Raw genomic sequence first — 115343 nt, forward strand, 5'->3', positions numbered from 1 at the left:
GGTTCAGCCTCTGCGCCGATGAAATTCGGAAACTGCGTCTGCAGGCTCTGCACTGAAATCCTCCGTGAACGAAAGTTGAGCAAGCGCTTGATTTTGAAGCTAGCATAGGAATCCGGAAGTGGAAACACGCGATCTCACCGACGAATTGGTTCGAGCCGGAGCCATCAGGCAGGATTGCGCTACGTTCGACGCCGGCAGCCCGGCACCCGCGAAACCCTGCTCTGAGCAGGACCGACAACCAGTGGAGATTTCAGTGGCATCACCAGATCGTCGGGAGAAGATCCTGGAGAGCTCAGCCGAGCTGTTCGCCAGGAAGGGTGTCGCCACCACGACCGTTCGCGAGATCGGCGACGCCGCTGGAGTGTTCTCGGGCAGCCTCTACCACTACTTCAAGTCGAAGAATGCGATAGTCGCCGAGCTCATGCGCGGCTTCATCACCGACATTCAACTCCGCTTCGATCAGGTGGAGAAGACGGCGAACGACCCCGAGGACGTCCTACGCGGCCTGATCCGCGAGACCCTGGTCGTCATCGAACTGCACCCGCACCCGACGGCGATCTACCAGAACGATCGGGCGTATCTACGCGACAACGATCTCCTGCAATCCGTCGACGGACCTTCCCGCCAAGTCCGCGAGCACTGGATGAAAGCGATCGCCGAAGGCGTCGATCAGGGAATCTTCCGCAAAGACGTGGCCCCGGAGATTTTCTATCGATCGGTACGAGACACCCTGTGGTCGACCACGCATTGGCCGGACCGCCAGAAATACACCACCGAAGAGTTCGCGGATCTGATGATCACACTCTTCCTCTCGGGATTCAGGGTCGCCTGACGAGATCCGGCAGGTCCAGATGTTTCGGGGTTCGCCCCTGCGGCAACAGGATCGACACTGCGAACACGACCACGGCGCAGCCCGCGCACACCAGGTAGGCGACGGAGAATCCGGTCCACGACGTGGAATGTTCCGAACCGCTGATCACGAACGCGGCGAGGATCGTTGCCACCGTCGCGCTGCAGATCGTGCTTCCGGACGTCCGCAGAAGTGAGTTCACCCCGTTGGCTGCCGCCAGTCGCTGTCGAGGCACGGCAACCAGAATCAGCAGCGAGAGCGTGCTGTAGACGATGGCGGTCCCGACTGCTGTGATACCCAGTGCTGCAACCACTCCCCACAGCGGCTTACCGGCAACGGCGTGAATCCCGTACCCGCCGGCGAGGAACACGGCACCGGTCAACATCGCGGTCCGTGAACCGAAGCGGTCGGTGATCCGCACCGCAACCGGTGAGAACAGCACCATCGCGATACTCGCCGGAATCTGGCAGAGCGCTGCTGCGATGATCGACAGGCCGTACCCGGCGCCCGGCCCCTTCATCCCCTGGAGGAGTTGTGTAGTGATCAGTGTGTTCCCGAAAAATGCGAACCCGACCAGCAGAGCCGCCAGATGCGGGATCAACACCGCACGCTTCACGAGAGCACGGACGTCGACCAGCGGATTGACGTTGCGCCGCTGTTGAATTACCCAGAGCGTGAACAGCACCGCCGACGCGGCCAGCATGGAGATCACCGCTCCGCTGGTCCATCCCCAACTCGATCCCTGAGTGATCGGCACGAGCAGAGCGATCATCGCGGCGCTCAGACCGACAGCCCCGACGCCGTCGAATCTTCCCGACGGATTCGGCTCGGACTCTCGAATGAACAGCACCGCAGCAAGAGTCACGGACAGCCCGATGGCGGTGGTTACCCAGAACAGGACGTGCCAGTTCGAGTACTGCGCGATCATCGCAGAAAACGGTATGCCCAAAGCGGTTCCGACGCCGAGCGTCGAACTCATCATGGCCACTGCGCCGTTGACCTTGTTGCGTGGCAATTCGTCACGCAGCATGGAGATTCCGATGGGGATGACCGCCGACCCAGCTCCCTGCAACGCTCTCGCGAAGATGAGGACAGCGATGTCCGACGACAGCGCACACAACATCGAGCCGAGAGTCATCATCGAGAAGGCAACCAGAAGCATCTTCTTCTTGCCGAACATGTCGGCGAGCCGGCCAAAAATGGGAGTGACGACAGCGCCGACCAGCAGCGTTACGGTCACCAGCCAGGACACGGCCGTGCGTCCAGCGCCGGTGAAGTGCGGCAACTCCGGCAGCAGTGGAACGATGACCGTCTGCAGAACAGCCTGGAACACGGCGGCGGCGACAACGATGGGAAAGAGGAAGCGGGAGCGCGGCTGCGCGAGACTCGCGTCGGGGGTGGTGGCTGCAGGCGTGCCCGGCGGACGGTCGAGCGTCGTCACCCCACACCGCCTGTTCCCACTAGGTAAATATCCGTTCACCTACATTAGGTGAACGGATATTTACCAAGCAAGAATTGTGATGCCGCTCACCCGTCGAGCAGCTTTTGGACAAGTGGTGCGTACAGCGCAACCACTTCGTCCTGGGTGCCGGTGGCATGGCCGGCCATCATCCGTCGGCGCATGATCGCCACTCCGACCACCATCGACATCGCCAGTTCCGCGCGCAATCTCGCGTCGGGGCCGGACAGGCGAGCGGCGAGGGTGTCGATCATCTGCGTCGAATAGTTCTCGCGCAGCTTGCGGTTGCTCTCTTCACTGACGCCGCTCATGAACAACAAGCTCATGGACAGCGGCTTGTACGACTCCAACGGCTTGGTGAACAGCGAGACCATGCGCTCGCCGAGCGAGTCGTTCGGGGCGTCGAAGACCGTGACCGCTGCTGCCCGGAAGTCGACCAACTCGTCGTACAACTGCTCTTTGGAACCGAAGTACTTGATGATCAGAGGTGCGCTGACGCCTGCGTCTTCGGCGATGTCCTTGAGCGTGATTTCGCGGTACGGCCGAGTCGCGAATGCTTTCCCGGCCGACGCGATGATCTGCGCACGCGTCTGCTCGGACGTACGACGCACCTGCTGACCTTGCTCCGTGCCGCTCATCAAGCGTTCCGCGACAATTCACGACGGCCGGACAATGCCCGACCCAGCGTCAACTCGTCTGCGAATTCGAGATCGCCACCCATCGGAAGACCCGAAGCCAACCGAGACACCGTCAGCCCCGGAATGTCTCGCATCATGCGAACGAGATAGGTAGCTGTCGCCTCACCCTCCGTGTTGGGGTCGGTGGCGATGATGACCTCGGACACGTCGACGCCGTCCTCCTGATTTGCGATGCGAGCCAACAACTCCCGGATGCGCAACTGGTCCGGCCCGATCCCCGAGAGCGGATTGAGCGCACCGCCGAGCACGTGATAGCGACCCTTGAACTCACGGGTTCGCTCGACAGCCTGGACGTCCTTCGGTTCCTCCACGACGCAGATCACCGTGCGATCGCGACGTGCGTCGGCGCAGATGCGGCACTTCTCCTGATCGGACACAGTTCCGCACACCGTGCAGAACTGAACGCCGTCACGGATGCGCTGCAATGCATTTTTCAAACGGTCGATCTCGGGAGGCTCCACGGAGAGCAGGTGAAAAGCGATGCGTTGAGCGCTCTTCGGCCCGACTCCGGGAAGCTTCCCGAGTTCGTCGATCAGATCCTGAACCGGACCTTCGTACACGCGTTCTCGTTTCTAGAAGCCGGGGAGACCGGGAAGGCCTCCGCCGAGTCCGCCGGCCAACGGGCCGAGCTTCTCAGCAGCGACTTCCTGTGCTTTGCGCGAAGCGTCCTCGATCGCGCCGATCACCAGATCCTGCAGCGTCTCGACGTCTTCAGGGTCGACGACCTTGGGATCGATCTGCAGACCGACAACCTCGCCGGTGCCCTTGACCGTGGCGACAACCAGTCCGCCACCGGCCTGACCGGTCACTTCGGCCTGAGCCATTTCCTGCTGCGCCGCCATCAATTGCTGCTGCATCTGCTGAGCCTGAGCCAACAGAGCAGACATGTCGGGTGCTCCACCTGGTTGCACGAGCGGTCCTTTCTACAGAGTTATCCCCACCAGCGTAGTCGGTGCGCGCTACCGTGAGCGGGTGCGCCGGAACCAGTCAGACACCGTAAAACCGTCAGGTAGGTCAAACATGGCATCACGTGTGTTCCGCTCCACTGCCCTGATCGCCGTGGTCGGGGCTGGGCTTCTGAGCGCTGCGTGCACGATTCCGACCGAGACTGCCGAGGCCACGACTTCGGTCGAGGTGTCTCCGCTGAGCACTGTGGCCGCTGACGTCCCCGCTGCGCTCACCGGCAAGGTCGTCTTCCTCGATCCCGGACACAGCGGGGCGAACGACGACAGCATCAACACCCAGGTCCCCACGGGCCGCGGCGGCACCAAGAACTGCCAGACCACCGGCACCAACACCGATGCCGGGTTCCCCGAGCACACCTTCAACTGGGAAGTCGCGAGCCTGGTCAAGAGCGAGCTCGAAGGCCAAGGCGCAACTGTCGTCCTGAGTCGACCCGATGACGTCAGCGTCGGATCATGCGTCGACGCACGTGCCGAAGCCGCCAATTCCTCCGGCGCCGACGTAGTGGTGAGCATTCACGCGGACGGCGCAGCGGCCGGGGCCGAGGGCTTCCACGTCTGCTACTCCGCGCCCCCGCTGAATACGGTGCAGGCCGGCCCGTCCGTCGCCTTTGCCGAAACCATGCGCGACTCACTCGTCACCGCCGGGCTCACCCCGTCGACCTACATCGGTGACGACGGGTTGGCGCCACGCGCCGATCTGACGGGTCTCAATCTGTCGCAGCGGCCGTCGATTCTGGTCGAACTCGGCAACATGCGAAATGCCGACGAGGCAGCGCGCATGACGAGCCCGGACGGTCAGCAGGAGTACGCAACCGCCGTCACCAGCGGAGTCACCGCCTTCCTGACAACCCCCTGACCTCGCTACTGTGGAGAAATCCCGATTGTCCACAGGAAACTCGGCACCGTCCCGCTAGCCAGCTCACCTGGATACGGTTCTGCCATGGGGCCGATACTTCAGGTAGATTTCGCTGCTCTGCAGCAACTTTCAGCTGATCTGTCTCGAATTGCGGATCAGATCTCGGGGATCGATTCCGCCGGCCCGATTTTCGAAGCCGCGGCGGCCCTGACCTCGTCCGCTGTCGCGGCTGTGTCGACTGGGAATGCCGGAGTCATCGCCGACGCGTACCGGTACCTGGCTACGCAATTGGGACTCATGGCGTCGGGAACCGCTGCCGCAGCACGTCTGTACGACGCTGCCGAGGGCGAAGTGGTGTCCGAACTGCGCGGAACCTACTGATGCAGTCCACCATCTCTCAGCTTCGAACGTGGTCACCGGAGAAATTGCGCACGAGCGCTTCGGAACTGATCGACATCGACCGGCAGATCGAAGCTCTCGGCAATGACGCCGGACGCAGCATCGACGGCGTCCGCGAATTCTGGCAGGGACAAGCGTCGAGCGCGGCGGCAGTGCAGTGGTCTGGCATCTCGCTTTCCTCGTCGCGGCTGTCGATTGCTGTTCGCATAGTTGCGGATCTATATGGCAGAGCAGCCAATACGATCGGTGCAGCGCGAAAATCAGTTCTGGACCTGGTCGAGGAGGCGACTCTCGAACACGGCTTGACGGTGTCAGACAGTGGAGCTGTATCGGCGCCTGAGACGAAGCAGCCGTGGAATCTGGCCGACGTCATGCAAGATTCCGAAAACGCCACGGCTGCAGAGATTTTTCAGCAGAGGATCTCCACTGCATTGACGGCACTCGACGATGAAGAAAACCGGGCCGCGACTGCTCTGGGTGAGGCATTCCGGGAGATCGGATCACTCCTTGGCAATCAGACTGATCGCCTCAACCGCACTGTCGTCGACATCATCGATGGGAGGTCGACACTCCCCGGGACACCAACGGAGCTACACCGACTGTGGGAATCGCTCACTCCCAACGAGAAAGACGCGTTGGCGAGGTGGGATCCGTCCATCGGTAGCCGCGACGGCCTTCCCGCTCTAGACCGGGACTACTACAACCGGCGGTACCTCTCTGCGCTCGAGCAGTTGCCGGATCGAACGGTAGCTGCCGGATACACGGCCGTGCGCGGCGAACTGCGACCGGACACGTTCCTTCTCTCGGTCACGGATGGGCACGCCGTAGTGGCAGTCGGTAATCCCGATGCCGCCGACAACGTCGCAACACTGGTTCCCGGAACCGGCTCCGGGCTGTCGGGCGTCGGCGGAGATCTGCAACGAACCAAGGCCATGTACGACTCGGCGGTGAGGGCGGCGCCAACGGAAGCCACATCAGTGATCCTGTGGTCCGGATACGACGCTCCCCCAGGCATTCCCGATGCAGCCTCGGATCAGCACGCCAACTCCGCGGCACCGAGGCTGGACAGCTTCCAGGACGGGTTACGAACCTCGCATGACGGTCAGCCGTCGCACAACGTGGTGATCGGTCATTCCTACGGCAGCACCGTCGTCGGTGCTGCGACTACCCGTGGCGCTTCTCTCGACGTCGACGAACTGGTTTTTGTCGCAAGCCCGGGCGTCGATGCCGAGCGCGTGAACGAACTGAGCCTGGACGGCGTCGACTCGGACGAGGTGGCGCGCCATGTTCATTCGACGACGGCCTTCTGGGATCCGGTCCAATTGATCCCCAAGATCCTCGGAGTCCACGGGTTCGACCCGTCGGATCCGGAATTCGGCGCGCAGATATTCGCCGGATCACCCGGGCAGCCTGGGTTCGGAGTTCACAGCGACTACTGGGAAAGCGGAAACCCCGCACTCACCGAATTGGGGCGGATCATTACCGGCCCATGAAAGAAGGCGCCGTACCGGTGAAGGTACGACGCCATCTCGGTGATGCAGGATCAGTTAGACGAGTTCGCGCTTGAGGTTGTCCAGGACCTGGGCCTGGATGCGCTGCAGACCCTTCGGGGCGAACGTGCGCTCGAAGAATCCGCCGATACCGGTGGCACCCTGCCACTGGGTGAGCGTCGTCACCGTCGTTCCGGTGCCGTTGGGGGCAACGGTCCAGGTGGTGACGAGGCTGGAGTTCGCGTCCTTCTCGGTGATGACGTTGCCGTCGACCGTAACGGTGGCCTTGACGTTGCGCGAGCGCTTTTCCGTCGCCTTCAGCGTCCACTGCGCGACGGTGCCGTCACCCTGGCCGCCTTCGACGACCTTGTAGTCGAGGTACTGCTCGGACAGGATCCGCGGGCGAACCGTCTCGTAGTCCGCGAGCGCCGCGAGCACCTTGTCGGGTGCTGCTGTGACGACTATCGAACTCATTGCATTGACCTGACCCATATGCCCTACGTCTCCTTGCTCGACCAACGCGGCTCGATACCGCGAATGACTACCCGAATCCGCACCTCGAACTGCGCAGATATTCCTTTCCATACTGCCTGCTGCGCCCGGGTATCTCGACCATCTACCCATTCCGTGTGAGCTGGTTCACCACTCGGAGCATTTACCGAGTTCGATTGCAACAACTCGATCAAATTCGGGCATTAATACCCCTCCGGATAGCTTGCACACGCAACTACCGATAGCGTCAGGGTGTGACTCTCTCGTTCAATGGGGTAGTTCAGAAGTTAGATCGAATCCGGACAAAGCAAGGCCCGGGTTCCGATGCTGCGCGTGAAATGGGGTTCGAGCAGCACAGAGAAGGCGTCGAACGCCTACTCGCGTCATACCGCGCCATTCCCGCCGATGCTTCTGTACGCCTGGCAAAGAAGACATCCAATCTGTTCCGCGCTCGCGCCAAGACGTCGGCCCCCGGCCTCGACGTCAGCGGTCTGGCAGGTGTCATCGCCGTCGATGCGCAGGCGCACACAGCCGACGTCGCCGGCATGTGCACCTACGAAGACCTCGTCGACGCGACGCTGCCCTACGGTCTGGCGCCACTGGTCGTACCTCAACTCAAGACCATCACCCTGGGCGGTGCGGTGACGGGCCTGGGCATCGAGTCCACCTCGTTCCGCAACGGCCTGCCACACGAGTCGGTGCTCGAAATCGACGTACTGACCGGCAGCGGCGAGATCATCACCGCAACGCCGGACGGCGAACACGCCGAACTGTTCTTCGGTTTCCCCAATTCCTACGGCACACTTGGCTATTCGACGCGATTGAAGATCGCACTCGAACCCGTCAAAAAGTACGTCGCCCTGCGTCACGTGCGCTTCGATTCGTTGAAGAAGCTCGAAGAAACGATGGATCGCATCGTCACCGAGCGCGAGTACGACGGGATCGCCGTCGACTATCTCGACGGGGTGGTCTTCACCGATTCCGAGAGCTACCTCACACTCGGCGTACAAACCGACGAGGAAGGCCCGGTCAGCGATTACACCGACCAGGACATCTTCTACCGGTCGATCCAGCATCCGTCACTCACACAGCCCAAGACGGATCGCTTGACCATTCGGGACTACCTGTGGCGCTGGGACACCGACTGGTTCTGGTGCTCACGGGCTTTCGGTGCACAGAACCCGAAGATTCGACGCTTCTGGCCCAAGCAGTACCTGCGCAGCAGCTTCTACTGGAAGCTGATCGCCCTCGACCACAAGTACGACATCGGAGATCGCCTCGAAAAGCGCAAGGGCAAGCCCCCGCGCGAACGCGTCGTCCAGGACGTCGAGGTACCCATCGAACGAACCGCGGACTTCGTCTCGTGGTTCCTCGAGGAAATTCCGATCGAACCACTGTGGTTGTGCCCGTTGCGTCTTCGTGAGCCCAGCCCGGCCGCTGCCTCAGCTTCTCGGCCGTGGCCCCTCTACCCCCTCGAACCCAAGCGCACCTACGTCAACATCGGCTTCTGGTCTTCGGTGCCGATCGTTCCCGGTGAGCGCGAGGGGGCAGCAAATCGACTGATCGAAGAAAAGGTCAGCGATTTCGACGGACACAAATCGCTCTACTCCGACTCCTACTACTCGAAGGAAGACTTCGAGGAGCTGTACTACGGCGGCGACCGGTACATCGGACTCAAGGAACGCTACGACCCGAAATCCCGTTTATTGGATCTATTCTCTAAGGCGGTGCAACGTAAATGACCACGTTCAAAGACTCCAAAAGCCAGGACAAGCTCTCTATTGCCGAGATTCTCGAGACGCTTTCCGACGGCATGCTGCCGCTTCGATTCACCGCGTACGACGGCAGCACCGCCGGCCCCGAAGATGCCGACTACGGACTGCACCTCAAGTCGACTCGCGGAACCACTTATCTCGCAACGGCGCCCGGCGATCTCGGCATGGCCCGTGCGTACGTCTCCGGCGATCTCGAAGCCGAGGGTGTTCACCCCGGTGATCCGTACGAGATCCTGCGCATCATGGGTGACGAACTCCACCTCAAGCGCCCGTCGGCACTGACACTCGCCAGCATCACCCGCTCACTGGGCTGGGATCTGTTGCGGCCCATCGCCCCGCCGCCCCAGGAACACCTTCCTCGCTGGCGTCGCGTCGCAGAAGGACTGCGTCACTCCAAGACTCGTGACGCCGAAGTCATCCATCACCATTACGACGTCTCCAACACCTTCTACGAGTACGTCCTCGGCCCGTCCATGACGTACACCTGTGCCGCCTACGACAATGCGGAACAGACGCTCGAAGAAGCCCAGGAGAACAAGTACCGCCTGGTGTTCGAGAAGCTCGGACTCCAGAAGGGTGATCGACTTCTCGACATCGGTTGCGGCTGGGGCTCGATGGTTCGCTACGCGGCCCGACGCGGTGTCAAGGTGATCGGCGTGACTCTCTCACGCGAGCAAGCGGATTGGGCACAGAAGGCCATCGAGGACGAGGGCCTCGCCGATCTCGCCCAGGTCCGTTTCTCCGACTACCGCGACGTGGCCGAGACGGGATTCGACGCAGTGTCCTCCATCGGCCTGACCGAGCACATCGGCGTCGGAAACTACCCGGCGTACTTCGAGTTCCTCAAGGGCAAGCTGCGTGAGGGTGGGCGTCTCCTCAACCACTGCATCACCCGTCCGGACAACCGAAGCAGTGCCAAGGCAGGCGGATTCATCGACCGGTACGTCTTCCCCGACGGGGAGCTCACCGGTTCGGGTCGCATCATCTCCGAGATCCAGAACGTCGGTCTCGAGGTGCGCCACGAGGAGAACCTGCGCGAGCACTACGCACTGACGCTCGCCGGATGGTGCCAGAACCTCGTCGACAACTGGGACGCCTGCGTCGCCGAGGTCGGCGAGGGAACCGCACGCGTCTGGGGCCTGTACATGGCCGGCTCACGACTCGGGTTCGAGCGCAATGTCGTTCAGCTGCACCAGGTTCTGGCCGTCAAGCTCGGCCCCAAGGGTGAGGCGCATGTGCCGCTTCGCCCGTGGTGGAAGGCCTAGGGAGCTCCGCTCCCTGTGAGTGGTTAAGGAGTCTCTGTACTCCTTAACCACTCACAGGCCCCGCAGGGGTTCTCCCCTCTTCTCCCCCAACCTCCCCGCCGCAAGACCGTCTCCACCTCGTGCGCAACCTGGCACGGGGTCTTCATCACCTCGTCGAATCCGTAGACCAACCGCGGACGACCTGCCAGCTCTGCCGCGTTGTCACGACGGCGATCACGGAATGCCACTTCGGCCATGGAATGCGCCCACCGACCGTCGAGACGCACGATCAACGGCACACCCACTTCGCTGTAATCACAATCCTCGTACAGCGTGCGCCCGTCGACGCGAACCGGTGATTGGCGTCTGGCCGCGGGCAACCCGTGTGCTTGCTCCACATCCACCGCATAGTGATATTCGAGAGTCGATTGCACCCCGTCGGCCAAAAGCTTCACCGCACTTTCGAGGGCCTTCCGGTATCTACGGGGTGAGCGCTCCTCCATGCGTCGGCGGACGTCCGTCAATCGGATGCGGCCGTTGGTGACTGTGGTGATGAGGCTGACATAGGCCTCACGCGGAGTCGGTTCTGCGACGGCCAGATCGAGTGCTGTATCAGCCTTGCCGGTGCGCGGCATCTGCGCGTCGACGCCAATGTGACGATGAGCCCTCGAACGGTGGACCACAACGCCGGGATGGAGGACAGTGCCGATCAGGGGTGATGGATGTCGGTCGGCGCCGAGGCCACGAACGAAAGTGGCGGCCTGAGAGATCGCAGACTTCCCGTACGGAACGGTGATATGTACGGGTGCAGTGCCATCCGGCCGACGCATCGACCATTCCTCAGCGGCGGTGTGATGGCTGAGCATCGAAGACCCGCCACCGTACAAGAGCGCGGCCTCGAGTACGGCATACCTGGTCAATGGGCCCGTGGTGACGGAGTAGACGCCGCGAAGAACAGTTTGCCAGCGTCCGACCTCAACTCGTTGTTTCACGCGAGAGCGAGGAAATCCGATGGTGTGAAGTTGAGTGTGAGTGACCAGTCCGTGCTGAGCATCGACGACGGTCTGCAATGCATCGATTTCTGTATGTGAAGGCATACGACGAGCCTGCAAATACATACAGAAGGATTTCGCCGAGAAAACCAATCTGTGGATAAAGCTGTGCGCGGTTAGGAAGTGTTGAGACTCCCTAACCGCGCACGGGGGCTATGCCCCTAGCGAAGCCGGCGGGGTGAACCGCGGGCCGTACTGCGCAGCGAGTTCCTTTGCGCGAGCAACGAAGCCGGCCGTGCCGCCCTCGTATCCGACGATGAACTGGTGAACGCCACCGGTCCAGGCCGGGAATCCGATGCCCATGATGGAGCCGATGTTGGCGTCCGCCGTGGTGATCAGGACGTTCTCGTCGAAGCACTTCTGCGTCTCGATCGCCTCGATGAACAGCATGCGGTCGATGAGGTCCTGGATCGGGGCGTCGGAGGTTCCGGAGTTGAAGTTCTCGCGGAGTCCGGACCACAGGCCGGTGCGCTTGCCCTCGGCGTAATCGTAGAAGCCGGCTCCACCGAGCTTGCCCTTACGATCGAACTTCTCGACGAGGGTGTTGATGACCTCGCCGGCCGGATCTGCCGGCAGTTCCTTGCCCTCGGCCTTGGCGGCGTCGGCAGATTCCTTGCGGATCTTCTGCATGAGGGTGAGGTTGAGCTCATCCGAAAGCTGAAGCGGCGCAGCCGGGTAACCGGCCTGCATACCGGCCTGCTCGATGGTGGCAGGCTCGACGCCCTCGGCGAGCATGCCGATGGCCTCGTTGATGAAGGTTCCGATGACACGCGAGGTGAAGAAGCCACGCGAGTCGTTGACCACGATCGGCGTCTTGCGGATCGCCTGGACGTAGTCGAACACGCGAGCCAGAGTCTCGTCGGAAGTCTTCTCACCGCGGATGATCTCCACCAGCGGCATCTTGTCGACGGGCGAGAAGAAGTGGATGCCGATGAAGTCTTCCTGACGCTTCACGCCGGTGGCGAGACCCGTGATGGGCAGCGTCGAAGTGTTCGAGCCCAGCAGCGCCTTGGGATCGACGATGTCCTCGATCTCCTGGAACACCTTGTGCTTGAGTTCCTGACTCTCGAAGACCGCTTCGATGACGAAGTCGACGCCGGCGAAATCTGCCGGGTCAGCCGTCGGGGTGATCTTGGCGAGGAGTGCGTCGGACTTCTCCTGCGTGGTCTTGCCGCGCGAGAGCGCCTTGGCCTCAATGCCTTCGGCGTACGCCTTCCCCTTGTTGGCAGCCTCGATGCTGACGTCCTTGAGGACGACGTCGAAGCCGGCCTTCGCGGAGACGTACGCGATGCCCGCGCCCATCATGCCCGCGCCGAGGACGCCGACCTTCTTGATGGTGGACTTCTCGATGCCTGCCGGACGTGAACCGCCGCCGTTGATCGACTGCAGGTCGAAGAAGAACGCCTGAATCATGTTCTTCGCGACGCGGCCGGTCACCAGCGAGGTGAAGTAGCGAGCCTCGATGAGGAGCGCGTTGTCGATGTCGACCTGCGAGCCTTCGACGGCTGCGGCCATGATGGCGCGCGGAGCCGGCATCGGAGCGCCCTTGAGCTGCTTACGCAGGTTCGCGGGGAACGCCGGGAGGTTGGCAGCGAATGCCGGGGTGGACGGGGTTCCGCCAGGGATCTTGTAGCCCTTGACATCCCACGGCTGAACGCCGCCTTCGGGGTTGGCCTTGATCCATGCCTTCGCAGCCGGAACCAGTTCTTCTACCGAGCCGACGACCTCGTCGATGAGGCCGACTTCCTTGGCCTGAACGGGTCCACGCTGCTGCCCCTGGAGCAGGACGCCCATGAGCGCGTTCTGCAGACCGAGCATCCGCACGGTGCGCACGACGCCGCCGCCGCCGGGCAGCAGGCCGAGGGTGACCTCGGGCAGGCCGATCTTGACGCCCTTGACGTCTGCCGCGATGCGGTGGTGGGTCGCGAGAGCGATCTCGAGGCCGCCGCCGAGCGCCGCGCCGTTGATGGCGGCGACTACCGGCTTGCCGAGAGTTTCGAGGCGACGCAGGTCTGCCTTGATCTCGACGCTGTGGTTGTAGATCTCCTCGGCCTGCTCGGGGCCGACCTTGATCATGTTCTTGAGGTCGCCACCGGCGAAGAAGGTCTTCTTGCCTGAGGTGATGACGGCACCGGTGATGGAGTCCTTCTCGGCGACCAGACGGTCGACGGTGGCCTTCATCGACGCGATGTACGCGTCGTTCATGGTGTTTGCGCCCTGGTTGGGATCGTTGATGGTGAGCACGACGATGCCGTCGGCGTCCTGGTCCCAGTTGATGATGTTCTGATCAGTCACTTTGCTTGACTCCTGGTAAGCCTCGTTGGAAGGACGGACGCCGCGTCAGACGCGCTCGATGATGGTGGCAACGCCCATACCGCCGCCGATGCACAGGGTGATGAGGGCGCGCTTGCCGCCACGACGCTCGAGCTCGTCGACCATCGTTCCGGTGATCATCGCGCCGGTTGCACCGAGCGGGTGACCCATGGCGATCGCGCCACCGTTGACGTTGAGCTTCTCGTCCGGGATGTTCAGGTCCTTCTGGAACTTCAGGACGACGGAAGCGAATGCCTCGTTGATCTCGAAGAGGTCGATGTCGTCGACCGTCAGGCCGGCAGCTGCCAGAACCTTCTTCGACGCCGGCGTCGGGCCGGTGAGCATGATGGTGGAGTCGGCGCCGCTGGTGGCGGTGGCGACGACGCGAGCGCGCGGCGTCAGACCCATGTCCTTGCCGGCCTGCTCGCTACCGACGAGCACGAGGGCAGCGCCGTCGACGATTCCCGAGCTGTTGCCGCCGTGGTGAACGTGGTTGATCTTCTCGACCCAGTGGTACTTCTGCAGCGATACGGCGTCGAATCCGCCGATTTCACCGATCACACCGAACGCGGAAGCCAGGCCGGCAAGGTTCTCGGCCGTGGTGCCCGGACGCATGTGCTCGTCGTTGTCGAGGATGGTGATGCCGTTGATGTCCTTGACCGGCACTACCGACTTGGCGAAGTATCCGCCGGTCCACGCCTTGGCGGCGAGGTCCTGCGAGCGCACGGCGTATGCATCGACGTCGTCACGCGAGAAGCCCTCGATGGTGGCGATGAGGTCTGCGCCGACGCCCTGCGGCACGAAGTAGTTGTCGTAGTTGGTGGCGGGGTCGAGCGCCCACGGTCCACCGTCGGATCCCATCGGAACGCGGGACATCGACTCGACGCCACCGGCGATCACCAGTTCGTCCCAGCCGGACCGAACCTTCTGAGCTGCCATGTTGACGGCTTCGAGGCCGGAAGCGCAGAAACGGTTGAGCTGAACGCCGCCGACGGTGTCCGGCAGTCCCGCATCGTTGACTGCAACGCGGGCGATGTCCATTCCCTGATCGCCAACGGGGGTGACGACGCCCAGGATGAGGTCGGAGATCCGATCCTCGTCGAGGTCGGGAAAGCGCACGCGCAGTTCCTGGATCAGACCCGTGACCAGCGAGATCGGCTTGACCGAGTGCAACGACCCGGTCTTCTTGCCGCGGCCTCGCGGGGTACGGATGGCTTCATAAATGAATGCCTCTGTGGTCACTGTGAGGTGTTCCTTCCGTGTAATTCGTCGAACCGGTCTGCAGATCGTCCGCGCCGCCTTCGGTGGTGGCGCATGGCCGAGGTACAGACCTCAGCCCTTTCACTGTAGAACGTGTTCCAAATTCATGGGAAGGACCGAAGCGATCCTGCTAGGTGACCGAGGTGATCCGACGCGCGAACGCCTGCCCGCTTCGGTTCATTTCGAGAGCGCCCCCGGAAGCACTCACGGCACGATGCGATACGGCAACATCATGTCGTGATCTTCGTGATCGAGTAGATGGCAATGCCACACGTATCCCTGGAGCCGACCGGTGTTACTCGCGTCGTGGTTGCTCATGCCGTGATGCCCGTTTCCCTGATGCGCCTGATCACCGCCCGTCATCCCACCGCCCGTCATCACAGCGCTCGTCATCACAGCGCTCGGAAGACGATCGAACATCGCGTCGGGATCGAAACCCAGCTCATCCTCGGTGGGGAATCGCACGATGATCCGGGTGACAGTGCCGCCGTCCACCCTGACGGTGTCCTTCATCCCCGCTTCCCACGGCGCCGGCGCGATCATCGGCCCCGCCTCGAACCCGTCGGGCGACGGAGTCCACTTGTTGCCGATCACCGGCTGCGGATGGCGGATCAAGTACTCCAGCGTCCGCATCGGTGTCCTGCCGAGAATCCGGAAATTCACCAGGTGCAGGTGTATCGGATGCGGGTCCGGCGTGGTGTTGACGATGTTCCACTGCTCGACGGTGCCTTGCCGCGGCCTCTCGACGTCCGTGGTGCTGAACGTCAGGTTGTTCAGCGTCATCTGAGCCGGTGGATTCCGCAGTTCCAGTTGCTGGCTCACTGTCACCGTGCGAATTACCGTCGGCTGCTCCAACGGGGCGAGAACGTCACGTTGTCGGCGCCCACCGCGCAGTTGCGACGGAACACCACCGGTGAATCCGCGCCTGGAGTCGCCGCGGAACCGGCAGAACAGCGGCATAGTCACTTCACCGATGACAGCAGCGGGCAGCGGGGGCGCCTCGTCGTTGCGGAGCTCCACCGTCGAACCCTCCGACAGTCCGGTGAAATCGACGAGGAGGTCGTACCGCTCCCCCGGTGCGCAGCGGAAGGCATTGACCGCGACGGGTGCGTCGAGCATTCCGGCGTCGTTGCCGATGACCCAGAACGTCATCATGTTCGAGAAGTGAAGATTCCACACACTTGCCGACGACGCATTGACGATGCGGAAGCGGTAAAGGCCCCGAGCCACAGACAGTTCCGGCCACACCTTGCCGTTGACCAAGCCGACGTCGCCCACCGCGCCGCCTTCCCACGATCCTTCCGGGATCAAGATGGTGGATCGGCCGTTCTGGGCGCCTGTCGGCGTGAAGATCTTCTCCTGCAGGATCAACGGGATCTCGAATTCCTCGGCCGGCAACCCCAACGGATTTCCCAGTTTGCCGGTGTCGAATTCATCCCTGATCAGATAGTTGCCGATCAGACCGGCGTAGACGTTGAGCCGGGTGATGCCCATCGCGTGATCGTGATACCAGAGGTGGGCGGCTTCCTGACCGTGCGAAAAGTGATGCATCGCAGCCTGTCCCGGCATCACCAGCAGTTCCGGGTGGCCGTCGCTCTCAGGTGAAGTGACTCCACCGTGCAAGTGCAACGACGTCGGCGGTTTCGCACGAAAGTCGGCCTGCATTCCGTGCAGCGTCATATCCATGTCCGCTGCCAACGGATGTCCGGTCAGATCGTTCTCGAACGTCAACATGATCGGCTCGCCGGAATGCGCCTCGACGGTCGGGCCCAGATAGCCGCCACCGATCTCTCCGCTGCGGTACGACAGTGCCGGGGACGATGGAAAGTCCCGATGAAAGGCATGTTGCCCCACTTGCGCTGTCAGCGTGATCTCGTTTCCGGAAAGCGTCGACAACGAGGGTAGTTCGTCACAAAACGGCTCGAACTCCGGCGAATGAAAAATCAACGGCGACTCGATGTCCGCGCTCCCGGTTGGAACAGCACTTGCCTTTGTACCCAATGCAACCGCCACCGTGCCGACTGCCGCCCCCTTCAGAACCGACCTTCTCGAAACCCCGATACCCATACATACCCCTCCCCATCGAAACGGGTTGCGTTCTCCGGCAAGGAAAACGCAACCCGTCTCTCCACTTCGATCTCGGAAAATCCCCCGTCTACTTTCCGTCGATCGCCTCCAGCACCGAATCGATCAGTGACTGCGGAAGTTTCGACGGCGGAGAGATTTCCAGTTCTCCCGGAGCGCCCGGCATCGTCCAGACAGTTCTGTGCCGAGCGATCGCGAGCTTCTCCCGTGATCCGTCCTGATTGACCTTGAAGTACTCGAACTCGAGGTCGATCCCCCTCTCGTAGAGGGCAGCCAAGGACATCGTGACCAGGACGTCGTCGAACGGCATGACCTCGCGCAGATGCTCAACCCTGGTGTGCACACAACGAAGTTCCCCGAGAGCGCCTCTGGCCGCCATGGCCTCACGCTGAGAACGGACCAGGAACTTGTCCCGAACCCTCGACTGCCAGATGTAATAGTTGCCGAAGTAGATGTTGCCCACGACGTTTCCGTCCTGCAACGTCGTCGAGAACACCTCGGATTCGAGCAGGTACGGATTGCGCGGCACCATCGGAGCCGAGCGGATCACGGAACCACGATCGACGTTCTTCGGTTCGGTGGGAACAGCGATGTTCTTCGTCCCCGTCGGAATCGTCATCGGCTCGATGAAATCGTGGAAGTACTGCGGCATCGGCCGTGCCGCCACCACACCGTGGGAGAGGATTTCCACCCACGTCGTCTGCATCGCACTCCACCCGATGTGAGTGCGCGTCTCGCCGTCGACCCGGCACCATTCGACATGCAGATTGGTGGTTGCCCGATCCGGACCGGTGAGCTCGGTGATCCAGATCGTCCCCTCGACAATGTCGTCGGTGTACAGGTTCGCATCGATGAACACCTCGGAGTTGTTGGTCACCATGCCCCAACGACCCGTCGCCATGTCCTCCACGATCTGCTTCGAGATCGGTCCGGTTCCCCTCTCTCGCAAAGCGCCCAACCACAGCGCGAAGCTCGCGAACCCCACTGATCCACCGACGTTGCACGCGTCCCGGAACCCGACGGGGAACCGGATCGACACCGCCGGATAGCCGCTCCGGGCCACCACATGCACGTCGGAGCCGTAGGCCATCGGATCGAACTGCGCGAGAGACTTCGCCGACAACGGGCCGGTGTCGAACTGTGGTGCCGGGTCCTGCGCCGACTCTTCGGCATCCGCCTCGTCCGAAACACGCTCTTCGGCATCCGCCTCATCGGTCACGAAAGCGAGAATCCGCTCCTCGTTGTCCGTCAACAGAGCCGGAAAGGTCAGAACCACCACGCTTCCCTCTGCGCCGCCGCGGAAGGTCACTGCGTCTTCCTCCCTGGCGCCCATCGCCAGAGAAACCGACATCTGCCCCGTGGCCTTTCGGATCGCCTCGGCCGCCGCCCACAGCCTGGTTCCCGCACGATCGAGTGATTCGCCGCCTGCGATCAACTCGTCGAGCAGCGGAATCCGCGCCGAACCCAGAAGCGCCTTCCACTGCACGACGGTTCGGGAGCGAATCGGTTCGATGTCACACCCCTGAGGCCAGTCGCCGGCCGAACTGAGTGACTTGCTGCCGTCGTGCGAGAGCGAGACATCCACAGAGGGCGGAATATCACCGACAACGACGGGCTTTCCGGTTTCCTGCCATTCGATGGCAAAGGCATTACTCATTTGATCACCACATCCTCATCGAGATGAATGTTCACGGCCGCCTCGGCGATCGGTTTCTCCTGCTCGTGGCGTTCCGACTTGGTCAACTCGTGAATCCCCGGGGTGTGCGCGACCACAACCCGCGGGCTCTTCACTCCCAACGCCCGGCTGTGTTGCGCGAGCTTGTCGAGAATGATCTGTGCGTCGCGCGCAGTCGGATCCGCGATTTCCTCAGCCGTAGGACGGCTTTCGTCGTGGGAGAGAATCTGGGAGCGATATCCCTCGAGCTGCATCACCACTCGTCCGTCCTTCACCACCGCCACGTCGGCTTGCATGTGGGTCTCTGTCTGCACCTTGTCGTAGGCGTACGCGGTGAACGAACGAGCCTCGAATCGTCCGTCGTACATGTCGATTCGCGCAATGTTGACCGGAAGGCAGATCTCCCGCGGAACCATGATCTGGCCCGATTGGAGCAGGGAATCGAGGAAATACGGATCACCGAGGAGATGCTGCTTACGGTCGGCTCGCGAAATAGCACTGAAGAGAATGTGCTCGGAATCGAGGCTCGAGATCTCTTCGAGTCGGCGGAAATCGCCCTCCTGGAACAGCAACCACGAGTAGAGGTCGTCCAACGGATCGATGTCGAGCACAGGTCGCGGCAACTCCTTCTCGAACTCCGGCAGTGATTCGTCCAGCCCGAAGATGAAGTCGGCCGAGAAATGGGGCCGCCCGTACCCGGTCCGTTCGGTGCCGATCGTGACATGCACCCGCGTTCCTGCGGCATCACGATCCTGCTCCACGACGCTTGCCTTGATCTCGACTCTGGTGCCCTCGACCGTGTCGACGACGATCGGTCGATCCAGTTTGATGTCGTCGATGCGGACGCGACCCAGGGTCACGCGTCCCGTGACATACGCCGCCGCCTGCGACATCGCCTCGAGCCCGAACACCGTCGGAAGCAGCGCCGATCCCTTCCAGACATGATCGAGGACAAAGGGATCCGCCGACGTGGACAACGTCGTCCGGGTCACCAGTTCTACCTGAGGCTCGAATGTCACCACTTGGTCGATGTAGCGCGACACCGCCGGCAGAGCCGGTGCTGCAGGCGCCCAGGTGTCGAGACCGTCGAGTCGACTGGTCACGACGATACGACTCGCCTCGGGTCCGCTGTCGACCAGGCGAAGGAAATGATCCACTCCCGCAGCCGTCGAAATCGGCATGACACCCATCTTCGCGAGGTGGTTGACACTGCCCATGCGGGCGCCCATTCCGGTCTCTCCCCACACGCTGTACGCGAGTGAGAACGTCCGAGTCTTCGGGTGCCTGGCGGCATACCGCACCACCATTTCGTCGAGAAGCTCGTTTCCGTATGCATACCAACTGTTTCCGGGCATACCCGTGAATCCGATGATGGAAGAGAAGCCCACGAACAGCTTCAAGTCACGATCAGCGAGCGCTTCGACGAAGTTGGCTGCGCCCAGGACCTTAGGTGCAACCTCCTTGAAAGCCGCAGCGCTGTCGACTCTCTCGAACCGCCGCGGAACATTTGCCCCCGCACCGTGGACAAACCCGGTGATCGGCCCCACCTCGACCTCGATCTGGGCGACGACGCCGGCCACCGCCGCGGCATCCGTGACGTTGCAGCGATAGTAGTGAGCGCTCAAACCGGCAGACGTGAAGTCCGCAAGAGTGGAGGCGATTTCGTCGCCCGCTTGTCGCTGAGAGCTTCCGATCAGCACCAGTTCGGCGCCGGTCTTTCGACCGAGGGCCAGAGCACATTGGGCCATGATGCCTTTCGCGCCACCGGTCACGACCACGACATCCGAACTTCCCAATCCGCTTTCGCGGACGGTGTAGTCGTTGGAGGCGAGAACCCGCGGTTGCAGTGCCGTGCGTCCCATCTCGGCGTCGTAAGTCGCGAACACATAGGGTGCAACCGAATCCAACTCGGAGACGACAGTGGCTGCCACCTCCGCGTCCGCAGTCGAGCCGTCGAATCCTATGACGCGCACATCCAGTTCGGGACGCTCGTGATGCACCGAAGCGGTGAAAGCCGCCACACTCGGCACCGGCGCTGGATTGCTCAACTCGACATCGGTGAACTGAACCACTGCCAATGTGGTTCGCGCGCCTCCACTTTGCTGCGCCGGAACTATCTTGTACATGTGTTCGATCCCACGGCGCAAGCCGCTTTCGGTGACGGAATCATCGGTCACGCGCGGCATTACGGCAACCACGTGGTGTGCATTCGCAGTAGTGCTGTCGGAGAATGTGCGAATGTCGACCTGAGCGCCACGACCTCGAAGTTCGGATTCCAACCTTCCGACCAAACCAGCGTCGTCACCGATGACGACAAACGTCGTGTCCGTGAGGTCTCGGACTCCGTGCAACGCTGTCTCGCTCCGAACCTTTTCCAGGGTGTAATCGCGAACCCAGGTGAAGCTGTCGGCTGATATACCCTTTGCCTTCGCCGGCAGCGCTCGCGCAGCCGGCTGCTGCTGCCCCGACTTCTCCTTCGCGGACCGATCGAGCACTTCGATCAGTTCACCCAGGCTGACGTTGACGAGTTCGGCCGGATCCAGGTCACCCTGAACACCCAATCGTGTTGCCACCGTCGCGATTGCATCGGCGGCCTTGATCGAGTCCATGTTCAGGTCGTCCAGAAGGTGGAGATCGACGTCGAGAGACTCCACCGGAAATCCGGTGTCCTCCGCGATTACCTCGAGCAGTATTCGCGACACGTCCGACTGCGCCGAACTCGCTGCTGGAACGGCAGAACCGGGATGCGGTGATGCCGCAAGGATCAGCGATGCTGCTTCTCCGATGGTGGCGTTGGCCAACTCGGCAGGGTCGAGGTCGACAACCTCGAACTGATGTGCAACCTTCGAAATAGCCTCTGCCGCACTGATCGAGTCGAGATTCAGATCATCGAGCAGACGCAGATCCGTCGTGATCGACTCGGCGGGGAATCCCGTCGTATCGGCGAGGATCCTGATCAGCTCACTTTCCACGGACCCAGCGCCCGCGACAGCCGGCTCTTCGACTACCGGAGCCGAAACCGGCGAAGGAGCTTTCGCTGCTACAGATTCGTGGCCGTTGGTGACTGCCCGCGAAGTCGGAGCAGATGGAACAGATGGAGAAGACGGAGAAGTCGCTCCACTGCCTACATCCGCGCGAATGACGTCGACGAGGAAGGTCCCGCGTCGGCTCAGGTAATCGGCCAGCGCCGCAGCCGGATCCCCGCCGGACGTACCAAGTGCGAGCGGTTCGGGAGCAGAGGTAACCGTCAGCTTCGCCTCGGCCAGGTTCTCGATGAATACCTTCTGATCGGCAGGAACGAATTCGCGCACGAACCGGCCGTCGAAAAGCTCGTTCCAGCGGACCTGAGCGCCGTGTACGTACATCGCGGCCAGTGCGACGTTGAAGTCCTCGTCGCGTCCGGACTTGGACGCAACGGGGAAGCAGCGCACGCCGTCGGTCCCATTGATCGCCTTGGTGAGCCCGGTCAGCACACGGCCGGGTCCGACCTCGACGAGCAGGTCCACTTCCTGCGAGATCCCACTTACCGTCTTGACCCAGTCAACCGGTGAGACAACCTGTTTGGTGACCAATTCGCGAAGTGCCAGTGGCGTCTGTACGCGTTCCCCTTCGACACAGGAATACACGGGGCAAGTCAACGAATCGACTTGCTCCTCAACGGGCGCAGTGGACTTCAGCTCCCGTTCGGCCTCGTTCATCATCTCGGAGTGGAAAGCATTCGACACGGCAAGCGCCTGAGCCGACACTCCGCGCGTCTTCGCGATGGCAACCACATCGTCGACCGCGTCTTTGGTACCCGAAACCACACTCTGCGTGGGCGTATTCAGATTCGCGACGGTCGCGTAACCCTTTGCCTCCGCGATGATCGCCTCAGCCGTCGATCGGTCGCAGGTCAGGCTCGCCATTGCGCCGTTTCCACCACCACTGACAGCCATGGCCGCGCCCTTCGCCGCAGCCAAGGTGATCAGCGTCTTCTGGTCGTAAGCTCCGGCCGCGTAGAGCGCAGTCAACTCCCCGAGACTGTGGCCGGCGACAGCACTGGGTGTGACACCCAATCGGCGGAGGTACTCGAACCAGAGCAGCGACGCCAAGGCGACGGCGGGCTGGGTGAACTGTGTCTGGGCGAGGTCCCGCTTCCACTTCGCCAATTCCGCAGCGTCAGCGCTCTTGACCGGGTTCCGCAGAATCCGCGGCGTGATCGCCTCCGCTCCAACTCCCTCCAACCAGCCGTCCGCCTTGGTCGCCAGTTCGCGCGCCCACTCGAAGCGCTCGATCAGCACGCGAGCCATCTCGAGTTGTTGGGATCCCTGTCCAGGGAACAGGAATCCGATGTCGTGGCGGACGCTGTTAGAGATCGAGATCTCGTTGCTCACCACCTTGACCTGGCCGGAAGCTGGAGCGGAGTTCTCGCAGATCACGGCAAGCTGACGCATGCGTTCGGCCAACTGCGCGGGACGTCCGGCCACCACTGCGGCACGGAAGGGCGCGGTCGGCGAGATCACTCGCGAGAGTTTCGCCGAAAAGTCCAGCAGCTCCGCAACACTCAACGGAACCGCCAGATCTGCAACATCCCGCGCTCGGGTCGCCAAGTCCACCGCGGAATCTGCAGAGAGTACGAATACCTCGGTGTCCTGATACGACGCCATCATCGTGCGGACGTCTTGCGAGGGTGTCAGCTTGCTGGACGGTGCATCAGCCGATTCGATCGCGACGTGGCAGTTGATACCGCCGAAACCCATGGCTTGCGCACCGGCACGCATCTTCTCCGACGGATCTCTGATCTCGCCGTTGACAAGCGGAAAGAGTGCCGGTGCTTCGGTTCCGAACGCCGGGTTCGGGTCGGTGCAACCGGCGAGCGGCGGAAGGATTCGTTGATTGACGGCCATGGTCGCCTTGATCAGCGCAAGGATGCCCGACGCCGCCTTCGTGTGCCCGATCAGCGACTTCAGTGAGGTCATGCCGATGCTACGAGCCTCGACTGGTCCGTCCGTCTGCGCGGCCTGCTGGACGCCGGCCAATTCGACAGGGTCCCCGACGGGAGTACCAGTTCCGTGTCCTTCGACAAAGGCAACCTCGCTGGCCGCGAATCCCGCTCCCGAGTATGCGCGACGGATCATTTCGGCCTGAGTTTCGGCGCGGGGCTTGGTAATTCCACCCTTGCCATCGGTAGAGATGCCCCAGCCGCGAATCGTCGCGTACACGTAGTCGCCGTCCGCCCTGGCGTCCTCGAGTCGTTTCAAGGCCACGAATCCGCAACCTTCACCCGGGATGAATCCGCTTCGGCTTGCGTCGTACACGTTCATGTCGCCGCGTGTCAGTGCACCCAAACGGGCGAATCCCACCAGTTCCAAAGGATCCAGGCTGACGTCGACTCCACCTGCCAATACGAAGTCGGCCGCGCCGGACGCCAGCTTTTCGGCTGCAGTCGCCACCGCGAGCATTCCGGACGCGCACGCACCGTCCACGACGTACCCGCCGCCGTTGAAGTCGAGGTAATTGCAGATACGGCCGGCGATCGTATTCGACAACATGCCGGCCAGAGTGTCTTCACTCGGCTCCACCAACGGGCCTTTGTAGACCTCTTCCATCGTCTCGGCGAGAGCATCGGCGACGGAACTGTCCAACTGGCGCGCTTCGGCTGCCACAGCGAGTGCGCGCTTGACGTAAGGCCAACGCAAACGCATCGACCACATCCGGGATTCTTCACCGGTGAGGGAGTTGCCGACGATTGCGGCGCTGCGTCCAGTTGGCACCGATCCTCGGCTGTAGCCCGCGTCCGCCAAAGCCCCGAGTGCTGTTTCCAGCGCCAACCAGTGTGTGAGATCTGTCGACTTGAAGGTTCGCTCCGGTATCCGGCGACCGACCCAGTCGAATTCGAAACCGTCCATGAACGCGCCGCGGTCGGCGTATGTCTTGTCGACGTCGTCAGGGCTCGCGCTCCAGTAGTCGTCGAGCGACATCCGCGACTCGGGAAACTTTCGGAATTGCATCCGTCGCGCGAGGACGTTCTCCCAAAATCCTTGCAGATCATGGGCACCGGGAGACCACATGCTCATCCCGACTATCGCGATCGCGGGATTAGTTGAATCTTCAGTCATCTTACACTTCCTATTTTCGCGCGCATCCACGGGAGACTCAATCGACCGAAGACTAACCACGCGTTCAGCCGTGTGTAAAACGCAGATTCACCTCAAGGCATAAACAAATAACAAAGGTCGTTCAGCTCCGTGAACATGTGTCAGCAATTTGACAGCAATCGATAGTTAGCTGTAACTCGGAGTTACTTATTTGCTTCGTCGCCGGTCAAGCAGTGGTTTGAACATCCGTACCGGACACCGGTTTCACGGCCACCGTTTTCTCGAGATCGGCAAATGCTCAGTTGAGTGCGCACCGAAATGCCGCAATGCCGAATATGTGGCCAATTCGCCGAATGTCCCAAATTGGTCGATCACCGCAAAACAAACATCCGACAACTATCAATCTGAACATTCGTGACACACCGAGAATTAGCAACAGCACGCGAATGTCGATCAGACAACGAGAAATTCCAGATATTCTTCGGCGACCATCGTCCGAATCGATGTTTCGTTACACCGGAATTGAGCGAACGAATGTGCCAGCAAACCGGCCACACACAATTCAGCTTTGCCGGGCCGAGCCGGTGCCCTTTCGACACGTGCGCACACAAAAGGAACGGCACTTATAACAATTCGATCACACAGTGGTGCCGCGGCATTCCGACAGCCGTTTCACGCGCACGGACCGAGTCGGCAACTCAGCTTTCGAGGCGGCGTGCCCCGAGGACGTCCTTGAGGAGTTCCTTTGCAACGTCCTCGGGATCACGTCTGGCAGTCGGATCAGCGGGCTCAGCAGCCTCCGCGAACATCTCGTCCTCGTCCTCCGGCGTTGCAGCCGGAGGAGTTGCCTCGTAGTCGACCTCAGGAGCAGGGGCCGGTCCAGGGTCTTCCGGATAGTCGGGGGCCTCAGGCGGCGGAATGTCGTCCGAATCTCCGCGCTGGGGCTGCGGGGCCTTGGGCTGCTGCGCTGCACGCTCCTGACTGGGGCGCGAGAAGCGGGGCGCAGCGGCCGGGCGGCTCGCAGCTTCTGTCGCCTTGGGTGCGCTCGATGCTGCCGGCGCTGTGGGCGCACCTTCTTGGTACTCGACTTGCCAAGTGCCACCGAACATCTCGGCAAGGACCTCGCAGATGACCGCCGCGTTGTGCGGTTGCGTCACACGAGCACCCAGGACCGGCGAGCCGTGAGCGATGACCACAACATGTCCACGCACGTCGTGAACCGTCGCAGCGGACAGCATGGCCGGAAGAACCTTGTTTCGTTCACCGACCTTGTTGCGCAAGGTGTTCCACGATTCACGGAGGGTCTCGACTGTGGGGCCCGCCGAGACCGGCGCAGCTTCTGCAGCCGCCGGCTCCTCGTACTCGGGCTCGGGCTCGTAGTCGGGTTCCGGCTCGGCAAGCCCGATCAGCTCTTCCGCTTCGACCGGAGCAGGAGCCGGTGGTTCAACCACAGGAGCTTCAACTATTGGAGCTTCGGCAACCGGAGCTTCAACCACTGGTGCTTCAACCACTGGTGCTTCAACCACCGGAGCTTCAACCACTGGAGCTTCCGCAACCGGCGGTTCCACGATCTCGACGGTGGGAGGCTCGACCACGGGAGCTGCCGCTACCGGAGGTTCGACGACAGGAGCCTCGACGACCGGCGGCGCCGCCGGAGCCGGGGCGGCTGGTTCCGGCCGTGCCTCAGGCTCGGCCTTGCGTTGGGAGGGCCGTTGGAACTTGGAAGCAATCTCCGGTTCGAGCGGCGGCACAGTCGGTGCCGGCGTTGCTGCCGCGCGAGGGGCAGCGGCAGCCGCGACTCCGGCAGCCGGAATACCTTGTTCCAGGCGCTCGAGCCGCTGCAACACAGCCGACTCGGTGTCGGAGGCCGAAGGAAGCAGCATTCTCGCGCACATCACTTCGAGCAGCAGCCGCGGCGCCGTCGCCCCACGCATTTCACTGAGACCAGCGTGGACGGTTTCGGCGAAACGGGTGAGCGTGGCCGGCCCGACTCGCTGAATCTGTTCACGCATCGTGACCAGCTCGGCCTCCGGCGCATCGACCAACCCTCGTTCGCTGGCATCGGAGACTGCCTGCATCAAAATGAGATCGCGTAGACGTTCGAGGAGATCGAGCGCGAATCGGCGTGGATCGTGACCGGCGTCCATCACCCGATCGACAGTGCCGAACAAGGCGGCTCCGTCACTGGCAGACAGGGCGTCTACTGCTTCGTCGATGAGCGCGACGTCGGTGACTCCGAGAAGAGAGAGCGCCCGCGGATACGTGACACCTTCTTCGCCGGCTCCCGCGAGCAACTGATCGAGGACACTCAACGAGTCGCGAGGCGAACCGCCGCCAGCCTTGATGACCAGGGGATAAACAGCAGGCTCGACCGGTACGCCTTCCTGGGCGCAGATCTTTTCCAGGAGTCCGCGCATGGTCGACGGCGCCAACAGGCGGAACGGGTAGTGGTGTGTACGCGAACGGATGGTCGGGAGAACCTTTTCCGGTTCCGTCGTCGCAAAGATGAAGATGAGGTGCTCCGGCGGCTCTTCGACGATCTTGAGCAGCGCGTTGAAGCCCGCCGCCGTCACCATGTGTGCCTCGTCGATGATGAAGACGCGGTAGCGAGAAGCGGCGGGGGCGTGGAACGCCTTGTCTCGGAGTTCTCGGGTGTCGTCGACGCCACCGTGACTTGCGGCGTCGAGTTCCGTCACGTCCAGGTTGCCTGTGCCGCCCGGGCCAAGCGAAACGCACGAGTCGCACACATCGCACGGCGTCGACGTCGGTCCCTGCTCACAGTTCAGCGAACGCGCCAGGATTCGCGCCGACGACGTCTTTCCACAGCCACGCGGGCCGGAAAACAGATAGGCATGGTTGATGCGTCCGGTGTCGAGGGCCGTGCTGAGCGGTGCGGTGACATGCTCCTGCCCCACCACCTCGGCGAAGGACGCGGGTCGATACTTCCGGTACAGGGCCACGCGCAAAGACTACCGGCGACCCACGACAGGTGATCCGGTGCGGGTGCAACGCCGACTTCTCCCGAAACATGTTCGCAACACAATCGCAGTGCGGAGGAAACCGCACGCACCCATCGTGGGTTCCGTGCACGCGGGCTGGTCCGCATGCGTGAGGAGAAAACTGTGCCCGCCACCATCGATGCCGGAGCAACTGCCTGGTTGCTCGTCAGTACTGCACTCGTACTTCTGATGACGCCAGGACTCGCGCTGTTCTACGGCGGCATGGTCCGCTCGACCGGCGTACTCAACATGATCATGATGAGCTTCGTCTCCATCGCACTCGTCACGGTCGCGTGGTTGTTCGTGGGCTACAGCCTCGTGTTCGGCGACGATCACGGTGGCATCATCGGCGGACTCGAACACATCGGCATGGCGGGCATCGACCCGTCGACCGTGCACGGGAATGTCCCGGAAGTGTTGTTCGCAACCTTCCAATTGACGTTCGCAATCCTTACTGCAGCACTCATCAGTGGTGCGATCGCCGACCGCGCGAAGTTCTCCGCCTGGATGATCTTCGTCCCCATCTGGTCCTTGCTCGTCTATGTCCCCGTCGCTCACTGGGTGTGGAATCCGCAGGGATGGCTCGCCCAGATGGGCGCACTCGACTACGCCGGTGGCCTCGTGGTCGAAATCGTGTCCGGAGCGTCAGGCCTGGCATTGGCACTGGTCCTCGGCCAGCGGATGGGTTTCAAGGCCGAGTCGATGCGTCCGCACAATCTGCCGTTCGTCCTGCTCGGCGTCGGTCTGCTCTGGTTCGGTTGGTTCGGATTCAACGCTGGGTCGGCCCTTGCGGCCGACGGTATGGCCTCGCAGATCTTCCTCAACACACTCGTCGCCGGCTGTACCGGACTACTCGGCTGGCTGTTCGTCGAGCAGAACCGTGACGGACACCCCACGACGTTCGGCGCAGCTTCGGGCGTCGTCGCCGGTCTGGTCGCGATCACCCCGTCGTGTGGAACGGTGAACATGTTCGGTGCGCTCGTCATCGGTCTGATCGCGGGCATCGTCTGCTCGTACGCCGTGGGATGGAAGCACAAGCTCGGCTACGACGACTCCCTCGACGTCGTCGGCGTGCACCTCGTCGGCGGAATCGTCGGCTCGTTGCTGATCGGACTCCTCGCGACGGCCGTGATGACGGGCGGTCCGGAAGGTTTGTTCTTCGGCGGTGGATTCGCGCAGCTGGGCAAGCAGTTCGTCGGTGTCGTCGTGGTCGCGCTCTATGCCTTCGGTGTGACCTACGGTCTCGGAAAGCTCATCGACAAGACCTTCGGCTTCCGTATTTCGCGTGAAGACGAGGCCCGCGGAATCGACGTTGCCCTGCACGCGGAGTCCGCCTACGAGCACGGAGTCCTCGGCCACGGCCCGATCGGCGGACAGAACCCGAGCCCGTTCCTCCAGCGTCAGCGTGAGGAACGGGAGAACCGCGAACGGGACTGACCGCCGTCACCGGTTCGCGATTTCCTCCATCAGGATCGGAACGCCGACATTGCAGGAGTGAATCCCGACGACGGTGGTCAGTTTCAGCACCTCGAGAATCTCCTTCGGGGTCACTCCCACGTCGAGCGCGGCGCGAATATGACGTCGTACGCCGGGCGCGTACATGTGCGTGCTCGCCGCATCGACGGCTATGCACAGCAACTGGATCACCTGAGGTGACAGCACCCCACTGTTCCAGGGCTGCATTGCTGTCTTCATGTACAGCTCGGTCCACTCGGGATCCAGCTCCGAAAGTCCGTCCCACAACGGATTCCAGCCACCCGAATCCTTCATAGCCTGGGTCACGGGAAAAGCTTCACTTGCTCGAACGTCAGTCATCGATCTCCTCAGACAATCGAAAATGCTTGATTCAGTTCACGTTTGAGAATCTTTCCGGTTGCCGTCATCGGCAGCGACGGCACGAACTCCATGCGGCGCGGATATTTGTAGGCGGCCATCTGTTCCCGCGACCATTCCACGAGATCCGATTCGGAGATCTCTTCACTCGGCTCTCGGATCACGTAGGCGACAACTTCTTCGCCGAGGCTCGTGTCCGGCACCCCGACGACGGCGACGAGTGAGACGGCTGGGTGGGTGAGCAGAACCTCTTCGATTTCGCGTGGGTAGACGTTGAATCCGCCCCGCACGATCATGTCCTTCGCGCGGTCGACGATGTAGTAATTTCCGTCGGTATCGACCCGTGCCAGATCCCCGGTGCGAAACCATCCGTCGCACATTACTTCCGCCGTCGCCTCGGGTCGGTTGAAATAGCCCTTCATGACGTTGTGCCCGCGAATGGCCAACTCACCCACTTCATCGGGGCCGGTGATCGTACGCCAAGAGTCATCGACAATCCGCGCTTCGACGCCCCAGATCGGCACGCCGATCGAACCGGGCCGGGGGTCGCTCTCCGGGTCACTGAACAAGGCCAACGGAGAGGTCTCGGACAACCCGTACCCTTCGAGGATCTGAACACCGAAGCGTTCCCTGAACTGTGTCAAGATTTCGACGGGAAGCGCTGCACCACCGGAGATCGCGCACCGCATGTTCTGTGCAACGGTCTCGATATCCACCCCGGATTTCACTACCTCCTCCAGCACGCCGAGCAGTCCCCAATACATGGTCGGGACGCCCGCGAAGACCGAGATCTTTTCGCGTTCCATGATCTCGAGTGCCGCGGTCGCATCGAAGCGCGGCATCAACACCAAAGTGGCACCGACGCAGATTCCCGCATTCATGGTCACTGTCTGGCCGAACGAGTGGAACAACGGCAAAGTCAGGAGATAACGCTCATGCATGGACGGAACGCTCTCGAACAACCGGTTGGTCGACAGTGCATTCAAGACCATGTTGCAGTGAGTGAGTTCGGCGCCCTTGGGCTTTCCGGTCGTGCCGCTGGTGTAGAGAATGACCGCGGTGTCCGTCGGTTCACGAACAACCGCGGCTGCAGGCGTTTCCGTGCCGGACACGGATGCCAGTGCTTCGCCTAGAGTCTCGACTCCGAGGGTCGACGACGGTGCACCCGGCTCGGTGCTGATCACGATCAGGGCCGAACAGGTCTCGCTCTGCTCGAACCCGGCGATGGCGTACTCGGCGATCGGTAATTCGGGACTTCCCTCGAAACAGAAGTACAGCTTCGCTTCCGAATCAGCCAGGTGATAGGCAATTTCGCGCCCCTTGAGCAGGATGTTCAGAGGAACGACGACGCCACCGGCCTTGAGAATGCCGTAGTAGACGATCGGGAACTCGAGAACGTTCGGGCAGGACAACGCCACCTTGTCACCTGGCTCGACACCCCGCGAGACGAGCAGATGGGCGATGCGATTCGCGTACGCGTCGAACTGCGCATACGTCAGCCTCGCTTCTCCGAGAACCAGCGCATCCCGTTCCGGGTATCGCCGGGCCGAATCTTCCAGCAGAGCAGCAAGATCAAGCATGACTGTGTTCCTCCTGCGACTCGGAATCCGTGGCATGAGACGAGGCGGCGTGCGACACCGACTCGAGCAGTTCCCACACCAATGATTCCGCCCGCGGCCAATACCCGTATCCGGACGCCGGATTGAGATGTCCGACCTCACCCAGATCCAGCAACCGACTCCCCCATCCTTCAGCCAAACCCACAACTCGGCGATACCCGGCGAGCGGATCGTTCCGACTCGCCGCGACCGTGCTCGGAAAAGGCAGACGCTGACGCGGTATCGGTAGCCACCCGTTCCGATCGAGCTCCTCGAGAGACGGATAGGACTCGGGTAGAGGAAGTTCGAGATCCGCCGGCGTGACCAGAAGTGCGCCGGCAACATCTCGATGATGCGCCCTCGCCCAGTGGGCAACTGTCATGACTCCGGCGCTGTGCGCGACCAGGACCACCGGGCTGGAAACACTTGTCAACACCTCGTCCAATGCCGCAACCCTGGCATCGCGACTGAGCTTGTCGGTCTCGAGGGGAGGAACCGTCAGAACGTTGTCGAGCCTGCGCGCGAGGTGAGTCTGCCAATGATCCTCGACATGATCGCGCAGACCGGGAACTATTACTACCGTGGGTGATTCATCCATCAGGAACTCCGAACTTCTGCTACTTCAGTGGCGCCGGGGATCTCGGGCCGATTCTGCAACGTCGCCAGCCGCCTCATCCCGGCGGGATAGGCACGCTTGCCGGCTACCAACGCGAGGGCCGCGACGACATAGACGAAGGGCGAAAGCTGTAGAGCGCCGAGAAGACCCAGGTGATCGGCGAGGATGCCGACCACGAAGGGACCGAGCGCCAGCCCAAGAAGGTTGTTGGCAACGGTGAGCGTTCCCATGGCCGACGCTCGAATCGAGTGATGGGTAAGGTTCGCGACCATAGCTGCCGTCGGCCCCGACGAACCGGCGGAGAAGAATGCACCGATACCGAGCAATACGAGTTGCGCTGTCCCCGTATCCAACCGGAGCCCGATACTCAGCGTCACCAACGAGATGGCGCAGTAGACGATTGCGGTGGTCCATTTCCGCGCCGAATCGTCGCGGCTGAATCGATCTGTGATGAACCCGCACACCACCATCCCACTTCCGACCAAGAGGACGAATACGGAAGCTGTGACGCCGGCCTTGTCCGGGGCCAAATCGTAGTAGCGATTGAAGAAGCTCGGCAACCACGCCAGAAGTACAGCGGCGGTGAACATCTGGAGACCACCACCGATGTAGGCGAACAACACGGCGGGATTGGTGAACAGCGAGGACACCGGCGCACGAAAACCGTCGTTTCTCACCGCTTCCCCGGCGGCATCCGGCGCGGCCTCGACGGCGTAAGCGGTGAGCTTCTTCTCGGTGACGAGGGCACGGAACAGCGCAACCAGAATCAGACCGAAGATCGCCATGGCGGCAAAAGACCACCGCCAACTGAACTGGACTGCGATGAACCCACCGATTGCCACACCGATGACCGAACCGAACGATCCACCGGCCATGAAGGCACCGGCAAGAGCTGCGTGCACGCGGGGCGCAAACACACTGAGGACCACGGCGATACCCACGCTGCCGTACGCCGCTTCACCGACACCGACCAGGAACCGGGCGCCCAACATCTGTTCGTAGGTCTGAGCGATTGCGCACAGCAACGTCGCGACACTCCACAACACCGCCATCAAGATCAAGCTCTTGACGCGGCCCCAGCGGTCCGCGAGCAGCGACAACGGGAACGTCAACAGCCCGACCATCAATGCCACCACGCTGCTCAGGGAGGCGAGGTGCGAATCGGAGAGATCCCAGTCCGCTTTCAGGATCGGGAAGACTGCACTGAGCACCTGCCTCGACATGTAGTCCGAGAGCAGAAGACCGAAAGCCAGGGCGAAAACGATCCACGGGTATAACTTTCGTCGTCCGCCGATTCCGAGCGCGGTGTCCACACGTGGCGTGGCGGGAGCTTGCAGTCCCATGACTCTCCTAGAAGTACTCGAGGTAGACGGGGGGATTCGGGGGTACGAACCGTCGCGGTTCGTACCCCCGGAACTGTTGTACGAGAGGGTGTGAACTCAGGCGTGCTGCGTGAATCCCAGCTGGCCGATACGGCGGTTGGGCGCGTAACCCAGCTTCGCCAACGTCTCGTCGGTGTCGGCATACGTCTCACCGATCCGGTAGATGTCCCGAGCTTCCTTCGCGGTAGCCACCTCGCGGCCCAATTCGCCTGCAATGCGCACCAACTGCTCGATCTGCTGCACCGACGTCATCTTCTCGCCCTTGCGGCCCCAGATGGTGTCCTCGTTGCCGCAACGAGCGTGCAAGCCCATCGCGATGGCCATCGTGTTCACCGGCAGGACGCTACGCATCAGCGTTTCCAGCGTCAGGCACGCACCGTCGGGAACACGCTGGACGAAGTTCATCATGTTGTACGGGTTGGGGCCGTCGAAGCCGCCGCCGATTGCCACCCATGTGAGGTTGACCGGGCCGGTGTAGATGCCGCGTCGGATCAACCGCTCCACCGTTTCGAGCTGCGGGATACTGGACAACTGGAAATGCGGCTGGATTCCGGCGGCCTGCAACCGGCGCAGGTGCTCTGCCACCCACTCCGGACCGGCGGGCACAGTCATTTCCCGATACGTGTCCGCCAATTCCGGACGCTGCATCGACGTACCCGCGATGTCGTCGTCGGTCATCAGTTCCATGATGTTCATCTGGCTGGTGTTGATCGCGATCGTCACCTGATCGGGAGCCGGCTCCAATTCCGCAAGCATGTGACGCACGTCGTCGGACAACCACTTCGCATCGGCGCCTTCCCCCTCCGGGGCAAACGAAATCGAGCCGCCGACCTGCAGAATCATCTCGGGAACGGCCTCACGCAAGCGGCCGAGAAGCTCGTTGAACTTCGACAGTCGCTTCGAGCCCTTGCCGTCGAGTTCACGCACGTGGATGTGGAGAACGGTGGCACCGGCGTTGAAGCAGTCGACGGCTTGCTGGACGTGCTCGTCCATCGACAGCGGGAGGTCTTCTGCAAAATCGTCCGGCTCCCACTCCGGTCCGTAGGGAGCGACGGTGATGACAAGCTTGTCCTGGGTTTCGGGGAACAGTGAATCGTCGTGGAAATGCATAGTGTGACTCCGATCGAGTGAATGAATTATCTTCGGGGCTGGGAAGAGGGATCAGAACGGTGCGTCGCCGATGATTCCGGCGCGTTCCATCTTTCGAACCGCGGGCCAGTAGTCCTGCACCGCGTAATGCTGTGTCGAACGGTTGTCCCAGATCGCGACGCTGTTCTCGGTCCAGCGCCACCGAACCTGGTACTCGGGAATCTGAGCCTGGCTCGCCAGGTAAGTGAGCAAATTCCCGGCGCCGGGGGCGTAATCGATTCCGTAGCGGACGTTCTCGGGCGTGTGATAGTTCACGAGGTGTGTGGCGAACGAATTGACGAAAAGAATCTTCTCGCCGGTCTCCGGATGTGTTCGTACCACGGGATGTTCGGCGTCGGGAAAGCGTTCCTTCAGCTGGTGCCGCTGATCGATCGGCATCCGAGCGCCGAAGGTCGACTCGATACTGTGCCTGGCACGCAGGTCCTTGATCTGCTCCTTGACCCGCGCCGGCAGATTCTCGTAGGCGAGTGCCATGTTCACCCAAATCGTGTCGCCGCCGACCGGAGGTGTTTCCACACAACGCAATACACATCCCATGGGCGGGTTCACGCGCCAGGTGGCGTCGCAGTGATACGCATTCTCGAAATGCTCCGGCGGGCTGTCCAGGTCTTTGTAGATGCGGACCAGGCCCGGGTGGTCGGGGTCGCTGCCCAGTGCCGGATGATCCTCGAGCTCCCCGAATCGCTGGGCAAGCTCTACGTGCTCGGCTTTGGAGAAGTTCTGGTCGCGAAAGAACAGAACCTTGTGCTCGAGCAGCAATCCCTTGATCTGGGCAAAGAGTGCAGCATCTCGCGCGACCTCGCCGAGATCCACCCCGGACAACTCTGCCCCGATCGAACAGGTCAATTTCTCGACGTGGATCGTGCTGGTCGACGAGGGAAGGTTTTCTGTCAACGTTGCGGTGTTGGTCATGACAATTCCTCTGGGAAGTGCTGTTTCGGTTCAGACGGAGAAGACGGAGGAACCGATACTGCGACCGGACTCCATGTCGTGGTGCGCACGCACCGCATCTTCGAGGGGGTATCGCTGGTTGATCTCGATCGTGATTCGCCCGGATTCGACGTGTGAGAACAGTTCGCCCGCCAATTCGGCACGTTCCTCGGGATCCGCGATGTAATCGGCAAGTGCCGGACGTGTGAGGAAGAGAGATCCCTTGACGGCCAACTGCATTGCCTGAATCGGCGGAGTCGGCCCGGACGCCGTTCCGAAGCACACCAGCAGCCCGCGCCTGGCAAGGCAATCGAGAGAGATGTCGAACGTGGATTGCCCGATACTGTCGTAGACAACCGGCACGCCGACGCCCCCGGTGATCTCCTTGACACGCGCTACGACGTCCTCGCGGGTGTAGATGACGACTTCATCGCACCCGTGAGCTCGGGCAACGCTCGCCTTCTCGTCGCTCGACACCGTTCCGATCACTTTGATTCCCAACAGTTTTGCCCACTGGGTGAAGATCAGTCCAACCCCGCCCGCCGCAGCATGCAGCAACACGGTGTCTCCCGCTTTCAACGGGTAGATGCGACGCAGAAGGTAGGCGGCGGTCAGTCCTCGCATGGTCATGGCGGCCGCGGTGTCGAAGGCGATGCCGTCGGGTAGCGCGATCAGGTCGGACGACGCCATGATCCGCTCGGTGGCGTACGCACCCAGCGGACTGCCGGTGTAGGTCACACGGTCCCCCACTGCAAAATCGACTACTCCCTCGCCGATCTCTTCGACCACACCGGCGCCCTCAACGCCCATCCCGGCAGGCAATTGCGCAGGATAGAGGCCACTTCGAAAGTAGGTGTCGGCGAAGTTCAACCCCACCGCTTCATGACGAACCCGAACCTCTCCGGCACCCGGTCGTCCTACCTCGATCTCTTCCCAACGCATGACGGACGGTGTGCCGATCTCATGGAACCGAATGGCGTTTGCCATCAATGCTCTCCAATTCTGTGGGCGGGCTCGACTCGATTACGGTCGAGCTGTATTCGTACGCAACAACTTCCAGAAGTCGGTGCTCGACTTCGCGGTCGTGCCGAACTGATGTGAACAAAACTATGTGAGATCCGGCTCACATGCTTAACTTGACGAGACACACAACACAACATTTCGGGACATCGAGTAAAGGGGGCCCTATGAAGCCACTCGCCCGCTACGCGTCACTGAACCGATACGTCGACCTGTGCCGAACAGTGGACGTGGACGCTGTGGCCCTCATGAGAAGTGTCGGCCTGAGCCCGGCAAGCCTGGCGAACCCCGACCAATGGGTACCGGCCGCCTCCATCGCATCGCTCCTGGAGCGATCGGCAGCGGAGTCCGGACACGAAGACTTCGGGCTTCTACTCGCCGGCCTGCGTCGACTGTCCAATCTCGGTCCCCTCAGCTTGGTCATCAGGGAAGAACCAGACGTCAGGAGCGCGCTCGACGTATTGATGCGATACGAGCACACGTACAACGAGTCATTGCGCATCCGATTGAACGAGGTCAACGGACTCGCCACCCTGCGAATCTCGCTCGAGGTCGGCGAACCGGTCGACACCAGACAGAGCGTCGAACTCGCAGTCGGCGCGACGCTGCAGATCCTGCGAAGTTTCCTGGGTTCTCGATGGCATCCGGTCAGCGTGGGATTCACGCACAATGCCCCGAAAGATACGAGCACGCATCGACGAATCCTCGGCGACACCGTGGAATTCGATCACGAATTCACCGGAATCGTTTTCTTCGCCGCCGACCTGGATGCGGCAAACCAACTGTCCGACGAGTTGCTCCGGCCGTACGCTCGCCAGTTCCTCGACTCACTTCCCGCATCGGAAACCTCCGACACCCTCAGCCGCACCAAGGAATTGATCGAAGTTCTGCTTCCGACCGGCCGCTGCTCTGTCGAGCAGGTGGCACGAAGCCTCGGGTTCGACCGGCGGACACTGCACCGTCATCTCGCCGAATCCGGAGATACGTTCACGGCCGTTCTCAATTCGGTCCGAAGCACCCTCGCGGAACGATTTGTCGCCAACCCTCGCTATTCATTGACCGAAGTGGCGGTGCACCTGGGGTTTTCGACGCAGGGTAGTTTCTCGCGCTGGTTTCGCACTCAGTTCTCGACGAGCCCGAGCGCATGGCGGACTCAACGCTCGATCAGCTGACCAGCACGACTCCGACGTAGGCGATCGTCGCCACCCACACGGTGGAAATCGCGGCCAGAACGAATGGTCGGGCGCCCACTCCACGAATGACGCTCAGCCGCACCCCCAGCCCGAGAGCGAACATCGCAGCAGCCAACAGCGCCGTCTGCACGGTCTTCGCCAATCCGAGAAGCTCATTCGGCAACATTCCGGTGGAGCGCAAACCCATGCAGCCGATGAATGCCACGACGAACAACGGAATCAGCGGGGGCCGCTTGGTGGCGGTGTTGGCGACCATCGTGCGTTGCCGAATGCTCAGAAACGCCATGACCGGCGCCAACATCAATACGCGCGCAAGTTTCACCACGGTCGCGACACCCAACGCGGTAGCGCCGAGAGCGCTGCCGGCAGCCACTACTTGTGCCACTTCGTGGATCGACCCACCGGCCCACATGCCCGCCTCGATCTCGTTCATACCGAAAGCATCGGCCAGCAAGGGGATCGTCGGAATCATCAGAGTTCCGAAGATCACCACCAGCGCTACAGCGGTCAGCAACTCTTCCTCTCGCGCATTCACCACACCGTCCGCAGCAGCCACAGCGGCAGCTCCACAGATCGAGAAGCCGCAGGCAATCAGAATCCTCTGCGACCAACTCAATCCCAGAAGCTTTCCGGCATACATGGTCCCGGCGATACCGAGGAACACTATCGCCACCACAACGGCGATCACTCCCCAACCCAAACCGACGATGTCGGAGAACATCAATTGCAGCCCGAGCAGAGCGATACCCACCCGAAGTAGCCGTTTCGCCGAGAATGCCAGGCCAGGTTGGAATTTCGCCGGCAAAGAGACGGTATTCGCCAACACCGCACCCGCCACGATCGCAATCAGCAACGGACTCACGGCGGAGGTGAACTGACCGGCTATCAGCGCGACCGTGGCACCCAAGGCGCACAACGCAACTCCGGGCACCAATGCAGCGACACTCGACCACCGTCGTACTTCTGACGAAGGGGCGACTGCGGGTTTCTCGGCCACGGACTTCACATCACGGTTCACTCATCCAGCGTCCTTGAGCCACCATCGCTCCGGTAGGGCGATTTCTACCATCACGACATATCAGATCGATATGGAATAGATGCTGGGTATAGCCTGTCTGCATGACCAGAAGGTGGCCCGACCTCACCACACTCGAGCTACTCGTCGGCATCGATGATCACGGAAGCCTCAGTGCTGCAAGCCGTCTGGCTCACATCGCACAACCGAATGCCAGCCGCGCCGTCAAAGCCCTCGAGCGGCAGCTCGGGATGCCACTCATAGACCGAAGGTCGACGGGGGCGACTTTGACTCCGCAGGGGACCGTCATCGTCCACTGGGCGCGCCGCGTCCTCGCCAACTCGAAGCAGCTTCTCGACGTCGCCGAAGGGATGCGGACCGAACGATCCGCGGAATTGACCGTGTGTGCCAGCATGACCGTCGCCGAACATCTGATCCCGGCCTGGCTCGGCGTCTTTCGATCACTGCATCCTGGTGTCACCGTCCACCTTCAGGTCTACAACTCGACACGCGTACTCGAAGCCGTCGAAGTAGGAATGTGTGACCTCGGATTCGTCGAGTCACCGACCGTTCCGAAGAGCCTGCCCAGCGTCACCGTCGCGCGTGACTCGCTGGTCGTGGTCGTTCACCCGGATCATCCATGGGCGCGTCGACGAAAGCCGCTGACCGTCGCCGAACTGGCAGCGACACCGCTGCTGGTGCGTGAGCCCGGATCGGGAACCAGAACGACTCTCGACCTGGCGTTACACGAATACGAGCGCGGTGCACCGTTGTTGGAACTGGGTAGTTCGGCCGCGATTCGAACCAGCGTGCTCGGTGGCGTCGGCCCGGCGGTACTGAGCACGCTGGCCGTCGAGGACCAGGTGAAGCAGGGAGAACTTCGGGTCGTAGCCGTCGAAGGCTTGGAACTCGACCGATCCCTGCGTGCAGTGTGGCGCCCGCCGCGTCAGCTCGAGGGCCCCGCAGGCGACCTGATGAAAGTAGTGCGTGCGAGCGGGTCCCGGAAATCCTGAAAGTGGCTTACTTCTTGTCGGCCTTCGCTGCGGCCTTTGCGGCCTTCTTGAACTCGCGGACCTCGAGCAAAGACTGTTCGTCGACCACGTCTGCAATCGAGCGCCTCGAGCCCTCGAGCCCGTAGTCGCCGGCCGCTTGGCGCCAACCTTTCGGCTCGACGCCGATCTGTTTTCCGAGCAACGCCAGGAAGATCCGGGCTTTCTGATCCCCGTAACCGGGTAGGGCTTTGAGCCGCTTCAGCACTTCCTTGCCATCGGGATTTCCCGAAGTCCAGATCGCCGCGGTGTCGCCGTCGTAGTTCTCGACGATGAACTGGCACATGAGCTGGATACGCTCGCCCATCGACTTGGGGAATCGGTGCACAGCCGGAGGCTCGGCACAGATGGCGATGAACTCGTCGGTGTCCATGTCGGCGATACGCCTGACGTCGATACCGCTGAGCCGATCCGCCAGCTTCTTCGGACCGAGGAAGGCCGTTTCCATCGGAACCTGTTGATCGAGAAGCATTCCGATCAACAACGCCAACGGGTCCTCGGCCAGGAGGGCATCCGCTTCGGGGTCACCGACAAGGTTCAGTTGAAGTGCCATGAGTCCGATACTGCCACGTCAGGCGGCAGTTGTGACCGGCGCCGACGCATCCGGAGCCGGAATCTTCCACTTCTTCCAGCCGAACAGAACCAACGTCGAGACCGCGGCAAGCGTGAAGACCCAGAGGTAGACGCCGACGGTCGGAATCCGCAGATACTCGGGTGGCACGAACATGAACAGGCCCATTCCGACAAAGCGATCCGTACCCGGAATGACCGACGGGTCCCACCAGGTGTGAGACCAGTTCAAGACTGGGAGCAGGAAAACGAACGGCGCCACCCACGCCCAGCGCTTCTTCGACACCATCGCGTAGTGCGCGGCGAGGACGACCAGCGGGACGAACCACACCCAGTGATGACCCCACGAGAACGGCGAGACAGTGGTCGCAGTCAACCCCGTCATGGTGAGGCCGAGCAATTTCTGGCCGTGCCGGTGAGCAATCCACGCGGCACCGAGTCCGAGGCATACTGCCAGCGCACTGAAGACGAGGACCAGGACCCGCGACGGCGTCGGAGTGTGAGTGAGCTGAGCAATCAGACCGGACACGGACTGGTTGCTCGGAGCATCCGTCGGTCCGACGCGTTCGCTGTCGACAAGAGTGCCGGTCCAGTACTTGTACGCATCGTTGTAGATCACGACGAAACCAATCGCGACGGTCGCCGCGAACGTCACGACGGCCGTCACCAACGCACGCCATTGACGAGTGATGAAGAGGTACGCCCAGAAGAAGGCCGGAGTGAGCTTCACACCGGCGGCGATGCCTGCCCCGATTCCTCGGAGCCGACTCTTCTCGTCCCGACCGAGGTCCCACACGATCAAGAGCAGCAGGAAGATGTTGATCTGCCCGAGCCAGAGCGTCGTACGTATCGGTTCCATGAACAGAAAGATCGTGGTGGCCAACGCACTGACGGCGTAAGCCTTCACGTCGAGCCGATAACCGAGGTACTTCCAGCACAACACGATCACTGCGAACAACGCAGCGATGTTCAAACCCGTCCACACGACAATCGCCTGTTTGAACGAGAGCACCGCCCACACCGTGAACAGCAAAGCCGCAAACGGGGTGTACGTGAACATCATCCCTTCCAGGACTGGCCCGTCGTACAACGGAAGGCCCTGAACCACAACGCTGCCGCCGTGGCGGTAGACGTCGAGATCGAGGAAATTTTCGAAGATCCCCCAGTACCGCGTATTCATCGGCACGGCGAAAAGAACCATCAGCACGGACGCGACTGCCAGAACACCGAGCACAGAGAATCCGAGAACACCGACACGGAGACTGCGTCGCGGTATGTCAGCTTCGATGACCGACTCTGATTTCGCGGTGTGCGCCTCGAAAGAGGGTCCATCCGAAGCGTTGATCGCGCCCGTCACTACAACCTCCGGGATTTACACCCTATGTCGGGAATTGATGCTCCGAACGGTACAAGACGAGACCGAAAAGTACCGACCGGGCACGCCGCTTAGAGAACTCAGATCTCGGAGAGACGCGATTCGGTGGCTGCGAGCAGGACACACGTCGCCACGCCGTCCATGGCAACTTCGAGTTCAGCCGTGGACGGGAAGCTCGGGGCCAACCGGATGTTCCGGTCGTCCGGATCCGTGCTGTACGGGAAAGCCGATCCGGCAGCGGTGAGCGCGATACCCGCGTTCTTCGCCAGTTCGATGACGCGCTTGGCCGTGCCGTCGACCACGTCGAGGCTGATGAAGTATCCGCCCTTCGGCTCGGTCCAGGACGCGACCTTCGAAGCACCGAGACGATCCTCGAGGATCCGCAGTACGAGCTCGAACTTGGGTGCGAGGAACGCGCGATGCTTCTCCATGTGCGCACGAACGCCGTCGGCATTGCCGAAGAAACGCAGGTGGCGAAGCTGATTGACCTTGTCAGGTCCGATGCTCTTCTTACCCAGGAACTTCTGGTACCAGGCAAGGTTTTCCGCCGAGCTACCGAAGAAGCTCACACCAGCGCCGGCGAAAGTGATCTTGGACGTCGACGCGAACACGAGCGGACGGTTGGGGTGTCCGGCCTCCGCTGCCATCGAGAGAATGTCGTAGGAAGGTGCGGTCTCGCCGACGAGAGGATGCACGGCATATGCGTTGTCCCAGTACAGGCGGAAGTCCGGCGCGGCCGTCGGCATCGACGCGAGCGTCCGGACAATTTCTTCGGAGTACACGGCGCCGGTGGGGTTCGCGTAAACCGGAACCGCCCACATGCCCTTGATCTGCGGATCTGACGCAACAAGTTCGGCGATCTTGACGACATCCGGGCCGTCGTGGTTCATCGGCACCGCAATCATCTCGATGCCGAGGGACTCGGTGATCGCGAAGTGGCGGTCGTAGCCCGGTGCGGGGCAGAGAAACTTGATCTTCTCTTCCTGTGCCCACGGCCGGGCCGAATCCGGAGTGCCGTGCAGCAGTGAGAACACGACGTTGTCGTGCATGATCTCGAGGCTCGCGTTGTTGCCGGCGAGAAGGTTCGCAACGGGGATACCCAGCAGCTCACCGAAGATGGCGCGCAGTTCCGGCAGACCGGTGAGTCCGCCGTAGTTACGACAGTCGGTGCCGCTGCCGTCACGGAAGTCACCGTCGCCGGGCAGCGTCAGCAGCTCTGCGGAAAGGTCGAGTTGTTCCGGGGAAGGCTTACCGCGGGTCAGATCGAGTGCGAGCTTCTGCGCCTGGAGCTGCGTGTACTTCGCGCTCTGGCTCTCATGCTCGGAGGTGAGTTCTTCATGGCTCATCAACCCGATCTGGGTTTGGATAGGCATCCGGAGCGGCCTTTCACCGACGAGGCGGGGTCGGGTATGTGAAAAAAATAGAGGACCCCGCGCACCCGGCAGAGCCCGTTGACCCTTGCTGCCTTCCGGCCCTGGGGGAGTTCACAGGATGCGCGCCGCGCGGGATCCAATGAACAGTGTAGACGGCTTTCGTCGGCCGCTGCACACCACCTACCGGGGTGGAGATGCAAACCCTGAGATCCACCGGTTCTTCGCAGGTCAGGTACCCGTTTAACGCTTCACGCCTGCAATTGGGTATGCTGCTCCACGGAGGATTCGCCTAGTGGCCTATGGCGCTCGCCTGGAACGCGGGTTGGGTTAACGCCCTCAGGGGTTCAAATCCCCTATCCTCCGCCAAAGGAACCCCTGTGAACTGCTGAGAAGCGGTTCGCAGGGGTTCTTTTTGCCCGGGCTCAGGCACGTCGCATAAACGAACCGCCGTCGAAGGGTAGGTCGTCGTCGACTGACGCGCGGTCGGCTCGTTTCACCACGTGAGGTTCAGGTGCGGCCGGCGCCTGATCGAACGCGTCCACTGCATTGAAAGCATTCATTGCCCTGGCGACGCGAGGGTCACGGAGGAGTGGGGCGCGTAGTTCTTGCGCGGCAGACGCTGCTGACGCAGAAGCGGTTCGGTGGGCCGCTGCGATCGAGGCGGAGAGCGCAGCCGCGCCGGCCCGGAGACCGCCCTCGGTCAGTTGCAAGTCAGTGATCGCGCCGTACGCGTCGACCTCGACGCTGACTGCACCACCTCCAGCATCTGCGCGGGCGCGAACCTTCCCGACCTCGGCGTCGACTTGGCGAGCGAGGACAGTCAACTCGGGAAACGAGGACGCGGGCCCGGTCAAGGTTGATCGATCTGCACGGGCGCGTTCGGACGATCCGATGCATCGGGTCGGGGGAAACACGGCGACGACCCGGTCAAACTTGCTCCCCGCGCGTACTCCTCCAGAACCATTCGATATCCATCCGGCAAGATTGTCTCGGTGCTCGTCGAGTCCCCAGCGGAGTCGTACGTTCGAAACTTCCAGCCGCGCTCAGTCCACAGATTGCGAATCGGATCACCGAAACCTGGGATGTCGGCGGTTTCAGTTGAGGTGAGGAAGTACGTCACGCCGTAGTCCACGGATGTGTCCTTCGACAGATTGCTGTCATTGCACGGGACGGTGCCACCCGGATCGAGGGTGACCTTCTGGTTCAGTTCGGAATACCGCGTCAAGTAGGCGCCCGGAGGCAGTACCGTGATCGTGTCCGTCATGTATTCGATCACCTTGGCCTGTGCCTGCATGAGGGTCAGATTCAAGTTGGCTTCCATCACTTTCCCGTTCTCCGTCGTCGTACACGCCGACAGCAGGATTGCCACCGCGATACTGCACATGCCGAGTGATTTACGGCGTCGCGTTGCGTTGGTCATGGCGCTCCTAGTCCGGCGATCACGTGGCCCATCCCGGCAAGAGCCGGGTTGGTGCGTTCCTAATACTCGCTGTGTGCGACTGGGCTGGGGAGCTCGCCCAACAGACCCGCGTCGATCCCGGTTCCGGGTGCGGACTCGATGACAGTGGCACCGAATCCGATCAGCGGAAGATCGTTCGCGGGGTTCGCGCCATGCGAGAGACCGCCGAACACGTCCCCGATCATCGGAACCGGATCGTTGGCCGCGGCGGCGGCGTACACGTGGCCACCGACATGTTCCGGGGCTTCCCACGAAGAACAGATCATTCGCGTCCATTGATCGTCCGTCCGAGGCGCCGCAGCGCCGATCACGGTCGATCCGTAAATGTGTCCGATGACCGTGTTGCATTAATGCGTGCCGTCGTGGGATGCACGCAGTCCGTCTTGGAATCGATCCAGCGATCCCGCGCCGCCGTCGGCGTACCCGTCGAGCCCTGCTTGTGGAATCGTTTGCGGCGCATCATATCCACACGAGGCCATCACCGAAGTCGACCCGAAAGTTCCGGCCTTTCCAACGCCTTTTGCCCCGAATCCAACCGCCGCCCGCTTGCAGTACTTCGTTCCCCACCCAAGCCCCCCGGCTTCGAATCGACACGCGAAAAAGCAGCGTAGCAGCGCATCGACTGCTTCAGAACCACGAAAATTCGTTTGACAGACTCACGAACTCGAAGCCAGACTTTCCGTCCAACCCAACAATCGGGAGTACGCGTGCTTGCCGGCCAGACCAATCTGCTCGCGGATTGCAGCAGTTGCTTCGGCCTGTGCTGCGTCGCACTCCCCTTTTCCAAGTCCTCCGACTTCGCGACCAACAAGAATGCCGGCGACCCCTGCAAGAACCTGCAGCAGGATTTCCGTTGCGGCATTCACACCGGATTGCGAAAGAAGGGCTTCACCGGTTGCACCGTGTACGACTGTTTCGGTGCGGGACAGAAGGTTTCACAGCAGACCTACGACGGCATCAGCTGGCATGATGCCCCGGAGACCGCGTCAGACATGTTCGAAACGTTCCCTGTCGTACGCCAGTTGCACGAACTGCTCTGGTATCTCGCCGAAGCCCGCTCGCTGAAGCAAACCCACTCGATACGAAAGGAACTCGACGCTGCACTCGCAGAGACGGAAAGCCTGACTAACGGCACGCCTTCGCAGATTCGAGCCGTCGACGTCTCAGCACACCGAGCGACTGTCAACACACTGCTCTTGCAGACGAGTAACCTTGTGCGCTCGCCGATCTCAGGCAAGAAGGGTCGCAAACTCGACCACCGCGGCGCAGACCTCATCGGAGCCAAGTTTCGTGGTTCCGACCTACGTGGGGCCAACTTTCGCGGGAGTTATCTGATCGGTGCAGACCTCCGCGGCTGCGAACTCGATCGCGCCGATCTGATCGGTGCAGACTTGCGCGGCACCGACATTCGCGGCGCAAAACTCCGCGGCAGTATCTTTCTCACTCAGTTCCAGATCAACGCGGCGGTTGGCGATTCGGCTACCACACTCCCCGATTCACTGACCCGCCCCAGCCACTGGGCCTGAGCCCGACTGTCAACTCCGTCGACGGAGAACGACCTTGTTAGCTTCCGGATCGACGGACACCCACGGCGGGTCACCGTCGGTTCCGTCCTCACGATGCATCAACGCGCTCTGCCGCTGTTCGAATTCATGATGCTTGGACCCCTGAAACAGGGCAGCAACCTCTTCGAAGCCCGCAGCCGAGACCGGACGAGTCGTGCGCCCCCTGGTCCACGGCAGTGCGCGGCCACCGGTAAGCCGGTTCCAGAGAGTCTCGGCGAACGCGAACAGAACCAGCAGCACGAGCAAGCCTGGCAGCGTCAACGCGAACAAAGTGCCCATGAAAGAAGTCTAGCGACGAACGACCCAGGTTCCCTCAACTTTTGATCAGCCACCTTGTTGTGGCCATGCGGTGGATGATCTGCCAGAATGCAAGCTGTTACGACTAGTAACACCTTCGGGGGGAGGATTTCACGTGAGCTTGATACTTGCAGCTACCGACCGTTCGGAGCTTGCCCAGACACTCGGGGCCGAATTAGTACATTTTGGTCATCAAACACAGCTCGTCCGCACCGGGCGCCGCCTACTCGACGACCTGGACACCGACAGTTTCGATATCGCCGTGATCGATCTCTTGTTGCCGGACATCGACGGCTACGAGATTGCACGACAGATCCGCTTGCGCAGTTCGATGCCGATCATGATGTTGGTGGATACCCACGAGGACATCGACGAAGCACCACATGGCGCTGTCTCGGACTTCGTACTGAACCCGATCGATTCTCACGCGCTCGATCTTCGGGTCACCGCGATCCTTCGTGAAACCGCGCATCCCGCCGCCGGAAAACACCAACGTCACGGTGACCTGCTCCTCGATCGACGTGCAATGACGGCGACGATGGGCGGAAAGCTGCTCGTCCTCAGCCGGACCGAATGGCGGGTACTCCTGGAACTGTCGACCGAGCCTGGGCGCGTGTACTCGCGTGATCATCTGATCCGAAACGTCTGGGGTTCCGACCACGAAAAGACACGTGTGGTCGACGCGACCATTCTCAGCTTGCGGTCCAAACTCGAATCCAATCCCGCGAAACCGAAGTACATCAAAACCATCCGGGGGTTCGGATATCGCTTCGGCCCGGTCGAATGAACTCGCCTTCGTGTCGGTGGCGCTCGATAGGCTCTTGTCATGGGTTGGTACACACCACAATCGGTCGCCCCGGATCTCTCCGACATCCTGGTGTGTGGCTGGACGGCGTGCGCAGAAGGTGAACACCTGCTCGTGCCCGATGCTTGCATGGACGTGCTGTGGATACGTGGCGTCGGCATACGCGTCTGTGGCCCCGAAACCGCTGCATGGTCATTCACTCTTCCGCCCGGAACACGCTCCGTGGGTGTTCGATTCCGCCCTGGATCGGCATCGCCGATGTTGCGAACCTCGGCGTCCGAGCTTCGAGATTCTCGCGCTGACCTCAGCGCTGTAACCGACGCACGCACGGAACGAATACTGTTGAACCGCTTGGAAAATTCCGAAGACCACGAACAAGTCTCGATCCTCGAAAGCGCTGTCCGGAGTTGGGCAAGTTCGAGTTTCCGTCACGATCCGGTGATCAACCACGTCCGCACCGCACTGTCCGAACATTCGTGGAATGTCAGCACTCTCGCCGACGCGGCGGCACTGACTTCGCGCCAACTCCAGCGTCGATGCAACGACGCCTTCGGATACGGCCCTGCAACGCTGCGCTCGATCCTGCGCCTCCAGCGTTTCATGGCGCTCGCTCGCAGTCGACCCGCACTGGGCCTCGCTGAATCCGCAGCCCACTGCGGATTCAGCGATCAGGCCCACTTGACGCGTGAATGCCGCCGAATCTCTTCGCTGACCCCGGCAGCTCTACTGCGAACCCAAGCCCCCGACTGGCACGGGTCGGATACCGTTGTCGCGCTGGCAGAGGGAGACGCGGTCGCATGATCGCTACCGCGCTCCCCCGCCGTCACTTCTGACTGAAAAGCGTCCTGGCAGACCACAGCCCGCCGAGGGAGAGCACTGCGACCGTCATGTAGTAGTAGCTCGGAGCGTCGAGCGAGCCTGTTGTACTGATCAACCAGGTCAAGACCAACGGCGCGATTCCGCCGAGCAAGGTCACGCCGAGGTTGTACGACAAAGACATCCCGGTAGCCCGGATCTCCGCCGGGAACAGCGAACTCATCAAGGCAGGCAACGGGCCGAAGGCAAACGCCATGATGACGCCCAGGGCCGAAACAACCAGGACGAGCGTCAAAGTCGAGGGGTGATCGACCATCAGTTTGAAGAGCGGCCAGGCCAGGACGATTGCCGCAACGGCGGCCCAGGTCATAACTCTCGCAGGTCCGACCCGGTCTGCAAGATGACCGATCAACGGCACGGTGATCAAGGTGACCAGTCCGGCGACGATTCCGCCGAGGTAGCCGGCAGAGGCGGATACTCCGAGGTTCTTCACGGCAAACGTCGGCATGTACAAGATGAGGTAGATCGAGATCGTCGCGACGCCGACTACTGCGGCGCCGGTCAGCACCCGGCCGAGATGCCTGGTCAGCGTCGTCTTCAGCGGGGCCTTTTCCGGGACGCTCGTCTTGAAATCGTCCGTTTCATCGAGCTTGGCGCGGATGTAGAGACCGACCGGCCCGACGATGATGCCGAAGAAGAACGGAACGCGCCAGCCCCATGAGTAAAGCGCTTCATGCGAGAGATGGGTATTGAGCACGTATCCGAACAACGATGCCAGGAAAACCGAAGCACCCTGGCTGGCAACCTGCCAGGAAGAGTAGAACGCCTTCTTGTGCGGTGCAGTTTCCACGAGGAAGGTTGTAGCAGTACCGAATTCACCGCCTGCGGAGAATCCTTGAATGAGTCGCGAAACCAGGATGACGACGCCGGCCCACGGCCCGATCATCGAGGTCGTCGGCGCCACCGCCATGATGAACGTGCCGATCATCATCAGCATCATCGTCAACGTCAAGGCGTTCTTGCGCCCGCGACGGTCGGCATAGCTTCCGAGAACCATCCCGCCAAGCGGCCGGATGACGTATGAGATCGCGAACGTCGCGAACGTCAGTATCAAGCCGAGAGTGTTGTCGCCGCCGGGAAAGAAGTTATGGGCGATGACCACTGCAAATGATGCGTAGACGATGACGTCGAACCATTCGAGCGCAGCGCCGAGCGAACTGCTGATCACCGCCTTGCGAGCAGCGGCCAGGCGTTCCGGGGTGACTGCTCCGGAGGTTGGCGTAGTTGCCGTGGACATGGTTTTCCTTAGGGGGTGAGGGTGGGTCAGGCGCGGGCGTGAGCGATGACGTTCCGAACGAACTGCTCGCACTGTGCCAATTGGTCAAGTGTCACGTACTCGTCAGGTGCATGCGCCTGAGTGATGCTTCCCGGCCCACACACAACAGTGGGGACACCGATACTCGCGAACATCCCGGCCTCGGTGGCGTACGCGACCTTTTCGTCCGAGGGTCGACCACCCCATTGTTCGACCAGTGCGGCCGCCGAAGCATTCGCATCCGTCTCCAGGGGAGGAACCGAGGCCGACACGTGCATCGTCACGGAGGCTGACGGGTTTTCTTCCTGCATCAGGTTTTCGATCCGATTCGCCTCGGCGGCAAAGCGTTCGAGCAAATCTGCGGCGCCAGCTGAGCTGATGCTCCTGAATTCGAAAGTGATGGAGCAATCCTCGGGGACAGTGTTCACTGCGATCCCGCCGGATACGAGATTGACCGAGCACGTCGTCCAGGCCACGTCGAATGCGTCGTCGTACGGGCCGGACGCACGGAGCTCGTCGGCCGCGCTTCTGACGAATCGAATCAACTCCGCGCCGTATTCGATCGCGTTGACTCCTTGCGGAGTAAGCGACGAGTGCGCCGAAACACCATGCAGATCAACACGTATGACGTTCATCGACTTGTGTGCGCGAATGACCCGCATCTCCGACGGCTCTCCGACGACGCACACATCAGGGCGCAGGTTCCGGGAAACAACCTCCTCGACCAACCCGGCCGCACCGATGCAGCCGACTTCCTCGTCGTAGGAGAATGCAAAGTGAATCGGCTTCGCCAGCGGCCGAGCAACGATGTCGGGGATCGCCGCGACAACGATCCCGATGAACGACTTCATGTCGCACGTGCCACGTCCGTACAGACTTCCGTCGCGAATTTCGGGAGTGAAAGGGTGGCTGCTCCAGTCTTGATCGTCGACCGGCACTACATCTGTATGGCCGGAAAACATCACTCCACCGGCAGTGCTTCCGTCAGGAGGCGTGAATGTTGCCAACAGGTTCAGCTTGGAACCCTCGTCGTCGGAAACGAGTATCGGCTCGACCCCGTGGCGACGTAGTTCCGCGGCGATGAGATCGATCAACGGTCGATTGCTCACGGCACTCGTTGTATCGATTCCGATGAGGCGCTGCACCCAGTCGAGACTTCTCTCGGTTGGAACAGCGGACAACGTGGTGGACGACATCTGGGTTCTCCTTTCACAGCACGAACGCGGTGGGCACTTGCCACCGCGTTCTGCCCTTCGAGCATGAATGAAGTGATCCCAGACACAATGAAGATGCACGATACTTGCAACATGATCGAAGAAACGCAGGATTCCGCCGTGCTCGACGACGTCGACCTCGCCCTGATCAATTGCCTGCAACTCGACCCGCGAGCGTCGTGGCGCACGGTTGGTGACGCGCTCAAAGTTGATCCGGTTACCGTCGCGCGCCGCTGGCAACGGCTACAGGACTCCGGCACCGCCTGGGTCTCCGCGAGGGCAACCGGCCACGGCCGTCCGGAATCGTGTCTGGCTTTCGTGGAAGTCGACTGTACGACTTCGAACGCCTTGGCGATTGCGGAACGTCTTGCCCGCTGGCCGCAGGTTCTGAGCGTCGAACACACAAGCGGCCCAGGCGACTTGACTCTTCTCGTCGAGGTCAGAGACATGGCTTTCCTGTCGCGTTTCCTGCTTCGCTCACTCGCGTCGGTGCCCGGGATCGTCAGTTCGCGTGCGCACCTCGTCACCGAGGTCTTCGCGATCGGAGACGACTGGAAATTGCAGGTACTCGATGCCACGCAGCGGGCGGTGATGACAGACCGGCCTGTGCGCTACAAATATGCTCCGACGGATCAGCGCCATCACGGGAAGACTTTCGACGCGGTCGACCGCCAATTGATATTGAAGCTGGGCGAGGACGGTCGATCCTCGATTGCCGAGCTCACGGTCGGTACCGGCCTCAGCGAAAGTACGGTCAGGCGGCGACTTGCCGAACTGACGTCGCGCAACCAAATCGTGTTCCGCTGCGACGTGTCTCTACCGCTGTCCGGCTGGCCCCTCGTGACCTGGGTGTGGGGATATGTCGATCCCACGGACCGGTCGACGATTCGTGCTCTGGTGGAGCGAGTGCCTGGAACACGAGTGTGCATGCGGATATCCGGTGGACGCGCCAACACACTGCTCGCGATCGCCGCACACTCCCTTCGCGAAACTCCCATTACCGAAGTACAACTCGCACAAGAGGCACCGGGCCTGGTGGTGCTGAACAGGTCAGTGGTGCTGCGATCGATGAAGAGGGTGGGCCGACTTCTCGATGACGAAGGCAAGAGCGCCGGGGTCGTACCGATGGACATCTGGGCGGAAGCCCCGGAGATCGAGTGAATGTCCGAAATAATCAATCATGACGCGCCGCGGTGGAGAAGGATTGCTGTCATGACTTCAACAGAGATCTCCCCCGCCCAGCGTTATCGGGATCTGGCCGCCGGCTTCACGGCGCGGATCGACGCCGTACCCGCCGACCGCTGGGACAACGCTTCCCCCTGCGAGGGCTGGACCGCCCGCGACGTGGTGAGACACGTGCTCGACAGCGAACGAGACATGGTCAAGGTAGTCGGCCTGGAATTGGCACCCGGTCCGTCGGTCGACGACGACCCGTCGGCAGCCTGGGCGGCCGTCCGAGATTCGATGCAGGCCATTCTGGACGATCCGGCAAAGTCCACCCTCGAATACGACGGGCACTTCGGCCGGACCAACCTCGGGGCCACGGTCGAGGGGTTCTTGTGTTTCGATCTGGTCATCCACGGTTGGGATCTCGCAGCCGCGACCGGCACCGATACGACGATGCGTGACACGGACGTGGAGTGGGTGTCGGAGATCGCCGCGGGCCTCGGCGAGTCGATCCGTATGAGCGGTGTGTGCGGCCCGGAAATACAGGTTCCGGACAACGCTGACAAAGCGACGAAACTCCTTGCCTTCCTCGGCCGGAAGGCGTGAAAAAGCACCCCTGACGTGGGCATTACTTCCATACACATGTAATGTCGCGGTATGCCGGAACGCCGAAAATCCTCCACGAGTCCAGACCTGCTTGCGGCGGCATTGTTCGATGTCGCCGCGGAATCCGGACTGGAAAATGCCAGCGTTCGCGAGGTCGCAAAACGGGCGGGTGTCTCGATCGGCGCAGTGCAACATCATTTCTCGACCAAGGACGAGATGTTCGCATTCGCACTGCGAACACTCGTCGATCGATTGTTGACCAGACTGGCCGAATCGTCCGCCGACGCGGACCCGCATACCGCCCTGTTCCAGGCGCTCTCGCAACTCCTGCCCCTCGACGAGCAACGCACGCGTGAGGCGCATGTGCTCGCCGCGTTTGCCGTGCGCGCCGCAACCAGTGAGTCACTCTCCGAAATCCGCCGGACAACCCTGTTCACAATCCGCACCGGCATCTCGACAGTTCTGATCGGGATCGGAACTCCGGAAGCGGAAACCAGAGCGGCACTTCTACTTTCAACCGTCAATGGATTGGCCCTCGACGCACTCGGAAGCCCCGCCATGTATCCGCCGCAGTACCTCGATCACGCTTTGGAAACCCAGATCCGCCTCACCTTGCACGACGCCGAGAACCCGCTCGCCTCCGTCGGGCTCGCCAGCTGACGTGGCCGGAGCAGGACGCTTCGCGCCGAGCCCGTCCGGCGATCTCCATCTGGGAAACCTCCGTACCGCCCTCTTGGCCTGGCTGTTCGCCCGCACCAGCGGGCGCGACTTCCTCATTCGCGTCGAGGATCTCGACCGTGTCCGACCCGGCTCGATGGAGCGACAACTCGACGATCTGCGCAGGCTCGGCCTCACATGGGACGGCCCAGTCGTCTTACAATCGCACCGTCTTCCCTTGTACCACAACGCTATCGAGCTATTACGCGAGCGCCACCTGACCTATCCCTGCTTCTGCACACGCAAGGAGATCCTGCAGGCACCGTCCGCTCCCCATGCTCCAGACGGCGCCTACCCCGGCACGTGCCGGAACCTGTCGGCGGCCGAACGCGCCGAGAAATCGGCAAGCGGCCGATCCCCCGCGCTGAGGCTACGGGCCGACATCGATTCGTTCACCGTGCACGACGAACTGTTCGGCGAGGTGACGGGGCAAGTCGACGACGTCGTCCTGCTCCGCGGAGACGGCGTACCCGCCTACAACCTCGCCGTTGTCGTCGACGACGGTGCGCAGAACATCGATCAAGTGGTCCGCGGCGACGACCTCCTGACCTCGGCGCCGCGTCAGGCGCACCTTGCTCAACTGCTCGACATCGAACCGCCGTCGTACGCCCACGTTCCTCTCGCGTTGAACAGTGAAGGCAAACGACTCGCGAAGCGCGACGGCGCAGTGACTCTGGCCGATCAACTCGAGGCCGGACGCAGTGCCGAACAGGTCCTGACAATGATCGCGTCGAGCATCGGTCTCGCTGAACCCGGCGAAGTTGTCACACCACTCCAATTGGCGGATCGATTCGACTCTCGCAAGATCCCCCGAACCCCGTGGATTTTCCCGGCGAAGTAAGTGAAGTTTCAATCGACACCTCGTCGGGACAAAAGCTCGATTGTCCGATATGACAAAGCCGTCCGCAATAGCTATTCGTTGGCAATTCTCGATTAGTGAAGTACGGTCAAGACTGGCGAAGGAAATTCAGGGCGAGTAGTCCCTGCAAAACTACGCCCGGGATCTGAACCTGGGATCCGACCGCAGTACCCACTTGCAGCATCCACGCTGACACGCACGTGCGGCACGGGCGACTCAGGACGAAAAGGAATACGCATGGTCCGCGAGCTTCGCGAGGCACTCGACGACCATCAATTCGAGGTGTTGTATCAACCCCAGGTAAATCTGAACTCGTCAGCAATTATCAGCTATGAAGCACTTCTGCGGTGGCGCCATCCGCTTCGAGGGTTGATCGAACCCCAAGATTTCATGCGCTCCGCCGAATCCTCTGGGCTCATCATTCCCATCGGGCTGCAGGCTCTGGACATGATCTGTGCCCAAACAGCGTCGTGGCCTGAGCACATGATGGTCGCGGTCAACTTTTCACCTCGCCAACTCGCTACCCCGCACGCCGCTCACGAGATCCTCGGAGCGCTGGACAGTTCAGAAACCCCACTGAGCAGAATCATCGTGGAAGTCACCGAACTCGGCGTCGTGGGTCGGCATGCCGCCGAGACCCTTCACGTCTTGCATAACGAGGGAATTCGAATCGCGCTGGATGATTTCGGGGCGGGCTTCGCGTCTTTCTCCGCGTTGTCGGAATTGCCGCTCGACATTCTCAAGGTCGACCAATCCTTGACCTGGGCCGTCAGCGCAGCGGGTCGTGCTGGAGACCGCGCCTTCATGGTCATGGAGTCAATCGCCGACATCGCGCGGAAGCTCGGGCTTGATTCGATCGCCGAGGGCGTCGAAACCGCGGAACACGCAGCCAACGTCTTGCGAGCCGGCTGCGACATGGGCCAGGGCTATTACTTCGGGAAGCCACTTCCTGCGTCGTCCATAGTCACTCCCGTGTGAGCGCCAGCCACTTCAGTACGACGCCACTTCAGTACGACGACGATGCGCTCGCGATGAGTGCGACCACGAGAATCACGGCAAAAATGGCCAAGAAGGTTGCTCCGACCGCAATTCCGGCTATCGCAAGCCCGCGTCCCTCTTGACCTGTCTGCTTGATCTGATTGAGCGCGACGATTCCCAGAATGATTCCGATGATTCCGCCGAGACTGTAGAAGCAACCGCCTGCAAGCGATACCACCAACGACGCAATTGCGAGACCATTGGTGCCGACTGGCTGCATCGGCGGGATGTATCCACCAGCGAATTGGTTCGGTTGACCGTACGCATTCGGCGGTTGACCGTATTGGGGCTGTCCGTATTGAGCTTGTCCGTATTGTCCGGATTGCTGATATTGATTCGGCTGATATTGATTCGGCGGTCCGAAATTCTGCGGCGGCAGGTATGGATTGGGTTCACCAATTCCACCCGGCTGAGGCGTATTACCGGTTGGGTTGTACGACGGCGGCGGATAACCCGGGTACTGCTCGTTGGGAGTGGTATATCCGGGAACTTCAGGTGAAGACTGCGTTTCGGACGGGGACACGCCGTACCCCTCGGGCGGCAGGCTCGGAAATTCTCCGTATCCAGGTTTTGCCTGGTAATCGCTCGAAGAATCGTCGTTGTTGCCCCCGGAACTCGTCATACAACGCAGCCTAAACCACAGGTGACCTCCGAATCCAAGTGAGCAGATGTCATCCACATCGCTCTTTGATCCCAGTAGGGTCATATCCACTGTCACACTCGAGCGCGATATTTACGACTGAGGGGAACACATGACAACCGGCGGGTACGACCCCAACCAGAATCCAGAAGGAGGGAAGCAATTCCCACCCCAGGATCCATATGGCCAGCAGGGAACACCTCCTCCCGGAAGTTACCCACCTCCCGCCGGCCCCCCGCAGGGCGGTAGCTACCCGCCTCCTCCACAGGGCGGGAACTTCCCGCCCCCTCAGGGTGGCAACTACCCGCCGCCCGGTGGATACCCGCCGCCTCCGCAGGGCGGCAACTTCCCGCCGCCTCCGCAGTTCAACGACCAAGGTGCGTACGGCGGAGGAAATCGACTGCCCTCGGGTGCTCAGCCGGGTGATCTGTGGATTCGACTCGGCGCCCGCATCATCGACGGAATCATCGTCGGCATCATCGCCGCGATTCTGGCTCTCTTGGTCAGTGACTCCGACAGCTTGATTCTGATCTCGGGACTGTTCTCGGGAATTCTGACCTTCGCTTACTTCATCGCAATGGAAGTAACGCAGGGTCGGACTTTGGGAAAGATGATTCTGGGCCTTTCAGTGCACGGTCCGGGCGGCGCACCTCGCCCCTCCGTCCAGCAGTCTGCGATTCGCAACGCCTTCACGTTGCTCTCGATCATTCCGATCATCGGCGGAATCCTCGCGCTGGTCGCCTACATCGTCATCGCGGTCACCATCAACAACAGCCCCACCAAGCAGGGCAAGCATGACGAGCTCGCTGGTGGGACTCAGGTAGTCAAGGGTTAGGTAGACATATATGACAACCGGTGGGCAAGACCCCAACCAGAACCCAGAAGATGGGAAGCAATTCCCACCCCAGGATCCGTACGGCCAGCAGGGAACACCCCCTCCGGGGAGTTATCCTCCACCGGCCGGTCCTCCGCAGGGTGGAAGTTATCCCCCGCCCGGCGGCTACCCGCCGCCCCCACAGGGCAACTTCCCTCCACCCCCGCAGGGTGGAAGCTATCCCCCTCCCGGCGGAAACTACCCGCCTCCCGGTGGGTACCCGCCTCCTCCCGGTGGTGGCAACTTCCCGCCTCCGCCCCCGAATGACTACGGCGCAGGCTTCGGCGCCCCCCAGCTTTCTGTGGGTGCGGCAATTTCCTACGGCTGGAACAAGTTCAAAGACAACGCACTGGTCTGGATCGGGATCTCGATCATCGCTTTTCTGATCGCCGGACTCATCCAGGGTGCTTTCAACGGCTTCGACTACACCAATACCGAATTCAGCGCGCTGTCGATCGTGGGTGGATTGGTCACCGCAATCGTCGGCTACATCATCCAAGCCGCATTCCTTCGTGGAGCGTTGAGCGAATTGGACGGAATCAAGCCGGCTTTCGGCACCTTCTTCCAATTCACGAACATCGGTGCAGTTGTTCTCGGCGGTTTCCTTGTCGCCGTCGCCACCTATGTCGGTTTGGTTCTGTGCATCATTCCCGGCATCATCGCGGCGTTCCTGCTCTACTACACGCTGACCTTCATCGTGGACAAGAATCAGGATGCGATTTCGGGCATCAAATCGAGCTACGCGTTGACCTCGTCGAACGTCGGAACGTTGATCCTGCTGGCGCTCGCTCTGATCGGTATCAACATCATCGGCGCACTGCTGTGCGGAATCGGTCTTCTCGTGACGGCGCCCGTCGCGCTGATCGCCAGTACCTATGCATACCGCGTGCTGACCGGCGGCCATGTAGCTGCCTGATCAGTTCGTTTGCATCACCGAAGACCCTGCGGTTCCACGTGAAACCGCAGGGCCTTCGGTGTGTTCTGCGCAACTGGACGGTCGCCAACTCGCATCCGAGCGCCTTGTGGTGCTTGGATGACGGACGTGACAGCTCAGGATCAGCAAGACGAATCGACCCACGAAACCAAATTTGCGCACGTCAGCCGGGGTTATTACCCGACAATCGTCGCGCTCTTCACCGCAACGCTGCTGATCTCGAACGTGGCGGCGACCAAGGGGGTCGCCTTCTTTGCGGATTCCGACTTCTCGCTCGGTCCCTTGCAGATTCTGCCCATCATCACCGATGGTGGATTCTTCTTGTTCCCGCTTGCCTACGTCCTCGGTGACGTACTCAGCGAGGTGTACGGCTTCAAAGCGACCCGACGCGCGATCTACCTGGGCTTCGGCGCACTGATTCTTGCATCCGCATGCTTCTGGATCGCTGTGCAACTCCCGTCGGCAGAGTTCTACGAGAACCAGGCCGCCCTCGAAACCGTGGTCGGCGTCATTCCCCGGCTGCTGGTCGCAGGATTGGCCGCCTACCTCGTCGGCCAGCTGCTGAACTCCCTGGTCCTGGTCATGATGAAAAAGCGCATGCAGGAGAAGCACCTGTGGGCGCGGCTGATCGGCTCGACCGTCGTCGGCGAATTCGCCGACACCCTCATCTTCTGTTCCATCGCAGCCGGTGTCATCGGCATCAGTACGTGGGAAGACTTCATCAACTACGTGCTGGTCGGCTTCCTGTGGAAGACGCTTGTCGAGGTTCTGGTCATGCCGATCACCTACCGCGTCATCGCCTACGTGAAGAAGCGCGAACCGACCTACGTCTGAGGTGCAGGCGTCTTCGCCGCATAGAACTTTCCGAGCATGTCCGCTTTGAAGTCGTGGAAGTATCCGCCTTCGATGCTGGCTCGGATGTCGTCGACCAACTTCACGGTGAATCGCTCGTTGTGGATGGTGCACAGCGTCGACGCGAGCATTTCCTTCGCCTTGAACAGGTGATGGATGTACGCGCGGGTGTAATTGGCGCAGGTGTAGCAGTCGCACTCGTCGTCGATAGGCGTGAAGTCACGACGGAATCGGCTGGTATTGATGTTGAACCGGCCGGAGCGGACGTAGATCGCGGCATTGCGAGCAACACGCGACGGATTGACGCAGTCGAAAGTGTCCGCGCCGTTCTCGATTGCGACGAAGAAGTCGTCCGGTTCACTGATGCCGAGCATATGACGCGGCTTGGTCTCGGGTAGTTCCTCGTTACACCAACGCACAATTGTGCCGAGGTTCTGCTTCTCGAGGGCGCCGCCGATGCCGTACCCGTCGAAGCCGTATCCGTTCTCGCCTTCGATCGACTCGAGGCCACGGCAGGCTTGACGACGCAGATCTTCGTACTGCGCGCCTTGGATCACCCCGAAGAGAGCCTGATAGGGCTTCTCGGCGCGTTCAGCGGTGAGCTTCTCGTGCTCGTTGATGCAGCGGATCGCCCACGCCTGCGTGCGCTCGACCGATCGCTCCTGATAGCCGCGGGTGTTGAGCAACGTGGTGAGCTCGTCGAACGCGAACATGATGTCGGCACCCAACTGATGCTGAATCTGCATCGACACCTCGGGGGTGAAGCGATGCTTGCTGCCGTCGAGGTGCGATTTGAACGTCACGCCCTCGTCGTCGACCGTCGCGAGACGCTCTTTGCCCTTTGCGATGACGTCGTCGGACTGCACGCCGACGGCCTCCATCGCGAGCACCTTCTTGAACCCGACGCCAAGGGACATCACCTGGAAGCCGCCGCTGTCGGTGAAGGTAGGCCCGTCCCAGTTCATGAACTTACCCAACCCGCCCGCCTCGTCGACGATGTCGGGTCCCGGCTGCAGGTACAGGTGGTACGCATTGGCGAGCAACGACTGCGCACCGAGTTCCTTCATGGACTCGGGCAACACGGCCTTGACCGTGGCCTTGGTTCCGACTGCCACGAACGACGGAGTCGCGATATCGCCGTGTGGTGTGTGGATGGTGCCGGTTCGTCCGAGTCGGTCCTCGAGCCTGGTCCCAATGGTGAAAATCGACTCGGGACGCTTGTCGACGGAGGGCGCGGGCGGTGTCGGTACTGCAGAAGTCACGGGCTCAATCCTGTCACAGGAGCAAATATCGCCGTGATCACAGCGAAGAAAGTTCCTACGCGATCAGCATCCGCATTGGTCTACTGACCGAACCCGAGCGGTACCGCCGCGTGAGGGTCCCCACCATACTTCCCACTACACATCCCCCGGCTCGACCGGTTTACCCCGCCAACCCGCTGACAGGAGCTCACTTGACGAGACAGACCGGCCAGACCTACAACTTCGTCACCGTCGACGTCACAGACTCGATTGCCACCGTGACTATCGACAAACCTCCAGCCAACGCATTCAACCCCAGCATGATCGCCGAGCTTCTGGAGATACTGCCGGTACTCGCGTCGGACCAGACCGTCCGCGTCATTGTCGTGACGGGCACTGGACGGTTCTTCGTCGCCGGTGCGGACATCACCGTGATGCGCGAGCTGACGGAAGAAACTCAGCGCGCGATGCGCCCGTGGGTCGACGTACAGCGGATCCTCGAGTCGGCTCCCAAACCTGTCGTCGCGAAGATCAACGGGCACGCACTCGGCGGCGGAGCAGAACTGACGTTGGCCTGCGACTTCCGCATCATGGCGCAGTCGGCGACCATCGGCTTCCCCGAGATCGGACTTGGGCTTTTTCCGGGTGCCGGTGGCAGCCAGCGACTTCCACGCCTCATCGGCGCTCACCGAGCCAAAGTGCTCATGATCGAAGGCAAGCGCCTCAGCGCCGAGCATGCACTCGATATCGGCCTGGTCGACACCGTCGTTGCGGACGCCGACCTCGATGCGCATTGCGCTGACCTCGCACGCGAACTCGCGACGAAACCCACTGCCACCATCGGAATGATCAAACGCATTGTCGACGAGGGCATGTCGTTGCCGCTCGATCAAGCGCTGGATCTCGAATTCGAGGCAGTGCTCGACCTGATCAAGACGGACGACGCTGCTGAGGGACTTCAGTCATTCCTCGACAAGCGGTCCCCCACCTTCACGGGACGCTGACAGCTCCCATTTACCGAGAGGCCATCATGCTCAACAAATTTCAGAAGAAATGGGTGGGCGCAGTCGCTTCTCTCGCCGCCCTGACGATCGCGGTCAGCGGATGCACCCGGCCCGCTACCGACAACTCCGCGGAAAGTGGTGGCCTGGTACGGATCGCGGTGGGTGTAGACCCGTCGTACGCCCCGATTTTCCTGGCCGACCACGAGGGCATGTTCGAGGCCGCCGGCCTCGACGTCCAGGTCATCCAGACGGAAGGCGGGGCGGCGGGCGCCCAGAACGTCGTAGCCGGAACTTCGGAACTCTCCGGCAATGCCGACTCGACAGCACTGTCCGTCATGGCCGCCAATCCGAGCCTGCGGGCGCTGGGCGTATTTCAGGAATCCGACCGATACTTCCAGGTTGTACTGAGGAATGGCGTCGAGCCGAAGTCGATCAAGACCATGGGCGTCTTCCCCGGCATCGGCCTCTACTTCACGAACCAGTACCTGGCCAGTCTCGGCATCGACCCCACGACGGTCACACTCGTGAGCACAAGCCCGCCCGAACAGCCTGCTTTGCTGGCGCGCGGTGACATCGACGGCTTCCTGTCCTTCGACCCCTGGGTGACGCAGAGTGTCAATACCGGCGGGCGCGTTGTTGCCACGACCGGCGACTTCGGCGCCAAGTACGCCCAATGGATCATCGCTTCGGACAACTGGTTGTCCGCGAACGAAGAAACCGCAGGCAAGGTGTTCAAGGTGATCTCGGAAGCGTCGGCAATCGTGAACTCGGATCCGGATCGGGCTGCAACCGCAATTGCCGCGTCTATCCAGATGGACCCGGCCGAGGCCGCAGACCGGGTGACCCAAATCGATTTCGGTGGACGCGGATTCACCGAGGACGACGTGGAGCGCGCAAACGAACTTGTTGCATTCTTCCGCGAGCAGGGCAAGATCTCCGCGGACATCGATCCGTCCGCTGTCCTCCTCTCGGGATGGTTCGAGCAGAACGCCGCCTGAGCGGAGAGTGAGAACGGGTCCGGTGGGCAGACCGAAATCATGTCGCCCACCGGCCCGCAGAACTACGTTCGACACCAGTCGGTTCGGCGATATCTTTCGATTGAAACGGAGTAGTTGTGGTGCATCCCCCGGTACGGGTCGTAGAGATTTCCAGTCCGTTTGCGCGATTCGCCGGGCGCATCCTGGTCGGGCTGGGTTTCGAGGTCATTCTGGTAGAACCACCCACCGGTGACCCCAGTCGCACCGAGTCCCAGGGTGATTCGTACTTGCATTGGCATGCGGGCAAGAAGTCCGTTGTCCTCGATATCGACGACAGCAACGATCGCCTCGCTTTCGAAGCACTGCTGCGCAGTGCCGACGTCCTGCTCGACGGCAGCGCGACCGGCGCTCTACGCGACAACCGAGGATCTCTCGTTCACGTACGAGTGACACCCTTCGGCACAACCGGACCGCGAAGTGACTGGAAGGCAACAAATCTGACCGTCGCGGCACTCGGCGGGATGATGGCCCAGGTCGGCGATCCCGAGCACCCTCCACTGCTGCTCCCCGAACTCCAGGCTGAGCAGCTCGCCGGAATCAATGCCGCAATCGGCGTGCTTCTCGGACTGCGTTCGCGATCCAAGGGCCACAACCCGTTGCTGGAGATCAGCGCTCAGGAATGTGTTGCCGCCGCGCTGGAAGCGGGCACTCTTGCCTACATTCACGAGGACCGCGTACCACCGCGTCCGGGCCGGGTACATCCGCTCGTTCCGCACGGACTGTTCCAGGCCGCCGACGGTTATGTCGGTGGCGGCCTCGGCGGTAGCCCCCGCATGTGGGACGGCATGTTGGCCTGGCTGATCGACAACGATGCTCAGGACGATCTCGATCAACCGGAGTGGTCCGACGCGGTCTACCGAAAGACGCATCAGGAACACATTTTCGACGTTCTGTCCGCCTTCATCGCGAAGTGGCCGAAGGAAGAATTCGCGGTCAGCGCGCAGTCACGCAAGTTGCCGTGGGCAGCGGTCGACCGGCCCGAAGAACTGCTGCGTAACCCGCAACTCAACGACCGGGACTTCTTCACCGACGTGACCGGAGATCACGGTACCTACCGCGATCTCGGGTTCGGCTTCGCTTTCCCCGAAGGCCGGCGCATCGGAACGCTCGAGGCTGCCCGGTTGGGCCAGCATCAGGAACTCTTGAAGGCCACCTCGCCTGTGGCAGTGAACGAAACCCACGAGTTCAGCGGTGGCAGCACGCCCAGCCTCGAAGGTGTCCGCGTCCTGGATCTCACGTGGGTGTTGGCGGGCCCGTACGGCACCAGAATCCTTGCCGACCACGGTGCCGATGTCATCAAGGTCGAATCGATCGGACGCCCGGACCCGACTCGCTTTGCACCGTTCATGCATCTCTCGCGAGGACCGCACGACAATCCGAACACCAGCGGGTACTTCAACGACGTCAACCGCAACAAGCGCAGCATCACACTCGATACCCGATCCGCAGAGGGCCTTTCGGTACTGCGCGACCTGATCAGGAACTCCGACGTCGTGGTCGAGAATTTCAGCTCGTCGGTCATGGACAAGATGGGGCTCGGCTACGAACAACTCCGGGAGCTCAACCCGGACATCATCTACGTGTCGATGTCCGGGATGGGTCACACCGGTCCTCGCAAGGACTGGGTGTCGTATGCCGACATCGTTTCGGCAAGTACCGGTCTGACCGCACTGACCGGCTGGAACGCCGATGACGTTGTCGGAGTCATCTACGGCCATGGCGACATCGTCGCCGGACTGCAGGCCGGCGTCGCGATGCTGGCAGCCCTCGACTACCGCGACCGGACCGGCCGGGGACAGCACGTAGACCTGTCACAACTCGAAGCCATGGCAGCGCACATGGGTACCAGCGTTCTCCGAGCCGCCCGGTCACAGTCCCCCGATCCGATCGGCAACAGCCATCACGAACTGGCACCACACGGCGTGTACCCGTGCCTCGGCAGCGACCGGTGGTGCTCGATTGCCGTTCGCGATACCACGGAATGGAATGCATTGTGCCGCATCATCGAAGCAGAGAAATGGATCGGCAATCCTGACTTCGCGAGTGCAGAAAGCCGCCAAGCCGATCACGAACGTATCGACGACGCCATCGCCGACTGGACCAGGACTCTGTCACCCGAAACCGTCATGGAACGCTTGCAATCGGCGGGTATCGCGGCCGGCACCGTCCAGGACGGACGCGACCTGGTCGAGAGCGATCCACATCTTCGGGCACGCAGTTTCTATTCGGCACAGGAACATCCCCTCGCCGGAACATTCCTCCACGAAGGCATCCCCGTTCGCCGGAACTCCGAACCCGGCTCGATCCGACGCGCTGCGCCGGTGCTGGGCGCGGACACCGACGACGTCCTCGAGTCGGTGCTCGGATACAGCGACGAACTGATCGCCGGACTTCGCGACCAGTCGATCCTGTCCTGACCGCACTCATATTCAGTACATCCATTCACAGATCGCTCCTAGGAGACACAATGCGCGCGGCCCGACTCCATCAGTTCGGCACTTCACCGGTCATCGACGACATCGACATTCCCACACGTGAATCCGGTCAGACGCTCGTGCGCATCGACGCTGCCGCGCTCGGCCATCTCGACATCACCGTCGCGAGCGGAAACTTCGGAGTCAAGCCGAACCTGCCACATATCGGTGGAACAGACGGAGCGGCGACGGTAATCGAATCCGACACCTATGAGCCTGGCACCCGCCTTCTGGTCCGAGGCGGCGGAGTCGGCCTGTTCAAGAACGGTTGCTGGGCTGAGTATCTGGTAGCGGCAGACAAGGCGTTCACACCCTTTGATCCCGCACTGTCGCCGGCCGTCGCCGCAACCTTCTTCCTGCCCAGCACAACCGGCTATGTTTCCGTCAACGACATTGCAGCCGTCGCTCCCGGCGAACGAGTTGTTGTCGCCGGAGCATCCGGCGCTGTCGGATCGATGGCAGCACAGTTCGCTCTGCTTGCCGGAGCGTCCGAGGTAATCGGTGTTGTACCGCGCGAAGATCAGGCCGCCTTGCTTCCGGAGGGTGTGCGTCCCGTCGTCGGGCAAGGCGACGAACTTGCCGGGGTGCTGGGATCCGAGCCTTCCGTCGACGCCGTGATCGACACGCTTGGCGGCGACGGCTTGCCGCACCTTCTGGCGAGTGTTATCCCCGGTGGCCGGGCTGCCCTGATCGGATATACCTTGGGTAAGAGCCTCACCCTGGACTTGCCGAACTGGTTGCTCAGCGATGTCCGGATCCTGCCCGTCAACATGATTCGCAAGACTGCCCGGCAAGCCGAACTGGCGACTGAAATGATCCGGCTGCTCATCGAAGGCAAGATTTCCGTTGCAGTGCAGGAGTTTCCGCTGGATGACATCGCAACGGCACTGCAGTTGATGGGCGAGGGCAAAGTTGCCGGCCGGGCCGTCGTCGTACCCTGAGGGATACAATTACCCATGCCCCACGACGCACATGCCAATCCGCGCTCGCTTCCGGATTTGATCCGGAGGCGAGCTTTGGAGCGTCCGGAGCACCCGGCGCTCGTCGTCGACGGGATCACGGTCACCTACCGCGAATTGCGGGATCGTGCAGCGTCGATGGGGGCGGATCTCCGTAATCACGGTGTCGGCCGTGGGGAGCGCGTGGCGGCACTGTCCGGCAACAGGATCGAACTGGCAGACCTTGTTCTCGGATGCGCGTGGATCGGTGCGGTTGTCGTCCCACTCAATACGGCCCTCCGAGCCGACAGTGTTGCCAGCGCACTCGAACAGGCTGGTGTACAACGGATCCTGGTTTCACCCGAATACTCAGGCGCTGTAGCCGGATTCGACGGCACCGTGTGGGTCATGGGTGAACAGTGCGTCCCCACTGCCGGTTCGCATCCGGGCTGTGAGCCCGAGACCCTCGATCCGCTCGACCTGGCCGCGATACTCTTCACCTCCGGCACCACCGGTCTGCCCCGAGGCGTCCGATGCCCGCACGCGCAGTTCCTGCAGTGGGGCAAAGGCGTCGGCGCCTCACTCGGGCTCACCGGGGACGATGTGCTGTACAACTGCCTGCCGCTGTTTCACACCAATGCTCTCAATGCCTTTGTTCAGTCCCTTTGGGCCGGGTCTACTTTTTTCCTGGGACAACGCTTTTCGGTCCGCAATCATTGGCGCGAAGTTCGCGAGATCGGCGCAACTGTCGACTACCTGCTGGGTGCGATGGTGGCCATGTTGATGAACGCGGACCCATCGCCGCAAGACCGACAGCACAGCGTCCACGTGGCACTTGCCCCCGCAACGCCGGCTCATCTGATCGAACCGTTTGCCCAGAGATTCGGTGTAGAACTCGTGGACGGATTCGGAAGTACCGAAACCAATCTCGTGATCGGCACACTTCCGGGAGATCGGCGGGCCGGGTACATGGGGCGGGTGATGAGTGGCTACGACGCCGCAGTCGTCAACGACGGTACTGCTGCCGCAGACGGGGAGCCCGGCGAACTGGTGGTCCGCAGCACGATCCCCGGCGCCTGTTCACTGGGCTATCTGGGCGAGGAGATTCCGGCGACGGAGAGTTGGATACAGACCGGTGACAGGGTGATTCGGGAAGCAGACGGCTGGTTCCGATTTGTCGATCGCATCAAAGACGTGATTCGGCGCCGCGGTGAAAATATTTCCGGGGCCGAAGTGGAAACCGTTCTGGCGTTGCATCCGTCAGTCGGTCAGGTTGCCGTCTTCCCGGTACCGTCGGATCTGGCCGAGGACGACGTCATGGCAACTGTAATACTGCGCCCCGGAGTATCTTTCGAACCCATTTCGATTCTGGAGTTCTCCCAGCAACAGCTGCCGTACTTTGCACTTCCCCGGTACATCGACGTCGTGGACACGTTGCCACTCACCGAAACCGGCAAGGTACAGAAAGCAGTGCTACGTGAGAGGGGCGTCGGCCCACACACCTGGGACTGCGAGAAGAGCGTGTTCCGCGCCCGGCGATAGACCGCGCCTCGCTACTTGCCGCAACCGTTGAACGAACACATCACCGGACTGCAGATCGTGCGCAGAGCCAGCGGGTCGCTCGGCGAATGTGTGCACTTCATGGCATGAAGTTTTCGGGTGATTCCGGCGCCGGCAGTGCGCAGGGCCCCGGTGATTCGGCTGACGTTGAGGCGAGCCGTCGGCGCTGTCACAGACAACGCGCCGGCCAGAGTGCGCGGGCCGCTGAACACCGGCACTGCGACGCTCATGTACCCAAGCCGTGTCTCCTCGACCTCCACCGCGAGTTGTTCCTTACGCATCCGCTCGGTTTGCTGGCGCAGCACGCTGACGGACATCGTCGTTCGACTGGTCAAGGCGGTGAAACCCTGCTCGACTACCTCGTCGAAGACCGATTGCGGGGAGAAGGCAAGGATGATCTTGCCGGTGGCGGTGCAGTACAGCGGGAGCCGACCGGCCACCCGCGACTGCTGATTGAGCCCGCGGTGTCCGATGATCTTCTCGATGTAGAGGACGTCGATGCCGTCACGAACCGCAAAGTGAACCGTCTCCTGCGTCGCCAGCAGTAGGTCCTCCATGTACGGCAGCGCCGCGTCGCGCAGAATCCGCTGACGCGGCACCAATTGGCCCAGCTCGAACAATCGCAGGCCGAGCCGGTACTTGGTACCCGCGCGCTCGAGCAATCCCCACTCGACCAGCTCGCCGGCCAACCGGTGAACCGTCGCTTTCGCGACCCCACTGCGCCGGGTGAGCTCCGTCAGAGACAGGTCACTGTGGTCGGTGTCGAAAGCGTCCAAGATCATTCGAGCCTTGCCCAGGACCGAGGACAGTTCACCTGCAGGCTGCGATGCAGCGGTCGTTTCCGACGCGATGGGTAGTACGGATCCGAACCCGACGGATTGTTGTGGAGCGGCCATGAGTGTCCTCCTGAACGATCTGTGACAGCCTGCCGAGACCGAGTGCCACAACGGCCGAGATCGGTCGGGGCCCTCGTTAGGTGCAGGTGCTTCGAGACTGACACTATGGTGACGACACGATGAGACGCACGCCACACGGTCCGCTCAGTGAACCCGTCCCGCAGAGTTTACACGGGGCGCCTACCTGCGTAATTCTCCAGAAACATGCGGACGGCGGATGCAATCTGCGGAGCGTGCTCCTCGACGAGTGCGACGGTCCCCGATTCGACGATCTCCGTTTCCACCACTGCCGCACCCGTTAGGTGTGCACGCAACGGCGCAATGTTAGGCATCGAGAAGGGATCCTTCTGCGCGCCGATCAGCAAAACCGGCGCAGTCACCGAACCGACTCTCGCCTCCATGACGTAGCGGGCGCAGGCTTTGTGCCCCTCCGCCGGATCTACCCGGTAGGCAAGCGCGTCTCGGATGAACCTGTCGAGCAGTGCGGTGCCTGGTTCGGGGTAGTAGGGGCGACGCATCTCCCACAGCCTGGTGAGATGGCTACCGTCTGCGGCCCGGTCGACGCAGTCGATCCCACCGGGTCCCGAGTGCCCCTCGCGGTAGTTGCGGTCGGTCCACGGGCACGACGAGAGCACGGCAGCGTGCACCCTCTCGGGGCGTGATGCCGCCATCTCGAGCGCCACTGCCGCACCGGTGTGGTGACCGATGACCGTGACTCGATCGACGCCCAGGGTGTCGAGCAATTCCCACGCGCCTCGCGCATAGGTCTCGATGGTCTGCGGGCCGGGCACCGGAGCACTGTTGCCGTACCCCGGCATGTCCATCGCGACAACGCGGAAGTCGTCGGCAAGGAGTGGAATGAACTCGCGGAACTCGTCCCACGACCGGGGCGCCTGATGAAGCAGGAGAATCGCCTCACCCGAACCTTGCTGCGCGTAATGCAATTGCCCGAAAGACGAATCCACGTATCCGAGTTGCAGGCCGCCAGCCATCAGAACGCCGCAACCATCGGGGTATCGACGCCGACGATGTCGATCTTTGCCGAACCACCCGGATTTCCGACGGGCTCGCTACGGGTAGGCAAGACCTCGAGGAAGAAGCGCTTGTTGTCTTCCTTGAAATCCGGGTCTGCTTTCCGGTCGACGGTGATCGCCTCCACCGGGCAGGCCAATTCGCAAGCGCCGCAATCGATGCATTCGTTCGGGTTGATGTAGAGCTTGCGATCACCCTCGTAGATGCAATCCACGGGGCATTCTTCCATGCACGATCGGTCCGTGTAGTCGATGCATGCTTCACCGATGACAAATGCCATTGCCTAGCTCTCCTGTTCGGTGGAGTGTCCAGGGAAGATTTCTGCTTCCGGATCCAGCACTGCCGCAGCGTTGTTCACCGCAGTCGCGGCCTCGCCGAAACCGACGGCGATCAAGCGGACCTTGCCGTGATAGTCCGTGATGTCCCCGGCGGCATACACACGCGGAACATTCGTCTCCATCCGTGTGTTCACCGCGATGTGGCGATTGTCGATCTCGATTCCCCACTCCATCATCGGACCGAGGTCGGCCGTGAATCCCAATGCAGCGATGACGGATTGAGCGGGCAGCGTGGACGTGCTCTTGTCTTGTTTGTGGGTGATGTCGACCTCGCCGATCCACCCGTTTCCACGTACCGCCGAGACATCGGCGTTGACGAGAACCTGGACACTGCTTTCCTGCACCTTGGCGACTGTGGATTTGTGCGCGCGGAAACGATCTCGCCGGTGAACCAGGGTGACGGACTTGGCAATCGGTTCCAGGTGAACGGCCCAGTCGAACGCGCTGTCGCCGCCACCGACGATGACAACGTCTTTCCCGGTGTGCGCCGACAAATCCGGGACGAAGTAACTCAGCCCCCGATCCATGAACTCCGAACCCTTCGCCAACGGACGCGGGGTGAAGGTTCCGATGCCGCCGGTGATGACAACCGCGCCGGCCACCACGACCTGGCCCGTGCTGGTGGTGATCCGCACCCGGCCGTCGTCGTCATGCGACAGCTCACGAGCCTGCATGCCCAGAAGGTACACCGGATCGAACGGGGCAGCCTGCGCTATCAAACCCTCGATCAGGTTGCGTCCCTTGACCGAAGGGAATCCTGCGATGTCGAGGATCGCCTTCTCCGGGTACATCGCACTAACCTGTCCCCCCGGTTCCGCAAGGGCATCGATCACGGCAACCGAGAGGCCGCGGAAGCCTGCGTAGTACGCGCCGTATAGCCCGGCGGGGCCGGCACCAATGATCAGAATATCGACGCCGATCTCGTTGTCGGTCGCCGTGGAAGACGTTGTGTTCACGCTCGATACGGTATTGCGCTGACGGACTCCCGCAAATGAAACCGGTCCGCTCAACAGACCTCGGTAACAGTTGCGGGACACCACGAAAAGGGCCCGCCGACCTCTCGGTCTACGGGCCCAATGCTCGCAAGAATTCAGTGCGCGAAGAATTCAGTGCGCGAAGAATTCAGTGCGCGAATACCTCGGGTTCGTCTGCTGCGATCTTCTGGATGATGGTCGAGTACGCAAACCACCCCACCTTCTCGGTGCCGACTGCCTCGTAGGTCTGCGCCGCGATCTTCTCGTGCAGGACAACCGGATCACCGGCGGCTCGCGCCGTCAGCTCCGCCTGCATCGACCGCTCCATCGACACATACCACCACACTGCGCTCTCCACGGAAGTTCCGACGGTCAGATGACCGTGGTTGGTGAGGATCACGGCCTTGTTCGATCCGAGGGCATCCGCGATGCGAATCCCCTCCTCTTCGTCCAGCGCCACCCCGTGATACTCCTCGTAGATCGAGTGATCCTCGTGAAAGGCGCACGCGTCCTGAGTGATCGGCGTGAGGCGGGTGTGCAGCGAGGAGAACGCCTTACCGTTCAAACCGTGAGCGTGAACAGCTCCGATGACGTCGGGACGAGCCTCGTGAACCTTGCTGTGGATGACAAACGCTGCTCGGTTGAGCGGTCCGTCTCCGGAAATGACCGTGCCGTCCGACGCCACATGCAGCAATTCCTCCGGCTGAACCTGGGAGAAGTGCCGCCCGAACGGCGCAGTCCAGAAAGTCTCCGGATCCTCTGGGTCTCGGGCGGTGATATGTCCCGAGATTCCCTCGTCCAAACCGAATTTCGACAAAATCCGATACCCGCCGATGACAGCGGTCTTGCGACGACGCCGCTCACTCTCGATATCGGTGAACTCGGGCGGTCCCGGAATTCCGGCCTGCTCGGCAATGCTCAGCGGGTGATTCATGCTGCGCTCCTGACTATTTGACGCCGTAACGGGCGAGGTACCGCGAGGACAGAATGCGGAGAATCCGGTCGAAGATGAAGCCCATGATGCCCAGGACGATGATGCCGACGAACGTCCAGTCGATCCGGCCGTAGTTTCGAGCCTGCCAGATCATCGAACCGATACCCTGGTCGGCGGCGACGATCTCCGCCGACACGATGGTGAGGAAGCTGTTGCCCATCGCCAGGCGAGCGCCCGTGACGATGCCGGGGATCGACGACGGCAAGACCACCGTCTTCATGATCTGAAGTTTGTTGGCACCAAGATTTGCCGCTGCCTGCAGTTTGTTCTCGCTGATCGCTACAGTCGCGGCAATCGTGCTGACCGTGACGATGAATACCGAGGTGTAGAAGATCAGAACAACCTTCGACGTCTCACCGATGCCGAACCAGACGACGGCGAGAGTGACAAACGCAATAGGCGGAATGAACCGGAAGAACTCGATGTACGGATCGAGGAGCTGTCGCACGATGGAAATGCGGCCCATCAGAATTCCGACGGGAGCACCGATCACGACACCCAGGAACCAGCCGATGAGAATTCGCTGACCCGATGCGGTGATCGACGACCACAGAACGCCGCTCTCCCACAGTTCCTGTGCCGCCGACCATACTTCGGCCGGTGATGCAATGGTGGTCGGCCCGTACCACCACGCCAGGAACGACCAGATGCCCAAACCGATTGCCGCTGAGGCTGCATACATCAGCGTCGCTTTGACAATCTTGGATCGCCGCGCCGACGAACGCTTTTTTGTCTGCGCCACCTTCGCTGTTCTCACACCGGCTGAACCACCGGTCACTACAGCCGTCACAGCTCGTCCTCCTCAATGCCTTGGTTCCGCAGCGACGCAACCACTTCTGCCCGAATGTCGTCCCGCAGCTTCTCGTAGAGCTCGATCACCTCGGGATCGTTGCGGTCTCGCGGACGAGCCGCATTGACCTCGTAGACGCTCTTGATCCGGGCCCGCGGGCCGGCCGACATCACGATCACACGGTCAGCCAACGTCAGTGCCTCGTCGATATCGTGAGTCACGAATACCACGGTGCAGCGGGTGTGCCGCCAGATACGGTCGAGTTCGGTCTGCAGAACCTGACGAGTCTGAGCGTCCAACGCACCGAACGGCTCGTCCATGAGAACCAACGACGGCTGGTTGGCAAGAACTCGTGCGATCTGAACACGTTGCCGCATACCGCCGGACAGCTGCGAGGGGAACTTCGCACCCGCGTGGGGCAAGCCGACCATCGCGAGGTACTCGGCCGCGATACTCGCCTGCTCGCTGCGGTTCGCTCCACGCATCCTGGGGCCGTAGGCCACGTTCTGGCTCACGGTCATCCATTCGAACAACGCTTCGGAGCTCTGAAACACCATGCCGGCGTGGCGGTTACTGCCGGCGACGACATCTCCGTCGCACACGATCTCGCCGGCGCTGGGTTCCACGAAGCCGGCCATGGACGACAGCAGCGTCGACTTGCCGCAGCCACTCGGACCGAGCAGACAGACGAATTCACCTGGCTGCACGTGCATGTCGATTCCGGCGACGATCTCCGCCGCGCCGAAGCTGATTCCGAGGTCGACCACGTCGATGGCAACACCGGTGTTCTTCTTGCCGGGGCCGGCTGTCCCCGCGCTATTCGTCGAGCTGGTCGTTGAACCACTTGTTGCGATACTCACTGTGCACCATCCTTGTACCAATCCAGAAGCATTGCCGATTCGAGATCCGGCTGGTCGCTGAGAACACCGATCGACTTGTAGAAATCTACGATCGACTGAGCCGACTCGACATCCGCAGCTTCGAGATTCACCACGGCGAAGTCGATCTCGTCCACCGCGGCAATAGTCTGATCCTCGCTGACGTTCACAGCCGCCTTGGTCGCGGACGCTGCCACGCCCGGATCCGACTCGACCTTGCGCGTTGCCTCGTCGAGCACCTTCGCGACGGTTCGCGCTGTCTCTTCGTTGGCCGACAACCACGGAGCCGTCGTGATCGCCCAATGATGATAGAACCAGCCGTAGTCTCCGGTTACTGCCACCACGTGGCCGGTTCCCTGATCCAGGGCGGTGGCCGGCCACGGCTCCCACAGGACAAACCCGTCGATGTCGCCGCGACTGAGCAGTGCGGGCATGTCCGTCGGGGTCGCCGAGATCATCTCGACCGAACCGGGGGCAATGGAGTTGGAGGCGAGGTACTTGTCCGTCGAAATCTGGCTGAGACCCGGGACGATGCCCATCTTCTTGATCGCAGCCGGTGAGTCGACACCGTTACGCAGCACGACCTTGATGTAGTCACCCGACGCCTCGTACGAGTACATCGCGCGCAACGACGGATTCTGACGCAACTGGGCGATCGTTGTCGTATCGGAGCTACCGGCGATCTGGACCTGCCCGGTCGAGAGTGCGTCGACGGCCTCGCCACCACGACCGAACTGGACGAGTTCGACGTCCAAACCGGCAGCGTCGAACATGCCTTCCTGATCCGCTACGAAGAACGGAGCGTAGGAAGCATCGATTCCGACTGCGATACGCAGTGGTCCACTTCCGGCGGAATCAGCTGTGCTTTGCGTCGCCGGGCGGCTGCATGCGCCGGTTGCAACGGTCAGCAGCAGCGCAGCCGAAACAAGAGCAGTCCTTCCAAACTTTGACAGCGAGGCCATCTACTCACACCTTTGTTTGTGATCTGTGCCGCAGTTGCGGGTCGTGGAGAGCAAACCTAGCTGTGTGTACCTACACCCGAGAACCAACCGGGTCCACCGTGCGGACCGGGGACAGGAACTTACCTCGGCGAAACACTGCACCTGGAGGAACGTGCGGACCGAAATACTTCGGTAACACGGCCCTCGATCACAATGTCCACCGAATCACAATGTCCACCGAATTGTCTGCGAGCGCAGCGCACTGGCGACATTCTGCGCCGTCATCGAATAGATCGACGCACGCGCTCCGGCGCTGCCGCCGGCGACGTGCGGGCTCAGGAGGGTCGAATCGAATCCACGGAGCGGGCTCGAAATCGGTAGTGGTTCAACGTCGAACACATCGAGGGCAGCGCCGCCGACATGCCTGGAACGCAAGGCACGCGCCAATGCCGCGTCGTCGACGACAGCGCCGCGCGCCACATTGACCACGATCGCTCCGGTGGGCAACTGCGCAACTCGATGGGAATTGATCAGTCCCCGAGTTGATTCCGTAAGCGGGACGGCCAGCACCAGGACATCCGCGAGAGGCAGTAACTCGTCGAGTGACACAAACGTCGCAGCCACAGTGTCACGCGGTCTCGAACGCGCGGTGACGTAGACGTCGCAACCGAAGGCGGCAAACAATTCTGCACACCGGCGGCCGACCGAACCGACACCTACGACGCCGACCCGGCGCTGCGCCAGATCGCGGCAATCGCGCGTCAGGATGGATTCCTGTGGCCATCGACCATCGGTAACCTCGTTGTGCGCCCAGAACATGGAGCGGCACAACACACCTGCCGCGAGCACTGCCCACTCCGCAACCGAATTCGCGTTTGCACCGGGAGTATTCGCCACCGGAACTCCGGCGGCGCGCCATGCTTCGGCATCGATGAAATTGGTTCCGGCACCAGGCTGTTGGACGAGGAGCACATTCCGGCCGAGTTCTGCTTCCTCCTTGCCCAGTGGCAGATCACCACTCCAGTCCCCCACCACGACGTCGCATGTCGGCAACTCCGCACGGAGCGCCCCCGTGGTGCGCTCAGGTAATCGAACTACCTCCGCCTCACCCCTGACGGCGTCACGGATTGCGGTACCGAGTCCGTTGTCGGCGTCGGCCGTCAGCAGAAGTACTTTCTTCACGAGAACTCCTTCGCTGTAAGACGATGACTGTACCTTCGAAAACGCGGAAGCCGGCCTCCCAATCGAGAGACCGGCTCCATTACGCAGCAGTATATTTGGCAGGAACTTCTCAGATAGCTGCCTTCGCGCTGGCTGATGCCTTTGCCAAGAACTCGAGGCTCAGCGGGTTGTACTTCGCTGCCTGCTCGTGCTGCGGCCAGTGACCGCACTCCGAGTAGAGTTCGAGCTGAGCGCCCGGAATATCCTCGGCCATCTTCTTCGCTTCCGGAACATCACCGAACGGATTTTCCTGACCCCAGACCACAAGAGTCGGCGCCTTGATGAGTGCCATTCGATCCGGGCGCAGCAGATTCCGCTGGCGAACCTCCATCTCCTGCAAGGAAAGGAGGTTGTGGATGTTGGCGACAAAATCAGGCTGATGGTAGATCCGGTGACGAGCCTGAACCAATTCCTCGGTTGCATCGGCGGGATCATGCATGAGCAACTGCATACGTGCGCGGGTCAATTCGATGTCGTCGCTCTGGACGGCCTTCGCGGTCGACGTCTTGATGCGCTCCATGACTACCGAGTTCGCGACTGTTCCGCCTGCTGCCAGCAACTGCAGCGACAGAACACGTTCGGGCTGCTCGCTGGCCAGGTAGGCAGCGACCCAACCACCGAGGCTTTCACCCACCAAGTGCACACGGTCCAGTCCGACCGCGTCGAGGTAGTTCACCAAATGCTCGACGTAGCGCGGAATCTCGTACGGGTAGTCAGGCTTGCCGGTGTAACCATGGCCGAGCATGTCGATCGCGTGAACCCGGTAAGACTCGGCGTGCGGTGCAATATTGCGTGCAAATGCCTCGAGGTGTCCGCTGGTGCCGTGCAGGAAGATCACGGCCTCGTCACCGGATCCTGCCTGCAGAGAGCGCGTGGGCACACCGCCGGCGTCGACGGTCGTCAACTCGAAATCGAGCCCGGCAAGTTCGTTCCAGATTGTCATCAGAGAAACTTCCTTTACTGAAGGTGCAGATTATGTTGTTGCGCTGTCTGTTCCAGCTGGATCGAGAATCGTGACACCCATACCGGTGAGCCACTCGGGAATCGCTTCGTAGGCAAGGCGTTCACCCGGAACGTAGTCGAGCATCGCGGCCATCATGAGCCAGGTCCGCAACTCCTGCGCACCGTTGCCCGCCTCGTCTTCGATCTGCTGCGTCGTGAACTCGGCAAGCTCACTTGCCTTGCCGCTGGCAAACAGATCAAGAATTCGGTCATCGAACTCCGGAGTGATCGCGGCATCGGCTGCGCGGATGATCTGGCGTCGCCGGACGTCGTAGTCGGACCAGTTCTCCCGGCCGTCCAGCCAGGCTTGAACCATGAAATCCTCGTCCTCACCGTGCGGATCACGCCAGTCCGGCCAGGGCAGACGATGAGACAATCCACCGGACGCGATCACCACGACCCGGGTATCCGCCGGATACGACGCAACGGCATCCCGCAGGGCCTTCGCCACTTCCTCACATCGCTTGAACGTCGGGAGGGGCGGCGCGAATACGTTGACCACCAACGGAACTATCGGAACATCGATTCCGTCGAGAAGGTACTGAATCGCGTGAGACTGACCATGATCGATCTGCAATCGCGCCGAGTAGGCAAGATCGAACCGGCCACCTTCGATCAGCTCGTTTGCAAGGTGCCTGGCGAACTCCACGTCGACCCGTTGCGGCCCCTTGGGTGTTCCTGACTCGCCACTGGAAATGCACTCTCCGACGCCGAGAGTGAACGCCGGAATCAGATCCAGCCAGAAACCGCGAAAGTGGTTGGAGCCGAGAATCAAGACAACATCGGGTTTCGACGCCGCGATCTTCTCCCGGCTCAGATACAGCGCGTCCCGGAAGCGTTCGGCCTCCGCCTTGTGCGTCGTCTCTTCCCAATGGGTGTTCATCAAGGTGCTGTGGGAGGCACCGATACCCAGAACTATCTTCGCCATCAGTCGATTCCTACTTCCTCGAGCGAGCGGGTGACGGTGTCGAGGGCCACTCGGATCAGATACTTCGTAAATCTCTCCGCCGCAGCGAGATCCACAGTGTTCATCCCCATCGCGAAGTCCACCTCGAAGGGTGCGTCGACCACCTTGGGCATACCCACCCGAATCGTCGGGATGCCGCGGCTGCGCAGGATGTTTGCGTCGGTGGCTCCACTGGCGTCGAAGAAGTCCTGATGCGGCTCTCCTTCGGCAGCCTCCCACGCGTCGACTGCGGCGCGGCGCAACCACATTCGAGGGTCGGAACCCTCACCGGGGATGGCAAGAACCTGTTCGACGTCGATCTGTAGATCCAGCGATTGTGCGATCTCCGCCACGACAGCTTTGAGTTCACGCTTGGCTGCGGTGGGCGTCGTCCGCGGGCTGAGCCGCAGATCAACGGTAAGGCGCACCTGCTCGGGGGTGAACGACGCTGTTCGCTCCCACCCGCCGCGGATGTTGGCGACGATCCCCTGGGGCGCAACCAAACCGTCCTGATGCGCCGCCGAGTACTTCGGGAACCATTCCTCCAACTTGGCTACCACCTCGCCGGCGGCGGTAATCGCGTTGCGGTACGGCAACCGGTGGCGCGAGCCGACGTAGGTGTGCAGACCGTGCACCGTGATCTCGAACCAGGCCAGGCCCACTTCTTCCCAGGAAACCGTCCAGCCGGGCTTGGCGATCAGCGCGCAGTCCGCCCACACTCCCTGTTCCAGGAGGAACGAGCAGCCGACGCCCTGGCCGGTGTTGTGTCGGGGGTTTCCGACACCGGGGCGGGCATTGGTCGGCATACCGCCGGCGCCGAATCCGAGTACCAGGTCACCGCGGAGCGGAATGCCAGCTGCGGCAATTGCTTCGGCCGCTGCGACGATGCAGACGGCGTGGCCTTTGGGGTTCGACGCACCTAATCCGATCACGTAGTTCTCGTCGAACTGGGCGTGCGGCGTCAGATCCGCTCGCAGCTCGTTTCCCACCCACGGCAGGTCTTCCGCCGGATCGCCCGTCGTGACGGTGTCGATCGGCGCATACAGCAACAGGTCCGGTCCGGACCCGTCACCGCGGAGCCTTCCCCACGAGTTCGCTTGCCGATCATCGAGATCCATTGTGTGGGCCTCGATGCCCGACGCTGCCAGGACCGCCGTGATGTGGCGGGCCAGCGGTGCTTCGTCACCCGTCGGACTGGGAATGTTCACCACCGAAGTGGCGAGATCTCGCAATCGCGCACGATCGACATGGGCGTAGGCTCGCTCGACCCATTCCCGGCGCTCGTCGCCTAGGCCTGCGAGAGCGTCGGCCCTCGCAGTGGTCATGGATTGACCTGATGTACCTGAGTATTGCTGCGCTCGCCGGCCAGCTGCCACAGCTTGGGAACTGCCACTGCAACAGCGGCACCGATAGCGACAGCCGTCAGAATCTTGAACATGTATCTCTCCTATTCGCTGGTGCCGGTGGGAATCTGAGCGTCGGCGACAGGGGCCGAGCGGGACGTTGGCGTCCGGCGCTCTCGGGTGGGCCTGACCGGCGCCTTGGGGGTGTGCTTGGCCGCGTCGGCGATCTTCTCGGCGTACTCTTCCTCTGCCAGATTTCGCCACGTCGTCAGCGACACGTCCGGTCGGTACAGCTTCTCCGGCGGCGCGTCGGTGACCTCGACCATCCACGCATCCTGACCCGAGAACTGACCGTGGAACAGCCAGCGGATCGCGCCGAGGTACTTGGCGTAGAAGCCCAATTTTGCTGCGCCGGAGACGAAGTTGACCATGAGGCCGACGTACTTGTGGTTGTCTTCGTCCACCGGGACGTAGAACTCGTAGTGAATGAACTTGGGGTACGCGATGCGCAGGACACCCGGCATGGACAGTGAAGCAAAACCGGGGAAGTTCTGAGCTGCGATCACAGGATTGACATCCAGGCCGGCGCCGACGTTTCCGATCTGCGAAATCTGGGTCTCGTCCGGCTTCTTCTTCCACCACCGCTTGTTCGTCCAGGTTCCCACGCCCGGGAATTCCGCCTCCCAGTACACCTCTTCCTGCACGCGGTAGATCCAGCGTCCCTCCGGAACGATGCTCGTGATGTTCCACGTGGGCATCGGCTTGAACAGACGCCACAATGCGGTGCGGTGCAGGTACTTCGCATGTCCCTCGTCGAAACCGTTCTCACATGCGAAGCGCCAGTTGCCTTCTCGGGGCTGAATCCGACCACCGACGATACCCTTGTTCTCCACCAGCTCACGCGGCAACTGGTCGTCGATGGACGGCGCCGGCTCGTTGGCGATCGGGATGTACACCCACACCAGACCGAGTCGCTCCTCGATCGCATAGGTCTGGACGTTCAGCTTGCCGCAGATCTTGGAATCCGGACCGTCGGTGATGACCGCGGCCAGCTTGCCGTCAGTGAGCCGGTACGTCCAGCCGTGGTACGGGCAGCTGACGGTTCCCGGGAACTGCTGATCGCCCTCGGACAACGGAACGCCGCGGTGCGGGCACCGATCGTGCAGGGCATATGCCTTGCCTGCGTCGCGGATGATCGCCAGCTTTTCACCACAGATGGTGAAGCTCTTGGGGTCTTTGGTGATGTGGTTCGACCACGTGACCGGGTACCAGTAACCGCGGTATCCGCTGCCGGCTGCGTTGTAACCCGGCCATGCCGTCCAATCCTGCCGACCGGCCGCTCGTGGCCGGTCGGGCAGCGCGAACGTGGCTTCCGACGCCTCGACACCAGTCATGTGAAGTCCTCTCGACACTGAACGTTTGAATGAAACAGATCTTGGGTGAGATTGCGGTCTACGCCAATGGATTCGGTTCGCTCAGCAGACCCGGACCACCACAGCGGTTCCGACGGCACACAGCACGCCATTGTCCGAATGCTCCCGCAATGCCAAAGTTATTTGTTCACTGTCGATTTGGGACACTTCACCCGACACCTCGAGTGTGGTTCCGACGGGCGCGGGCGCACGATTCTGCCAGGAGACGGACACAACTCCTTCGTATCCACCGGCAAAGTGTGACGCGGCACGAAAGAACAGCGTGCCCTGCAACTGGGCCATGACCACCGGTGCGGACAACCCCTCCGTCTGCGCATAGGAGGCGTCGTAGTGAATACGGTGCGAATTGTGCGTCGACGCCCCGAATCGAAGGATCCGAACCGGATCGCAGACCAAGGTTACCGATTCGATCGGCGTGCCCACGACTACTGTTTCGGTCATCGGACGATGAACTTCTCGACGACCTTGGCAAATGCGCCGGACTGCGCACCCCGGTAAGTCTTGGTGACCGAGAGCAGCAGAAACTCGTCCGGAGCCCGGCCCTTGGTCGTCGCAGTATCGAGTACGCGCCCTACGACGACAGCCTCATCCAGCGGGGCCGGTCGCAAGAACGTCACACTCTGCCCGCCGGCCATCAAGCGCACGTCGATACCGTCTGTGCCCGGCACTTCGTCACGGAACATGCCGTCTGCTCGGTACTCTCGATCGGAGCCGCCTTGCGGTCCTCGCAAAAGCGAAGGCAGATACATCGGATGGACGGCAAATGCCGGGTGCTCCGGGTCGAGAAACCGGGAGTCCGTCTCGGCGGCGGCAACCGCAAACGCAACCGACTCCGCCGGACGCACTGGTCCCAGCTCTCTCGTTTCCCGCGTACCGATCATCGCCTCCGCGCGATCACGCGCGTGCTCGAGTTCTGTTCTCATGCCAGCACGCTAGGCATTCGGAAGTCTCACAGCCACGAACCGGGTTCGCCTGCCGGACCGCAATACTTCCCACACCGCTCACCTCGAGGTCAGGTATAGCCATGGCTGATCAACCGAAGAGCTTGTACGCCAAAGCAGATGGCGTCACATTCCATTACTACGACCTCGGCGAGGGCGACCCCACGATTTTCTTGCACGGAGGCGGCCCCGGCTGCACTGCGTGGTCCGACTTCGGGCCGGTGGCACCGCTCTTCGCCTCGGATCGACGAGCGATTCTCGTTGATCTCCTGCAATACGGTCGGTCCGACAAGTGCACCATCACCGGCCCCATGTGGGACTTCCACGCCGCCAAGATGGTTGCCCTGCTCGACGAGCTCGGAATCGAACGCGCAGACTTCGTCTGCAACTCGTGGGGCGGCACCATAGCGCTCAATCTTGCGGCAAAGTACCCGGAACGCGTTCGCTCCCTGGTGATCACGGGCAGCATGCCCGTCTTCTACGGACCACTCGCGCCGCTCCCCGAGGACGGCCGTCGTGGTCGCAACGCCCGCGACGTCTACTACGGCGGCACCGGCCCCACCCTCGAAAAACTCCGCACCTTGATCACCAGCCTCGAATGGTTCGACGGATCGAAGTTGCCCGCCGAAACCCTCCAGATGCGATACGAGCAAAGTCTCGACCCCGAAGAAATGGCCCTGGCTGCCTCGGCGGACTCACCTCGTGGCGATTGGCAGGATCTCACAGCTGAACTCGGCCAGATCCTGGCGCCGACGCTCTTCGCCTGGGGCATGCACGACGCATTCCTCACCCCGGACTACCCGCTCATGCTGGCGCGGATGATACCCCACGGCCATCTCTACATCATGGACAAGGCGTCGCATCATCTTCAGGAAGAGCGACCATACGACTACTACAGTGTAGTTTCGGGTTTCCTTGACCAACAGCACAACTGAACGAACGGTGATCGCCCCGACGGGCGGTGCACGAATCCGATTGGTACTGCTTCTCGGAATTCTCACCGCCCTCGGGCCGTTCACCGTCGACATGTATCTTCCTGCGCTGCCACAGATCACGCAGGAATTCGGCACGTCGGACACGATGGTTCAGCTGACCCTGACGGGCACACTGCTGGGTCTGGCTTTCGGCCAGTTGCTCATCGGCCCAATGTCCGACATCTACGGACGTCGACGTCCCCTGCTCGTGGGCACAGTAATTCACGTCGGCGCGTCGTTGGCCTGCTTCTTTGCTCCGTCCATCGAAGTCCTCACTGCGCTGCGAACCCTTCAAGGTTTCGGCGCCGCTGCGACGGGCGTGATCGCGATGGCGATCGTTCGTGATCTATTCACCGGACACGATGCGGCGGTTGTACTTTCGCGACTGATGTTGGTCATGGGCGTAGCGCCCATCCTGGCTCCCTCCATCGGTGGGGCACTGATGTCCGTAACACAGTGGCGCGGAGTCTTTCTCGCTCTCTTCATCCTGGGCATCGCGATGATCGCACTCGCGGCAGTATCGCTGCCGGAAACACTTCCACCCGAAAATCGGTCGGGCAAGGGCATCGGTTCCATCGCGCGAAACTACATTACGCTCGGCCGTGATGCCCACTTCATGGTGTTGGTGCTCGTGTGCGGTCTCGGCCGTGGCGTTTTGTGGTCGTACATCGCCGCGTCGTCCTACGTGATGCAGGAACAGTTCGGACTGAGCGCCACCGCATACGGATTTGCCTTTGCCGGCGGCGCCGTCGTTCTGATCGGTTCGTCCCAGCTCAACGTCGCGCTTCTCGGCCGGTGGTCGCCGAATTCCATCACGATCTGGGCGATGTGGGGCAGTAGTGCCGTCGGCGCTGCATTTGTTGTTGTTGCCGCCACCGACTCGTGGGGATTCGTCGGGTTTGCCGTCCCCATCCTGCTGATGCTCTGCGCAACGGGTTTTGTCATGCCCAATGCACCGGCGGTTGCACTGTCCCGCCACGGAGAAGCCGCAGGCTCAGCAGCCGCGCTGATCGGATTTGCGCAGTTCGGCGCTGCCGCTGTTGTTGCGCCCATCGTCGGTCTTCTCGGCAACACCAGTCTTGCCGTTGCCATCTCCATGACCGGGGCTTCGGTTCTCGGCGTGATCGCGCTGCTCTGCGTGCGTCGATAGAACGGTTATGCCGAGCGTTCGAGAACCGATACCTTCCGGCTGATTCCCGCGGCCGCCGCGCGCAACGGTTCGGCAAAACGCTCGGTATCCATTCGATACCGCGGACTCGACACACCGATCGCGGCAACTGCTTCACCGTGTCCACCGAAGATCGGGGCAGCGATACTCGATGTTCCCAGGCGAACCTCTTCGGTCTCGACCGCTAACTGCTGCGAACGAACAGCGTCGAGTTGCCTGCGTAACCCGGCTTCCGAGTTCACCGTCCGATCGGTGAACTCGACAAATCCGTTGCCTGTCACCGCTCGAAAAACGGAATCCGGTGAGTACGCGAGTATCGCTTTGCCAGTTGCCGTGGCATACATCGGCAGCCGGCCGGCCACCCGCGACGGCAGGCCCACCCCGTGATGACCGGAGATCTTGTCGATGTACAGAACATCGAGGCCGTCGCGAATCGCGAGGTGAACCGTCTCCCGGGTCGCCGCGTGAAGATCCTGCACATACGTCAAGGACACCTCGCGCAGAATCCGTTGACGAGGCACCAACTGCCCCAGTTCGAAGAGCCGTAACCCCAACCGGTACTTGGTGCCGACCCGTTCCAGTAGACCGAGAGACACCAGTTCACCGGCTATTCGATGCACCGTCGCCTTCGCAACACCACTTCGATTCGCAAGTTCGGTCAGCGACAGCGCACCCGAATCCGCATCGAAGGAATCGAGTATCAGGCGCGCTTTCCCCAGCAACGAATGCATCGCCGAGCGCCTCCAGTACACAGAATGTGGTCCACCCAGCGGACCAAGTCTGCTCCAGTCTACTGAGGCATTAGATCTCCGCGCCCACGAATTGGCTGTTGTACAGACGGAAGTACGCGCCGCGGGATTCGAGCAGAGCCTCATGGCTCCCCTGCTCCACGATGCGGCCTTCCTCCATCACCACGATCAGGTTCGCATCACGAATTGTCGAAAGACGGTGCGCGATGACAAAACTGGTGCGGTCACTGCGCAAAACCGCGGTGGCGCTCTGAACCAGTAGTTCGGTGCGTGTGTCCACCGAACTGGTCGCCTCGTCGAGGATCAGAATAGACGGCTGCGAGATGAAGGCGCGGGCGATGGTGATGAGCTGCTTCTCGCCGGCACTGACGTTGCTGCCTTCCTCGTCGATGACCGTGTCGTAACCCTCAGGCAGAGAGTGCACGAACTTGTCGACGTAGCTCATCTCGGCCGCGCGACGAATCTCCTCGTCGGTGGCACCGGGCTTGCCGTACGCGATGTTCTCGCGGATGGTTCCACCGAACAGCCACGCGTCCTGCAGAACCATACCGATGCGTGAACGTAGATCGTCTCGCGTCATGTCGGCGATATCGATACCGTCCAAAGTGATTCGGCCCGAATTGAGTTCGTAGAACCGCAGGATGAGGTTGACGAGGGTGGTCTTGCCTGCCCCGGTGGGGCCGACGATCGCAACCATCTGGCCGGGCTCGGCGGTCAGGGACAAGTCCTCGATCAGCGGCTGTTCCGGCTTGTAACTGAAGGTGACGTTCTCGAACTTGACGCGGCCCTTGTCAACCGTGGGCGACTTCGCGCCCTTCGGGTCCTCCGACTGCTCGTCTTGGTCGAGCAGCGCAAAAACACGCTCGGCCGAAGCGACACCGGACTGCAGCAGATTTGTCATCGACGCGATCTGCGTGAGCGGCTGGGTGAACTGACGCGAGTACTGGATGAACGCCTGCACGTCGCCGAGCGTCATCGTTCCGGATGCGACGCGCATACCACCCACCACTGCGATGGCAACGTAATTGAGGTTGCCGAGGAACATCACGGCCGGCATGACCAGACCGGAGATGAACTGCGCCTTGAAGCTCGACTCGTACAGATCCTCGTTCTGCTTGCGGAAGCGCTCCTCGACCTCGTGCTGGCGGCCGAACACCTTGACCAACTCGTGGCCGCTGAATGCTTCCTCGACCTGTGCATTGATTCCGCCGGTGCTCTTCCACTGCGCGACGAAGTGCTTCTGCGAACGTTTCGCGATGAACGCCGTGACCATGATCGACAGCGGAACAGTTGCCACTGCAATCAGGGCGAGCAACGGTGAGATCCACAGCATCATCACCAGAATGCCCAGGACGGTCATCACCGACATGACCAACTGGCTGAGCGTCTGCTGCAAGCTCTGCGCGACATTGTCGATGTCATTGGTCACGCGCGAGAGTACGTCACCGCGGGCATGGGTATCGAAGTACCGCAAGGGAAGTCGATGAATCTTCTGTTCGACGTCCTCACGCAGCCGACGAACGGTCCGTTGCACAACGATGTTGAGCAGATACGCCTGCAGCCAACTGAACAGCGACGCGCAGACGAACAGCAGCAGCACGATCATCAAGACCTTGCCGACGGCGTCGAAATCGATTCCGGTTCCGGGCACAACGGCCATGCCGGACACCATGTCGGCGAGTTGACCCTGCCCCGAAGCGCGCAATCCTTCGACAGCCTGTTCCTTTGTCGTCCCCGGCTGGAGTTGCTTGCTGACGATGCCGTCGAAGATCAGATTGGTGGCGTTTCCCAGGATCTTCGGCGCGATCGAGGAAAGTACGACGCTTGCCGTCACCAAAGCGAAGATCAGGATGACGATCGGCTTGTCCGGGCTCAAGCGACCAAGGAGACGCTTGAGCGAAGGGCCGAAGTTCATGGCCTTCTTGGTGGGATCGCCGCCGCCGGGCGGGCCGATGGGAGGCGAGGAAGTCGGTCGATTACTCATGATGCGTCCTGTACGGCTAGCTGAGAGGCGACGATTTCGCCGTAGGTGGGACAACTGACCACGAGTTCGTCGTGCGTGCCGATCCCCACGATGGCGCCGTCGTCGAGCACGATGATCTGATCGGCCTCGACGATAGTGGAGATACGCTGCGCGACAACGACTATGCAGGCGTCTTGCGTGACCGGCCGGAGCGCCGCACGCAGCCGTGCGTCGGTAGTGAGGTCGAGTGCCGAGAAGGAATCGTCGAACAGATAGATCTGCGGCTTACGCACCAACGCTCTCGCGATGGCGAGTCTCTGACGCTGACCGCCCGATACCGTCGTACCGCCTTGTGCCACCGGTGTGTCCAGGCCTTCTGGCATGGCGCGGACGAAGTCGGCAGCTTGGGCGATCTCGAGGCACTCCCACAGCCATTCGTCGGTAGCTTCGGGGTTTCCGTAGCGGAGATTGGTGGCGACAGTGCCGGAGAACAGATACGGCTTCTGCGGGACCAGACCGATCACCGAGCAGAGCAGCTCAGTGTCGATGTCGCGGACGTCGACACCGCCCACCGATACCGATCCGGAGGTGGAGTCGATCAAACGCGGAATCAGGTTGAGCAGAGTGGTCTTTCCCGATCCGGTGCCGCCGATGATCGCCGTCGTCTTGCCTGGTTCGGCGCGGAAGGTGATGTCGCGCAACACTGGCTCCTCGGCTCCGGGGAACTGGAACTGAGCCCCACGAAGCTCGACGACGCCCGGGTCCTTCAACTCCAGGACCGGATTCTCGGGCGGAATCACCGAGGAATCGGTGTCGAGTACCTCGGAGATACGTTCGGCGCACACCGACGCACGCGGCAGCATCACCGCCATGAAGGTGGCCATCATGACGGCCATCAGGATCTGCATGATGTAGCTGAGCATCGCGGTGAGCGAGCCGATCTGCATCGAGCCCTCGTTGATCTGATGGCCACCGAACCAGATGACCGCGACGCTGGTGACATTGCTGATCAGCATCACGAGCGGGAACATCAGTGCCATGAGGCGGCCGACGCCGAGTGCAGTCTCCGTCAGTTCGCGGTTGGCGTCGCCGAAACGCTCTACCTCGTACGGTTCCCGTACAAACGCTCGGACGACGCGGATGCCCGTGATCTGTTCGCGAAGAACACGGTTGACGGCGTCGAGGCGGCCCTGCATGACCCGGAATCCGGGGACCATCCGGGCGATCAGGAAACCCATCGAGACTACGAGGAGCGGGACGCTGATCCCGAGGATCCAGGAAAGATTCAGGTCCTGGCGCAGAGCCATGATGATGCCGCCGATACACATGATCGGCGCCATGACGAGGATGGTGCAACTCATCACGACCATCATCTGTACTTGCTGGACGTCGTTGGTATTGCGGGTGATCAGCGAAGGCGCACCGAAGTGCCCGACTTCCCTGGCCGAGAACGTCCCGACCTGATGCAGCACCGACGCTCGGAGGTCGCGCCCGACGCCCATGGCGACTCGTGCTCCGAAGAAGACGGCACCCACCGAGCACAGGATCTGCGTCAGCGTGACCATCAGCATCATCCCGCCGGTGGAGAGGATGTAGCCGGTGTCGCCTTTGGTCACGCCGTTGTCGATGATGTCGGCGTTGAGACTCGGAAGGTAAAGGGCCGCCATAGTCGAAATAAACTGCAGGACGACAACGCCCGTGAGTTCACCCCGGTACGGCGTCAGATAAGTGCGCAGCAGCCTGATCAGCATAGTGAGCGAAGGTTACCAATCCTGGCCGACATGTGCCGCTGGATATTTCGATACACAAAAACAGCTGTGCGCCTTTATTAACCGCGGGGGGTTAATAAAGGCGCACAGCAGAGATCAAGCAGATGCGGACTGCAGTTCCGCTTCCTTCTCGTCACGGAGGGCCTTGCTGAGCTTCTCACCCTCGATGTCGACGTTCGGCAGAATCTTGTCCAGCCACTTCGGCAACCACCACGCCTTGTCGCCGAGCAGTGCCATGACGGACGGGATGATGACCATGCGCACGATGAAGGCGTCGAAGAACACCGCCGCGGCGAGCGCGAATCCGATCGACTTGATGAACGAGTTCGGTTCTGCGATGAAGGCACCGAACACGGAGATCATGATGACCGCGGCCGCACTGACCACGCGGGCACCGTGGTTGAAGCCGATTGTCACGGCCTCCTTCGCGCTCGCACCGTGGACGTACTCCTCACGCATACGCGTCACGAGGAACACCTGGTAGTCCATCGCCAACCCGAACACCACGCCGATCAGGAAGATCGGCATGAAACTCACGAGCGGTTGCGGGTTCGAGATGATGCCCAACCAACCGTGCTGGAAGATCGCCACCGTCGCACCGAATGTCGCGAGCACGCTGAGCAGGAAGCCGAGCGTCGCGGTCAGCGGAACCAGGATCGAGCGGAACACCAAGAGCAACAGGATGAATGCAAGGCCGACCACTACGGCAAGGTAGGGCACCAATGCATCCTTCAGCGTGTCCGAGACGTCGCCTTCGAGTGCGGTCTGACCGGTGATGCCGTAGCTGACGCCGATCGAATCGTTGAGTCCCGCTTCTGCTCCGCGGAGGCTGCCCACCAGATCCATCGTGGCCGGATCGGTCGGTCCGCTCTTCGGAGTGATCAGTACCTGCGCGGTGTTGCCGGCCTCGTTGACTCCGACGACCTGTGCGTTCTGGACGTCACCGAAGCTCGAGATGGTCGAGACGACCTCCGCAAAGGCCTCCCCGGCGGGGACGCTGGCATCCTTGGCGTCGACAACGGCGATCAGTGGTCCGTTGCGGCCGTCACCGAAGCCCTCGTCGATCAGGTCGTACGCCTGACGCGCACTGGTCGCCGGGTCACCGGTGGCCTCCGACGGCAATGCCAGGCTCAATCCCGTTGCGGGCAGAGCCAATGCGCCCAGAAGGACTACTCCACCGATCAGCGGCACGAGCGGACGACGAACGACGGCGGTGATGAAGCGCAGAGCCAGCTTCGGCTTGCCTGAATCATCGTTTTCGGACTCCTCCGCACGCTTGCTGAGGAAGGGAATCTTGCCGGCAAAAGCCTTGCGCCCGAACATACCCAGGATCGCGGGCAGCAAGGTCAATGCGATCAGGACCGCGATCAGCACGGTGAAGGCCGCTGCCGCACCCATGTCCGAGAGGAACGGGATGCCGACGACACGCAAGGCAACGAGCGCGATGATGACTGTCAAACCGGCGAATACCACTGCGGAACCGGCGGTTCCGACGGCGCGACCTGCTGCTTCGGCACGGTTGTCGGTGAGGGTGAGCTCATGCCTGAACCTGGACATGATGAACAGCGAGTAGTCGATCGCCACGGCCAGACCGATCATGATCGCCAGCGTCGGAGTCATCGAACTGAGATCCATGAATCCGGTGGCAACCGTGATTCCGAGGCTGCCGATAGCGATACCGATGATCGCGGTCAGCAGCGGAAGCCCCGCGGCCACAAGCGAACCGAACGTGATGGCCAGAACGACAGCGGCAACGGCGATACCGATCAGCTCGGTGACACCACCGGGCATCTCCGCTTCCTGAGCAGCAGAACCACTGACCTGGACGTTGAGTCCCTCGGCCCGACCGACATCGGCTGCGGAGTTGATCGAATCACGTAACGCCTGATCGAGATCGGCGAAGTCACCGCTGAACGGAACCTCGACGTACCCGACCGTGCCGTCGGCACTGAGCGGCGACAACGCGCGCGCGTCGTCCACGGCCTGCGTCTCGGAAGTTCCAGCCGCAGCAGCCTTTTCCTTGAACATCGCAACCATGGAGTCGTTGCCGGTAACCGGATTGACCAACGATTTCGCGGCCTGTTCCGGAGTGGCAGTCGCCGGGTCCACCTTGGCGGAGTCGGCGACCTTGTCGATGCCACGAATACTCGCGAGCATGTCGTCCATGGCCTTGACGTTCGCCGGATCGGCCAGCGTCGTGCCCGCCGGAGCTTGCACTACGTATCGCGCGCTCAGCGAATCCATCGGGTTGGGCGCGTCGGGAAAACGCTCCGCCATCAGGTCTTGCGCCTGCTGTGCCGGGGTTCCCGGAATGGAGAACGAATCCTTGGTGGGTCCGGACAGAGTGGCTGCCCCGACGCCCATCAGGACCAGGATTATCAGCCAAACGCTGAGGACCGCGCCTTTTCGCCGGTAGGCGAACTTGCCGATCCGATAAAGATAGGTGGCCACGACGGGCTCCTTGCTGTTTCGGTGCGTGTACGTGGACAGGTATTACGTGTGGGGCTCAGAGACGGGGCATCTCAGGGACGCGACATCTCAGGGGCGGGCGGCGGCGCGGGCAATCCGGCACGAATCTGCCGAAAAGCGTCGTGAACCAACTCTTCCGGACTGGAAGCCTCCGACTTTCCGCCAGTCCAGACGTCGATCACCGATTTAGCGGCTCCTCCCACCGCTCCGAGGAGGAGCGTCGGGTACAGGTCCTTCTCGGCGTCGGTACCGGTGCGTTCCGCCAATGCCTGAACGACTGCACGGTTGATCCGCTGATGCATGTCTGCGGCATCCCGGTAGAGCGCGGGACTCGAATCCGACAGCAGCCAGATACTTGCCTTCTCACTCCCACTCGGACCTGAGTCGTTCACGATTTCGACCACAAGTTCTTCGAGGACGTCGAGAATTGGTTCGTCCGCGGGCCGCGACGCAAGCGCCTCGATCCACAGGTTCACCGATTCCTCGAAACTGGCGAGCACTGCCTCCTCCTTGCTGGAGAAGTAGTTGTGGAACGTCCTCGTCGACACTCCGGCCTCGGAGGCGATCGCGTCAGCGGTGACGCATTCGATCCCCAGCGCACGAGCGAGCCGTGCTGCCGCGCCACTGAGTGCGGCACGGGTTGCTGCCTTCTTGCGGTCGCGAAGGCCTTGTTCGATGATCACTCCAACACGGTACCCAACTTGCAGAGCTCTGCAACTTTGCAGAGGTCTGCAATATTGTGCGATCGAACACACAGCGCGGAAACTCGAGGCGTACCTCACACTCACGCACGGCAAATGCCTGAACAGCGCGACAGAGAGAGTTGTGAGCAGCTCCACGGCGTGACGCCCACTGCCAAGTTGACGCGTGAATCAACATGGCCTGACATACTTTGCGGTGAATTAACCGCAATGTGCTCGGCGAAGGAATCTGATGGACCCGCTCCTGCATACCTGGCCGGTTTCGTCCACGGTAATGCTGTGGGGATCGAAGTCCGGACGAGGCTCCGTACTACGTCTCGTCCGTCTCACCATCGGATTCTGCTCACTCAATTTCTCGATCGTGGCGTTCCTGTTTCTCCTCAGCGGAGAGGGCCCGGACGGACCGTTTGCGCGCAGTTGGCTCGTCGGCATTGCGACCGTCAACCTGATCCCCACGATTCTCTGGTTTGTCGGCCGAATCAGAGGTTCACGCATGCTCAAGCTCTACGGTCTGTGGGCGGATCTCGGAACTGCCTCGATTCTCATCACCTTCACCAGCCATAACGCCGCCCTTTTCGGCGCGGCACTCTTTGTGGCCACCGGCGCCTACTTCACCTATTTTCTCGACCGCCGCTGGCTGGCATTCCACCTCGCCTTTGCCACGACGTTTGTCATCGCCCTGACCGTGCTCGGCCTGACGAACGGCGACTACTCGGCAACCAGCGTGATTGCACGCACCGACGTCGTACTGTGTGCCGTGATCTTCATTCCGGCCACCATTCAATTCACCTGGCGGCAATTACTCTCGCGCGCAACGGGATCCAAGGTGGATGTACTCACCGGACTCCTGAACCGGCGAGGGCTGTGGGACATGTCGGAGCGTATCTGGTCGGTCGCGTCGGCAAATCGTGCCGACATTGCTGTTGCCGTCGTCGACATCGACAAGTTCAAGGCTGTGAACGACACCTTCGGTCACGAAGTCGGTGACGCCGTCATCATCCGGACAGGAACGCGCCTGCAGGAGCATGTGAACGGTTTCGGCTACGCCGCGCGCACCGGCGGCGAGGAGTTCACCGTTGTGATGATCGGCACCCCGTACGGACTTCGCAAAAGAATCGCGACACTGCCCAAAGCCGTCGTGAACGCTTCCGACGACCCATTGGCCACGGTCAGCGTCGGAGCAGCGACGCTACCTTTCATCCCGCATCAGGAAGAGTTCGACTACAACGAGTTCTCCCGAGCAATCGTTGCGGCCGATCATCTGATGTACGACGCAAAATCCGCGGGAGGCAACACTGCGAACACTGCTCCTATGACTGTTCCACGTCGACGGGCACCCTGAAACCGGGCTGTATCAGCGCCGATTCCACGCCTCGGGATCTGCCGTCAGTTCGTGAATGAACTCGGGCAACTCTCCACCTGCAACATCGGTGAGTGTGACATTTTCGAGCACAGCACGGAGGTTGACGCGCACTGCAATCCACACCTCCTTGAGGGGCGTCGCCGGCCCCCCGTAGTCGACGTCTTCCGGTCGCTGACCCCGAATCGAAGCAAGCGGTCCTTCGACGGCTCGTATGACGTCTGCAATCGTGATCTCGTCCGCGGACCGAGCGAGCCAGTATCCCCCGTCCGGGCCTCGACGGCTGTTGACCAAGCCGCCGCGCCGCAGGTCCGAGAGCACCGCTTCCAGGAACTTGTGGGGTATGACCTGGGATTTGGCGAGAAACTCGGCCTTGGCCGGGTCAGGACCTACTGCCGCGAGCTCGACCAGAGTCCGCACGGCGTAGTCCACCTTCGCGGTGATATGCACCGGCAATTCCTACCATCGTTCTATGAATAGTCGCAACAAACCTGCGAGTTCTTCGCCGCAAAGGGTTCCGTGACGTTACATTTTGATGCATGATGTAACGATCGAAGCTAGAGAACAGGACAAATCGCGTGTGGGAAACCCTTCTCGAATCATGGAAGTCACTTCTCGAACCGCTCCATGATCCAGTCACGCTCGCAATCCCCGCGTTTGTCATCTTCCTGGCAATCGAATGGTTCGCGGCCCGCGCTCTCGAGGATCATCCCGACGACGCCGACGGACGCGCACGACCCGCGGAAGGCGGCTACCGAAGCGTCGACGCCAGAACCAGCGTTCTGCTCGGACTCGTGTCGATCGCAACGAGCACCTTCTGGAAAGTGCTGGCGCTGATCGGCTATTCCGCAATCTGGGTGTACCTCGCTCCGTGGCACCTCTCGCCGACGGCCTGGTACACCTGGGTGATCCTGCTGCTCGGAATCGACGTCCTCTATTACGCGTATCACCGCATCGCGCACCGAGTTCGAGTCATCTGGGCCACACACCAGGCTCACCATTCGAGTGAGTACTTCAACTTCAGCACCGCACTGCGGCAGAAGTGGAACAACAGCGGTGAGATCATCATGTGGTTGCCGTTGCCGTTCCTCGGGATTCCGCCGTGGATGGTGTTCGTCGGCTTCTCCGTCAGCCTCGTCTACCAGTTCTTCGTCCACACCGAACGTGTCGGAAAACTCTGGCGGCCCATCGAATTCATCTTCAACACGCCGTCGCACCATCGCGTCCACCACGGGTCCGACGCCGAGTACCTCGACCGCAACTACGCCGGAATCCTCATCATCTGGGACCGGATGTTCGGAACATTCGCAGCCGAAACCCACCGGCCCACCTACGGACTCACGACGCCGGTCGGAACGTACAACATCTGGAAGCTCCAAACACGCGAATACGCTGCCATCGCTCGCGACTGGAAAGCGTCGAAGTCGTGGCGCCAGCGCGCAGGCTACGTGTTCGGCCCACCCGGCTGGGCACCCAAAGCCGAGGTTACTTCAACAGAATCCACAGCCCCGTCGCACTGAGCAGGAGCAGGGCGACCGCGAGAGCTGCACCCATACCCAAAGCTGGCGTTGCCTTTTCGGCTGAGAACTGGGCCAACCGCCTGGGCCGCGACCGACGTTCGTAGACCGTCACCGCCACGACAAGCACGGCAGCGAGGGACGGGCCGATCAGTGCTAGCGAACCGAACGGCGGCAACCATCTCAAACAGGCGGCAGACAAGCCGAGGATCGACAGACTCGTCCGTACGAACGAGAGCGATGTGCGCTCGGACTGCAAGCCCTTGTCCGGAGGCTTGACACCTTCCGACGGTTCCAGCGCGGTCAATCAGTTCACGACCTCGACCACCAGGACGGTCGCGCAGATCACCAGCAAGATGCCGACCACCGGCGCCATGAGCGGTACCGGCAACGGGCGCTCAGCACGCAGTGCTCGCTCGGCGCTGATCCAGTGAACAAAAGAAGTGATGGCGATCAGAGCGCCGCCGACGAGTAACAACGCGGCCAAGCCGGCACGAACCGTCGGGTTGAGAATGTCGCCGCCGAACGCTTCGAGTCCGACGCCCGACGCGACAAAGGCCGTCGCCGTGCGGATCCAGGCCAGATACGTCCGCTCATTGGCGAGAGTGAACCGTGGATCGGGGTCTTCACCCGTTCGGAACGGTCTCCACCGGGGCATCACCTGTTCATTCCGTCCGGGCAGAAATCGCGCACTGCCTTCGGAACGGACAACAAGAAAGGAAGGTCATGTCCTTAATCTTCCCTGCCCGCCCCGAAGCAGCGCGAATCGGGTAGACGTAATTCAGCTCGCGGCGAGTGAGACGAGGAAGTCCACCGATCCACTGGCGTCGACGGTGACAAAACCGAGGGACGGGGGTTCAACTCCGAAATCGGTCCAGGTGACCGGAATCGAGCCCGATGCGATCAGCGAATCACCCGAATGCAGCACGGTCATGTCGACCGACACCGGCTTGGACTGACCTTTGAGAGTCAAGGTGCCAGACACCGTGACCGTCGCCGTTGTTCCGTCCGTCGGCACAGCAGCCAAGTCCACCGGCGAGTCGATCGTGAACGTCGCCGTCGGATACGTGCTGGTATCCATCACATTGCCCGTGAACTGGCCGTCGCGCCGATCCGAGTCGGTCTTGATGCTTGCCACCTGCACCGTCACTTCGCCTGAAGTGAGCTTTTCACCCTCGACAACCGCGTTTCCGCTCACCTCGCCGGTGGTTCCGACGACGGTCACACTCGATCCGTTCAGAATCTCGTGCACGGTGTATCCCGCTGCCGTCTGGTTGTCCCCCTGCCCGGCGACGACGGTCCACTGCCCGTCGATCGATCCGGACGCCGCTTCTGCGCCCTGAGTGGATACCACGGCCGCCGGCGCATCGTCTTCAGCGATGAATTTCCCGTACGCCCACGGCCCCACAAGCAGGGCGAGTACGACCACAACTACTGCTCCGCCGATCCACCAGATCTTTTTCATGGGTTCGACGATAGTTGCAGCTTCAACGATTGTCAGGACTTACGACCTGGGAGAACCCTGTGAAAGCGCTCCACGAACACCGAAAGCGGGCACACCCACAGCCATTAGTAATCATTTGGTAAAGTGGTTTTTGCATTCCGGCCCCCAGCCTGGAGTGCCTGGGCCGTGCGCATCGAATCATGCATCGATCCCGATGCGCACGGTCTGCCCGAAACACGAATCACACCGATCGGGGGAGCTCGCAATGGCGGACCTGACGCTCCTGACCGACGACGAGTTACGCGAGCGTCGGATCGCCCTCAGTCGATCCCTCACTACCGCAGCAGATTTGATCCCCACCCCGCCACCCTCGTTCTTCGAGAAGCTGAAGCAGGACATCGATGCCGCCGCTGCAGAGTGGATCGCTCGCCGCTCCTGAACTTCGTCAACCTGGGAATGTCCACCGGAGGACGGCCCCTCCCCCATAAGACTTAGTGCGGCTTCCGATCTCCTCCGAAGTCCAGCGCTGTCCTCGTCCGAATGGCGGACTGGCCGGTCGTCCGATGGTCCAGTCGGAGCGTGTCCGTCCTGACGGTCGGCAGCGCTCGCACGCCAGGTTTACCATACAAAAAAGCTCCCCACCTGCGTGAACAGGTGGGGAGCTTTGGCGGTGGCGGAGGGATTTGAACCCTCGGACGGGGGTTACCCGTCACACGCTTTCGAGGCGTGCTCCTTAGGCCGCTCGGACACGCCACCGTTGGTGACTTTACCGGATGGAGTGCCCGTGGCCGAAATCGCCAGGTGGAGCGGTATTACGTGAGCTTGTCCTTGATGCTGGATGCGGCGTCCTTGACCTTCTCGCCGGCATCCTTGACGGCCGATTTCACCTGGTCGCCTTTACCTTCGTTTTCGAGGTCCCGGTCACCGGTAGCGCTGCCAGCAGCTTCCTTGGCCTTGCCCCCGAGGTCTTCGGCCTTGTTCTGAGCCTTGTCTGCGATTCCCATGAGTACTCCTCTGTGAACGCGAACGAATCACCTTCCGGCGATTCGCCGATACCCTGACGGCATCTGATCTCCACCATGCCCGTGATTACCGGTTCCGGCTACCCGAGTGTGCGATCACTCTCGATGGGGAATACCGATTTCAGGCCCGCTGCTCGCGGAAGAAATCTTCCAAAAGCCCAGCGCATTCGTCCTCGAGGACCCCGCCGCGCACCTGCGGCCGATAGGTCAATCTTTTATCTCGAACTACGTCCCATAATGATCCGACGGCTCCGGTTTTCGGCTCCCACGCCCCGAAAACGACCCGAGAAACCCGGGCGAGGACCAGAGCGCCCGCACACATCGTGCATGGCTCGAGGGTGACGGCCAGCGTCGCACCTTCAAGGCGCCAGCCGTCGCCGTAGATTTTTGCGGCAGCACGCAGCGCCAGGATTTCGGCGTGCGCGGTCGGATCGGACGCCGCTTCCCGTGCATTGGCGGCCCGAGCAACTTCGACGCCGTCTGCGTCGAACACCACTGCCCCGACCGGGACGTCTGCGTCGGAGGCGGAACGTGCGGCCACGATGGCCGCACGGATCATGCGCTGATCGTCAGCGAGAGTCATCTAGCGCGGGAGCTTGTCGAGCGCTGCGCCGAACTCGGATGCGAACCCGAGTCGCTGCGCGATCATCCCCAACTGCTCGTCCGGATAAAGATCGGTCTCGGCCGCGATGACGGCGAGCACGGGTTCCGGCAGGCCCAGATCGGCCAGCACGGACAGATCGCCCTCTTCCCAGGGTTCGACATCGTCGAGGTCGTCCGGGTCGATGTCGGGGATCTCGATGTGCAAGGCGTCGAGGACGTCCGCTGCGATGTCGTAGTCGATGGCGGCGGTCGCGTCGGAAATCAGCAACTGCGTGCCGGACGGCGCCGGACGCAACACGATGAAGAACTCGTCGTCGACGTCGAGAAGACCGAAGACGGCACCCGAACTTCGCAGCTCACGCAGCTGCGTTTCGGCGGCCGAGAGCGAGGTCAACGCGTCGGGCGTCAGTGCCTTGACCGTCCAACGCCCCTCTTCACGGACCACCGCGACACCGAAGCCTTCAAGCTCCTCCGACTGGTTCGAAGAGGCGCTCTTGTTACCCGCGCGCTGTGCACCCATGGCGCAACGGTAGCCCGCCTGGTGCCAGTGAGTGAAGTCCGAGCATCGATGTGCCAACCTGAACTCGTGTCTGCGATCGATTCCGCCCCACCAGTCTGCGTTCTCGGCCTCGGATTGATCGGCGGTTCGCTACTTCGCGCCGCCGTCCGATCCGGCCGTCAGGCGTGGGGTTACAACCGTTCCAGCGAGTCCGCCGACGCGGCCCGAGCCGACGGTTTCGACGCCGACACCGATCTGGTTTCAGTGCTGCAGAGAGCGAACGAGAGCGGTGCGATCATTGTGATCGCCGTGCCGATGCCTGCCGTCGACGCCACCTTGGAGGCAATCGCCGCGCATGCGCCGAACAATCCGATCACGGACGTCGTCAGCGTCAAGGGCGAAGTGAAGGCCGCGGTCGAACGAGCGGGCTTGAGCGCCAAGTTCGTGGGCGGTCATCCGATGGCGGGGACGTCAGCTTCGGGTTGGGCGGTCGGGGATGCCGATCTGTTCGTCGACGCGGTGTGGGTCGTTGCCACCGACAACGGCGTCGATGCAGACGTGTGGTCGCAGGTCGCCGACCTTGCACTCGACTGCGGCTCGGTGGTCGTGCCGGCCGAGTCTCTCGAGCACGATCGAGCAGTTGCACGTATCTCGCACCTGCCCCACCTACTGGCGGAAACACTCGCGATCACCGGAGCTGCCGGCGGCGAACTGGCCCTTGGGCTGGCCGCCGGGTCATTTCGCGACGGCACCCGCGTAGCCGGGAGCGCTCCTGGCCTGGTGCGAGCGATGTGCGAGGGCAACCGTGACGCCCTGCTGGTCGCGCTGGACGAAGCGCTCGACCTTTTGCAGGGTGCACGCACCGATCTGCTCGACAACGGCTCCACGGCACGATTGGTGGACGCAGGGTTCGCTGCGCGCGGCGCTTACGAGTCGCACGAGCGTTGGGACATCGAAGACGTTCAGGTCGGAGAACCCGACTGGATCGAGCGGATGCGGGACGCCGGTCGACGCGGCGGCGTCATCCGGTGATCCGAAACCTAGAGGTACGAAACCTAGATTCGAGTTGCCAGACCCGGGTAGTCGAGGACGAAGCCTTCGGTATCGACGGCCAGCGTCGAGCTGGACACCGGGGACAGCACACTGATTCCGTCGGTGCCGCTGCTGTAGGTGATGGTCGCACCCTCGACGCGCAGGTCGAGAAGGTTGACGTAGACGACCGGGACCTCGGCGTCTTCGATGTCGTTCTGCAAGCCGACGCGGCGGATGGGCAGCGTGTTGAAGAACGGGCTGAGGATCACGTCGACATCAAGTGCGCCATCGAACGCAGAGCGCTGGTGACTGGCGCCGTTCTCGACCATCCAGGTGCCTTCTTCGTCCCGGCTGATCGACATCTGACGCTCACCGGCGGCCAGGGCGGTCCGCACCGACAGCCTGCGGGTGATGCCGGCCTCGTCGGTGACCAGGTCGTATGACGCGCTGAATGCCGGGTGCTCACTGCAGGCTCCACCGATGATCCGGCCGGAAGCCTTGATGCGATTTCCGTTCAGCTGCACACGAACAGACTCCATACGAGGAGCGTTGTGGGCCTGCCAGGTCAATACCGCGGGCCAGGACGCGTCACCGGAAGGTTGGATGCTCACCCGACCACGGTAATGGACGAACGGGCGCGGAGCACCGCTGGTTCGGGTTATTGCTTCGATCAGGGACCTTTTAGGGACTTCGATCGGCCCCGAAGATCTCGATGTAAGGCGTTTCACAACGGTTCTTCCGTAAGGAGCACCCCGCAGACCGAATAGTTGGCAAACGGTGTCGGAGTTCTCGAGTACCGTGCTTCTAGGTCGGTTCGTGAGGAAGGGTGCTGTGACGTCGTCGCGGAGCATGGTGGGTTTGTTTGCCGGTATCGGCGGGCTCGAGTTGGGGCTCTCGGAACATGGGTGGAACACCGAACTGCTGTGTGAAATCGATCCGGGCGCCCAGGCAGTTCTCCGTTCGCGTTTCGCCGACGTGCCGTTGCACGGCGACGTCACCAAACTGCGCGCGCTGCCCAGTGACATCGAATTGGTGGCCGCCGGTTTCCCCTGCCAGGACCTATCTCAAGCCGGCAAAACAGCAGGCATCACCGGCGCACGCTCGGGACTGGTGGACGAGGTGTTCCGTCTGGTCAAGCGCAAGAAAGGCCCGCGCTGGCTGTTGATCGAGAACGTTCCGTTCATGCTGCAACTCGGCAAGGGCGCTGCCATGCGGCACATCACCGACGCTCTCGAAGACCTCGGATACACCTGGGCATACCGAGTGGTGGACGCCCGCGCCTTCGGACTCCCCCAGCGCCGCCAGCGCGTCATCATGCTTGCCTCGCGCACGGACGATCCTCGCGAAATCCTGTTCGGCCAGGACGCCGGCGAGCGCCTGGGAGGTGATCCCGCGGACTACCCCTGCGGCTTCTACTGGACCGAAGGCACCCGCGGACTCGGATGGGCTGTCAATGCGGTGCCGACGCTCAAGGGCGGCTCGTCCGTCGGCATCCCCAGCCAGCCGGCGGTCCGGTTGCCGTCCGGTGAGATCGTCACTCCCGGCCTCGTCGACGCCGAACGCCTGCAGGGTTTCGATCCCGACTGGACGCTTCCGTCCGTCGAGGTTCCCGGCCTACGCCACAGCCACCGATGGAAGCTCGTCGGCAATGCCGTGAGCGTGCGGATGGCGTCGTGGGTCGGTGGCCGGCTGAACGATCCCATCGAATACGACGCCGCCGGCGAAACGCCACTCGAACCGGGCGACGCGTGGCCGAGTGCGGCGTGGGGCCGTAACCGCCAAGCCTTCCGCGTCCACACCTCGACCTGGCCGGTCCAGTACGACTACGAGGATCTGAGTGGCTTCCTCGAGGACACGCGGTTGCTGTCGGCGCGGGCCACGGCCGGCTTCCTCAAGCGCGCACGCATGGGCAATCTTCGGTTCATCCCCGGTTTCATCGAGGACGTCGAAAGCCATCTCGAGCGGATGGGCGGATACCCCGAGGCCGCGGCATGACGGAATCACTGTTCCCCGAACCTGAAACGCTATTCCCCGAACCGCTGTTTTCCGAGCCGGAACACGAACCACTGTGGAGCGCACTGCAACTCGCGGGCGACAAGCCTCCGGCCGACGCCGATCGCGGCGAGAAGAAGAACTACGCCCAACGACTGTCCAATCAACTGGCACAGACGGTGGCCGACGCTCTGCGTCCGCTGTATCCCAACATCACCCCGACAGCGTCCGGCGAAGGCCAGGAGGCAACCGTTGATGTCGCCAAGGGCCGAAAGCGCTTGGACGTCAAGGCACTCGACCCCACTCTCGGCCTGATCCTCTGCGTCTCCATCAAGACGTACAACTTCCAGGACTACAGTCCCCGCAGCGGAAAACTTGGACGGTGGACCAAGAACATCGTCCGCAACGACCACGAATTGCGTGGCGAGGCAATGGTTCTGCATCAGCGTCAGCCGTACAGCGTGTTGGTCGCCGTCATGTTCGAGCCGTACGCCACGTGCGCCGACGGCGACCCGACCAAGACCAGCGACACCGGCAAATCCTCTTTTGCACACCACGTCACGACGCTCTCGAAGCGCTCGGGCCGGGGCAAGCGCGCGGTGGTCGGCGTTCCAGGAAAGGCCTGGGTGGATCTCGGCGCCGAGGACACCCGCTACGACCTCTTCGAGAAGGTCTACATCGGACTCTACGAACCCGATGGCGCGGTTCGGTTCTTCGACGTCGACGAGCCGCCGCCGCGCAACGGCCGGCCCACCGAAGCTCAGACGCTCTCGTTCACCGACTTCGTGACCGTCGTGCACGGTGAAGTGGAGCGTCGCAACAGGTTTGCGCCCACCTGGTCCGATCCCGAAGACAGCGACGATTCCGACGGCTGAGGGAACCACGGTGCCTGCGACGGATCCTGCCACCAGCGCTCGGATGAGCGCTCAGCGTCGGCGCGACACCAAACCTGAAATTGCACTTCGACGCGAGCTTCATCGGCGGGGACTCCGGTACTTCGTGGACCGGGCGCCTGTCAAAGGTGTTCGCCGACGCGCTGATCTGGTGTTTCCGCGCCGCAAAGTCGCGGTGTTCGTGGACGGATGCTTCTGGCACAGCTGCCCGCAGCATGCGACGTTTCCCAAGAACAACGCGCAGTGGTGGACGGACAAGTTGGCCGCCAACGTGGTTCGAGACCGCGACACCGATGCACGTCTGGCAGAGCAGGGTTGGACCGTCATCCGCATCTGGGAGCACGAAGATCCGCTGGTAGCAGCCGAACGCGTCCAGAAAGCCCTGCTCGGTCCGTAAGCTCGATTTCGTGAAGGAACGCAACGTTGCGCGGTGGGGTTTGGTGGCTGCGCTGGCTCTGGGCGGAATTGTCTACTCGTCGTGGATTCTCGAATTCTTCCTCGACACCGGCCTCGACCCGGTGACATCGTTCCTCAGCGAACTCGATGCCGAGAACCAGAAATACCGTGACGTCTTCGGCAATGCCGACGTCCTGTCCGCGATCTTGATGTTGATCTCCGGAGCGCTGGGTCTGCTGATCACGCCCAGGCGCAGGCTCTACGTCACGGGCTGGATTGCACTTGCAGTGTTCGGCATCGCCACAATCGCCGACGCGTCGTTCCCTCTCGAATGCTCGGGCGAGGGTTGCCCGTCGAGCGCACCCGACGGTCTACTTCCGCAGCTCCACCATGTTCACGCATTGACGAGCAGCGTGGCGGTGTTCGCGATCTTCACCGCGATGATCGCATTCACCGTGGGAGCGTTCAGGTATCGCGAACACCGGTCCTTGCGTACGACCGGCCTGACCATTTTGATCCTGACTTCCCTTGCGACGGTGTGGATGTTGACGACCAACAGCATCGAAGTCTCCGGCGGCGGTAATCTCGGACTGGGTATCGCTCAACGCGCACAGGTGCTGGGGATGTCGTTGTGGTTGTGCACCCTGGCATTTGCGATGTCGAGGCCGCCAGCCACCGGGCTCCCGGCGTCGCCACGCTGACAGGTTTTCCGGCAACCGATTCGGGCGATCCTGGAACTACAACTGAAAATGGCTGCCCCGAACTAGCGAAGGTGTGCCCATGTCTCTCGCGTCGTCGTTCTTCGCCCATCCACACCAGGCGTTCACTGCCGGTTTCTACCGCAACGAGTCCTTCGACTTCGAGCTACGAGTCGTTCTCGGGCAAGCCACCTACGGCGCGGCAGATACCGGCGAAGTGCTCTCGGCCATCGCTCATGTCGGCGAGAAAGACCTCGAGGGCTGGTACGAGGCCTGGTTCGACCTCGGCACACGAGTATTCGGGCACGCCGATGAGGCGGCCGAGGCCGGGCATTCACGAAGCGCGTCCAACGCGTACCTGCGGGCGGCGTCGTACTTCGGTGTGGCGATCAACGCCGTAGACGGTCTCAGCGACGATTCGGTTCTGGTCCCCACTTTCAAACGTCACCGACAAGCGTGGGACCGCTTCGTCGACACCACCGCCCAGCCCGTCGAACGCGTCCGGATCCCTTACGAGGACACCTACTTGCCCGGGTACTTCTTCCGGCCGCCCGGCGACGTGCGACGGCCGACGTTGATCATGGTGAACGGTAGCGACGGCCCGATCAGCGGACTGTGGGGCAGCGGCGGCGCCGGGGCCCTCGAACGGGGCTACAACGTGTTGATGTTCGACGGACCCGGTCAACAGTCGATGCTCTTCGAGCGCAACATCCCGTTCCGTCACGACTGGGAAGCCGTCATCACGCCCGTCGTCGACTACCTCGTGGACCGGCCGGACGTCGATGCGTCGAAGCTGGCGATCTACGGGATCAGTCAGGGCGGTTACTGGGTACCGCAGTCGTTGGCGTTCGAGCATCGGATCGCGGCAGCGATCGCCGATCCGGGGGTCGTGGACGTGGCCGCGTCGTGGCTCGCCCATATCCCCAAGAACATGCAGAAGCTGCTCGACGAGGGGAAGTCGGAGGCCTTCGACCGCGACATGGCGATGGGGATGAAGTTCTCCAAGGACACCGCCCGGATCTGGCGTTTCCGAGCGCGTCCGTACCTCGCCGACGGTTACTACAACACTCTCGCCGAGGTTCGGAAGTACCACCTCGAACACGTCGCCGGCTCGATCTCCACTCCCCTGCTCATCACCGATCCGGAAGGCGAGCAGTTCTGGCCCGGTCAATCCAAGCGGCTTGCCGCCCTATCCGGCGGACCGACGACGGTGGTTCCCTTCACCGCTGCCGAAGGCGCGAACTTCCACTGTCAGCCCATGGCGAGGCGTCTGACGGATCAGCGAATGTTCGACTGGCTCGACGAGCAGTTGGATATCTGAATCAGGACACTTTCTCCTTTTTCGTCAAGAGAGTGGCGAGCATCGGCAGCAGTAGAACGGTGATCGCACCGGCCGCGACAAGAATCGACGCGTTGTCCGAGGACATCTGATGCGCGTCGACGGCAGCGCCCGTGACCGCCACGATCATGGGCAGACCGGTAGCCCCGTACAACGCGACTTGCGCACTTTCGCGCGTGGTGAAGGGCGGCTCGACCTTCTCGAACTTGGTCACGAAGAACACCGGCACGCCGCGGACGACAACGATCAGGATCAAAAACGCAATCAGTATGCCGGGACTGGCGGCGACCGCCGAGACGTCGATTGCCATGCCTGAAGTGATGAAGAAGATCGGGATGAGGAACCCGAAGGCGATCCCGTCGAGCTTGATCTCGAGGCGCTCGTCGCCCTCTGGCATCAGCCGCCGCAGGATGAAGCCGGCGGCAAACGCACCGAGAATGACGTCGAGTGAGAACACAGCCGACAGCACTCCGAGGCTGACCAACAACAGAACGGTGAGGCGGACCGTCGTCTGCGCCGTGGTGTCCGCCCCTGCCCGCACCAGCCGATGTGTCCACGAGCCTTCGTGAATCAGCTTGCCGGGCAGCACCGCCACGATGATGGCGATCAAGGCGAAGACGGCAAGAACGATCAGCGACAGGACGGCACCACGGGCACTCAGCAGCACCGCCATCGCGACGACCGGCCCGAGTTCGCCGACGGCCCCGTGATTGAGGACCGTCTTGCCCAAGCGTGTGTCGAGGAGTTTGTTGTCCTTGAGGATCGGCAACAGCGTGCCCAGTGCGGTCGACGTCATTGCGATGGCAACAGCGGCTTCCGCGGAGATCACGTTCCTCATGCCAAGCAGCGCGACCACCGTGAACGCCAACGCGAGGCAGAACAGCCACGTGTAGAGCGCTCGACGTCCGCCGCGCCCACTGAGTTCCTGTCGGTCGATCTCGTAGCCGGCGAGCAGGAACAGCATGCCGAGGCCGAGTTCGCGGAGGATTCCGATCGCTTCGCTGTCAGCGGCGATGTTGAGGGCGAACGGCCCGACCACTGCGCCCGCGACCAGTAGCAACACCACTTCGGGAACCAGTCGACGCGGGATCAAGCCCGCGACTATCGGCGCGATGGCCGCGATCAGCGCAATCCAGAACAGCGACGAGGCAATTGAAGGCACGGATCATTATCGGACATAGGTGACGGATCTGCGCTCAGTACAGGTACTTGCGGTACGCCTCCTGCCGAGCCGGCTCCAGATCCTCGACCAGCAGGCTGTGCTGCTCGGCCATCATGTCGCGCAGACTCGGTACGTCATCGGATGCGCGCCACGTCGACGGATCCCACAGCTTCGCCCGCAGAATCGCTCTCGCGCAATGCAGATACGCCTCGTCGATCTTCACGATCACCGCAAGCTGCGCCGGCTTGCCGTTCATCGCCATCGAGTCCAGCAGATCAGGATCGGTGGACAGAGTCGCCGTGCCGTTGACGCGCACGATCTCGTCGTGCCCGGGCGCGAGAAAGAGGATCCCCACGTGAGGATTTTCGATCATGTTCCGGTACGAGTCAGCGCGCCGGTTGCCCGGACGATCCGGGAGCACGAGCGTCTTCTCGTCGGGAAACAGAACCTGACTGACCAAGTCTCCGCGCGGCGAGCAATCGCAATTTCCGGCCGCATCGGATGTCGCGAGCACAAAAAACCGTGCCTGCTCGATGAATTCACGGATCAACGGAGTCGTGTAAGCGGTCTGCTTCTCCATGATCGTCGGATGGGGCTGTCCGAGAATCGCATTGAGTTGTTCCACGGATTCGATCCGCCCGCCCGGGGCGTTCGATGCCGTCACGTCAACACGTCGTCGAGAACGTGGTGGCGCCCGAGCGGCAACACCAACGGCTTACCCGAGATGGGGTCGGGGATGATTCGACTCTCGAGACCGAAAACGGTGCGGACGTTGTCACTGGTGAGCACCCCGGCAGGATCACCCGCCGCGTAGACCCGGCGATCGGCCATGGCGACGAGGAAGTCGGCGTAGCGGGCGGCGAGATTGAGATCGTGCAGAACCATGACAATCGTTGTACCCCGAGTCCGGTTCAGGTCGGTGAGCAGGTCCAAGACCTCAACCTGGTGGCTCACGTCCAAGAAGGTAGTCGGCTCGTCGAGAAGAAGCAGATCGGTTTGTTGGGCGAGCGCCATCGCAATCCACACACGTTGGCGCTGACCACCGGAAAGTTCGTCCACCGATCGTTCGGCCAATTCGGTTGTGTCCGTTGCCGCAAGCGCCTCGGCGACGGCTGCGTCATCCTCTCGACTCCACCTCGACAGCACCCGCTGATGTGGATGTCGGCCTCGGCCGACGAGATCGGCGACAACTATCCCTTCCGGTGCGATCGGTGACTGCGGCAGCAGACCGAGCGTGCGAGCGAGCTTCTTCGCGGGTAGGCGATGAACATCCTTGCCGTCCAACAGAACATGACCGCTTCGGGGACTGAGTAGCCGCGACATCGACCGCAGCAGCGTCGATTTGCCGCACGCGTTGGCGCCCACGATGGTCGTGATCGTTCCCGGCGGCACCGCGAGGTCGAGCGATTCGACGACGGTCCGTCCTCCGTAACCGAGTTCGAGGTTTTCGACAGTCAGAGTATGGGATTCGGTCACAGCGAACCTCCCGTTCGGTTGGAGCGAATGATGAGGTAGACGAGATACGGCGCTCCCAGCGCGCCAGTCACCACGCCAACGGGGTAGCGGGTGCCGAAGGCGTACTGTCCGCAGAAATCGGCAACTAGCACCAGCAGCGCTCCGACCAGCGCCGACGGAATCAAAAGTGATGTTCCCGGACCGACGATGCGGGCGGCGATGGGCCCTGACAGAAATGCGACGAAGGCGATGGGCCCCGCAGCGGCAGTGGCAAAGGCGATGAGTCCGACGGCCGCAATGATCGTCAGAATGCGCGTTCGTTCCACTCTGACGCCGAGCGCTTGTGCTGCGTCGTCACCGAGCTGGATGGTCGAAAGGTTGCGCGATTGGCTCAGCAGCACAGGTCCGAGGACAACCAGCGCCAGGAGTACGGGAACCGTCGAACCCCAGTTGGCACCGTTGAGGCTGCCGGTGAGCCAACGCATCGTCTCCTGCAGATCCCATGCGGCGGCGGTACTGAGCAGGTAGGCGGTGACGCTGTCGAGCATCGCGGCGATGCCGATACCGATCAGGATCAGCCGAGTGCCCGCTACACCGTCTCGGAAGGACAGAACGTAGATCAAGACTGCGACGCCCAGACCGACAGCGATGGCGAAGATCGAGACCTGCGAGCCGCCGAGCGAAAGCGAGATGATCGCGAAAGCCGCTGCAGCGCTTGCGCCCGAGCTGATCCCGATGATGTCGGGGCTCGCGAGCGGGTTACGCAGCATCGTCTGGAACGTGATGCCACCCAAGCCGAAACAGATTCCGCCGACCACAGCGAGGACAGCGCGAGGCAGCCGGAGGCGGCCGACGGTGAACGAGGCACCAGGCACGTTCTCCCCCAGCACGACGCGAAGCACATCTGACGGCGGGTAGAAGGTTTTTCCCACCATCAGAGTGACCGCGAAGGAGGCGACGGCGAGGACCGTCAGCACGGAAATCACGATGCGGCGGCGTCTACCTCGTCGGACACGGCTTGCTCCGACTGCGTCGACCTCGACTTCGGGAGTAACGAATGTAGTGGTCACAGCTCACGTATTTTCTGACGGCGGACGATGTAAATGAAGAAGGGCGCTCCGATGAGCGCGGTGATGATGCCGACGTCGATTTCGCTCGGCCGGGCGACAATTCGTCCGAGAATGTCGGCGGCGACGAGAAGGCCGGCACCTGTCAGCGCAGAAAACGGTAGTAGCCAACGGTTGTCGATACCGATCAGCAACCGGCACAGATGCGGGACAACCAAACCGACGAAGCCGATCGGTCCGGCAATGGCAGTGGCTGCACCGCAGAGCAACACTGCACCGAGCGCTGCCACTGCACGAACCACCGCGACGCGTTCGCCGAGACCTGACGCAACCTCGTCGCCGAGCGCAAGAGAGTTGAGACTGCGCGCTGACAGCAGACAGATCACGAAGCCGACAATGAGGAAAGGCAGACCCTGCCGGATCACCTCGAAACTCGCGCCACCGACGCCGCCGATCTGCCACGAACGAATGTTGCCCGCAATATCGTTTCGCGGCAGCATGATCGCAGTGATGAACGAAGCAAACGCAGCCGATGTTGCGGCCCCGGCAAGAGCCAACTTGAGTGGCGTGGCTCCACCTCGTCCGAGTGACCCGACTACGTAGACGAACAATGCCGCCCCGGCTGCACCGAGTACGGCCACCCAGATCATGCTGGTCTGGGTCCACAATCCGAACCACGCCATTCCGATCACCACGGCGAGCGAAGCGCCCATGTTGACGCCCAGGATTCCGGGATCCGCCAAAGGGTTTCGGGTAATCCCCTGCATCACCGCGCCGGCAAGACCGAGCGCAGCACCCACGACGATCGCGAGCACCGTCCGCGGAATGCGCTTGGCAATCGCACCCTGACCGATGTTGTCAGTGGAACCGCCAAGTGCGGCAACGATGTCGGACCAATCGACCTCACGAGAGCCGATGACGATCGAGGCGCACATGAGCACGGCGAGGACCACGAGAAGGGCGATCAGCCACAGCGAATTGCCGAACGTCGGGCGCCGCGTATCGCTGGCGCCCGACGTCGAATCCTGCGAGGTTACAGTCACTCCGACTTTCCAGCAGCCCCGGCGAGCAGATCGACATAGTCGCCGAGTACCCACGAAATGGCGAGCGGAGTCGGGTTGGCCGCCGTTCCCATCGGCCCGGTTCCGTTGAGGAAGACGATCGAATTGTTAGCTACAGCAGGCATCTGCGAGAGCAGCGGGTCAGCCTTGAGTGCGTCGACAAGTGCCTGGTCACCGTAGGTGACGATCAGTTCGACGTCGTCGAAGACGTCCACACGCTCGGCACTGACCTTCTTCGAGAACTCACCACCCGTCGAGGCGTCGGCAACGCTCTTCGGCGTCGAAAGTCCAAGGTCCTCGAAGAACGCGGCACGTGTGTCGTTCGCAGTGTAGAAGCTGACCTGACTCAGGTCGGCAGTGTCGACGTGCGTCAGGAACATTGTTGCTTTGCCGGCAAGCTGCGGATGTGAGGCAACCTCGTCGGCGATCTCCTTCTCGATGGTGGAGATCAGTTCCTGCCCTTCGGATTCCATGCCGAGGCCCATGCTGTTGAACTTGATGACGTCACGCCACGACGTCGCCCACGGCCCCTCGGGATACGCCACAACCGGAGCGATCTCACTGAGAGTGTCGTAGTCCTCCTGCGTCAATCCGGAGTACGCGGCAAGAATGACGTCAGGGTTCGTATCGGAGACGGCTTCGAAGTCGATGCCGTCGGTCTCGTCGAAGAGCACCGGCGGCTTCGCGCCGAGGTCGTCGAGCTTTTCCTCGACCCACGGCAGCATTCCGTTGCCGTTGTCGTCGCCGAACGTCGCCGCTGCCATTCCGACGGGAACCACGCCGAGAGCAAGGGGCACTTCGTGATTGGCCCAGGCAACGGTGGCAACTCGCTCCGGCTTGGCGTCGATCGTCGTAGTTCCGAAAGCGTGCTCGATCGTGACAGGGAAGGAGCTGGATCCGCTTCCGGCGCTGCCGCCGTCGGCGGTCTCCGAGGAGCCGGAACTGCAAGCTGTCATGCCGAGGGCGACTGCGACCGCTGCTGCGGCCACCGCCAAGAAGCGTTTTGAACGCATGAAAACAGAACTCTCTCGAGAAGGGGTACGGCCCTCAACCCGGCTCAATCAGGCACTTAGGTGAGGTTTGCCTAAACCGTATACGGGAGGGCAATGTGGCGCAATCGCGTGTTTGGGACACCCGGTGTAGCGATCGAGACAAGGTGTGATGGCCGATCAGCTAGCCCGGAACATCCCTGGTGTAGCGCCGGTAGTGCGCCGAAATGCCGCACCGAACGCACTGGTCGAGTGGTAGCCCACGCGCTCGGCAACCTCTTGCAGATCCAAGCCGTGTGCAAGAAGAGTCACCGCTCGTTGGGCGCGCACCGCTGACACCCACTGCCCGAAACTCATCCCGGTCTCCGACCGAAATGCCCGGGTGATGGTTCGCGGGCTGACGCCGAGGAGCCTTGCCCAGTCGGACAGCGTTCGCATGTCACTCGGATCGTCACCGATCGCGTCGACGATGGGTTGCAGAAGCGCCGAGTCCGGCACCAGAACCAGCAACTCGTTGGGTGACGGCGCCAGTACGTCGATCACCATCTGCTCTGTGAGCGAGCGCGAAGAGGTTCCGAGTGAATCGTCTGCCAGTCGCTCGAGGAGGTTCCGCAGCAGCGGAGTCACCTCGATCGCCACCGGCACGTCGGACAGAGACGGAACCGATGCGATGTCGAGCTGAGCGGCCCGATACCAGGTTCCGGCGGGCGCGATCGCCGAGTGCAGGACGCCGGCGGGCATCCACAGACCGACGGTCGGGGTGATCGTCCACGTGCGCGATCCCACCGTGGCGCTCGACGCTCCTCGCTCGTTCCACAACAATTCGTGGGTCGGGTGCGAGTGCGCCTCCCACCGGGTCTCGCGGGAGACAAGCTCGTCCATGCCCGCGATGACAAAGGGCACCTCGACCGCCCCGGCCGAGTAGACCGGGAGCGTCCGACTGTCGACGGTCTCCAACGGGTTCTCCTCGGTTCGCGCGACTGCTCCGGAGAAAGCATAGGTCGCGGGGATCGGTTGTTGGTTCATACGATCGCGAGGGTCACCGACCGAAATTCGCCGAGGTGACGTCACACACATTCAAAAATTGCGAATGCACCACAACAAAAAGAAGGTCACAGACCGGAGTCTGTGACCTTCTTTCTTGTGCGCCCGAAGGGATTCGAACCCCTAACCTCTTGATCCGTAGTCAAGTGCTCTATCCGTTGAGCTACGGGCGCATGTTCTGTTGTCTTGCTGATCTTGCGTGTCTTGCCGTCGTACTTTCTATCATTTCTAACCCGCCGGTCAAAATCACCGGCTTGGCGGAGGCGAGAGGATTTGAACCTCCGGTCCCTCGTAAAAGGGACAACTCATTAGCAGTGAGTCCCATTCGGCCGCTCTGGCACGCCTCCCTGGGGGTTCCGATCCTTTCGGACCGCCGGATCGAAAGATTACACACCCTTCGCCACCAAAGGCAAAACGCGTGGTCAGCGCCCTGATTTGTCGGCTTACCGCAGGTGGCTGTCGAACCAGTCGAAGATCCGGGTCTGAGCTTCGACGATCGAGGCCGAGCCAGGGTCGTCGAGGTCGGCGTCCTCGGACAGCTGTGGCGGCTCGTCCGCCCGGTGGGCCAGTCCGGCGTAGCTGACCACCAGTGTCGCGACGTCGGCCTTGGCGGTCGCTTCCCGGAGCAGGGTCACGTGCTCACGCGGCGTGCTGGGATCGTCCTCGCCGTACAGCGCCAGCCACGGCGCCTGCAGGGAAGTGGCCGCATCGACGAGCGCCTGAGCATCCACCGACAAGGCTTCGACGATTCCCCGGGCGGCGACGCTCACCGCGGCACCGACGGGACGGCTGGTGGCCACGAGCATCGCGGCGGTCCCGGCGTCGTCGAATCCGAGCACCCCGACGGTGTCCGCGAGAACTTCGCGTCCGACGAGCCAATCGAGGGTCGCGTCGAAGTCGGCGAAGAGGTTGTCACCGAACACCTCGCCCTGCATGTGTTCGGGTTCGCGGTGGAACAGGTGCGGTGCGACGCTCACCCACCCTTCGCCGGCGAGTGCGCACATCAGATTCAGCAGAGCCGGGCTGAACTGGCGGGCTTCATGCAGGACGACGATCCCGCCCCGCGTCGGGCCGTCCGGCTCCACCACCGTCAGCGGAACAGCCGTGGCGACCTCCCCTTCGGCTGCGCGCAGATACGCGGTGGCCCGGAAGATTTCCGACATCTTCTAACTCTGACACGCAGACGGCCGCTACGCACCAAATCGGTGCGCGCATAATCGACTCGTGACCGCACACATTCGCCCTGACCTCGCCTCCATCCCCGCCTACGTTCCCGGACGCAATTTTCCGGGTGCGATCAAGCTGGCGAGCAACGAAACGACCGTAGGGCCGTTGCCCGGTGTGCGTGACGCCGTCGCCGACGCGGTCGCCAATGCCAACCGCTACCCGGACAATGCCGCGGTCGCACTCATCGAGGCGCTGGCCAGCTTCCTGAAAGTCGAACCGGCCAACGTCGCCGCTGGTTGTGGCTCCGTGACGCTGTGCCAGGAACTCGTGCAGATCACCTGCGATCAGGGTGACGAGGTCATCTACGCGTGGCGTTCGTTCGAGGCGTACCCCGTGGTCACCCAGGTCGGCCATGCCGTCTCGGTCAAGGTTCCGCTGACCGAGGACTTCGGCCACGACCTCGACGCGATGCTGGCCGCGATCACGGATCGCACGCGGTTGATCTTCGTGTGCAACCCCAACAACCCGACCGGCAACGCGCTGTCGAAGGCAGAGCTCGAGAGCTTCCTCGACGCGGTCCCGACGCACGTCGTCGTCGCACTCGACGAGGCGTACTTCGAATACTCACGCTCGGACGCCGACGGCATCGAACTGTTCCGCAGCCGCCCCAACGTGGTTGTTCTGCGCACCTTCTCGAAGGCGTACGGCCTCGCGGGAATCCGCGTGGGTTACGCAGTCGCGGATCCGGAGATCATCGTGGCCCTCGGCAAGGTGCACACCCCGTTCACCGTGAGCGCTGTCGCGCAGGCCGCCGCAATCGCTTCCCTGGCTGCAGCAGACGAACTGCTTGCCCGCACCGAAGGCGTCATCGCCGAGCGGACGCGAGTGCGCAGTGCACTGATCGAAGCCGGGTACACCGTCCCCGAGTCGTCGGCGAACTTCGTCTATCTCCCCCTCGGAGAGCTCTCCCCCGGTTTCGCCGAGGCGAGTACCGAGGCGGGCATTCTGATCCGTCAGTACGGCGTCGAGGGCGTCCGGATGACCATCGGCGATCCACACGAGAACGACGCGTTCCTCGCTTTCGCGAACACCGACGTCGCGAAGCAGGCTGCGGGCATCGGCGTCACCGCGTGACACTCGATACATAACTGTTACGCCGAGGACTGGAATTCGTTTCGGCGGACGGGCACACTCAGGGAGGTTCGAGGCCGGTCCGAGTGAGGGAGCACGACGCATGACGCGACGCATGACACGAACGTGTGCCGTGCTCGCAACGACCCTTCTCGCCACCACCGCGACCTCCCTGAGTGCCGTCGCCACCGCCGAGTCCCAGGACACGGTGTCGGTACGTCTGTTGGCCTTCAACGATCTGCACGGCAGCCTCCGCCCGCCGGAAGGTGTTCGCAGCGAGATCAGGCAGGCCGACGGCTCGCTCACCCCCGCAGGTGGCGCGGCGTATCTCGCGGCATACGTGACGCAACTTCGCAGCCAAGCCACCAACTCGCTGCTGTATTCGGTCGGCGACAACTGGGGATCGTCGGCATTGGAATCGGCGATGTTCAACGACGAACCGACGGTCGAACTGCTGAATCGGATGAAGATCGACGCTTCCGCGATCGGCAACCACGAACTGGACAAGGGGCTCGCCGAGTTCCGTCGTATGCAGTCCGGCGGTTGCTCCGCCGTCGACGCGTGCACGTTCAGTCCGTCCTTCGGCGGCGCCAACTTCCCACTGATGGCCGCGAACATGACGTACACCAACGGCACTCCGGCCACGCTGCCCTTCACCGTGAACATGGTCGACGGCATTCCGCTCGGAGTCATCGCGATTTCCCCCGCCAACACGTCGCAGATCGTGACACCGGGCGGGATCGCCGATCTGCAGTTCGGCGACGAGGTCGAAGCGATCAACCGCACCGCCGATGTCCTCGACTTCTTCGGCGTCAAAGCCATCACCGTTCTCCTGCACCGTGGGGACGAACCGGCCGTCGAAGGTGGGCCCAACGACTGCAACGTCGAGTCCGGCCCGGCCCGCGACATCGCCCTTCGTGCCTCACCGAAGGTGGACGTCATCTTCACCGCCGACAGCCACCAGCAGTACAACTGCGAATTCCCTGATCCCGCAGGCAATCCCAGAGTCGTCATGCAGGGCGCTTCGCACGGCCGGATCGTGTCCGTCGCCGACGTCACCATCGACCGCAACACCCGCGAGGTGGTTCGCGATCAGACGTCCGCTTTCAATCAGATAGTGACACACGATATTTCGCCGGATCCCGATATTCAGGCTCTCGCCGACAGGGCCTGGTCGGAGGCGTCGGAAAGCGCTCAGCGACCGGTGGGGACCATCACCGCCGATCTGACACGGGACCGCGTCCCCAGCGGTGAATCGACACTCGGCAACCTGGTCGCCGACGCTCAACTCGCCGCCGGATCGACACGAGGGGCTCAACTCGCGTTGACGAACCCGGGCGGCATGCGCGAGGACTTGGACTTCGGCACTTCCGGCCAGGTCACCTACCGCCAGGCCTACGGTGTTCAACCGTTCGGCAACAGCCTCGAAGTGCTCTCCGTCACAGGAGCGGTGTTGAAGGACGCTCTCGAACAGCAATTCCAGATCGACCTCGACGGCACCGCTACCGAGCGCATCCTCTCCCCGTCCGCGGGCTTCACCTACGCCATGGACCGGCGAGCAGCGCCGGGCTCGCGAATCTCGGAAATGCGCTTGAACGGGCAGGACATCGCCCCCGACGGCGTCTACAGCGTCGTGGTGAACAAGTTCCTCGCCGAGGGCGGGGACGGTTTCACCGCACTGAAGAACTCCACCCAGATGACCGGCGCGGGCAACGACCTCGACGCCTTGACTGCCCTGTTCGCAGCCGGGTCCCCGGTCTCGCCGCCTGCCACCGATCGCATCCGCACCGTCGGCTGAATAGGCATCCCCCCGCTCGATTGCCTAGTCTCGACGGGTGATCATCGCGACCCATAACGGCAAGTTCCATGCAGACGACGTCTTCGGCGTATCGCTGCTCAAGCAGCTGTACCCCGACGCCACCGTCGTTCGCAGCCGTGACGAGTCCGTCCTCGACAGTGCGGACATCGTGCTCGACGTCGGCGGTCGCTACAACCCGGCCGAGGGTCGCTTCGACCATCACCAGCGCGATGCCGGCGAGCGCAGCAACGGCATCCTGTACTCCGCTTTCGGTCTGCTCTGGCAGGAATACGGCCTGCAGTTCTGCGAAGGCGACGCCTCCGTTTTCCGCCGAATCGACAGTCGTCTGGTCGAGGGCATCGACGCCGTCGACAACGGCCAGGAGATCTACACCCTCAACGACTACGGCACCAAGCCTTTTGATCTGTCGTCGGTGCTGGACCTGTTCAATCCGATCTCGTCCACCGACGAAGAGTTCGACACCCAGTTCGAGCTGGCCGTGGTTCTCGCAACTCAGGTCTTGATTCGCCTGCGCGCCAAGTACGCCGGCGACGCTGCAGCCGAGCGCGAGTTCACCGAGACCTACGAGAAAGCAACGGATCCGCGCTTCGTCGTGCTGGAACGCTTCGTTCCCCACGGCCGCGCCGCGTCGGCCCAGCCAGAACTTCTGTTCACCATCTTCCCGAACACCAACGGCGGCTGGTCGATTCAGACGGTCAAGCCCGCTGACTCCAAGTTCGGTTCACGAAAGCTGTTGCCGGAGCCGTGGCGCGGCCTGAACGGCTCGGACCTTGCCGCCGAGACGGGCGTCGACAGTTCGGTCTTCTGCCACAAAGCTGGGTTCATCGCGGCTGCGCAGACCCGTGACGGCGCCCTCCAGTTGCTCGAACTGGCACTGGCCGAGTAGTTCTCAGCTCACAGCCCAGTTCACATTCCCAGGGCGGTCTTCACTGTCGGCCAGGAATCGTGAAGCGCATCTTGCCAGTACGGCCATGAATGGGTGCCGACGTTTCGATACGCGAACACTGCGGGAATCGACAACTCCCCTAACCTCGCCTCGAACAGTTGCGTGCACGTGTTTGCCAGTGCCTCGAGCGGCCCGCCTTCGATGGCCGTCTGCAGGCCGCCCGGGGTGAAAATGTTGTCGTATTCTCCGGGTGCGCCCGTGCCCGAGGAAACGTAGATCGTCTTTCCTCGCAGCGTTTCAGCATTGGTGGACGGGTCGTGCTTTTGCCAGTCGGGGTCCGATGACGGGCCCCACATGTTGGTGGCGTCGCCTGCCTTACTGGCCACGGTGAGCCGCACGGAATCCTGCGAAGACGACTCGGAGTTGTCGAGACAGCCACTGTACGAGGCTAATCCGGTATAGAGCTTCGGGTGATGTGTGATGAGGTTGGCCGCGCCGAGCGCACCCATGGACACCCCGCCGACCACATTCATCCCATTTCCGGAAAACGCAGAATCGATCAACGCCGGAAGCTCTTCAGCGAGAAACGATTCCCACTTGTTCACACCGAGGTTCGGATCGTCGTTCTTCCAGTTGGTGTAGAAACTGCCGGTACCGCCAACAGGGAGAACGACGTTGACGTTCTTGTCGGCGAAAAATGTTTCGATGTCGGTCTTTTGAGTCCAGGTGCTTTCGGAGTATCCGGATTCCGAACCGGCACTGACGCCGTCGAGTAGGTAGAAGGACGGACGCGAACCGGCGCTCGACGCTGGATGCAGAACCTGCACTTGCACCTCGCGCCGCATAGCCGGCGAATCGACGAACACGGCGCTACGAGTGGGCGACAATTGCTCGATGCGATTGATGTGAGCCCCGGTCTGACCTGTCAGATCTCCTGGTGGATTTTCGGGCGCCGGTTCGGCATACGCCACTCCGCCCACAACAAGCGCGAGCACGACCAACACAATCCCGACAAACCCAAATCTCCGCATCCGTCAAGCG

At 62.0% G+C, this 115343-nt stretch carries 108 protein-coding genes, 4 tRNA genes and 1 other RNA gene (1 of these 113 only partly in view); 40 read left to right on the plus strand and 73 right to left on the minus strand.

From position 1 onward, the window contains the following. Positions 1-53, minus strand: partial view of a MaoC family dehydratase N-terminal domain-containing protein gene (locus CPI83_RS26880; RefSeq protein ID WP_003943815.1) — the start only. It extends 526 nt beyond the left edge of the window; only the first 53 of its 579 coding nucleotides appear in the window; it begins with the start codon at positions 51-53; the stop codon falls past the left edge of the window. Between the two features lie 65 nt (positions 54-118). Between CPI83_RS26880 and CPI83_RS26885 the strand changes: the two genes are divergently transcribed. Beyond that, positions 119-832, plus strand: a complete 714-nt coding sequence (locus tag CPI83_RS26885) for a TetR/AcrR family transcriptional regulator (RefSeq protein WP_175413859.1) — start codon at positions 119-121, stop codon at positions 830-832. On the opposite strand, the gene CPI83_RS26890 is transcribed toward CPI83_RS26885, so the two are convergent. From CPI83_RS26890 to CPI83_RS26905, 4 genes are all read right to left on the minus strand, one after another. Continuing rightward, positions 819-2291, minus strand: a complete 1473-nt coding sequence (locus CPI83_RS26890) for an MFS transporter (protein WP_069147121.1) — start codon at positions 2289-2291, stop codon at positions 819-821. The two genes, CPI83_RS26885 and CPI83_RS26890, sit on opposite strands and share 14 nt — an antisense overlap. An 86-nt stretch (positions 2292-2377) precedes the next feature. Then, on the minus strand, positions 2378-2947 hold the full coding sequence (locus CPI83_RS26895) for a TetR family transcriptional regulator (RefSeq protein WP_007731538.1): 570 nt from the start codon (positions 2945-2947) through the stop codon (positions 2378-2380). Beyond that, positions 2947-3567, minus strand: a complete 621-nt coding sequence (gene recR / locus CPI83_RS26900) for a recombination mediator RecR (protein WP_003943917.1) — start codon at positions 3565-3567, stop codon at positions 2947-2949. Before recR ends, CPI83_RS26895 begins: the two co-directional genes overlap by 1 nt. A 12-nt stretch (positions 3568-3579) precedes the next feature. Then, positions 3580-3918, minus strand: coding sequence for a YbaB/EbfC family nucleoid-associated protein (locus CPI83_RS26905; RefSeq protein WP_003943929.1), 339 nt, complete (start codon positions 3916-3918; stop codon positions 3580-3582). Positions 3919-4027: 109 nt separating this feature from the next. On the opposite strand from CPI83_RS26905, the gene CPI83_RS26910 reads away from it, so the two are divergent. The 3 genes from CPI83_RS26910 (at position 4028) to CPI83_RS26920 (ending at position 6720) form a co-directional block, all read left to right on the plus strand. Next, entirely contained in the window at positions 4028-4828 is an 801-nt protein-coding gene (locus tag CPI83_RS26910; RefSeq protein WP_047888073.1) for an Rv3717 family N-acetylmuramoyl-L-alanine amidase, read from the plus strand. Between the two features lie 84 nt (positions 4829-4912). Then, positions 4913-5209: a hypothetical protein gene (locus CPI83_RS26915; protein WP_097387981.1), complete on the plus strand. Its 297-nt coding sequence runs from the start codon at positions 4913-4915 to the stop codon at positions 5207-5209. Continuing rightward, entirely contained in the window at positions 5209-6720 is a 1512-nt protein-coding gene (locus CPI83_RS26920) for an alpha/beta hydrolase (protein WP_097387982.1), read from the plus strand. The genes CPI83_RS26915 and CPI83_RS26920 overlap by 1 nt, the downstream gene beginning before the upstream one ends. A gap of 54 nt (positions 6721-6774) precedes the next feature. On the opposite strand, the gene CPI83_RS26925 is transcribed toward CPI83_RS26920, so the two are convergent. Further along, complete coding sequence (locus CPI83_RS26925) at positions 6775-7209, minus strand: SRPBCC family protein (RefSeq protein ID WP_019746544.1); 435 nt, start codon at positions 7207-7209, stop codon at positions 6775-6777. A gap of 338 nt (positions 7210-7547) precedes the next feature. On the opposite strand from CPI83_RS26925, the gene CPI83_RS26935 reads away from it, so the two are divergent. Together CPI83_RS26935 and CPI83_RS26940 are read left to right on the plus strand one after the other, a co-directional pair. Then, entirely contained in the window at positions 7548-8951 is a 1404-nt protein-coding gene (locus CPI83_RS26935) for an FAD-binding oxidoreductase (RefSeq protein WP_019746543.1), read from the plus strand. Continuing rightward, positions 8948-10249 (plus strand): class I SAM-dependent methyltransferase, encoded by a 1302-nt coding sequence (locus CPI83_RS26940; protein ID WP_003943932.1) that lies wholly within the window; start codon positions 8948-8950, stop codon positions 10247-10249. The genes CPI83_RS26935 and CPI83_RS26940 overlap by 4 nt, the downstream gene beginning before the upstream one ends. Before the next feature lie 23 nt (positions 10250-10272). Here CPI83_RS26940 and CPI83_RS26945 read toward each other — a convergent pair whose 3' ends face one another. From CPI83_RS26945 to CPI83_RS26975, 7 genes are all read right to left on the minus strand, one after another. Then, on the minus strand, positions 10273-11325 hold the full coding sequence (locus CPI83_RS26945) for a hypothetical protein (protein WP_232816814.1): 1053 nt from the start codon (positions 11323-11325) through the stop codon (positions 10273-10275). Positions 11326-11433: 108 nt separating this feature from the next. Next, positions 11434-13575 (minus strand): 3-hydroxyacyl-CoA dehydrogenase NAD-binding domain-containing protein, encoded by a 2142-nt coding sequence (locus tag CPI83_RS26950; protein ID WP_003943799.1) that lies wholly within the window; start codon positions 13573-13575, stop codon positions 11434-11436. 45 nt (positions 13576-13620) lie between these two features. Further along, positions 13621-14835, minus strand: coding sequence for an acetyl-CoA C-acetyltransferase (locus tag CPI83_RS26955; RefSeq protein ID WP_003943886.1), 1215 nt, complete (start codon positions 14833-14835; stop codon positions 13621-13623). 222 nt (positions 14836-15057) lie between these two features. Beyond that, entirely contained in the window at positions 15058-16920 is a 1863-nt protein-coding gene (locus tag CPI83_RS26960) for a multicopper oxidase domain-containing protein (RefSeq protein ID WP_097387983.1), read from the minus strand. Positions 16921-17008: 88 nt separating this feature from the next. After that, positions 17009-18595 (minus strand): hypothetical protein, encoded by a 1587-nt coding sequence (locus tag CPI83_RS26965; RefSeq protein WP_097387984.1) that lies wholly within the window; start codon positions 18593-18595, stop codon positions 17009-17011. Beyond that, a complete protein-coding gene (locus CPI83_RS26970; RefSeq protein ID WP_097387985.1) occupies positions 18592-24711 on the minus strand; it encodes a type I polyketide synthase in 6120 nt (2039 codons plus the stop codon). The genes CPI83_RS26965 and CPI83_RS26970 overlap by 4 nt, the downstream gene beginning before the upstream one ends. Positions 24712-25388: 677 nt before the next feature. After that, complete coding sequence (locus CPI83_RS26975; protein WP_097387986.1) at positions 25389-27650, minus strand: DNA polymerase III subunit gamma and tau; 2262 nt, start codon at positions 27648-27650, stop codon at positions 25389-25391. Between the two features lie 162 nt (positions 27651-27812). Between CPI83_RS26975 and CPI83_RS26980 the strand changes: the two genes are divergently transcribed. Beyond that, positions 27813-29126, plus strand: coding sequence for an ammonium transporter (locus CPI83_RS26980; protein WP_003943791.1), 1314 nt, complete (start codon positions 27813-27815; stop codon positions 29124-29126). A gap of 6 nt (positions 29127-29132) precedes the next feature. Here CPI83_RS26980 and CPI83_RS26985 read toward each other — a convergent pair whose 3' ends face one another. From CPI83_RS26985 to CPI83_RS27015, 7 genes are all read right to left on the minus strand, one after another. Further along, positions 29133-29504 (minus strand): carboxymuconolactone decarboxylase family protein, encoded by a 372-nt coding sequence (locus tag CPI83_RS26985; protein WP_019746535.1) that lies wholly within the window; start codon positions 29502-29504, stop codon positions 29133-29135. An 8-nt stretch (positions 29505-29512) separates the two neighbouring features. Continuing rightward, complete coding sequence (locus tag CPI83_RS26990) at positions 29513-31102, minus strand: long-chain fatty acid--CoA ligase (protein WP_097387987.1); 1590 nt, start codon at positions 31100-31102, stop codon at positions 29513-29515. Continuing rightward, positions 31095-31718: an alpha/beta hydrolase gene (locus tag CPI83_RS26995; protein WP_097387988.1), complete on the minus strand. Its 624-nt coding sequence runs from the start codon at positions 31716-31718 to the stop codon at positions 31095-31097. Before CPI83_RS26995 ends, CPI83_RS26990 begins: the two co-directional genes overlap by 8 nt. Further along, a complete protein-coding gene (locus tag CPI83_RS27000; protein ID WP_097387989.1) occupies positions 31718-33079 on the minus strand; it encodes an MFS transporter in 1362 nt (453 codons plus the stop codon). The genes CPI83_RS26995 and CPI83_RS27000 overlap by 1 nt, the downstream gene beginning before the upstream one ends. A gap of 96 nt (positions 33080-33175) precedes the next feature. Continuing rightward, positions 33176-34228 carry a 3-keto-5-aminohexanoate cleavage protein gene (locus tag CPI83_RS27005; RefSeq protein WP_003943988.1) on the minus strand — a complete coding sequence of 351 codons (1053 nt, stop codon included), beginning with the start codon at positions 34226-34228 and terminating at the stop codon, positions 33176-33178. A gap of 51 nt (positions 34229-34279) precedes the next feature. Further along, entirely contained in the window at positions 34280-35179 is a 900-nt protein-coding gene (locus tag CPI83_RS27010) for a TauD/TfdA family dioxygenase (protein ID WP_021342614.1), read from the minus strand. Between the two features lie 30 nt (positions 35180-35209). Next, positions 35210-36184, minus strand: coding sequence for a quinone oxidoreductase (locus CPI83_RS27015; RefSeq protein WP_019746530.1), 975 nt, complete (start codon positions 36182-36184; stop codon positions 35210-35212). 200 nt (positions 36185-36384) lie between these two features. Here CPI83_RS27015 and CPI83_RS27020 point away from each other — a divergent pair, with 200 nt between their 5' ends. Continuing rightward, on the plus strand, positions 36385-37389 hold the full coding sequence (locus tag CPI83_RS27020; protein WP_021342611.1) for an AraC family transcriptional regulator: 1005 nt from the start codon (positions 36385-36387) through the stop codon (positions 37387-37389). On the opposite strand, the gene CPI83_RS27025 is transcribed toward CPI83_RS27020, so the two are convergent. Beyond that, entirely contained in the window at positions 37382-38428 is a 1047-nt protein-coding gene (locus CPI83_RS27025) for a putative sulfate exporter family transporter (RefSeq protein ID WP_097387990.1), read from the minus strand. The genes CPI83_RS27020 and CPI83_RS27025 overlap by 8 nt on opposite strands. Positions 38429-38529: 101 nt before the next feature. On the opposite strand from CPI83_RS27025, the gene CPI83_RS27030 reads away from it, so the two are divergent. After that, complete coding sequence (locus CPI83_RS27030; RefSeq protein WP_097387991.1) at positions 38530-39438, plus strand: LysR family transcriptional regulator; 909 nt, start codon at positions 38530-38532, stop codon at positions 39436-39438. 7 nt (positions 39439-39445) lie between these two features. Here the strand turns inward: CPI83_RS27030 and CPI83_RS27035 are convergent, their stop codons facing one another. The 4 genes from CPI83_RS27035 to ffs form a co-directional block, all read right to left on the minus strand. Continuing rightward, complete coding sequence (locus tag CPI83_RS27035) at positions 39446-40027, minus strand: HhH-GPD-type base excision DNA repair protein (RefSeq protein ID WP_019746526.1); 582 nt, start codon at positions 40025-40027, stop codon at positions 39446-39448. A gap of 18 nt (positions 40028-40045) precedes the next feature. Beyond that, the gene (locus CPI83_RS27040) at positions 40046-41401 is read right to left on the minus strand and encodes a glycosyltransferase 87 family protein (RefSeq protein ID WP_020968199.1); all 1356 of its coding nucleotides are present in this window, start codon (positions 41399-41401) and stop codon (positions 40046-40048) included. Between the two features lie 98 nt (positions 41402-41499). Then, on the minus strand, positions 41500-42792 hold the full coding sequence (locus CPI83_RS27045) for an aminotransferase class I/II-fold pyridoxal phosphate-dependent enzyme (protein ID WP_019746524.1): 1293 nt from the start codon (positions 42790-42792) through the stop codon (positions 41500-41502). A gap of 42 nt (positions 42793-42834) precedes the next feature. Then, an RNA gene (gene ffs / locus CPI83_RS27050) (signal recognition particle sRNA small type) lies at positions 42835-42934 on the minus strand. 136 nt (positions 42935-43070) lie between these two features. Between ffs and CPI83_RS27055 the strand changes: the two genes are divergently transcribed. Further along, positions 43071-43158 (plus strand) — tRNA-Ser (locus CPI83_RS27055). Positions 43159-43214: 56 nt separating this feature from the next. Here CPI83_RS27055 and CPI83_RS27060 read toward each other — a convergent pair. Genes CPI83_RS27060 through CPI83_RS27065 form a run of 3 tightly spaced genes read right to left on the minus strand, consistent with a single transcriptional unit; the run spans position 43215 to position 44562 of the window. Further along, a complete protein-coding gene (locus CPI83_RS27060) occupies positions 43215-43646 on the minus strand; it encodes a YbaB/EbfC family nucleoid-associated protein (RefSeq protein WP_157920629.1) in 432 nt (143 codons plus the stop codon). Beyond that, complete coding sequence (locus CPI83_RS30795; protein WP_157920630.1) at positions 43643-44212, minus strand: hypothetical protein; 570 nt, start codon at positions 44210-44212, stop codon at positions 43643-43645. Before CPI83_RS30795 ends, CPI83_RS27060 begins: the two co-directional genes overlap by 4 nt. A gap of 59 nt (positions 44213-44271) precedes the next feature. After that, positions 44272-44562 (minus strand): hypothetical protein, encoded by a 291-nt coding sequence (locus CPI83_RS27065; RefSeq protein WP_097387993.1) that lies wholly within the window; start codon positions 44560-44562, stop codon positions 44272-44274. A 396-nt stretch (positions 44563-44958) separates the two neighbouring features. Here CPI83_RS27065 and CPI83_RS27070 point away from each other — a divergent pair, with 396 nt between their 5' ends. Further along, positions 44959-45777, plus strand: coding sequence for a pentapeptide repeat-containing protein (locus tag CPI83_RS27070; RefSeq protein WP_097387994.1), 819 nt, complete (start codon positions 44959-44961; stop codon positions 45775-45777). Between the two features lie 9 nt (positions 45778-45786). On the opposite strand, the gene CPI83_RS27075 is transcribed toward CPI83_RS27070, so the two are convergent. Further along, positions 45787-46095, minus strand: a complete 309-nt coding sequence (locus CPI83_RS27075; protein ID WP_007731580.1) for a DUF6191 domain-containing protein — start codon at positions 46093-46095, stop codon at positions 45787-45789. Between the two features lie 133 nt (positions 46096-46228). Here CPI83_RS27075 and CPI83_RS27080 point away from each other — a divergent pair, with 133 nt between their 5' ends. Next, positions 46229-46900 (plus strand): response regulator transcription factor, encoded by a 672-nt coding sequence (locus CPI83_RS27080; protein ID WP_019746521.1) that lies wholly within the window; start codon positions 46229-46231, stop codon positions 46898-46900. Positions 46901-46939: 39 nt separating this feature from the next. Then, on the plus strand, positions 46940-47719 hold the full coding sequence (locus CPI83_RS27085) for a helix-turn-helix domain-containing protein (protein ID WP_046377798.1): 780 nt from the start codon (positions 46940-46942) through the stop codon (positions 47717-47719). 22 nt (positions 47720-47741) lie between these two features. Here the strand turns inward: CPI83_RS27085 and CPI83_RS27090 are convergent, their stop codons facing one another. Then, entirely contained in the window at positions 47742-49031 is a 1290-nt protein-coding gene (locus tag CPI83_RS27090; RefSeq protein ID WP_092765385.1) for an MFS transporter, read from the minus strand. Between the two features lie 26 nt (positions 49032-49057). Further along, on the minus strand, positions 49058-50245 hold the full coding sequence (gene argE, locus CPI83_RS27095) for an acetylornithine deacetylase (protein WP_097387995.1): 1188 nt from the start codon (positions 50243-50245) through the stop codon (positions 49058-49060). 111 nt (positions 50246-50356) lie between these two features. Here argE and CPI83_RS27100 point away from each other — a divergent pair, with 111 nt between their 5' ends. The 5 genes from CPI83_RS27100 (at position 50357) to CPI83_RS27120 (ending at position 54590) form a co-directional block, all read left to right on the plus strand. Then, the gene (locus CPI83_RS27100) at positions 50357-51424 is read left to right on the plus strand and encodes an Lrp/AsnC family transcriptional regulator (protein ID WP_225989443.1); all 1068 of its coding nucleotides are present in this window, start codon (positions 50357-50359) and stop codon (positions 51422-51424) included. Positions 51425-51475: 51 nt separating this feature from the next. Beyond that, on the plus strand, positions 51476-52036 hold the full coding sequence (locus CPI83_RS27105) for a TIGR03086 family metal-binding protein (RefSeq protein ID WP_080910602.1): 561 nt from the start codon (positions 51476-51478) through the stop codon (positions 52034-52036). 51 nt (positions 52037-52087) lie between these two features. Continuing rightward, positions 52088-52696 (plus strand): TetR/AcrR family transcriptional regulator, encoded by a 609-nt coding sequence (locus tag CPI83_RS27110; RefSeq protein WP_019746515.1) that lies wholly within the window; start codon positions 52088-52090, stop codon positions 52694-52696. 1 nt (position 52697) lies between these two features. Then, positions 52698-53594: a tRNA glutamyl-Q(34) synthetase GluQRS gene (gluQRS, locus tag CPI83_RS27115; RefSeq protein WP_097387996.1), complete on the plus strand. Its 897-nt coding sequence runs from the start codon at positions 52698-52700 to the stop codon at positions 53592-53594. A 255-nt stretch (positions 53595-53849) separates the two neighbouring features. Next, positions 53850-54590, plus strand: coding sequence for an EAL domain-containing protein (locus CPI83_RS27120; protein WP_097387997.1), 741 nt, complete (start codon positions 53850-53852; stop codon positions 54588-54590). Positions 54591-54618: 28 nt separating this feature from the next. On the opposite strand, the gene CPI83_RS27125 is transcribed toward CPI83_RS27120, so the two are convergent. Continuing rightward, positions 54619-55272 carry a DUF4190 domain-containing protein gene (locus CPI83_RS27125; protein WP_097387998.1) on the minus strand — a complete coding sequence of 218 codons (654 nt, stop codon included), beginning with the start codon at positions 55270-55272 and terminating at the stop codon, positions 54619-54621. A gap of 130 nt (positions 55273-55402) precedes the next feature. On the opposite strand from CPI83_RS27125, the gene CPI83_RS31430 reads away from it, so the two are divergent. The 3 genes from CPI83_RS31430 to CPI83_RS27140 all read left to right on the plus strand — a co-directional run bounded on the left by CPI83_RS31430 (position 55403) and on the right by CPI83_RS27140 (position 57932). After that, positions 55403-56125 (plus strand): RDD family protein, encoded by a 723-nt coding sequence (locus tag CPI83_RS31430; protein WP_020968189.1) that lies wholly within the window; start codon positions 55403-55405, stop codon positions 56123-56125. Between the two features lie 340 nt (positions 56126-56465). Further along, positions 56466-57080 carry a hypothetical protein gene (locus CPI83_RS27135; protein WP_019746510.1) on the plus strand — a complete coding sequence of 205 codons (615 nt, stop codon included), beginning with the start codon at positions 56466-56468 and terminating at the stop codon, positions 57078-57080. 117 nt (positions 57081-57197) lie between these two features. Next, entirely contained in the window at positions 57198-57932 is a 735-nt protein-coding gene (locus CPI83_RS27140) for a queuosine precursor transporter (RefSeq protein ID WP_097387999.1), read from the plus strand. Here the strand turns inward: CPI83_RS27140 and tgt are convergent. After that, a complete protein-coding gene (gene tgt / locus CPI83_RS27145) occupies positions 57923-59212 on the minus strand; it encodes a tRNA guanosine(34) transglycosylase Tgt (protein WP_019746508.1) in 1290 nt (429 codons plus the stop codon). The genes CPI83_RS27140 and tgt overlap by 10 nt on opposite strands. Before the next feature lie 191 nt (positions 59213-59403). Here tgt and CPI83_RS27150 point away from each other — a divergent pair, with 191 nt between their 5' ends. From CPI83_RS27150 to CPI83_RS27170, 5 genes are all read left to right on the plus strand, one after another. Continuing rightward, complete coding sequence (locus tag CPI83_RS27150) at positions 59404-60195, plus strand: enoyl-CoA hydratase-related protein (RefSeq protein WP_020723626.1); 792 nt, start codon at positions 59404-59406, stop codon at positions 60193-60195. A gap of 26 nt (positions 60196-60221) precedes the next feature. Then, positions 60222-61193: an ABC transporter substrate-binding protein gene (locus CPI83_RS27155; protein WP_007731596.1), complete on the plus strand. Its 972-nt coding sequence runs from the start codon at positions 60222-60224 to the stop codon at positions 61191-61193. 119 nt (positions 61194-61312) lie between these two features. Further along, positions 61313-63649 (plus strand): CoA transferase, encoded by a 2337-nt coding sequence (locus tag CPI83_RS27160; RefSeq protein ID WP_230359430.1) that lies wholly within the window; start codon positions 61313-61315, stop codon positions 63647-63649. 50 nt (positions 63650-63699) lie between these two features. After that, positions 63700-64647 (plus strand): zinc-binding alcohol dehydrogenase family protein, encoded by a 948-nt coding sequence (locus CPI83_RS27165; protein WP_097388000.1) that lies wholly within the window; start codon positions 63700-63702, stop codon positions 64645-64647. A gap of 15 nt (positions 64648-64662) precedes the next feature. After that, positions 64663-66186, plus strand: a complete 1524-nt coding sequence (locus CPI83_RS27170; protein WP_097388001.1) for an AMP-binding protein — start codon at positions 64663-64665, stop codon at positions 66184-66186. Between the two features lie 11 nt (positions 66187-66197). On the opposite strand, the gene CPI83_RS27175 is transcribed toward CPI83_RS27170, so the two are convergent. The 15 genes from CPI83_RS27175 to CPI83_RS27245 form a co-directional block, all read right to left on the minus strand. After that, positions 66198-67100 carry an IclR family transcriptional regulator gene (locus tag CPI83_RS27175; RefSeq protein ID WP_007731601.1) on the minus strand — a complete coding sequence of 301 codons (903 nt, stop codon included), beginning with the start codon at positions 67098-67100 and terminating at the stop codon, positions 66198-66200. Positions 67101-67267: 167 nt separating this feature from the next. Next, complete coding sequence (locus tag CPI83_RS27180; protein ID WP_007731603.1) at positions 67268-68092, minus strand: alpha/beta hydrolase; 825 nt, start codon at positions 68090-68092, stop codon at positions 67268-67270. Continuing rightward, complete coding sequence (locus CPI83_RS27185; protein WP_007731605.1) at positions 68092-68412, minus strand: ferredoxin family protein; 321 nt, start codon at positions 68410-68412, stop codon at positions 68092-68094. The genes CPI83_RS27180 and CPI83_RS27185 overlap by 1 nt, the downstream gene beginning before the upstream one ends. Before the next feature lie 3 nt (positions 68413-68415). After that, the gene (locus CPI83_RS27190) at positions 68416-69426 is read right to left on the minus strand and encodes an NAD(P)/FAD-dependent oxidoreductase (RefSeq protein WP_097388002.1); all 1011 of its coding nucleotides are present in this window, start codon (positions 69424-69426) and stop codon (positions 68416-68418) included. A gap of 166 nt (positions 69427-69592) precedes the next feature. Continuing rightward, positions 69593-70378: a class II aldolase/adducin family protein gene (locus CPI83_RS27195; RefSeq protein ID WP_070385912.1), complete on the minus strand. Its 786-nt coding sequence runs from the start codon at positions 70376-70378 to the stop codon at positions 69593-69595. Positions 70379-70391: 13 nt separating this feature from the next. After that, complete coding sequence (locus tag CPI83_RS27200) at positions 70392-71228, minus strand: ABC transporter permease (protein ID WP_021342537.1); 837 nt, start codon at positions 71226-71228, stop codon at positions 70392-70394. Then, on the minus strand, positions 71225-72088 hold the full coding sequence (locus CPI83_RS27205; RefSeq protein ID WP_007731623.1) for an ABC transporter ATP-binding protein: 864 nt from the start codon (positions 72086-72088) through the stop codon (positions 71225-71227). Before CPI83_RS27205 ends, CPI83_RS27200 begins: the two co-directional genes overlap by 4 nt. Then, positions 72085-73068, minus strand: a complete 984-nt coding sequence (locus tag CPI83_RS27210; protein WP_097388003.1) for an ABC transporter substrate-binding protein — start codon at positions 73066-73068, stop codon at positions 72085-72087. The genes CPI83_RS27205 and CPI83_RS27210 overlap by 4 nt, the downstream gene beginning before the upstream one ends. A 204-nt stretch (positions 73069-73272) precedes the next feature. Beyond that, positions 73273-74229, minus strand: coding sequence for an NAD(P)-dependent oxidoreductase (locus CPI83_RS27215; protein ID WP_097388004.1), 957 nt, complete (start codon positions 74227-74229; stop codon positions 73273-73275). A gap of 109 nt (positions 74230-74338) precedes the next feature. Next, positions 74339-75211: an alpha/beta hydrolase gene (locus tag CPI83_RS27220; protein ID WP_097388005.1), complete on the minus strand. Its 873-nt coding sequence runs from the start codon at positions 75209-75211 to the stop codon at positions 74339-74341. 30 nt (positions 75212-75241) lie between these two features. After that, the gene (locus tag CPI83_RS27225) at positions 75242-76198 is read right to left on the minus strand and encodes a 3-(2,3-dihydroxyphenyl)propionate dioxygenase (RefSeq protein WP_007731630.1); all 957 of its coding nucleotides are present in this window, start codon (positions 76196-76198) and stop codon (positions 75242-75244) included. Next, positions 76198-77541, minus strand: coding sequence for a peptidase dimerization domain-containing protein (locus CPI83_RS27230; RefSeq protein WP_021342534.1), 1344 nt, complete (start codon positions 77539-77541; stop codon positions 76198-76200). The genes CPI83_RS27225 and CPI83_RS27230 overlap by 1 nt, the downstream gene beginning before the upstream one ends. Positions 77542-77663: 122 nt before the next feature. Further along, positions 77664-78953, minus strand: a complete 1290-nt coding sequence (locus tag CPI83_RS27235; protein ID WP_097388006.1) for an aromatic ring-hydroxylating dioxygenase subunit alpha — start codon at positions 78951-78953, stop codon at positions 77664-77666. A gap of 81 nt (positions 78954-79034) precedes the next feature. Beyond that, on the minus strand, positions 79035-79433 hold the full coding sequence (locus tag CPI83_RS27240) for an acyl dehydratase (protein WP_097388007.1): 399 nt from the start codon (positions 79431-79433) through the stop codon (positions 79035-79037). Continuing rightward, positions 79430-79915: a hypothetical protein gene (locus tag CPI83_RS27245; protein ID WP_097388008.1), complete on the minus strand. Its 486-nt coding sequence runs from the start codon at positions 79913-79915 to the stop codon at positions 79430-79432. The genes CPI83_RS27240 and CPI83_RS27245 overlap by 4 nt, the downstream gene beginning before the upstream one ends. 101 nt (positions 79916-80016) lie before the next feature. Between CPI83_RS27245 and CPI83_RS27250 the strand changes: the two genes are divergently transcribed. Both CPI83_RS27250 and CPI83_RS27255 read left to right on the plus strand, forming a co-directional pair. After that, complete coding sequence (locus tag CPI83_RS27250; RefSeq protein ID WP_097388009.1) at positions 80017-80868, plus strand: alpha/beta hydrolase; 852 nt, start codon at positions 80017-80019, stop codon at positions 80866-80868. 7 nt (positions 80869-80875) lie between these two features. Continuing rightward, on the plus strand, positions 80876-82057 hold the full coding sequence (locus CPI83_RS27255; RefSeq protein WP_097388010.1) for a multidrug effflux MFS transporter: 1182 nt from the start codon (positions 80876-80878) through the stop codon (positions 82055-82057). 5 nt (positions 82058-82062) lie between these two features. Here CPI83_RS27255 and CPI83_RS27260 read toward each other — a convergent pair whose 3' ends face one another. The 5 genes from CPI83_RS27260 to CPI83_RS27280 form a co-directional block, all read right to left on the minus strand. Continuing rightward, positions 82063-82806: an IclR family transcriptional regulator gene (locus tag CPI83_RS27260; protein WP_097388011.1), complete on the minus strand. Its 744-nt coding sequence runs from the start codon at positions 82804-82806 to the stop codon at positions 82063-82065. A 70-nt stretch (positions 82807-82876) separates the two neighbouring features. Continuing rightward, on the minus strand, positions 82877-84808 hold the full coding sequence (locus CPI83_RS27265; protein WP_020968186.1) for an ABC transporter ATP-binding protein: 1932 nt from the start codon (positions 84806-84808) through the stop codon (positions 82877-82879). After that, positions 84805-86538, minus strand: a complete 1734-nt coding sequence (locus CPI83_RS27270) for an ABC transporter ATP-binding protein (protein ID WP_021332868.1) — start codon at positions 86536-86538, stop codon at positions 84805-84807. Before CPI83_RS27270 ends, CPI83_RS27265 begins: the two co-directional genes overlap by 4 nt. Before the next feature lie 114 nt (positions 86539-86652). Beyond that, on the minus strand, positions 86653-89007 hold the full coding sequence (locus CPI83_RS27275; RefSeq protein ID WP_070796523.1) for an MMPL family transporter: 2355 nt from the start codon (positions 89005-89007) through the stop codon (positions 86653-86655). Positions 89008-89078: 71 nt separating this feature from the next. Continuing rightward, positions 89079-89708: a TetR/AcrR family transcriptional regulator gene (locus CPI83_RS27280; RefSeq protein WP_007731646.1), complete on the minus strand. Its 630-nt coding sequence runs from the start codon at positions 89706-89708 to the stop codon at positions 89079-89081. A gap of 250 nt (positions 89709-89958) precedes the next feature. Here CPI83_RS27280 and CPI83_RS27285 point away from each other — a divergent pair, with 250 nt between their 5' ends. Beyond that, positions 89959-91068 (plus strand): sensor domain-containing diguanylate cyclase, encoded by a 1110-nt coding sequence (locus tag CPI83_RS27285; RefSeq protein WP_070796524.1) that lies wholly within the window; start codon positions 89959-89961, stop codon positions 91066-91068. 12 nt (positions 91069-91080) lie between these two features. Here CPI83_RS27285 and CPI83_RS27290 read toward each other — a convergent pair whose 3' ends face one another. Then, complete coding sequence (locus CPI83_RS27290; protein WP_003943908.1) at positions 91081-91536, minus strand: Rrf2 family transcriptional regulator; 456 nt, start codon at positions 91534-91536, stop codon at positions 91081-91083. A 128-nt stretch (positions 91537-91664) separates the two neighbouring features. Here CPI83_RS27290 and CPI83_RS27295 point away from each other — a divergent pair, with 128 nt between their 5' ends. Continuing rightward, positions 91665-92606, plus strand: coding sequence for a sterol desaturase family protein (locus CPI83_RS27295; RefSeq protein WP_080910545.1), 942 nt, complete (start codon positions 91665-91667; stop codon positions 92604-92606). Here CPI83_RS27295 and CPI83_RS27300 read toward each other — a convergent pair. From CPI83_RS27300 to CPI83_RS27310, 3 genes are all read right to left on the minus strand, one after another. After that, positions 92572-92910, minus strand: a complete 339-nt coding sequence (locus CPI83_RS27300; RefSeq protein ID WP_029254269.1) for a DUF202 domain-containing protein — start codon at positions 92908-92910, stop codon at positions 92572-92574. The genes CPI83_RS27295 and CPI83_RS27300 overlap by 35 nt on opposite strands. Continuing rightward, on the minus strand, positions 92911-93261 hold the full coding sequence (locus CPI83_RS27305) for a DUF202 domain-containing protein (protein WP_097388012.1): 351 nt from the start codon (positions 93259-93261) through the stop codon (positions 92911-92913). A 123-nt stretch (positions 93262-93384) separates the two neighbouring features. Next, entirely contained in the window at positions 93385-94068 is a 684-nt protein-coding gene (locus tag CPI83_RS27310; RefSeq protein ID WP_019746487.1) for a YceI family protein, read from the minus strand. A gap of 244 nt (positions 94069-94312) precedes the next feature. On the opposite strand from CPI83_RS27310, the gene CPI83_RS31095 reads away from it, so the two are divergent. Continuing rightward, on the plus strand, positions 94313-94486 hold the full coding sequence (locus CPI83_RS31095) for a hypothetical protein (protein WP_003943953.1): 174 nt from the start codon (positions 94313-94315) through the stop codon (positions 94484-94486). Positions 94487-94712: 226 nt separating this feature from the next. Here the strand turns inward: CPI83_RS31095 and CPI83_RS27320 are convergent. The 4 genes from CPI83_RS27320 to CPI83_RS27335 all read right to left on the minus strand — a co-directional run bounded on the left by CPI83_RS27320 (position 94713) and on the right by CPI83_RS27335 (position 96192). Beyond that, positions 94713-94803 (minus strand) — tRNA-Ser (locus CPI83_RS27320). Positions 94804-94859: 56 nt separating this feature from the next. Continuing rightward, positions 94860-95051 carry a CsbD family protein gene (locus CPI83_RS27325; RefSeq protein ID WP_003943869.1) on the minus strand — a complete coding sequence of 64 codons (192 nt, stop codon included), beginning with the start codon at positions 95049-95051 and terminating at the stop codon, positions 94860-94862. A 139-nt stretch (positions 95052-95190) separates the two neighbouring features. Then, a complete protein-coding gene (locus CPI83_RS27330) occupies positions 95191-95652 on the minus strand; it encodes a nucleoside deaminase (protein WP_020905862.1) in 462 nt (153 codons plus the stop codon). Further along, positions 95653-96192 carry a tRNA adenosine deaminase-associated protein gene (locus CPI83_RS27335; RefSeq protein WP_003943823.1) on the minus strand — a complete coding sequence of 180 codons (540 nt, stop codon included), beginning with the start codon at positions 96190-96192 and terminating at the stop codon, positions 95653-95655. 48 nt (positions 96193-96240) lie between these two features. Between CPI83_RS27335 and CPI83_RS27340 the strand changes: the two genes are divergently transcribed. Continuing rightward, entirely contained in the window at positions 96241-97203 is a 963-nt protein-coding gene (locus CPI83_RS27340; RefSeq protein WP_029537420.1) for a prephenate dehydrogenase, read from the plus strand. A gap of 23 nt (positions 97204-97226) precedes the next feature. Here the strand turns inward: CPI83_RS27340 and CPI83_RS27345 are convergent, their stop codons facing one another. After that, positions 97227-97814 carry a putative glycolipid-binding domain-containing protein gene (locus CPI83_RS27345; protein ID WP_019746484.1) on the minus strand — a complete coding sequence of 196 codons (588 nt, stop codon included), beginning with the start codon at positions 97812-97814 and terminating at the stop codon, positions 97227-97229. Between the two features lie 238 nt (positions 97815-98052). Here CPI83_RS27345 and dcm point away from each other — a divergent pair, with 238 nt between their 5' ends. The 5 genes from dcm to CPI83_RS27370 all read left to right on the plus strand — a co-directional run bounded on the left by dcm (position 98053) and on the right by CPI83_RS27370 (position 102503). Then, positions 98053-99198 carry a DNA (cytosine-5-)-methyltransferase gene (dcm, locus tag CPI83_RS27350; protein ID WP_174531793.1) on the plus strand — a complete coding sequence of 382 codons (1146 nt, stop codon included), beginning with the start codon at positions 98053-98055 and terminating at the stop codon, positions 99196-99198. After that, positions 99195-100070, plus strand: coding sequence for a hypothetical protein (locus CPI83_RS27355; protein ID WP_097388013.1), 876 nt, complete (start codon positions 99195-99197; stop codon positions 100068-100070). Before dcm ends, CPI83_RS27355 begins: the two co-directional genes overlap by 4 nt. A 10-nt stretch (positions 100071-100080) precedes the next feature. Continuing rightward, positions 100081-100485 carry a very short patch repair endonuclease gene (locus CPI83_RS27360; RefSeq protein WP_019746481.1) on the plus strand — a complete coding sequence of 135 codons (405 nt, stop codon included), beginning with the start codon at positions 100081-100083 and terminating at the stop codon, positions 100483-100485. Between the two features lie 10 nt (positions 100486-100495). Then, on the plus strand, positions 100496-101185 hold the full coding sequence (locus CPI83_RS27365) for a DUF998 domain-containing protein (RefSeq protein WP_070385918.1): 690 nt from the start codon (positions 100496-100498) through the stop codon (positions 101183-101185). A gap of 79 nt (positions 101186-101264) precedes the next feature. Continuing rightward, positions 101265-102503, plus strand: coding sequence for a prolyl oligopeptidase family serine peptidase (locus CPI83_RS27370; protein ID WP_097388014.1), 1239 nt, complete (start codon positions 101265-101267; stop codon positions 102501-102503). A gap of 1 nt (position 102504) precedes the next feature. Here the strand turns inward: CPI83_RS27370 and CPI83_RS27375 are convergent, their stop codons facing one another. The 10 genes from CPI83_RS27375 to CPI83_RS27420 all read right to left on the minus strand — a co-directional run bounded on the left by CPI83_RS27375 (position 102505) and on the right by CPI83_RS27420 (position 110462). Then, complete coding sequence (locus tag CPI83_RS27375; protein ID WP_084324989.1) at positions 102505-103683, minus strand: cation:proton antiporter; 1179 nt, start codon at positions 103681-103683, stop codon at positions 102505-102507. Between the two features lie 34 nt (positions 103684-103717). Next, complete coding sequence (locus CPI83_RS27380; RefSeq protein WP_097388015.1) at positions 103718-104347, minus strand: pyridoxamine 5'-phosphate oxidase family protein; 630 nt, start codon at positions 104345-104347, stop codon at positions 103718-103720. Beyond that, positions 104344-105159: an ABC transporter ATP-binding protein gene (locus tag CPI83_RS27385; RefSeq protein WP_097388016.1), complete on the minus strand. Its 816-nt coding sequence runs from the start codon at positions 105157-105159 to the stop codon at positions 104344-104346. Before CPI83_RS27385 ends, CPI83_RS27380 begins: the two co-directional genes overlap by 4 nt. Beyond that, positions 105156-106208: an iron chelate uptake ABC transporter family permease subunit gene (locus CPI83_RS27390; protein WP_097388017.1), complete on the minus strand. Its 1053-nt coding sequence runs from the start codon at positions 106206-106208 to the stop codon at positions 105156-105158. Before CPI83_RS27390 ends, CPI83_RS27385 begins: the two co-directional genes overlap by 4 nt. After that, positions 106205-107248 (minus strand): iron ABC transporter permease, encoded by a 1044-nt coding sequence (locus CPI83_RS27395; RefSeq protein ID WP_019746475.1) that lies wholly within the window; start codon positions 107246-107248, stop codon positions 106205-106207. The genes CPI83_RS27390 and CPI83_RS27395 overlap by 4 nt, the downstream gene beginning before the upstream one ends. Next, positions 107245-108279, minus strand: coding sequence for an iron-siderophore ABC transporter substrate-binding protein (locus CPI83_RS27400; protein WP_029254259.1), 1035 nt, complete (start codon positions 108277-108279; stop codon positions 107245-107247). The genes CPI83_RS27395 and CPI83_RS27400 overlap by 4 nt, the downstream gene beginning before the upstream one ends. Positions 108280-108435: 156 nt before the next feature. After that, positions 108436-109281, minus strand: coding sequence for an AraC family transcriptional regulator (locus CPI83_RS27405; protein ID WP_232816815.1), 846 nt, complete (start codon positions 109279-109281; stop codon positions 108436-108438). A gap of 118 nt (positions 109282-109399) precedes the next feature. After that, positions 109400-109472, minus strand: a tRNA-Arg gene (locus CPI83_RS27410). Between the two features lie 82 nt (positions 109473-109554). Then, positions 109555-109646: transfer RNA gene (locus tag CPI83_RS27415), tRNA-Ser, on the minus strand. Between the two features lie 96 nt (positions 109647-109742). Further along, on the minus strand, positions 109743-110462 hold the full coding sequence (locus CPI83_RS27420; protein ID WP_029254257.1) for a dienelactone hydrolase family protein: 720 nt from the start codon (positions 110460-110462) through the stop codon (positions 109743-109745). A gap of 61 nt (positions 110463-110523) precedes the next feature. Here CPI83_RS27420 and hisC point away from each other — a divergent pair, with 61 nt between their 5' ends. From hisC to CPI83_RS27435, 3 genes are all read left to right on the plus strand, one after another. After that, positions 110524-111600, plus strand: a complete 1077-nt coding sequence (gene hisC / locus CPI83_RS27425) for a histidinol-phosphate transaminase (protein WP_029254256.1) — start codon at positions 110524-110526, stop codon at positions 111598-111600. A 100-nt stretch (positions 111601-111700) separates the two neighbouring features. Then, positions 111701-113395 carry a 5'-nucleotidase C-terminal domain-containing protein gene (locus CPI83_RS27430; protein WP_029254255.1) on the plus strand — a complete coding sequence of 565 codons (1695 nt, stop codon included), beginning with the start codon at positions 111701-111703 and terminating at the stop codon, positions 113393-113395. A 37-nt stretch (positions 113396-113432) separates the two neighbouring features. Further along, positions 113433-114302 carry an MYG1 family protein gene (locus CPI83_RS27435; protein ID WP_019746470.1) on the plus strand — a complete coding sequence of 290 codons (870 nt, stop codon included), beginning with the start codon at positions 113433-113435 and terminating at the stop codon, positions 114300-114302. A gap of 20 nt (positions 114303-114322) precedes the next feature. Here CPI83_RS27435 and CPI83_RS27440 read toward each other — a convergent pair whose 3' ends face one another. Then, complete coding sequence (locus CPI83_RS27440; protein WP_097388018.1) at positions 114323-115306, minus strand: alpha/beta hydrolase family protein; 984 nt, start codon at positions 115304-115306, stop codon at positions 114323-114325. Positions 115307-115343 lie beyond the last annotated feature (37 nt).

The organism is Rhodococcus sp. H-CA8f, from assembly GCF_002501585.1.
In the GTDB taxonomy this organism is placed as follows: Bacteria; Actinomycetota; Actinomycetes; order Mycobacteriales; family Mycobacteriaceae; genus Rhodococcus_F; species Rhodococcus_F erythropolis.

Bases quoted from the DNA above. Each gene is read 5' to 3' on its own strand.
- CPI83_RS26895 (WP_007731538.1), bottom strand. From the start codon at position 2,947: ATGAGCGGCACGGAGCAAGGTCAGCAGGTGCGTCGTACGTCCGAGCAG.
- CPI83_RS26910 (WP_047888073.1), top strand. From the start codon at position 4,028: ATGGCATCACGTGTGTTCCGCTCCACTGCCCTGATCGCCGTGGTCGGG.
- CPI83_RS26915 (WP_097387981.1), top strand. From the start codon at position 4,913: ATGGGGCCGATACTTCAGGTAGATTTCGCTGCTCTGCAGCAACTTTCA.
- CPI83_RS26920 (WP_097387982.1), top strand. From the start codon at position 5,209: ATGCAGTCCACCATCTCTCAGCTTCGAACGTGGTCACCGGAGAAATTG.
- CPI83_RS26925 (WP_019746544.1), bottom strand. From the start codon at position 7,209: ATGGGTCAGGTCAATGCAATGAGTTCGATAGTCGTCACAGCAGCACCC.
- CPI83_RS26935 (WP_019746543.1), top strand. From the start codon at position 7,548: ATGGGGTTCGAGCAGCACAGAGAAGGCGTCGAACGCCTACTCGCGTCA.
- CPI83_RS26940 (WP_003943932.1), top strand. From the start codon at position 8,948: ATGACCACGTTCAAAGACTCCAAAAGCCAGGACAAGCTCTCTATTGCC.
- CPI83_RS26945 (WP_232816814.1), bottom strand. From the start codon at position 11,325: ATGCCTTCACATACAGAAATCGATGCATTGCAGACCGTCGTCGATGCT.
- CPI83_RS26960 (WP_097387983.1), bottom strand. From the start codon at position 16,920: ATGGGTATCGGGGTTTCGAGAAGGTCGGTTCTGAAGGGGGCGGCAGTC.
- CPI83_RS26965 (WP_097387984.1), bottom strand. From the start codon at position 18,595: ATGAGTAATGCCTTTGCCATCGAATGGCAGGAAACCGGAAAGCCCGTC.
- CPI83_RS26970 (WP_097387985.1), bottom strand. From the start codon at position 24,711: ATGACTGAAGATTCAACTAATCCCGCGATCGCGATAGTCGGGATGAGC.
- CPI83_RS26985 (WP_019746535.1), bottom strand. From the start codon at position 29,504: ATGACTGACGTTCGAGCAAGTGAAGCTTTTCCCGTGACCCAGGCTATG.
- CPI83_RS26990 (WP_097387987.1), bottom strand. From the start codon at position 31,102: ATGCTTGATCTTGCTGCTCTGCTGGAAGATTCGGCCCGGCGATACCCG.
- CPI83_RS26995 (WP_097387988.1), bottom strand. From the start codon at position 31,718: ATGGATGAATCACCCACGGTAGTAATAGTTCCCGGTCTGCGCGATCAT.
- CPI83_RS27000 (WP_097387989.1), bottom strand. From the start codon at position 33,079: ATGGGACTGCAAGCTCCCGCCACGCCACGTGTGGACACCGCGCTCGGA.
- CPI83_RS27005 (WP_003943988.1), bottom strand. From the start codon at position 34,228: ATGCATTTCCACGACGATTCACTGTTCCCCGAAACCCAGGACAAGCTT.
- CPI83_RS27010 (WP_021342614.1), bottom strand. From the start codon at position 35,179: ATGACCAACACCGCAACGTTGACAGAAAACCTTCCCTCGTCGACCAGC.
- CPI83_RS27015 (WP_019746530.1), bottom strand. From the start codon at position 36,184: ATGGCAAACGCCATTCGGTTCCATGAGATCGGCACACCGTCCGTCATG.
- CPI83_RS27020 (WP_021342611.1), top strand. From the start codon at position 36,385: ATGAAGCCACTCGCCCGCTACGCGTCACTGAACCGATACGTCGACCTG.
- CPI83_RS27030 (WP_097387991.1), top strand. From the start codon at position 38,530: ATGACCAGAAGGTGGCCCGACCTCACCACACTCGAGCTACTCGTCGGC.
- CPI83_RS27035 (WP_019746526.1), bottom strand. From the start codon at position 40,027: ATGGCACTTCAACTGAACCTTGTCGGTGACCCCGAAGCGGATGCCCTC.
- CPI83_RS27045 (WP_019746524.1), bottom strand. From the start codon at position 42,792: ATGCCTATCCAAACCCAGATCGGGTTGATGAGCCATGAAGAACTCACC.
- CPI83_RS30795 (WP_157920630.1), bottom strand. From the start codon at position 44,212: ATGACCAACGCAACGCGACGCCGTAAATCACTCGGCATGTGCAGTATC.
- CPI83_RS27075 (WP_007731580.1), bottom strand. From the start codon at position 46,095: ATGGGCACTTTGTTCGCGTTGACGCTGCCAGGCTTGCTCGTGCTGCTG.
- CPI83_RS27085 (WP_046377798.1), top strand. From the start codon at position 46,940: ATGGGTTGGTACACACCACAATCGGTCGCCCCGGATCTCTCCGACATC.
- CPI83_RS27090 (WP_092765385.1), bottom strand. From the start codon at position 49,031: ATGTCCACGGCAACTACGCCAACCTCCGGAGCAGTCACCCCGGAACGC.
- argE (WP_097387995.1), bottom strand. From the start codon at position 50,245: ATGTCGTCCACCACGTTGTCCGCTGTTCCAACCGAGAGAAGTCTCGAC.
- CPI83_RS27100 (WP_225989443.1), top strand. From the start codon at position 50,357: ATGATCGAAGAAACGCAGGATTCCGCCGTGCTCGACGACGTCGACCTC.
- CPI83_RS27105 (WP_080910602.1), top strand. From the start codon at position 51,476: ATGACTTCAACAGAGATCTCCCCCGCCCAGCGTTATCGGGATCTGGCC.
- CPI83_RS27110 (WP_019746515.1), top strand. From the start codon at position 52,088: ATGCCGGAACGCCGAAAATCCTCCACGAGTCCAGACCTGCTTGCGGCG.
- CPI83_RS27120 (WP_097387997.1), top strand. From the start codon at position 53,850: ATGGTCCGCGAGCTTCGCGAGGCACTCGACGACCATCAATTCGAGGTG.
- CPI83_RS27125 (WP_097387998.1), bottom strand. From the start codon at position 55,272: ATGACGAGTTCCGGGGGCAACAACGACGATTCTTCGAGCGATTACCAG.
- CPI83_RS31430 (WP_020968189.1), top strand. From the start codon at position 55,403: ATGACAACCGGCGGGTACGACCCCAACCAGAATCCAGAAGGAGGGAAG.
- CPI83_RS27140 (WP_097387999.1), top strand. From the start codon at position 57,198: ATGACGGACGTGACAGCTCAGGATCAGCAAGACGAATCGACCCACGAA.
- CPI83_RS27155 (WP_007731596.1), top strand. From the start codon at position 60,222: ATGCTCAACAAATTTCAGAAGAAATGGGTGGGCGCAGTCGCTTCTCTC.
- CPI83_RS27165 (WP_097388000.1), top strand. From the start codon at position 63,700: ATGCGCGCGGCCCGACTCCATCAGTTCGGCACTTCACCGGTCATCGAC.
- CPI83_RS27170 (WP_097388001.1), top strand. From the start codon at position 64,663: ATGCCCCACGACGCACATGCCAATCCGCGCTCGCTTCCGGATTTGATC.
- CPI83_RS27175 (WP_007731601.1), bottom strand. From the start codon at position 67,100: ATGGCCGCTCCACAACAATCCGTCGGGTTCGGATCCGTACTACCCATC.
- CPI83_RS27180 (WP_007731603.1), bottom strand. From the start codon at position 68,092: ATGGCTGGCGGCCTGCAACTCGGATACGTGGATTCGTCTTTCGGGCAA.
- CPI83_RS27185 (WP_007731605.1), bottom strand. From the start codon at position 68,412: ATGGCATTTGTCATCGGTGAAGCATGCATCGACTACACGGACCGATCG.
- CPI83_RS27195 (WP_070385912.1), bottom strand. From the start codon at position 70,378: ATGAATCACCCGCTGAGCATTGCCGAGCAGGCCGGAATTCCGGGACCG.
- CPI83_RS27210 (WP_097388003.1), bottom strand. From the start codon at position 73,068: ATGGCCTCGCTGTCAAAGTTTGGAAGGACTGCTCTTGTTTCGGCTGCG.
- CPI83_RS27220 (WP_097388005.1), bottom strand. From the start codon at position 75,211: ATGACAATCTGGAACGAACTTGCCGGGCTCGATTTCGAGTTGACGACC.
- CPI83_RS27225 (WP_007731630.1), bottom strand. From the start codon at position 76,198: ATGGCGAAGATAGTTCTGGGTATCGGTGCCTCCCACAGCACCTTGATG.
- CPI83_RS27230 (WP_021342534.1), bottom strand. From the start codon at position 77,541: ATGACCACTGCGAGGGCCGACGCTCTCGCAGGCCTAGGCGACGAGCGC.
- CPI83_RS27235 (WP_097388006.1), bottom strand. From the start codon at position 78,953: ATGACTGGTGTCGAGGCGTCGGAAGCCACGTTCGCGCTGCCCGACCGG.
- CPI83_RS27240 (WP_097388007.1), bottom strand. From the start codon at position 79,433: ATGACCGAAACAGTAGTCGTGGGCACGCCGATCGAATCGGTAACCTTG.
- CPI83_RS27245 (WP_097388008.1), bottom strand. From the start codon at position 79,915: ATGAGAACAGAACTCGAGCACGCGCGTGATCGCGCGGAGGCGATGATC.
- CPI83_RS27250 (WP_097388009.1), top strand. From the start codon at position 80,017: ATGGCTGATCAACCGAAGAGCTTGTACGCCAAAGCAGATGGCGTCACA.
- CPI83_RS27260 (WP_097388011.1), bottom strand. From the start codon at position 82,806: ATGCATTCGTTGCTGGGGAAAGCGCGCCTGATACTCGATTCCTTCGAT.
- CPI83_RS27265 (WP_020968186.1), bottom strand. From the start codon at position 84,808: ATGAGTAATCGACCGACTTCCTCGCCTCCCATCGGCCCGCCCGGCGGC.
- CPI83_RS27270 (WP_021332868.1), bottom strand. From the start codon at position 86,538: ATGCTGATCAGGCTGCTGCGCACTTATCTGACGCCGTACCGGGGTGAA.
- CPI83_RS27285 (WP_070796524.1), top strand. From the start codon at position 89,959: ATGGACCCGCTCCTGCATACCTGGCCGGTTTCGTCCACGGTAATGCTG.
- CPI83_RS27305 (WP_097388012.1), bottom strand. From the start codon at position 93,261: ATGCCCCGGTGGAGACCGTTCCGAACGGGTGAAGACCCCGATCCACGG.
- CPI83_RS27310 (WP_019746487.1), bottom strand. From the start codon at position 94,068: ATGAAAAAGATCTGGTGGATCGGCGGAGCAGTAGTTGTGGTCGTACTC.
- CPI83_RS31095 (WP_003943953.1), top strand. From the start codon at position 94,313: ATGGCGGACCTGACGCTCCTGACCGACGACGAGTTACGCGAGCGTCGG.
- CPI83_RS27325 (WP_003943869.1), bottom strand. From the start codon at position 95,051: ATGGGAATCGCAGACAAGGCTCAGAACAAGGCCGAAGACCTCGGGGGC.
- CPI83_RS27330 (WP_020905862.1), bottom strand. From the start codon at position 95,652: ATGACTCTCGCTGACGATCAGCGCATGATCCGTGCGGCCATCGTGGCC.
- CPI83_RS27335 (WP_003943823.1), bottom strand. From the start codon at position 96,192: ATGGGTGCACAGCGCGCGGGTAACAAGAGCGCCTCTTCGAACCAGTCG.
- CPI83_RS27340 (WP_029537420.1), top strand. From the start codon at position 96,241: ATGTGCCAACCTGAACTCGTGTCTGCGATCGATTCCGCCCCACCAGTC.
- dcm (WP_174531793.1), top strand. From the start codon at position 98,053: ATGGTGGGTTTGTTTGCCGGTATCGGCGGGCTCGAGTTGGGGCTCTCG.
- CPI83_RS27355 (WP_097388013.1), top strand. From the start codon at position 99,195: ATGACGGAATCACTGTTCCCCGAACCTGAAACGCTATTCCCCGAACCG.
- CPI83_RS27370 (WP_097388014.1), top strand. From the start codon at position 101,265: ATGTCTCTCGCGTCGTCGTTCTTCGCCCATCCACACCAGGCGTTCACT.
- CPI83_RS27400 (WP_029254259.1), bottom strand. From the start codon at position 108,279: ATGCGTTCAAAACGCTTCTTGGCGGTGGCCGCAGCAGCGGTCGCAGTC.
- CPI83_RS27405 (WP_232816815.1), bottom strand. From the start codon at position 109,281: ATGAACCAACAACCGATCCCCGCGACCTATGCTTTCTCCGGAGCAGTC.
- CPI83_RS27420 (WP_029254257.1), bottom strand. From the start codon at position 110,462: ATGTCGGAAATCTTCCGGGCCACCGCGTATCTGCGCGCAGCCGAAGGG.
- CPI83_RS27430 (WP_029254255.1), top strand. From the start codon at position 111,701: ATGACGCGACGCATGACACGAACGTGTGCCGTGCTCGCAACGACCCTT.